The sequence below is a fragment of the Comamonas sp. w2-DMI genome, from assembly GCF_040187735.1.
Classification (GTDB): Bacteria; Pseudomonadota; Gammaproteobacteria; order Burkholderiales; family Burkholderiaceae_C; genus Comamonas; species Comamonas terrae.
Genome location: NZ_JBANEL010000019.1, coordinates 1 through 114,251 on the forward strand (window position 1 = coordinate 1; position 114,251 = coordinate 114,251).

General features: G+C 65.9%; 97 protein-coding genes, 2 tRNA genes and 4 pseudogenes (1 of these 103 running past the window's edge). 43 read left to right on the top strand and 60 right to left on the bottom strand.

Translation table 11 applies throughout. From position 1 onward, the window contains the following. Positions 1-150 (bottom strand): annotated as a pseudogene (locus V8Z74_RS18245) (porin); the annotation flags it as partial. A gap of 136 nt (positions 151-286) precedes the next feature. Further along, complete coding sequence (locus tag V8Z74_RS18250; protein WP_349710527.1) at positions 287-475, bottom strand: hypothetical protein; 189 nt, start codon at positions 473-475, stop codon at positions 287-289. A 143-nt stretch (positions 476-618) separates the two neighbouring features. Here V8Z74_RS18250 and V8Z74_RS18255 point away from each other — a divergent pair. The 5 genes from V8Z74_RS18255 (at position 619) to V8Z74_RS18275 (ending at position 4,080) form a co-directional block, all read left to right on the top strand. Continuing rightward, positions 619-695, top strand: a tRNA-Gln gene (locus V8Z74_RS18255). 406 nt (positions 696-1,101) lie between these two features. Next, the gene (locus tag V8Z74_RS18260) at positions 1,102-1,932 is read left to right on the top strand and encodes a transporter substrate-binding domain-containing protein (protein WP_066480787.1); all 831 of its coding nucleotides are present in this window, start codon (positions 1,102-1,104) and stop codon (positions 1,930-1,932) included. 137 nt (positions 1,933-2,069) lie between these two features. Then, the gene (locus V8Z74_RS18265) at positions 2,070-2,738 is read left to right on the top strand and encodes an amino acid ABC transporter permease (protein ID WP_066480784.1); all 669 of its coding nucleotides are present in this window, start codon (positions 2,070-2,072) and stop codon (positions 2,736-2,738) included. Positions 2,739-2,741: 3 nt separating this feature from the next. After that, entirely contained in the window at positions 2,742-3,518 is a 777-nt protein-coding gene (locus V8Z74_RS18270; RefSeq protein ID WP_349710529.1) for an amino acid ABC transporter ATP-binding protein, read from the top strand. Between the two features lie 91 nt (positions 3,519-3,609). Further along, on the top strand, positions 3,610-4,080 hold the full coding sequence (locus V8Z74_RS18275) for an Lrp/AsnC family transcriptional regulator (protein ID WP_066480781.1): 471 nt from the start codon (positions 3,610-3,612) through the stop codon (positions 4,078-4,080). Between the two features lie 155 nt (positions 4,081-4,235). On the opposite strand, the gene V8Z74_RS18280 is transcribed toward V8Z74_RS18275, so the two are convergent. Together V8Z74_RS18280 and selD are read right to left on the bottom strand one after the other, a co-directional pair. Beyond that, on the bottom strand, positions 4,236-5,498 hold the full coding sequence (locus V8Z74_RS18280; RefSeq protein ID WP_349710531.1) for an NAD(P)/FAD-dependent oxidoreductase: 1,263 nt from the start codon (positions 5,496-5,498) through the stop codon (positions 4,236-4,238). A 159-nt stretch (positions 5,499-5,657) separates the two neighbouring features. After that, positions 5,658-6,716, bottom strand: a complete 1,059-nt coding sequence (selD, locus tag V8Z74_RS18285) for a selenide, water dikinase SelD (protein WP_349710532.1) — start codon at positions 6,714-6,716, stop codon at positions 5,658-5,660. 372 nt (positions 6,717-7,088) lie between these two features. On the opposite strand from selD, the gene yfiR reads away from it, so the two are divergent. Genes yfiR through yfiB form a run of 3 tightly spaced genes read left to right on the top strand, consistent with a single transcriptional unit; the run spans position 7,089 to position 9,306 of the window. After that, on the top strand, positions 7,089-7,565 hold the full coding sequence (gene yfiR, locus V8Z74_RS18290; protein WP_349710533.1) for a regulatory sequestration protein YfiR: 477 nt from the start codon (positions 7,089-7,091) through the stop codon (positions 7,563-7,565). Between the two features lie 8 nt (positions 7,566-7,573). Beyond that, positions 7,574-8,791 (top strand): diguanylate cyclase DgcN/YfiN, encoded by a 1,218-nt coding sequence (gene dgcN / locus V8Z74_RS18295; RefSeq protein ID WP_502879579.1) that lies wholly within the window; start codon positions 7,574-7,576, stop codon positions 8,789-8,791. A gap of 44 nt (positions 8,792-8,835) precedes the next feature. Further along, positions 8,836-9,306 (top strand): outer membrane lipoprotein YfiB, encoded by a 471-nt coding sequence (gene yfiB, locus V8Z74_RS18300; RefSeq protein WP_349710536.1) that lies wholly within the window; start codon positions 8,836-8,838, stop codon positions 9,304-9,306. 12 nt (positions 9,307-9,318) lie between these two features. On the opposite strand, the gene V8Z74_RS18305 is transcribed toward yfiB, so the two are convergent. The 8 genes from V8Z74_RS18305 to V8Z74_RS18340 all read right to left on the bottom strand — a co-directional run bounded on the left by V8Z74_RS18305 (position 9,319) and on the right by V8Z74_RS18340 (position 20,314). Further along, positions 9,319-9,414, bottom strand: a tRNA-Sec gene (locus V8Z74_RS18305). 116 nt (positions 9,415-9,530) lie between these two features. Then, the gene (gene selB / locus V8Z74_RS18310) at positions 9,531-11,492 is read right to left on the bottom strand and encodes a selenocysteine-specific translation elongation factor (RefSeq protein ID WP_349710537.1); all 1,962 of its coding nucleotides are present in this window, start codon (positions 11,490-11,492) and stop codon (positions 9,531-9,533) included. Positions 11,493-11,585: 93 nt separating this feature from the next. After that, complete coding sequence (selA, locus tag V8Z74_RS18315) at positions 11,586-13,046, bottom strand: L-seryl-tRNA(Sec) selenium transferase (RefSeq protein ID WP_349710538.1); 1,461 nt, start codon at positions 13,044-13,046, stop codon at positions 11,586-11,588. Between the two features lie 123 nt (positions 13,047-13,169). Further along, positions 13,170-14,147: a formate dehydrogenase accessory protein FdhE gene (gene fdhE, locus V8Z74_RS18320; RefSeq protein WP_349710539.1), complete on the bottom strand. Its 978-nt coding sequence runs from the start codon at positions 14,145-14,147 to the stop codon at positions 13,170-13,172. 77 nt (positions 14,148-14,224) lie between these two features. Next, positions 14,225-14,851 (bottom strand): formate dehydrogenase subunit gamma, encoded by a 627-nt coding sequence (locus V8Z74_RS18325; protein ID WP_066480761.1) that lies wholly within the window; start codon positions 14,849-14,851, stop codon positions 14,225-14,227. Then, entirely contained in the window at positions 14,851-15,795 is a 945-nt protein-coding gene (gene fdxH / locus V8Z74_RS18330; protein ID WP_349710541.1) for a formate dehydrogenase subunit beta, read from the bottom strand. The genes V8Z74_RS18325 and fdxH overlap by 1 nt, the downstream gene beginning before the upstream one ends. Before the next feature lie 10 nt (positions 15,796-15,805). Then, positions 15,806-18,865 carry a formate dehydrogenase-N subunit alpha gene (gene fdnG, locus V8Z74_RS18335; RefSeq protein ID WP_349710542.1) on the bottom strand — a complete coding sequence of 1,020 codons (3,060 nt, stop codon included), beginning with the start codon at positions 18,863-18,865 and terminating at the stop codon, positions 15,806-15,808. A gap of 261 nt (positions 18,866-19,126) precedes the next feature. After that, positions 19,127-20,314: an AI-2E family transporter gene (locus tag V8Z74_RS18340; protein WP_349710543.1), complete on the bottom strand. Its 1,188-nt coding sequence runs from the start codon at positions 20,312-20,314 to the stop codon at positions 19,127-19,129. Positions 20,315-20,533: 219 nt separating this feature from the next. On the opposite strand from V8Z74_RS18340, the gene V8Z74_RS18345 reads away from it, so the two are divergent. The 5 genes from V8Z74_RS18345 (at position 20,534) to V8Z74_RS18365 (ending at position 28,492) form a co-directional block, all read left to right on the top strand. After that, positions 20,534-23,413 carry a 2-oxoglutarate dehydrogenase E1 component gene (locus V8Z74_RS18345; RefSeq protein WP_066480747.1) on the top strand — a complete coding sequence of 960 codons (2,880 nt, stop codon included), beginning with the start codon at positions 20,534-20,536 and terminating at the stop codon, positions 23,411-23,413. Positions 23,414-23,563: 150 nt separating this feature from the next. Further along, entirely contained in the window at positions 23,564-24,808 is a 1,245-nt protein-coding gene (gene odhB / locus V8Z74_RS18350) for a 2-oxoglutarate dehydrogenase complex dihydrolipoyllysine-residue succinyltransferase (RefSeq protein ID WP_066480744.1), read from the top strand. An 89-nt stretch (positions 24,809-24,897) separates the two neighbouring features. Beyond that, the gene (gene lpdA, locus V8Z74_RS18355) at positions 24,898-26,325 is read left to right on the top strand and encodes a dihydrolipoyl dehydrogenase (protein ID WP_066480742.1); all 1,428 of its coding nucleotides are present in this window, start codon (positions 24,898-24,900) and stop codon (positions 26,323-26,325) included. Between the two features lie 176 nt (positions 26,326-26,501). Next, positions 26,502-27,599 (top strand): cell division protein ZapE, encoded by a 1,098-nt coding sequence (gene zapE / locus V8Z74_RS18360; protein WP_349710545.1) that lies wholly within the window; start codon positions 26,502-26,504, stop codon positions 27,597-27,599. Between the two features lie 137 nt (positions 27,600-27,736). Beyond that, a complete protein-coding gene (locus tag V8Z74_RS18365) occupies positions 27,737-28,492 on the top strand; it encodes a hypothetical protein (protein ID WP_349710546.1) in 756 nt (251 codons plus the stop codon). A gap of 152 nt (positions 28,493-28,644) precedes the next feature. Here the strand turns inward: V8Z74_RS18365 and V8Z74_RS18370 are convergent, their stop codons facing one another. Continuing rightward, positions 28,645-29,418 (bottom strand): PP2C family protein-serine/threonine phosphatase, encoded by a 774-nt coding sequence (locus V8Z74_RS18370; protein WP_349710548.1) that lies wholly within the window; start codon positions 29,416-29,418, stop codon positions 28,645-28,647. A 167-nt stretch (positions 29,419-29,585) separates the two neighbouring features. Here V8Z74_RS18370 and yoaA point away from each other — a divergent pair, with 167 nt between their 5' ends. Then, positions 29,586-31,661, top strand: a complete 2,076-nt coding sequence (yoaA, locus tag V8Z74_RS18375; RefSeq protein ID WP_349710549.1) for a DNA repair helicase YoaA — start codon at positions 29,586-29,588, stop codon at positions 31,659-31,661. 72 nt (positions 31,662-31,733) lie between these two features. On the opposite strand, the gene V8Z74_RS18380 is transcribed toward yoaA, so the two are convergent. Further along, positions 31,734-32,555, bottom strand: coding sequence for an outer membrane protein assembly factor BamD (locus V8Z74_RS18380; protein WP_066480733.1), 822 nt, complete (start codon positions 32,553-32,555; stop codon positions 31,734-31,736). 176 nt (positions 32,556-32,731) lie between these two features. On the opposite strand from V8Z74_RS18380, the gene dnaE reads away from it, so the two are divergent. The 3 genes from dnaE (at position 32,732) to clpA (ending at position 39,259) form a co-directional block, all read left to right on the top strand. Beyond that, positions 32,732-36,265, top strand: coding sequence for a DNA polymerase III subunit alpha (gene dnaE, locus V8Z74_RS18385; protein WP_349710551.1), 3,534 nt, complete (start codon positions 32,732-32,734; stop codon positions 36,263-36,265). Between the two features lie 244 nt (positions 36,266-36,509). Further along, positions 36,510-36,878: an ATP-dependent Clp protease adapter ClpS gene (gene clpS, locus V8Z74_RS18390; protein WP_066480729.1), complete on the top strand. Its 369-nt coding sequence runs from the start codon at positions 36,510-36,512 to the stop codon at positions 36,876-36,878. A gap of 62 nt (positions 36,879-36,940) precedes the next feature. Further along, the gene (clpA, locus tag V8Z74_RS18395) at positions 36,941-39,259 is read left to right on the top strand and encodes an ATP-dependent Clp protease ATP-binding subunit ClpA (RefSeq protein WP_066480727.1); all 2,319 of its coding nucleotides are present in this window, start codon (positions 36,941-36,943) and stop codon (positions 39,257-39,259) included. Positions 39,260-39,341: 82 nt separating this feature from the next. Here clpA and V8Z74_RS18400 read toward each other — a convergent pair whose 3' ends face one another. The 8 genes and pseudogenes from V8Z74_RS18400 to cyoA all read right to left on the bottom strand — a co-directional run bounded on the left by V8Z74_RS18400 (position 39,342) and on the right by cyoA (position 46,854). Next, positions 39,342-39,776 (bottom strand): polymerase, encoded by a 435-nt coding sequence (locus tag V8Z74_RS18400; protein ID WP_349710552.1) that lies wholly within the window; start codon positions 39,774-39,776, stop codon positions 39,342-39,344. 37 nt (positions 39,777-39,813) lie between these two features. Next, positions 39,814-40,365, bottom strand: coding sequence for a response regulator transcription factor (locus V8Z74_RS18405; protein WP_066480725.1), 552 nt, complete (start codon positions 40,363-40,365; stop codon positions 39,814-39,816). Positions 40,366-40,400: 35 nt separating this feature from the next. Then, positions 40,401-41,795: an ATP-binding protein gene (locus V8Z74_RS18410; RefSeq protein ID WP_349710553.1), complete on the bottom strand. Its 1,395-nt coding sequence runs from the start codon at positions 41,793-41,795 to the stop codon at positions 40,401-40,403. A gap of 124 nt (positions 41,796-41,919) precedes the next feature. Further along, positions 41,920-42,645 carry an SURF1 family protein gene (locus V8Z74_RS18415; protein WP_349710555.1) on the bottom strand — a complete coding sequence of 242 codons (726 nt, stop codon included), beginning with the start codon at positions 42,643-42,645 and terminating at the stop codon, positions 41,920-41,922. Positions 42,646-42,701: 56 nt separating this feature from the next. Then, on the bottom strand, positions 42,702-43,109 hold the full coding sequence (cyoD, locus tag V8Z74_RS18420; protein ID WP_349710556.1) for a cytochrome o ubiquinol oxidase subunit IV: 408 nt from the start codon (positions 43,107-43,109) through the stop codon (positions 42,702-42,704). Further along, positions 43,110-43,742 (bottom strand): cytochrome o ubiquinol oxidase subunit III, encoded by a 633-nt coding sequence (gene cyoC, locus V8Z74_RS18425; RefSeq protein ID WP_066480720.1) that lies wholly within the window; start codon positions 43,740-43,742, stop codon positions 43,110-43,112. It abuts the gene before it with no gap. Beyond that, a pseudogene (gene cyoB, locus V8Z74_RS18430) lies at positions 43,735-45,739 on the bottom strand (cytochrome o ubiquinol oxidase subunit I). The gene cyoC and the pseudogene cyoB overlap by 8 nt, the downstream one beginning before the upstream one ends. Before the next feature lie 68 nt (positions 45,740-45,807). Beyond that, positions 45,808-46,854, bottom strand: a complete 1,047-nt coding sequence (gene cyoA / locus V8Z74_RS18435) for a ubiquinol oxidase subunit II (protein WP_066480714.1) — start codon at positions 46,852-46,854, stop codon at positions 45,808-45,810. Positions 46,855-47,249: 395 nt separating this feature from the next. Between cyoA and V8Z74_RS18440 the strand changes: the two genes are divergently transcribed. Beyond that, a complete protein-coding gene (locus V8Z74_RS18440) occupies positions 47,250-48,590 on the top strand; it encodes an MFS transporter (RefSeq protein ID WP_349710557.1) in 1,341 nt (446 codons plus the stop codon). Between the two features lie 61 nt (positions 48,591-48,651). Here the strand turns inward: V8Z74_RS18440 and V8Z74_RS18445 are convergent, their stop codons facing one another. After that, a complete protein-coding gene (locus V8Z74_RS18445; protein WP_349710558.1) occupies positions 48,652-49,083 on the bottom strand; it encodes a hypothetical protein in 432 nt (143 codons plus the stop codon). Between the two features lie 121 nt (positions 49,084-49,204). Here V8Z74_RS18445 and alaS point away from each other — a divergent pair, with 121 nt between their 5' ends. Next, positions 49,205-51,829 (top strand): alanine--tRNA ligase, encoded by a 2,625-nt coding sequence (gene alaS, locus V8Z74_RS18450; RefSeq protein ID WP_349710560.1) that lies wholly within the window; start codon positions 49,205-49,207, stop codon positions 51,827-51,829. Positions 51,830-52,034: 205 nt separating this feature from the next. Here the strand turns inward: alaS and trmB are convergent, their stop codons facing one another. The 4 genes from trmB to V8Z74_RS18470 all read right to left on the bottom strand — a co-directional run bounded on the left by trmB (position 52,035) and on the right by V8Z74_RS18470 (position 56,179). Beyond that, positions 52,035-52,775, bottom strand: a complete 741-nt coding sequence (trmB, locus tag V8Z74_RS18455) for a tRNA (guanosine(46)-N7)-methyltransferase TrmB (RefSeq protein ID WP_349710606.1) — start codon at positions 52,773-52,775, stop codon at positions 52,035-52,037. Positions 52,776-52,886: 111 nt separating this feature from the next. Continuing rightward, a complete protein-coding gene (gluQRS, locus tag V8Z74_RS18460) occupies positions 52,887-53,873 on the bottom strand; it encodes a tRNA glutamyl-Q(34) synthetase GluQRS (RefSeq protein ID WP_349710562.1) in 987 nt (328 codons plus the stop codon). A gap of 51 nt (positions 53,874-53,924) precedes the next feature. Then, a complete protein-coding gene (locus V8Z74_RS18465) occupies positions 53,925-55,058 on the bottom strand; it encodes an NAD(P)/FAD-dependent oxidoreductase (protein WP_349710563.1) in 1,134 nt (377 codons plus the stop codon). 182 nt (positions 55,059-55,240) lie between these two features. Beyond that, positions 55,241-56,179, bottom strand: coding sequence for a LysR family transcriptional regulator (locus V8Z74_RS18470; protein WP_066480704.1), 939 nt, complete (start codon positions 56,177-56,179; stop codon positions 55,241-55,243). Between the two features lie 130 nt (positions 56,180-56,309). On the opposite strand from V8Z74_RS18470, the gene V8Z74_RS18475 reads away from it, so the two are divergent. The 3 genes from V8Z74_RS18475 to V8Z74_RS18485 all read left to right on the top strand — a co-directional run bounded on the left by V8Z74_RS18475 (position 56,310) and on the right by V8Z74_RS18485 (position 58,285). Then, complete coding sequence (locus tag V8Z74_RS18475) at positions 56,310-57,011, top strand: pirin family protein (RefSeq protein WP_349710564.1); 702 nt, start codon at positions 56,310-56,312, stop codon at positions 57,009-57,011. A gap of 145 nt (positions 57,012-57,156) precedes the next feature. Continuing rightward, entirely contained in the window at positions 57,157-57,567 is a 411-nt protein-coding gene (locus V8Z74_RS18480) for a DoxX family protein (RefSeq protein WP_066480693.1), read from the top strand. Between the two features lie 163 nt (positions 57,568-57,730). Continuing rightward, the gene (locus tag V8Z74_RS18485; RefSeq protein ID WP_349710565.1) at positions 57,731-58,285 is read left to right on the top strand and encodes a flavodoxin family protein; all 555 of its coding nucleotides are present in this window, start codon (positions 57,731-57,733) and stop codon (positions 58,283-58,285) included. A gap of 113 nt (positions 58,286-58,398) precedes the next feature. On the opposite strand, the gene V8Z74_RS18490 is transcribed toward V8Z74_RS18485, so the two are convergent. The 4 genes from V8Z74_RS18490 to V8Z74_RS18505 all read right to left on the bottom strand — a co-directional run bounded on the left by V8Z74_RS18490 (position 58,399) and on the right by V8Z74_RS18505 (position 62,748). Further along, the gene (locus V8Z74_RS18490; RefSeq protein ID WP_349710607.1) at positions 58,399-59,169 is read right to left on the bottom strand and encodes a sulfurtransferase; all 771 of its coding nucleotides are present in this window, start codon (positions 59,167-59,169) and stop codon (positions 58,399-58,401) included. A gap of 168 nt (positions 59,170-59,337) precedes the next feature. Next, the gene (locus V8Z74_RS18495) at positions 59,338-60,192 is read right to left on the bottom strand and encodes a MinD/ParA family protein (protein ID WP_066480691.1); all 855 of its coding nucleotides are present in this window, start codon (positions 60,190-60,192) and stop codon (positions 59,338-59,340) included. Then, positions 60,185-60,991 carry a GGDEF domain-containing protein gene (locus V8Z74_RS18500; protein ID WP_349710567.1) on the bottom strand — a complete coding sequence of 269 codons (807 nt, stop codon included), beginning with the start codon at positions 60,989-60,991 and terminating at the stop codon, positions 60,185-60,187. Before V8Z74_RS18500 ends, V8Z74_RS18495 begins: the two co-directional genes overlap by 8 nt. Before the next feature lie 95 nt (positions 60,992-61,086). Further along, positions 61,087-62,748 (bottom strand): SulP family inorganic anion transporter, encoded by a 1,662-nt coding sequence (locus V8Z74_RS18505; RefSeq protein ID WP_349710608.1) that lies wholly within the window; start codon positions 62,746-62,748, stop codon positions 61,087-61,089. 150 nt (positions 62,749-62,898) lie between these two features. Here V8Z74_RS18505 and V8Z74_RS18510 point away from each other — a divergent pair, with 150 nt between their 5' ends. From V8Z74_RS18510 to V8Z74_RS18525, 4 genes are all read left to right on the top strand, one after another. After that, entirely contained in the window at positions 62,899-63,408 is a 510-nt protein-coding gene (locus V8Z74_RS18510; protein WP_066480685.1) for a BON domain-containing protein, read from the top strand. 160 nt (positions 63,409-63,568) lie between these two features. Further along, positions 63,569-64,825 carry a PLP-dependent transferase gene (locus tag V8Z74_RS18515; RefSeq protein ID WP_349710569.1) on the top strand — a complete coding sequence of 419 codons (1,257 nt, stop codon included), beginning with the start codon at positions 63,569-63,571 and terminating at the stop codon, positions 64,823-64,825. 236 nt (positions 64,826-65,061) lie between these two features. Next, the gene (locus V8Z74_RS18520) at positions 65,062-65,871 is read left to right on the top strand and encodes a DUF2189 domain-containing protein (RefSeq protein WP_349710570.1); all 810 of its coding nucleotides are present in this window, start codon (positions 65,062-65,064) and stop codon (positions 65,869-65,871) included. Next, positions 65,868-66,065, top strand: coding sequence for a hypothetical protein (locus V8Z74_RS18525; protein ID WP_349710572.1), 198 nt, complete (start codon positions 65,868-65,870; stop codon positions 66,063-66,065). The genes V8Z74_RS18520 and V8Z74_RS18525 overlap by 4 nt, the downstream gene beginning before the upstream one ends. A gap of 6 nt (positions 66,066-66,071) precedes the next feature. On the opposite strand, the gene V8Z74_RS18530 is transcribed toward V8Z74_RS18525, so the two are convergent. After that, positions 66,072-66,773: an arylesterase gene (locus V8Z74_RS18530; RefSeq protein ID WP_066480665.1), complete on the bottom strand. Its 702-nt coding sequence runs from the start codon at positions 66,771-66,773 to the stop codon at positions 66,072-66,074. Here V8Z74_RS18530 and V8Z74_RS18535 point away from each other — a divergent pair. After that, a complete protein-coding gene (locus V8Z74_RS18535) occupies positions 66,772-67,479 on the top strand; it encodes an ABC transporter ATP-binding protein (RefSeq protein ID WP_349710573.1) in 708 nt (235 codons plus the stop codon). The two genes, V8Z74_RS18530 and V8Z74_RS18535, sit on opposite strands and share 2 nt — an antisense overlap. 96 nt (positions 67,480-67,575) lie before the next feature. On the opposite strand, the gene sstT is transcribed toward V8Z74_RS18535, so the two are convergent. Then, a complete protein-coding gene (gene sstT, locus V8Z74_RS18540) occupies positions 67,576-68,805 on the bottom strand; it encodes a serine/threonine transporter SstT (protein WP_066480659.1) in 1,230 nt (409 codons plus the stop codon). A 386-nt stretch (positions 68,806-69,191) separates the two neighbouring features. On the opposite strand from sstT, the gene rlmB reads away from it, so the two are divergent. Further along, the gene (gene rlmB, locus V8Z74_RS18545) at positions 69,192-69,950 is read left to right on the top strand and encodes a 23S rRNA (guanosine(2251)-2'-O)-methyltransferase RlmB (RefSeq protein ID WP_066480656.1); all 759 of its coding nucleotides are present in this window, start codon (positions 69,192-69,194) and stop codon (positions 69,948-69,950) included. Between the two features lie 48 nt (positions 69,951-69,998). Here the strand turns inward: rlmB and V8Z74_RS18550 are convergent, their stop codons facing one another. The 8 genes from V8Z74_RS18550 to V8Z74_RS18585 all read right to left on the bottom strand — a co-directional run bounded on the left by V8Z74_RS18550 (position 69,999) and on the right by V8Z74_RS18585 (position 76,647). Continuing rightward, positions 69,999-71,969 (bottom strand): ATP-binding protein, encoded by a 1,971-nt coding sequence (locus tag V8Z74_RS18550; RefSeq protein ID WP_349710574.1) that lies wholly within the window; start codon positions 71,967-71,969, stop codon positions 69,999-70,001. Positions 71,970-72,324: 355 nt separating this feature from the next. Then, on the bottom strand, positions 72,325-72,699 hold the full coding sequence (locus V8Z74_RS18555) for a DUF1428 domain-containing protein (protein ID WP_349710575.1): 375 nt from the start codon (positions 72,697-72,699) through the stop codon (positions 72,325-72,327). A gap of 24 nt (positions 72,700-72,723) precedes the next feature. Beyond that, positions 72,724-73,200 carry an SRPBCC family protein gene (locus V8Z74_RS18560; protein WP_349710577.1) on the bottom strand — a complete coding sequence of 159 codons (477 nt, stop codon included), beginning with the start codon at positions 73,198-73,200 and terminating at the stop codon, positions 72,724-72,726. Between the two features lie 15 nt (positions 73,201-73,215). Beyond that, positions 73,216-74,658, bottom strand: a complete 1,443-nt coding sequence (locus V8Z74_RS18565; RefSeq protein WP_349710578.1) for a DHA2 family efflux MFS transporter permease subunit — start codon at positions 74,656-74,658, stop codon at positions 73,216-73,218. A 4-nt stretch (positions 74,659-74,662) separates the two neighbouring features. Then, on the bottom strand, positions 74,663-75,010 hold the full coding sequence (locus V8Z74_RS18570; protein WP_349710579.1) for a GFA family protein: 348 nt from the start codon (positions 75,008-75,010) through the stop codon (positions 74,663-74,665). Positions 75,011-75,035: 25 nt separating this feature from the next. Continuing rightward, a complete protein-coding gene (locus V8Z74_RS18575) occupies positions 75,036-75,422 on the bottom strand; it encodes a VOC family protein (protein ID WP_349710580.1) in 387 nt (128 codons plus the stop codon). Between the two features lie 67 nt (positions 75,423-75,489). After that, entirely contained in the window at positions 75,490-76,143 is a 654-nt protein-coding gene (locus V8Z74_RS18580; protein ID WP_349710609.1) for a dihydrofolate reductase family protein, read from the bottom strand. Positions 76,144-76,212: 69 nt separating this feature from the next. Then, a complete protein-coding gene (locus V8Z74_RS18585; protein ID WP_066480649.1) occupies positions 76,213-76,647 on the bottom strand; it encodes a VOC family protein in 435 nt (144 codons plus the stop codon). A 223-nt stretch (positions 76,648-76,870) separates the two neighbouring features. Here V8Z74_RS18585 and V8Z74_RS18590 point away from each other — a divergent pair, with 223 nt between their 5' ends. Together V8Z74_RS18590 and V8Z74_RS18595 are read left to right on the top strand one after the other, a co-directional pair. Beyond that, a complete protein-coding gene (locus V8Z74_RS18590) occupies positions 76,871-77,506 on the top strand; it encodes a TetR/AcrR family transcriptional regulator (RefSeq protein WP_349710582.1) in 636 nt (211 codons plus the stop codon). A 31-nt stretch (positions 77,507-77,537) separates the two neighbouring features. Then, the gene (locus tag V8Z74_RS18595) at positions 77,538-78,323 is read left to right on the top strand and encodes an SIR2 family NAD-dependent protein deacylase (RefSeq protein ID WP_502879580.1); all 786 of its coding nucleotides are present in this window, start codon (positions 77,538-77,540) and stop codon (positions 78,321-78,323) included. A 69-nt stretch (positions 78,324-78,392) separates the two neighbouring features. Here the strand turns inward: V8Z74_RS18595 and V8Z74_RS18600 are convergent, their stop codons facing one another. The 7 genes and pseudogenes from V8Z74_RS18600 to V8Z74_RS18630 form a co-directional block, all read right to left on the bottom strand. Continuing rightward, positions 78,393-79,028 (bottom strand): chromate transporter, encoded by a 636-nt coding sequence (locus V8Z74_RS18600; RefSeq protein WP_349710583.1) that lies wholly within the window; start codon positions 79,026-79,028, stop codon positions 78,393-78,395. After that, positions 79,025-79,640: pseudogene (locus V8Z74_RS18605) on the bottom strand (chromate transporter). The gene V8Z74_RS18600 and the pseudogene V8Z74_RS18605 overlap by 4 nt, the downstream one beginning before the upstream one ends. A 152-nt stretch (positions 79,641-79,792) precedes the next feature. Then, positions 79,793-80,440 (bottom strand): GntR family transcriptional regulator, encoded by a 648-nt coding sequence (locus tag V8Z74_RS18610; RefSeq protein ID WP_066480625.1) that lies wholly within the window; start codon positions 80,438-80,440, stop codon positions 79,793-79,795. 190 nt (positions 80,441-80,630) lie between these two features. Further along, entirely contained in the window at positions 80,631-81,377 is a 747-nt protein-coding gene (locus V8Z74_RS18615; RefSeq protein ID WP_349710584.1) for an aspartate/glutamate racemase family protein, read from the bottom strand. Between the two features lie 20 nt (positions 81,378-81,397). Beyond that, on the bottom strand, positions 81,398-82,831 hold the full coding sequence (hydA, locus tag V8Z74_RS18620) for a dihydropyrimidinase (RefSeq protein WP_349710585.1): 1,434 nt from the start codon (positions 82,829-82,831) through the stop codon (positions 81,398-81,400). Between the two features lie 8 nt (positions 82,832-82,839). Beyond that, positions 82,840-84,018, bottom strand: a complete 1,179-nt coding sequence (locus tag V8Z74_RS18625) for a serine hydrolase domain-containing protein (protein ID WP_349710586.1) — start codon at positions 84,016-84,018, stop codon at positions 82,840-82,842. A 116-nt stretch (positions 84,019-84,134) separates the two neighbouring features. Then, positions 84,135-85,442, bottom strand: coding sequence for an MFS transporter (locus V8Z74_RS18630; protein WP_349710587.1), 1,308 nt, complete (start codon positions 85,440-85,442; stop codon positions 84,135-84,137). 281 nt (positions 85,443-85,723) lie between these two features. Between V8Z74_RS18630 and V8Z74_RS18635 the strand changes: the two genes are divergently transcribed. After that, entirely contained in the window at positions 85,724-86,455 is a 732-nt protein-coding gene (locus V8Z74_RS18635) for a maleate cis-trans isomerase family protein (protein WP_349710588.1), read from the top strand. 49 nt (positions 86,456-86,504) lie between these two features. Beyond that, the gene (locus tag V8Z74_RS18640; RefSeq protein ID WP_349710589.1) at positions 86,505-87,353 is read left to right on the top strand and encodes a fumarylacetoacetate hydrolase family protein; all 849 of its coding nucleotides are present in this window, start codon (positions 86,505-86,507) and stop codon (positions 87,351-87,353) included. Between the two features lie 132 nt (positions 87,354-87,485). Here the strand turns inward: V8Z74_RS18640 and V8Z74_RS18645 are convergent, their stop codons facing one another. Both V8Z74_RS18645 and V8Z74_RS18650 read right to left on the bottom strand, forming a co-directional pair. Beyond that, positions 87,486-88,808 carry a type II toxin-antitoxin system HipA family toxin gene (locus tag V8Z74_RS18645; RefSeq protein WP_349710590.1) on the bottom strand — a complete coding sequence of 441 codons (1,323 nt, stop codon included), beginning with the start codon at positions 88,806-88,808 and terminating at the stop codon, positions 87,486-87,488. 27 nt (positions 88,809-88,835) lie between these two features. After that, a complete protein-coding gene (locus tag V8Z74_RS18650; protein WP_066480606.1) occupies positions 88,836-89,132 on the bottom strand; it encodes a helix-turn-helix transcriptional regulator in 297 nt (98 codons plus the stop codon). A gap of 275 nt (positions 89,133-89,407) precedes the next feature. On the opposite strand from V8Z74_RS18650, the gene cls reads away from it, so the two are divergent. The 3 genes from cls (at position 89,408) to sbcB (ending at position 93,359) form a co-directional block, all read left to right on the top strand. Further along, a complete protein-coding gene (cls, locus tag V8Z74_RS18655; protein ID WP_349710591.1) occupies positions 89,408-90,868 on the top strand; it encodes a cardiolipin synthase in 1,461 nt (486 codons plus the stop codon). Positions 90,869-90,903: 35 nt separating this feature from the next. Then, positions 90,904-91,740, top strand: coding sequence for an NAD-dependent protein deacetylase (locus tag V8Z74_RS18660; RefSeq protein ID WP_349710612.1), 837 nt, complete (start codon positions 90,904-90,906; stop codon positions 91,738-91,740). A gap of 176 nt (positions 91,741-91,916) precedes the next feature. Next, positions 91,917-93,359 carry an exodeoxyribonuclease I gene (sbcB, locus tag V8Z74_RS18665; protein WP_349710592.1) on the top strand — a complete coding sequence of 481 codons (1,443 nt, stop codon included), beginning with the start codon at positions 91,917-91,919 and terminating at the stop codon, positions 93,357-93,359. A 35-nt stretch (positions 93,360-93,394) separates the two neighbouring features. Here sbcB and V8Z74_RS18670 read toward each other — a convergent pair whose 3' ends face one another. The 8 genes and pseudogenes from V8Z74_RS18670 to V8Z74_RS18705 form a co-directional block, all read right to left on the bottom strand. Then, positions 93,395-93,919, bottom strand: a complete 525-nt coding sequence (locus V8Z74_RS18670) for a cytochrome b (protein WP_349710593.1) — start codon at positions 93,917-93,919, stop codon at positions 93,395-93,397. Positions 93,920-94,048: 129 nt separating this feature from the next. After that, a pseudogene (locus V8Z74_RS18675) lies at positions 94,049-95,285 on the bottom strand (TolC family protein). 59 nt (positions 95,286-95,344) lie between these two features. Then, positions 95,345-98,455: an efflux RND transporter permease subunit gene (locus tag V8Z74_RS18680; protein ID WP_349710594.1), complete on the bottom strand. Its 3,111-nt coding sequence runs from the start codon at positions 98,453-98,455 to the stop codon at positions 95,345-95,347. Further along, complete coding sequence (locus V8Z74_RS18685) at positions 98,455-99,516, bottom strand: efflux RND transporter periplasmic adaptor subunit (protein ID WP_349710595.1); 1,062 nt, start codon at positions 99,514-99,516, stop codon at positions 98,455-98,457. Before V8Z74_RS18685 ends, V8Z74_RS18680 begins: the two co-directional genes overlap by 1 nt. Before the next feature lie 75 nt (positions 99,517-99,591). Continuing rightward, complete coding sequence (locus V8Z74_RS18690; protein WP_349710596.1) at positions 99,592-99,897, bottom strand: hypothetical protein; 306 nt, start codon at positions 99,895-99,897, stop codon at positions 99,592-99,594. 239 nt (positions 99,898-100,136) lie between these two features. Further along, on the bottom strand, positions 100,137-100,772 hold the full coding sequence (locus V8Z74_RS18695; protein WP_349710597.1) for an HD domain-containing protein: 636 nt from the start codon (positions 100,770-100,772) through the stop codon (positions 100,137-100,139). A gap of 8 nt (positions 100,773-100,780) precedes the next feature. Next, positions 100,781-102,010, bottom strand: a complete 1,230-nt coding sequence (locus V8Z74_RS18700; protein WP_066480585.1) for a spore maturation protein — start codon at positions 102,008-102,010, stop codon at positions 100,781-100,783. 134 nt (positions 102,011-102,144) lie between these two features. Then, positions 102,145-103,269: a PQQ-dependent sugar dehydrogenase gene (locus V8Z74_RS18705; protein WP_349710613.1), complete on the bottom strand. Its 1,125-nt coding sequence runs from the start codon at positions 103,267-103,269 to the stop codon at positions 102,145-102,147. 291 nt (positions 103,270-103,560) lie between these two features. On the opposite strand from V8Z74_RS18705, the gene V8Z74_RS18710 reads away from it, so the two are divergent. Then, complete coding sequence (locus tag V8Z74_RS18710; protein ID WP_349710599.1) at positions 103,561-104,265, top strand: YebC/PmpR family DNA-binding transcriptional regulator; 705 nt, start codon at positions 103,561-103,563, stop codon at positions 104,263-104,265. A 139-nt stretch (positions 104,266-104,404) separates the two neighbouring features. Next, a complete protein-coding gene (locus V8Z74_RS18715) occupies positions 104,405-106,261 on the top strand; it encodes an ATP-binding protein (protein WP_349710601.1) in 1,857 nt (618 codons plus the stop codon). 157 nt (positions 106,262-106,418) lie between these two features. Here V8Z74_RS18715 and V8Z74_RS18720 read toward each other — a convergent pair whose 3' ends face one another. Continuing rightward, positions 106,419-106,766 (bottom strand): PRC-barrel domain-containing protein, encoded by a 348-nt coding sequence (locus V8Z74_RS18720; protein ID WP_157082235.1) that lies wholly within the window; start codon positions 106,764-106,766, stop codon positions 106,419-106,421. Between the two features lie 72 nt (positions 106,767-106,838). Further along, complete coding sequence (locus V8Z74_RS18725) at positions 106,839-107,135, bottom strand: ElaB/YgaM/YqjD family protein (protein WP_066483890.1); 297 nt, start codon at positions 107,133-107,135, stop codon at positions 106,839-106,841. Between the two features lie 395 nt (positions 107,136-107,530). Here V8Z74_RS18725 and V8Z74_RS18730 point away from each other — a divergent pair, with 395 nt between their 5' ends. The 6 genes from V8Z74_RS18730 to V8Z74_RS18755 form a co-directional block, all read left to right on the top strand. Next, on the top strand, positions 107,531-108,370 hold the full coding sequence (locus V8Z74_RS18730) for an alpha/beta fold hydrolase (RefSeq protein WP_349710602.1): 840 nt from the start codon (positions 107,531-107,533) through the stop codon (positions 108,368-108,370). 53 nt (positions 108,371-108,423) lie between these two features. Continuing rightward, a complete protein-coding gene (locus V8Z74_RS18735) occupies positions 108,424-108,756 on the top strand; it encodes a four-helix bundle copper-binding protein (protein WP_066483892.1) in 333 nt (110 codons plus the stop codon). 235 nt (positions 108,757-108,991) lie between these two features. After that, positions 108,992-110,905, top strand: coding sequence for a potassium transporter Kup (locus tag V8Z74_RS18740; protein ID WP_349710603.1), 1,914 nt, complete (start codon positions 108,992-108,994; stop codon positions 110,903-110,905). A 179-nt stretch (positions 110,906-111,084) separates the two neighbouring features. Next, on the top strand, positions 111,085-112,542 hold the full coding sequence (locus V8Z74_RS18745; RefSeq protein ID WP_349710604.1) for an NCS1 family nucleobase:cation symporter-1: 1,458 nt from the start codon (positions 111,085-111,087) through the stop codon (positions 112,540-112,542). A 1,024-nt stretch (positions 112,543-113,566) separates the two neighbouring features. Further along, positions 113,567-114,145 (top strand): cytosine permease, encoded by a 579-nt coding sequence (locus tag V8Z74_RS18750; protein ID WP_349710614.1) that lies wholly within the window; start codon positions 113,567-113,569, stop codon positions 114,143-114,145. Positions 114,146-114,163: 18 nt separating this feature from the next. Next, positions 114,164-114,251, top strand: the start of a protein-coding gene (locus tag V8Z74_RS18755; RefSeq protein WP_349710605.1) for an aspartate/glutamate racemase family protein. 668 nt of this gene lie beyond the right edge of the window; 88 of the gene's 756 nt are visible here — the first part of the coding sequence; its start codon is at positions 114,164-114,166; the stop codon falls past the right edge of the window.

The following is a 114,251-nucleotide window of genomic DNA, read 5'->3' on the forward strand; positions in this document are numbered from 1 at the left end:
GGAGCCCACGACCGACTTGCGGTCCTGGCCGGCCATCTTGACGGAGCCGGCGTACATGTCGGCCAGGCCGGTGAGCTGGACGGTGCTTTGCGCTTGTGCGGCACCGCAGCAGGCCAGGGCCGCAGCGAGTGCGATGAACGATTTTTTCATGGAACCTCTCTTGATTGATTGCTATATAAGAAATTGCGGTGTGAAATGTAGCGACGGTTTGTATACACGACTGTGTTCAATTCCACAAAGACGGATGAAATCACTATTTCGAGTGCGTGACAGTGGTTTTTTTGCGTCATTTCTTCATGGATGTTCCTAGTTGACGCTCCGGTTGGATGTTCGGGAAATGCGCTACACGGTCGACGAAACGCGGGCAGGAGTCCGGCCGGACAGTGATTGCGTCATATGTCAGGATGAAAATGACGGCCTCCGGATAGGGGCAGCCGGCGAGGCTGCCGCCATCCGCACGCAGGGCGCCGTGCATGGATCGAAAGCCGCGACTACGGCGGAGTGCGCTCTGGGCTGGCCTGGATGCCGGCGAAACGCTTCGCAAATGCTGCGAATGCACAATTTTTCGCTGACTTCAATTTTCATAGCGAAAAATCGTTATAGAATTACGTCCATCGTAGGGGAGTCGCCAAGTTGGTCAAGGCACCGGATTTTGATTCCGGCATGCGAGGGTTCGAGTCCTTCCTCCCCTGCCAAGATAGAAAACCCCGTCTGTGAAAGCAGGCGGGGTTTTTGCTTTGCGCGCCTGGTTTCCATGCCGTGGCGGGTATTCCGGCCTCGCTTTTCGTGCGCGGGGGATGCCGCGCACTCCTGTTCCACCATGAGCGGCCTGTTGCGTCTGGCGTGTGTTGCCCTGCCGTTGTGCGGCTGAACGAAGGGAACCGAACCTGCCTGCGGCAGTGCGCCGGAGCCGCCTGGAAGGCATGATGGGATGCACGTATTACTACGTACAAGGCGAGGAAATTGCAATCTTTTGTTCAAAATGACGAAATGTATTCGTCAAGTCGTCATTTTTTTCAAAGATAAATTGCGAGCAGCTTATAGACTCTGCGCTCTTTTGTTCGATTTTTATCGTTGCTGATCTCAATCCCTAGGAGCGGTATGCCTTCCAAACGTCTATTTCTTCAGTCCGCGGCCCTGGTGGCTGGTTTGTGCCTGGGCGCCGCAGCCGTGGCACAGGAGAGCACCATGGCGCGTGTGGAGCGCACCAAGGTGCTGCGCGTGGGCGTGATTTCGGGGGCGACGCCGTATTTCCACAAGGACCTGGTTTCGCAGAAGTGGGAGGGCTTCGGCCCCGACTTTGCCGAGAGCCTGGCCAAGAAGCTGGGTGCCAAGGTGGACCTGGTGGAAACCACCTGGGGCAATTCGGTGATGGACCTGCAGGCCAACAAGATCGACGTGATGTTCGGCATGGGCCCGACGCCGGCCCGCCGCGAGATGGTGGACTTCTCGGACATGCTGTTCAATAACACGCTGACCGTGGTCTGCAAGAAGGGCTTCGGCCCCGTCAAGACCTGGGAGCAGCTCAATGATCCCAAGGTCAAGATCGTGGTGGACGTGGGTTCGAACCAGGACCAGTACGCGACCAAGATGCTGCCCAAGGCCACGATTTCCCGCCTGGACAGCTCGGGTGCGGCCTCGATGGCCGTGCAGACCGGCCGCGCCGACTGCCAGGTGCTGATGGTGCTGCTGGCCCAGCCGCTGCTGGCCAAGCGCCCGGACGTGGGCCAGATGTTCGTGCCCGAGCCGGTGACGACCTCGCCCACGCACATCGGCCTGCCCAAGAGCGCGAACAAGGATTTCGAAAACGCGGTCAACGCCTGGCTCAAGGATGCGCGTGGCCGCGGCGAGGTCCAGTCCGTCATCGTCCGGAACATGGAAAAGCTCGCGGGCGTGAAGCCCGAGAGCTTCCCCAAGCAGGTGAAGTTCTGAGGGTTTGCCTGCGGGCGTGGCCGATGCCCGCGGGCCGCTGCGGCGAATGACGGGCAGCCAGTCCCGTGAGCGTGGCAGGCCGTTGCCCGGGCGGCGGCCCGCGGGTCCATAGGCTGGCGAGTCCGAGAGGAGTTTGAATGTACGAGTGGGATTTTTCCCTGCTGTGGACCTACCGCACGCTGTTTCTGCAGGGCATAGGCTACACGCTGCTGTTCACCGCGATCTGCGTGCTCGGCGGCCTGGCCGTGGGGCTGGTGGCCGGCCTGGGCCGGCTGTCGCACAGCAAATGGGTGACGGGGCCGCTGCGCGCCTTCGTCGAGGTCTTTCGCTGCACGCCGGTGCTGGTGCAGCTGGTATGGTTCTATTACGCGCTGCCCGTGCTCACGGGCATCGAGATGTCGGCTCCCATGGCGGCGGCGCTGTGCCTGTCCCTGTATGGCGGCGCGTTCTATTCCGAGATCATCCGCGGCGGCATCATTTCCATCGACCCGGGGCAGACCGAGGCCGGGCAGGCGCTGGGCATGACGCGCTTTCAGGTCATGCGCCGGGTGGTGCTGCCCCAGGCCTTCAAGCGCATGGTGCCGCCCCTGATGAGCCAGTCCATCATGCAGCTCAAGAACACCTCGCTGCTGTCCGTGCTGGCCGTGCCGGACCTGCTGTACCAGGGCCAGGTGATCGCGCACGACACCTATCGTCCGCTGGAGGTCTACACCTTCATCGCCGTGGCGTATTTCGTGATCCTGCTGCCGGCCACGATGTGGGCCAAGCGCATGGAGCAGAACCATTCTTCGGGCAAGGAGGCGTAAGCGATGTCTGCTCCAGTGATCGAGATCAGAGGCCTGAGGAAATCCTTCGGAGATCTGGCCGTGCTCAAGGACATCCACCTGACGGTGGAGCGCGGCTCCGTGGTGGCGCTGATCGGGCCGTCCGGCTCGGGCAAGTCCACGCTGCTGCGCTGCGTGAACCTGCTGACCGTGCCCGACGGCGGCGAGATTCGCGTCGGCGAGCAGTCGCTGTCCTTCTGCGGCAAGGACACCCAGCTGCCGGCCGACAAGGTGCTCGCGGGCTTTCGCGCCCGTACCGGCATGGTGTTCCAGCACTTCAATCTGTTCCCGCACATGACCGTGCTGCAGAACGTGATGGAAGGGCCGGTCACCGTGCTCAGGAAGAGCCGGCCCGAGGCCGAGGCCAGGGCGCGTGCGCTGCTGGCCAAGGTGGGCCTGGCCGAGCGCGCCGACATGTATCCCGACAGGATGTCGGGCGGCCAGAAGCAGCGCGTGGCCATTGCCCGTGCCCTGGCCATGGAGCCCGGCGTCATGCTGTTCGACGAGGCGACGTCGGCGCTGGATCCCGAGCTGGTGGCCGAGGTGCTGGGCGTGATCCAGTCGCTGGCCAGGGAGGGCATGACCATGATCCTGGTCACCCACGAAATCGCGTTCGCGCGTGAAGTGGCCGACAAGGTGGTGTTCATGCGCGACGGGGTGGTGGTGGAATCCGGGCCACCGTCCCAGGTGATCGATAACCCCGAGCAGGAGGCGACGCGCAGTTTTCTGGGCCGCATCCTGGGGAGAGCACAGGTCGCGTGACCGGGGTCGACAAGGCTGGCTTGCGCACGACAGAACCAGCGCGCACTGCCGCGATGCGCTCCTGCGGGAGCATGTTCTACAAGGATGGGGTATGGAATACCGTTTGGATGAAACCGATCGCCAGTTGCTGCGCCTGCTGCAGACCAATGCACGGGCCTCGACCGCACACCTGGCCCGGCAGATGAATCTGGCCCGCACCACGGTGGTGGCGCGCATTGCCAAGCTCGAGCAGGAGGGCGTGATCGCGGGCTACGGGGTGCGCCTGGGTTCGCGCCTGGAGCAATCGGCCGTGCGCGCCTATTGCGGCATCCGCGTGCAGCCCAAGACGGCGACCTCGGTGATGCAGGCGCTCAACCGCTTCACCGAAGTGGAGGAAGTCTCGGCCGTCAGCGGCCAGTATGACTACATGGTGTTCGTACGCTGCGAGAGCAATGAAAAGCTCGACGCCCTGCTGGACCGCATCGGCCTGATCGACGGCATTCAGCAGACCTATACCTCGGTGGTGCTGAGCCGCAAGATCGACCGCCGCACGACGGCCGAAGTGGTGAGCCAGCCCGCCTGAACGAGCCGCGCAATTCGCCCCTGGCCCCTGGCGGCGCACTCGCCGCCAGGTTGGAATGAGGTTGAAAACGCATTCAAACGCTTATGTGGCAAGCGCTTGAAGCTATGAAAAAAGGACTTGTCTGCCGGCTGGCCGCCCCGGCCAGCCAGTCCTGCCTACAGAAAGCGGCTGGCCCTGAACGGATGGGGGTCCAGCGGCAGCCGGGTGTCGCCCTGCATGAGGGCGCCCAGCAGCGCGGCCGTGCCCGGACCGGTGGAAAAGCCGATGTGCTGATGGCCAAAGGCCAGCCACAGGCCGGGGCGGCCCGGCATTTCGCCGATCACGGGGCGGGAGTCGGGCAGGGTGGGGCGGCGGCCCATCCACAGCGGCTGGTCCAGGCGCGGGCCCAGCGGCAGCGCCTGGCGCGCGGCGGCTTCGGCCAGCTCCAGCTGCACGGGCTTCATCGGAGCGTCGCAGTCATTGAGTTCCACGCCCGTGGACAGGCGCATGCCGTGCTCCATGGGCGAGAGCACATAGCCGCCTGCCGTGTCGTAGATGGGCCGCTGCAGCGACCTGGCGCCGGCGCCCTCTGCATAGTGCAGGTGATAGCCGCGCTCGAAGCCCATGGGGATTTCCACGCCCAGGCCGGCCAGAAACTGCCGGCTCCACGGGCCCAGGGCCACCACCACGCGGTCATAGGCCTGGCCCGTACCGCTGCTGTCGATCACGGTCCATAAGCCATCGCCCGTCTGCTGCACCGTGCGCAGCTCCGTGGTCTGCACACGTCCGCCGCGCGCGGCAAAGGCATCGGCGTAGGCCCTGACCACGGCGCCCGGGCTGTTGACGGAATAGCTGTCCTTGATCCACAGGGCCTTGGCAAAGAGGGGGTTGAGCACGGGCTCGAGCGCCTGCAGCTCGCCAGCCTGCAGCTCCTGCGTGGCAATGCCGTATTGCGCCATGGTCTCGCGGCCCAGCCGTGCGCCAGGCGCCTCGAAGCTCGCCGCGTGGCGGTAGAGAAACAGCCAGCCGTTGTCGCGTAGCCTATCGAGCGCGTTGACTTCGGCGAGCAGGCGGCGATGCTCGTCGGTGGACAGGCGGATCAGGCTGTCGAGCGCCGCGGTGGTCTCGCGGAACACGCTGCGGCGCGCATTGCCGACAAAGCCCAGGGCCCAACGCAGATTGGAAGCCACGAAGGCCGGGCTGTAGCGAAAGCCCGTACCCCGGTTCCCGAGCAGGCCGGGCAGCGTACCCCAGAGCCTGGGATGGTTGAACGGCATGAGCGAGCTGCGCGCGATCACGCCGGCATTGCCGTAGGAGGTTTCAAGGCCCGGCGCACGCCGGTCCAGCAAGGTGACGGCCATGCCGCGGCGCTGCAGTTCGAGCGCGGTGGCCACGCCGACCATGCCTGCGCCGAGTACGGCGACGGAAGGGGTTGTCATGAGTGCATGTGCGCTGCGGTACAAGGCTTGCGCAGCGCCGTGGGGGTCCATCGGAACAAAGGGCTGCCGTGCGCCTGCACGTCGGCCTGGCCTCCATTGTCGCGCTGCAGCGGGGCGGGCGCGGCGTTCGCCGCAGGATTTTCCCGTGCGGGCAGGCTTTCAGCCCACGATCACGCGCGGCTCGCCGGCTTCCATGCGGCCCACGACGGCAGCTTCGGCAAAGCCTCCATCGGCAAAGACCTGGAGCACCTGTTGGGCGGCTTCCGAGGTGCAGGACACCAGCAGGCCACCCGAAGTCTGCGGGTCCGTCAGCAAGGCACGCTGCGCGTCGCCCAGGCCGGCCGGCAGCTGCACATGCTGGCCGTAGGAGGCCCAGTTGCGGCCCGAGGCGCCTGTGAAGATGCCTTGCTCGGCCAGGGCCTGCACGCCGGGCAGCACCGGCAGCCTGCGGCTGTCGATGCGGGCCGTGAGCTGCGCGCCGCGGGCCAGTTCCAGGCCGTGGCCCAGCAGGCCGAAGCCCGTCACATCGGTCAGCGCGTGCACGCCTTCCAGCCTGGACAGCGCTGCGCCCGGGCGGTTGAGCTGGGTGGTGGCATGCACCATGGCGCGGTAGCCGGCCTCGTCGAGCAGATTTTTCTTGAGTGCGGCCGACAGAATGCCGACGCCCAGCGGCTTGCCCAGGATCAGAACGTCGCCGGCTTTGGCATCGGCGTTGCGCTTCATCTGCCTGGGGTTGACGATGCCTATGCCCACAAGCCCGTAAATGGGTTCGACCGAATCGATGGAATGGCCGCCGGCCAGCGGAATGCCGGCATCGCGGCAGACCGATTCGCCGCCTTCGAGGATCTTGGCGATCACGTCGTGGGGCAGCACGTTGATGGGCATGCCGACGATGGCCAGGGCCATCAGCGGCGTGCCGCCCATGGCATAGATGTCGGACAGTGCATTGGTGGCGGCGATGCGGCCGAAGTCGTACGGATCGTCGACGATGGGCATGAAGAAGTCCGTGGTCGCGACGATGGCCTGCTCGTCGTTGATGCGGTAGACGGCTGCATCGTCCGCAGTCTCCGTGCCCACGAGCAGGTCGGGAAAGAACTGCCGGGGCAGATTGCTCCTGGCCAGCAGTTCGGACAGCACGCCGGGCGCGATCTTGCAGCCGCAGCCGCCGCCATGGGACAGGGAGGTGAGTCGGGGAGCTTGGATGGTATCGATGGTCATTGGAGATTCTTTGGCTGGCGGTACGGGCGGCTCGCGCAGCCTGCATGCGCGGGCCGGCGCGGGAAACCGAAATCGGTGCAAGTATTATCGGCAGCCCGCGCCTGCTCTGCGCGGACAGTGGGACAAGCATGCGGCTGCGTGCTGTAATTGCGGGGCTTTTTGCTGGAGAAGGCTTACATGGCGTTCTCCAAAATTGTGAAAAAATGTTTGTCCTCGGACGTGCACCGCTTGCCGTGGGCCATCCGCAGGGCCGCCGCAGTCCCCATGGAGCCGTTGTTGACATCTTTCAAGCCAGATCGTGGTCATGGAGTGCCTCCCCGCTGTGCCGGCGGCCGGGCATGGTTGCTTGCCGCCTGCCTAGCCTGGACGGCCGTGTCTGCGCGGGCGGACGCCGCGGCCGAAGACCATGTGCAGGGCGTCGCGCGCACGGTGATCGGCATCCTGGGCTACACGCATTGGCCGGCTGAAAGCGGAGGGCTGCGCCTGTGCGTGGTCGGCTCCACGGAATATGCGGCCGGGCTGATGCACAGCTCGGGGCAGGCGGTGGGCAGCCGCCAGCTTGACGTCAGGCGGGTGGAACTGGATCAGGTGAAGAACGCCGACTGCGACGGCATCTATGCCGGCGAGATGGACGAGCAGCAATGGCGCAGCCTGATGCGGCAGCAGGACGGCCGACCGCTGCTGACCATCAGCGAGCGCGGTGCGCTGTGCCGTATCGGCGCCATGTTCTGCCTGCGGCGCCAGGGCGAAGGGCCGGGCTTCGAGGTCAACCTGGATTCCGTGGCGCGCAGCGGCCTGCGCATCAGCCCCAAGGTGCTGCAGCTGGCCCGTACCAAGGCGGCGCCATGAGCTTGCCCATGAGCAGCAATGATTCATTGCATGCGGTGATCCGCCGTGCCCATCTGCGCATGGCGGGCATGGCCATTTCGCTGGCCGGCGTGCTGCTGCTGCTGGTCGGCGTGGTGGTGCTGCGCCTGTACCTGCTCAACAACCTGCATCTGATAGCCCGCTCGCTGGCCTATACGGCCGAGGCATCGCTGGTCTTCAACGACCGTGACGAGGCGGCGCGGATGCTGGAGCAGATGCTGCGCGGCGAGGATGTGGCGCGGGCCCAGGTGTTCGATGAGCGGGGGCAGGTGTTTGTGCGCTGGTCTTCGGGCCAGTCCGCCACTGGCGGTGCCGGCGAGGTGCTGGCCGCCGTCATCGGGATGCAGCCTGGAGAGGCCGAAGTGCGCCAGAACGGCAAGCCGGTCGGGCGAGTGGTGCTCTACAGCGACGGCGCCGGCTTTGTGCGTTTTCTCTGCGCCGGCCTGGCGGTGCTGGCCTTGTGTGTGGGCATCAGCGGCTATCTGGGCATGCGCCAGTCGCGCCGCATGCTGGCGGATATCGCGGAGCCGCTGCAGCAACTGGCCCGGGTGGCCCGGGCCGTGCGGCACGACCGTTCCATGGACCAGCGCGTGCCTGCCGCCCGCATTGCCGAACTGAACGAACTGGGCGACGACTTCAACGCCCTGCTGTCCGAGCTGCAGATGCGCCACGAGCGCCTGCAGCAGCAGAACTCCGTGCTGGAACTGAAGGCTTCGCGCGACAGCCTGACCGGCCTGGCCAACCGCTCGCATTTCGAGCAGCGCCTGCGGCAGGCGCTGCTCGATGCGGACCAGGCGGGGCGCAAGCTGGCCGTGTTGTTCCTGGACAACGACCGCTTCAAGCAGGTCAACGATGTCTATGGCCACGCGGCGGGCGATGCATTGCTCAGGGCCGTGGGAGAGAGGTTGCATTCGCTGGTGCGCGAGGCGGACCTGGTCGCCCGCCTGGGCGGTGACGAATTCGCCATCCTGCTGTACCCGGTCGGCGGCGTGGACGATGCCCGGCTCGTGGCGGACAAGATCGAAGAGGCAATGCGCGAACCTGTGGTGACCGGTACAGGCGTGCTGCTGAATCCTTCGGTCAGCGTCGGCATTGCCGTCTTTCCGCGCCATGGCCGCGACATGGAGACATTGCTGAACCATGCGGACCAGGCCATGTACGAAGCCAAACTTGCGCGGCATGCCGGGCATGCCGCCATCAGGGGATGATGCATATGGAATGGAACAGAAAGATTCTGGGTGGGTGGCGGTTCATGGACTGGAGCCGCTGGTGCATGGCCATGGCACTGGCCCTGCTGCTGGCTGCCTGCCAGACCCCGCAGCCCCAGGGCCTGACAGCACAGCAGCAGCAGGTCCTGAAGGCCCAGGGCTTCGCGCCCGGCGAGGATGGCTGGGAGCTGCAGATGTCGGGCAAGCTGCTGTTTGAATTCGACTCCGCAGAAGTCGGTCAGCAGGCGCGGGGCAAGGTCTTGGATCTGGCACGGGCGCTGCTGAAGGAGGGCATAGACCGGTTGCGCGTGGAAGGCTATACGGACGACCGCGGCAGCGATGCCTACAACCTGCGGCTGTCCCTGCGCCGGGCGCAGGCCGTGGCGGATGTGCTGGCGGAGGCCGGCATGCCCAGGCAGAACATCGAGGTCAAGGGGCTGGGCCGGGCGGCACCCGTGGCGGCGGGCAATGCTGCGGAAAACCGCCGCGTGGCCATCATCGTGCCCCTGCTGTAGCTGCCGGCACAGTGGCGGAAAGCAGCTGGAGTCGAACCAACCCGGGAGCGGCTGACGCCCCCCACCGGGTTTGAAGCCCGGCCGCGCCACCGGGCGCGATTGCCTTCCTTCTTGTAGAAGATGCGCGGATTGTATCCAGCATTCATGGCTGCCGGGACCAACTGCAGCCGCCCGCCCTCTATGAATGCTGTAGCAACCGGCGCTTGTCCTTGCCGGGCCGCAGGCTATGCGGTGCGGACGGCGCTGCCGGCAGCCGGGGCCGGCTTCCATTGCACATCGGGCCGCAGCAAATGGGCGTCGCGCACGCGGCGCGTATAGCCGATGCGGTCGAAGAACTCCAGGATCTGGATGGCGCGCTTGCGGCCCAGGCCCGTGGCATCGCGAAAGGCCCGGGCTTCGACTTGCGCATTGTCGGCTCCGCTGGCCAGGGCTGCCACCAGCGCCGCCAGCTCGTCCATGCAGGATGCGGCATAGAACAGGTCCTTGACCACCTGGAACAGCTGGCCCTGGCGCGAGAGCTTGCGCAGCAGCTGGCGCACCACTTCCTCGCCCGCGCCATGGTCGCGGGCCAGATCGCGCACCCAGGGCGGATCGAAGCGGCCGGCCGCAATCGCGGGCAGCAGCTTCTGGGCCAGAGCCTGTTCCGCATCCGAAAGCTGCACGCTGTGGCCCGGCAGGTGCAGCCAGGCGCCTGTGCCGGCCAGCTGCCGCTGCGCAAGCAGACTGTCGAGCAGCCCCTGGTACAGCGCATCGTGCGCCGCCTGCTGCAGGCCGGGCAGGGCCATGCGGCGCAGGCGCGCCGCATTCACGCCGGGCTCGTCGGGCGATTTCTCGTGGAAGCGCGTCAGCGTCTGCAGCACCTGCGCCTGCAGTGCCTGCCAGCGGGCGGCATCCATGACCAGGGCATCGTCGCCAGCCATGGGCAGATGGACCGCATGCGCGGGCAGCTGGTCTGCATGAAGGGCCCGGCCGGCCAGGCGCATGAGCTGCGACAGCGCAGTGCCATAGGGTGCCTGGGCTATCAGCGGCGCAAGGTCGCCATGCGCAACCAGCTGTTCGATGGCATCGAGGTAGGCCATGCGCTCGGCGCCGCGGCGCTTGCGCGCGGGAGCGTAGGGGTCCAGCACCATGCCGCCGGCGATCGTGCGGGTGGCCTGCGCGTTGCGCAGGATCAGGCGGTCGCCGGGCATGGCAAACACGGGTGAGTCAAGTACCAGCTGCGCGCGCGCCGCGGTGCCGGGGGCGATCGGGTCGTCCTGCAGCAAGGCCACATGGCCGGTGCAGCGCCGTGTGCCCAGGTGAACATGCACGGGCGTCCACTGCTGCATGGGCGCGGCATCGGCCAGCAGCTGCAGCGCGATGTCGATGCGATCCGTGGCCTGCAGCGCGCGTGCATCGGCCACCCAGTCGCCGCGCTCGATGTCCTCCCTGGCAATGCCTGCGAGATTGAGCGCGCAGCGCTGGCCGGCCACGCCGGTGTCGCTGGACTGGTTCTGCGCATGGATGCTGCGCACGCGCACCGCCCTGCCGCTTGCCGAATGCAGCAGCGTGTCGCCCACGGCCACCTGCCCGCCGAAGACGGTGCCGGTCACCACCGTGCCCTGGCCGGCCAGCGTGAAGACGCGGTCCACTGCAAGGCGGAACAGCCCGTCGCGTTTGCGCGCGGGCATGGCCTGGGCCTGCTGGTCGAGGTGCTGGCGCAGCGCAAAGATGCCTGAAATGTCGGGGTTGTCGGCCACTGCCGCCGCGGTCTCGAAGATTGGCGAGCCGGCCAGGGCCGTGTCCGCGAGCAGCGCGGCGATCTGCCCGCGCACTTCGTCGATGCGCGTGCGCGGCACACGGTCCACCTTGGTCAGGGCCACCGTGCCCTGCCGGATGCCCAGCAGCTGCAGGATCTCCAGGTGCTCGCGGGTCTGGGGCATGATGCCGTCGTCCGCTGCCACCACCAGCAGCGCGTGGTCTATGCCCACGGCGCCGGCGGCCATGGTGTGCACGAATTTCTCATGGCCCGGCACGTCGATGATGCCCAGCACATCGCCATTGGGCAAAGGCGCGTAGGCATAGCCCAGCTCGATGGAAATGCCGCGTGCCTTTTCCTCCTTGAGGCGATCGGTTTCCACGCCGGTCAGGGCGCGCACCAGGGTGGTCTTGCCGTGGTCGATATGGCCGGCGGTGCCGATGATCATGTGTGGGTCGCTCCGTGTCGCACCGCGTTGCCGATGCGGTCAATCTTTTTGATGGAAATCATCTCAGGATGCTTGATTGGCAGGCGTTTCTTGCTATCTTCCCAGTAGCGAAAGCTGTTCGCTGAAGGCGTGCTGCATGGCCGCCTCCAGGCAGCGCAGGTCCAGCCACAGCGCGTCATCGCGCAGGCGCGCGATCACGGGGCGGGGCAGGGCGCGCAGGCGCGCTTCCAGCTGTGCGAGCTGGCGGCCTGCCTGCCTGCCGCTGGCCGGATGGATCCTGAGGCCGAAGCTGGGCAGGCTTTCAACGGGCAGGGCGCCGCTGCCGATCTGGCTGGTCATGGGCGCGGGCTCGACCACGAAGGCCGGGCCCAACGCCTGTTGCAGCACGGGCTGCAGCTGCAATGCCTGTGCCTGCATGTCGGCCTGCGGCCGGGTGAACAGGCGCAGCGTGGTCAGCTGCTCGGCCAGCTTTTCGGGATGCAGGTACAGGCGCAGCGTGGGCTCCAGCGCCGCCAGCGTGATCTTGCCCACGCGCAGCGCTCGCTTGAGAGGGTTCTTCTTGATCCGGGCGATCAATGCCTTTTTGCCCACGATGATGCCGGCCTGCGGGCCGCCGAGCAGCTTGTCGCCGCTGAAGGTGACGAGGTCGGCGCCGGACTCGATGGTCTCGCGCACCGTGACCTCGTAGGGCAGTCCCCATTCGCGCAGGTCGATGAGGGTGCCGCTGCCCAGGTCGACGATCATGGGCAGGCCCTTGTCGTGCGCAATGCGGGCCACCTGCGCATCGCTCACGGCCTTGGTGAAGCCGGTGATGGCGTAGTTGCTGCAATGCACCTTCATGAGTGCGGCCGTGCAGTCGGTGACCGCTTCGCTGTAGTCGCGCTCATGGGTGCGGTTGGTGGTGCCCACTTCCACCAGGCGCGCGCCGGCGCGCGTCATCACATCGGGGATGCGGAATGCGCCGCCGATTTCCACCAGCTCGCCGCGGGAGACAACCACTTCCCTGCGCTCGCCGGCCGCAGCCAGCGTGGAAAGCACCAGCAGCACGGCCGCGGCATTGTTGTTGACGATGGTGGCGGCCTCCGCGCCCGTGAGCTCGCAGATCAGCGCCTCCACCAGATCGTCGCGGTCGCCGCGCCCGCCGTCTTCGAGGTCGTATTCCAGATTGGCCGGGGACGTCATGGCCTGTACCACGGCATCCACGGCCGCCTGCGGCAGCAGCGCGCGGCCCAGATTGGTGTGCAGCACCGTCCCCGTGAGATTGAAGACGGTGCGCAGCCTGGGGGCAAAGCGCCGCTGCAGGCGCAGCCCCGCCGCCTGCACAATGCTTGCCGGATCCGCCTGCAAGCCGGCCGCGGGCGCTTCCTCGCCGCCCAGCAATTGCTGGCGCAGGCTGCCCAGCACGTCGCGCACGGCCCGGGTGCAGGCATCCAGGCCATAGGCTTCGCGCAAGGGCTGCAGGCTCGGGTGCAGCAGGATCTTGTCCACGGCCGGCAACTGGGAAGGGTGCGTGATGTCAGCGGTTGGGGGCTCGGGCGCTTGTGTGGCGTGCATGGGTGCTTCGGGAAGTGAAGTGGGCGCGAGATTCCTGCCGATGCGGGCGGTCATCGTCCTGAAATGAAAAAGGCGGCTGGCGCAAGGCCTGCCGCCCTTTATTGTGGCGCAGCGGACAGGTTGTCAGGCGCAGGGATCGATCAGCGCGCTGTCCGCCTCGGCCTCGGCCTGCTCCTCGGCAAACGCCACGTAGAGCAGCGGGTTGGGACTGGCCCGCTGGAATCGGGTTTCGCTCATCAGCAGATCCAGCATCAGCGTGGCCAGGTCGTCGGCCAGCGGGTCGACCATGGGATTCTTTTCCTGGTTGACGATCTTGCGGTAGCTGCCGCACTCGTCGCAGGTTTCGGCCAGAACTTCCTCGCCCGCGCCTTCGACACCCTGGTAATGAATGCCCTTGGTCGATGCGCAGTGCGAGCATTTGACGCGCACCATCTGCCATTCGCAGGCACAGGTGCCGCAGTGCAGATAGCGGTGGCCGGCGGCCCTGCCGCCGATGCGGACCACGCTGGCCACGGGCTCGCTGGCGCAGACCGGGCAGATGGTGGCCGGATCGGTGTAGGGCACGTCCTGGGCCGTGAGGTCGGCGGTGCGCCGGGTGAACGTGACCTGCAGCGCCGCCATGATGAAGGGCGCCATGCCCACGTGGCGCGCGGCGACTTCCTTTTGCAGCAGCTTCCTGGCGATGTCGTCACGCGTCTCGGCCGGCAGGCTGCGCAGCTCCTGCAGCAGCGGCTGCAGCGGCGCGGGCAGGGCGGCGGACCGATCGCCGTCCTGCAGCGTGTCCAGCATGGCGTCCAGCACGCCTTGCCAGGCCGGATCGATGTTCTCCACGGCGGGCAGCAGCGGCATCGAGTGCTCCTGCGCCCGCGCGATCTGTGCGGCATCGGGCGCTGCCAGCGTGAGGCCGGCGGCCGCCTTGTGCTGGGCGTCCATGATCTTCGCGACGAACTGCAGGTAGTCGGCAATGGGATTGCCGTCGGCCAGCTGGCGCAGCCGGGCCGCGCGCTCGGCAAAAAGGCTGGCCGTCGCCGGCAGGAGCACGCGGGGAAAACTGGTGTGGTCCAGGGCTTCGATCTCGCCAGGTTGAAGAATGCGTTGCATTGGCAGGGATCTCCAAAAAGTTCAGCCGCCAAGCGCCTGGTGAGCGCTTGGCGGCCGGATGTCAGAACAAGGGGGCGTCAGTCGTTGTCACCGGTGACCTTACGGTACCAGCCGCGGTGGTGCTGCTTGGCCCAGGCGCGGGTCACCGTGCCATAGAGCATGGCGCGGATCGTACCGCGGGTCCAGATGGCCGCGTAGACGTGCAGGATGATCAGGCCGATCATCCACACGGCCGCGACGGCGTGGACCAGCGATGCCGCGCGTACCACGTTCACGGGCAGCGTCCACCAGGCGCGCCACATCAGAAAGCCGGTGACGACGATGAACAGCATGCCGATGACCAGGCCCCAGAACAGGAGCTTCTGGCCGCCGTTGTACTTGCCCTGCTCGGGCATGTCATGGTCATCGCCATCGATCATCTTGTTGACGTTCTTGAGCCATTCGATGTCGCGGGGCTCCACGACATTGAGCTTGGCAAAACGGCCGGCCATGACGATGAAGAACAGGGCCATCACCACCCCGATGTAGGGGTGCAGGATGCGGGTCCACGGGCCGCCGCCGAACAGGTTGGTCAGCCAGAAGAACGCCGGATGGAAGAACGCCAGGCCGGACAGGGCCAGCAGGATGAAGCAGATGCCCACGATCCAGTGGTTGGCACGTTCCGACGCGGTGTAGCGTACGAGGTCACGAGGATTGCGTTGCATCAGCGGGCCTCCTTTCCGGCGCTGTGGGCGGCACTGTCGGCAGCCCGGTCCTTGCGTTCCATTTCATCCTCGAGATCCTTGGACACGTCGTTCGGACCCTTGGTGATGTAGTGGAACAGGCTGCCGACGGCGGCGGCGCCCAGTGCCGCCATGGCCAGCGGCTTGGCGACGCCCTTCCACAGGGACACCATGGGGCTGATCGACGGATCGTCGGGCAGGCCCTTGTACAGCGAAGGCTTGTCCGCGTGATGCAGCACGTACATCACATGCGTGCCGCCCACGCCCTGCGGGTCGTACAGGCCAGCCTCGGCATAGCCGCGCTCCTTGAGGTCGACCACGCGGTGCGCGGCCTGCTCCTTCATGGCATCCTTGGTGCCGAACATGATGGCGCCCGTGGGGCAGGTCTTGACGCAGGCGGGTTCCTGGCCGACGGCCACGCGGTCCGAGCACAGCGTGCACTTGTAGGCCTTCTTGTCCTTCTTGGAGATGCGCGGGATGTTGAACGGGCAGCCGGTCACGCAGTAGCCGCAGCCCACGCACTGATCCTGCTGGAAGTCCACGATACCGTTTGCATACTGCACGATGGCGCCGGGAGACGGGCAGGCCTTGAGGCAGCCGGGATCCTCGCAGTGCATGCAGCCGTCCTTGCGGATCAGCCACTCCAGGTTGCCCGTGGCTTCGTTCTCGTACTCGGTAAAGCGCATCACGGTCCACGATTCCGACGTGAGATCCGTCGGGTTGTCGTAGACGCCGGCTGCAGCCGTACCGATCTCGTCGCGCAGGTCGTTCCACTCCATGCAGGCGGTCTGGCAGGCTTTGCAGCCTATGCACTTGGAAACGTCGATCAGCTTGGCCACCTCGCCCGAATGGGCGCCACGCGCGCCGGGGGCGGGCGTGGTGGTGGCCGAGCGGCGCTTGATATCTAAAGACATGGTGGATGACATCAGCTGCTCCTTAGATCTTTTCCACCTTCACGAGGAAGGTCTTGGATTCAGGGGTCAAGCTGTTACCGTCACCCACCGAGGCCGTCAGGTTGTTGGCCAGATAGCCCTTGCGTCCCGTGGACGAGAAGCCCCAGTGGATCGGCACGCCCACGTGGTGGATGGTCTTGCCGTCGATCTTCATGGGCTTGATGCGCTTGGTCACGATGGCTGCCGCCTTCACGAAGCCGCGCTTGGAACTGACCTTGACCTTCTGCCCGGTTTCGATGCCGAGCTCCTTGGCCAGCGCCTCGCCGATTTCCACGAACTGCTCGGGCTGGACGATGTTGTTCAGCTGCACGTGCTTGGTCCAGTAGTGGAAGTGCTCGGTCAGGCGGTAGGTCGTGCCCACGTGCGGGAACTCGCTGGGCGAGCCTGCCGTGTCCTTGACCGAGTCGAAGATGCGCATCGCGGGGTTGATGACAGCCTGCTTGTTGTTGGGATACATGGGGTTGTAGCCCAGCGGGTTGTCGAAAGCCTCGTAGTGCGTGGGGAACGGTCCCTCGTTCATGCCCTTGCGCGCAAAGAAACGCGCAACGCCCTCTGGGTTCATGATGAAGGGGTTGGTGGTCTCGGGCGGCATGGTCAGGCCCATGTCGGGCACATCGAAGCCGGTCCAGCTGGTGCCGTTCCACTTGACGAGCGCACGCTTGGGGTTGAATGGCTTGCCTTCGCGGTCGCAGGATGCGCGGTTGTACAGCACGCGGCGGTTGGCCGGCCAGGCCCACGCCCAGTTCAGCGTGTTGCCCAGACCGCTGGGGTCCGAGTTGTCGCGGCGCGCCATCTGGTTGCCGGACGAGGTCCAGCAGCCGGCCCAGATCCAGCAGCCGCCCAGCGTGGAGCCGTCGTCGCGCATTTCGCCGAAGCCCGCCAGCTGCTCGCCGGCCTTGCGAATGACCTTGCCTTCGGCGTCCTTCAGGTCCACGAGCGCGCGGCCGTTGTATTCCTTGGCGATCTCGTCGGCACCGGGATGGGCCGCCTGGGCGTAGGGCCAGTACAGATTGACGATGGGGTCGGGGAACTTGCCGCCGTCCTTCTGGTACAGAGCCTTCATGCGCAGGTGCAGTTCGGACATGATGTTGATGTCCGTCTTGGCCTCGCCCGGCGGCTCGGCCGCCTTCCAGTGCCACTGCAGCACGCGCGAGGAGCTGACCACGGCGCCGTCTTCCTCGGCAAAGCAGGTCGTGGGCAGGCGGAACACCTCGGTCTGGATGGATGCGGAGTCCACGTCGTTGAACTCGCCATGGTTCTTCCAGAACTCGGAGGTCTCGGTGACCAGCGGGTCCATGATGACCAGGAACTTGAGCTTCTTGAGGCCTTCGCGCACGCTGTTGCTGTTGGCCAGCGCCGCCAGGGGGTTGAAGCCCTGGGCGATGTAGCCGTTGACCTTGCCCTGGTTCATCAGTTCGAAGATCTGCAGCATGTCGTACTGGCGGTCGAGCTTGGGCAGGTAGTCATACGCCCAGTTGTTCTCGGCCGTCGCCGCGGGGCCCCACCAGGCCTTCATCAGGCTCACATGGAACTTGGGCGTGTTCTGCCAGTAGTTCATCTGGCCCGGACGCAGCGTCTTGGGTGTGCGCGCGGCGATGTACTGCTGATAGTCCTGCTCTGCGTCATTGGGCAGCGTCAGGTAGCCGGGCAGAGAGCCCGAAAGCAGGCCCAGGTCCGTCAGGCCCTGGATGTTGGAGTGGCCGCGCAGCGCGTTCATGCCGCCGCCAGCCACGCCGATGTTGCCCAGCAGCAGCTGGATCATGGCGCCGCAGCGCAGCATCTGCGCGCCGATGGTGTGCTGGGTCCAGCCCAGGGCGTACATGATGGTGGCCGAGCGTCCGGCCTGCGCCGTCGAGGCCAGCTTCTCGCACACATGCAGGAACTTTTCCCTGGGCGTGCCGCAGATCGCCTCGACCTTCTCGGCGGTGTAGCCGGCGTAGTGCTTCTTGAGCAGCTGATAGACGCAGCGCGGATGCTCGAGCGTGGGGTCGATCTTGACGAAGCCGTCGTCGCCCAGCTCATAGTCCCAACTGCTCTTGTCGTAACTGCGCTTTTCGGGGTTGTAGCCCGAGAAGATGCCGTCGTCGAATGCGAAGTCCTCGCGCACGATGAACGAGAAGTCCGTGTAGTTCTTCACGTACTCGTGATGGATCTTGTCGTTCGAGAGCAGATAGTTGATCACGCCGCCCAGGAAGGCGATGTCGGAACCGGAACGGATGGGCGCATAGAAGTCGGCCACCGATGCCGAGCGGTTGAAGCGCGGATCGACCACCATGAAGTGAGCCTTGTTGTGCTCCTTCGCTTCGGTCACCCACTTGAAGCCGCAGGGGTGTGCTTCGGCGGCATTGCCGCCCATGATCAGGATAACGTCCGCGTTCTTGATGTCGACCCAATGGTTCGTCATCGCTCCACGGCCAAACGTCGGGGCAAGACCTGCCACCGTCGGGCCGTGTCAGACACGTGCTTGGTTGTCGAATGCAAGAAGGCCCCAGGAACGGGCCACTTTGTGCGTGACGTAGCCGGCCTCGTTGCTGGCTGCGGAGGCGGCCAGCATGCCGGTGGTGAGCCAGCGGTTGACCTTCTGGCCCTTGTCGTTGGTCTCGATGAAGTTGGCGTCGCGGTCGTCCTTGAGCAGCTTGGCGATGCGGTCCAGGGCTTCATCCCACGACATGCGCTTCCACTCGCTGGAGCCGGGGGCGCGGTATTCGGGGTACTTGAGGCGGTGCGGGCTGTGCACGAAATCCAGCAGCGAGGCGCCCTTGGGGCACAGCGTGCCGCGGTTGACGGGATGGTCCGGGTCGCCTTCCACGTGGATGACGGACAGCTTGGCATTCTTGACGCCGTCGCCCAGCGAGTGCATCAGGATGCCGCAGCCTACGGAGCAGTAGGTGCAGGTCTGGCGGGTGACCGTGGTGGCGGACAGCTTGTACTGCCGCACCTCGGCGAGCGCAGCCGTGGGCGAGAAGCCCATCAGCGCCAGGCTCGAACCCGCCAGCGTCGAGCCAGTCACTTTCATGAACTGGCGTCTGGAGAATTGGACCATGTGGGTACCTTTTCGGATTAACGCTTTTATGTGAAAGCAAATTCTACGTAGGTACCTCTTGACGCCGGTGGTTACAAACCCTGAATTCTTGAGCTGTGCCCTGCGGTATTGATGGCGGCGAGGCTTGTTGCTATGAAATTTAAGCGCTTGGAGGCGGAAACGGGTGGTTTCTCAAGAAAGTGCAACGGCCCAAGGCCATGAAGTCCGCAGGGGCAGTTGTTTGTTTGTCCGGTCAGGGAGGGAGCGCAGGGATGACCACCCTCAGGCTTTGACCTCTCCTTGATCCGATTCCGGCACGGGGGGTATCTCCTGTGCCTTGGATGGAGTCGGCGGGACTTCTACCGGTTTGCCAGCTGGCGCCAGGGCCTCGCCCTGCGGCGACAGCAGGGGCTGCTGCTCCGCCTGGCGCTGCATTTCTGCGAACATGTCCCAGGCAGCGATGAAGAGCGCAGCGATGGCCGGTCCCAGTACAAAGCCCGTCAGTCCGAACACGGCCATGCCGCCCAGCGTGGAGATGAGGACGATGTAGTCGGGCATCTTGGTGTCCTTGCCCGCCAGCAGGGGACGCAGCACGTTGTCGACCAGGCCGATCACCAGAAAGCCATAGGCGGCCAGGACAACGCCCTTGGCCGTATCGCCGGTGGCAAGGAAATAGATGGCGACCGGCCCCCAGACCAGACCGGCCCCCACTGCGGGCAGCAGGGAAAGAAATGCCATGACCACGGCCCACAGCACGGTGGCCTGAATGCCCAGTATCCAGAAGATCAGGCCGCCCAGCGCACCCTGCGCGGCAGCAACGGCGAGATTGCCCTTGACCGTGGCGCGGATGACGGTGGTGAACTTGCTGGCCAGCTCGCGCTTGTGCTCGGGCTCCAGCGGCATCGCTTCGCGGATGCGCTGCATCAGCAGCTTGCCGTCGCGCAGCAGAAAGTACATCAGGTACAGCATCACGCCAAAGCTAACGACGAAGCCCAGTGTGTTCTGTCCCAGGCCCACGGCGCGGGTGGCTGCGAGCTTGCTGGTCTGTACCGCCACCTCGGTGAGCTTTTCCTGGAGCTCGCTCAGCGATCCCAGGTGCAGCCTGTCCAGCCATGGGGTGATCCAGGGTGGCAGTGCGTCGAATATCTGCTGCAGATAATTGGCGGAGGACAGGTTGCCGCTGCTGACCCGCTCGTAGATGGCGGCGGTCTCCCGCACCAGCGAGATGCCGATCAGCACCAGCGGAAGGATGACCACCACAAGGCAGAGCAGCAGGGTCAGCAAGGTGGCCAGGTTGGGGCTTCTGGGCATGCGCACCAGGATGCGCCTGTGCATGGGGGCGAACACGATGACCAGGACCACGCCCCAGAAGATGGCGCCCACGTACTCCCATAGCACCACTCCAAAACCCAGCGTGACGGCCGCCAGCAGCAGGATGAACGTGCGTTTGTGAAGCTGCGAAAGGGGCATTTGATTCCTTGGTTGTCAATAAGCGCCAATGTAAGCGAGTTCGATGAAGGGAAACGCTAGGTCTTTCATAAGAGTACGGCTTTGAAAAGTGGCACAATGCCAGACGCAACCTAAGGCCCTTCCCAGCCACAGTCGCATCCGCCAACCGGTACAGCCGTGTCGCGGAAGGTTCTACAAACCAGCTAATGCTTCCTCAAGGGAGGCGGAGGTCAGCGCAATATGAGCGATCAGTCATCGATCTATCAAGCCTATCAAGGCAATACCTATCTCTTTGGCGGCAATGCGCCGTACGTCGAAGAGATGTATGAGAACTACTTGGCCAACCCCGGCAGCGTGCCGGACTCCTGGCGCGAGTATTTCGATGCCCTGCAACACGTGCCCGCCGTGGACGGCACGGACAGCAAGGACGTTCCCCACCTGCCCGTGATCAATGCCTTTGCCGAGCGTGCAAAGCAGGGCGGCACCAAGGTGGTGGTCGCCTCCGGCGCCGACTCCGAGCTGGGTCGCAAGCGCACCGCCGTGCAGCAACTGATCGCTGCCTACCGCAACGTGGGCCAGCGTTGGGCCGACCTGGATCCTCTCAAGCGCACCGAGCGCCCCGAAATTCCCGAGCTGGAGCCGTCTTTCTACGGCTTCACCGACGCCGACCAGGAAGTGGTGTTCAACACCAGCAATACCTTCTTCGGCAAGGAGTCCATGACGCTGCGCGAGCTGATGAATGCCCTGCGCGAAACGTATTGCGGCACCATCGGCGCCGAATACATGTATGCCACCGACCAGAACCAGAAGCGCTGGTGGCAGCAGAAGCTGGAAACCATCCGCAGCAAGCCTTCGTTCAATGCCGACGAGAAGAAGCGCATCCTGGACCGCCTGACGGCGGCCGAAGGCCTGGAGCGCTATCTGCACACCAAGTACGTGGGCCAGAAGCGCTTCTCGCTGGAAGGCGGCGAATCCTTCATCGCCGCGATGGACGAGCTGATCAATGCCGCCAGCCTCAAGGGCGTGCAGGAAGTCGTGATCGGCATGGCCCACCGCGGCCGCCTGAACGTGCTGGTCAACACCCTGGGCAAGATGCCCAAGGACCTGTTTGCCGAGTTCGACCACACCGCCCCCGAGAATCTGCCCGCAGGTGACGTGAAGTACCACCAGGGCTTCAGCTCCGACGTATCCGCCAAGGGCGGCCCGGTGCACCTGTCGCTGGCGTTCAACCCTTCCCACCTGGAAATCGTGAACCCCGTGGTCGAAGGCTCGGTGCGCTCGCGCATGGACCGCCGCGACGACCCCCATGGCAAGCAGGTGCTGCCCGTGCTGGTGCACGGCGACGCCGCCTTTGCCGGCCAGGGCGTGAACCAGGAAACCCTGGCGCTGGCCCAGACCCGCGGCTACTCCACCGGCGGCACGGTGCACATCATCATCAACAACCAGATCGGCTTCACCACTTCCGATCCGCGCGACGCACGCTCCACGCTGTACTGCACCGACATCGTCAAGATGATCGAATCGCCCGTGCTGCACGTCAACGGCGACGATCCGGAGGCCGTGTGCCTGGCCATGCAGTTGGCGCTGGAATTCCGCATGGAATTCTCCAAGGACGTGGTGGTGGACATCATCTGCTTCCGCAAGCTGGGCCACAACGAGCAGGACACGCCGGCACTGACCCAGCCGCTGATGTACAAGAAGATCGGCGCCCACCCCGGCACCCGCAAGCTGTACGCCGACAAGCTGGCCACGCAGGGCCTGGGCGATACGCTGGGCGACGACATGGTCAAGGCCTACCGCGCCGCCATGGACGAAGGCCGCCACACGGTGGACCCCGTGCTGACCAACTTCAAGAGCAAGTACGCCGTGGACTGGAGCCCGTTCGTGGGCAAGTCCTGGACCGATGCCGGCGACACGGCCATCCCGCTGACCGAGTGGAAGCGCCTGGCCGAGAAGATCACCACCATCCCCGGTACCGTGACGCCGCATGCGCTGGTCAAGAAGGTCTATGACGACCGCGCCGCCATGGGTCGCGGCGAAATCAACGTGGACTGGGGCATGGGCGAGCACATGGCCTTCGCCTCGCTGGTCGCGTCGGGCTACCCCGTGCGCCTGTCGGGCGAGGACTGCGGCCGCGGCACCTTCACGCACCGCCATGCCGTGATCCACGACCAGAAGCGCGAGAAGTGGGACGAAGGCACCTACATCCCGCTGCAGAACGTAGCCGAGAACCAGGCTCCGTTCGTCGTGATCGACTCCATCCTGTCCGAAGAGGCAGTGCTGGGCTTCGAATACGGCTATGCATCCAACGATCCCAACACCCTGGTGATCTGGGAAGCCCAGTTCGGCGACTTCGCCAACGGCGCACAGGTCGTGATCGACCAGTTCATCGCCTCCGGCGAAGTGAAGTGGGGCCGCATCAACGGCATCACGCTGATGCTGCCGCACGGCTACGAAGGCCAGGGGCCCGAGCACAGCTCGGCCCGCCTGGAGCGCTTCATGCAGCTGGCCGCCGACACCAACATGCAGATCGTGCAGCCCACCACGGCCAGCCAGATCTTCCATGTGCTGCGCCGCCAGATGGTGCGCCCGCTGCGCAAGCCGCTGGTCATCATGACGCCCAAGTCGCTGCTGCGCAACAAGGATGCGACCTCGCCGCTGTCCGAGTTCACTGCGGGCGGTTTCCAGACCGTGATCCCCGAGCAGGACGAAGCCGTCGTCAAGAACGCCGCCAAGGTCAAGCGCATCATCGCCTGCTCGGGCAAGGTGTACTACGACCTGGTCAAGAAGCGTGCCGAAGGCGAGGCCAAGGATGTGGCCATCATCCGCGTCGAGCAGCTGTATCCCTTCCCGCACAAGGCCTTCGCTGCCGAAGTCAAGAAGTACAGCAACGCGACCGAGATCGTCTGGTGCCAGGACGAGCCCCAGAACCAGGGCGCCTGGTTCTTCATCCAGCACAACATTCACGAGAACATGCGTGAAGGCCAGAAGCTGGGCTACTCGGGCCGCGCCGCATCGGCTTCTCCGGCTGTGGGTTATTCGCACCTGCACCAGGAGCAGCAAAAGGCGCTGGTCGATGGCGCATTCGCCAAGCTCAAGGGTTTTGTCCTGACCAAGTAAGGCTGTAAACCCACTCACATACGCGGTTACCTCACAGACAAAACACTAGGACTTACGCAAACCAGCATGCATATCGCCGTCTTGCCCATGGGCAGATGCCTTGCTAGAACCTGATTGCGTAAGTCGTCACACTTTTGGAAAGAATTCAAAATGGCTATCGTAGAAGTCAAAGTTCCCCAGCTGTCCGAGTCCATCACGGAAGCCACCATGCTTACCTGGAAGAAGAAGGTGGGCGAGGCCGTGGCCGTCGATGAAATCCTCATCGAGATCGAAACCGACAAGGTCGTGCTCGAAGTGCCCGCTCCCTCGGCTGGCGTGATCACCGAAATCCTGCAGGGCGACGGCGCCACCGTGACGGCCGAGCAGGTGATCGCCAAGATCGACACCGAAGCCGTGGCCGGCGCCGCCGCACCCGCCGCTGCTCCCGCGGCTGCAGCATCGGCTCCTGCCGCAGCGCCCGCCGCTGCCGCTCCCGCCAGCGCCGACAAGAGCGGCGTGGCCATGCCTGCCGCCGCCAAGATCCTGGCCGACAACAACCTGTCCGCCGCCAATGTGGCCGGCACCGGCAAGGATGGTCGCGTGACCAAGGGCGATGCCCTGGCTGCCATCAAGGGTGGCGCTGCCATCCCCACCGGCGTGCCCACCAAGGCCCTGCCCCAGGTCGCCGCACCGGCCGCCAAGGAAGACCTGGGCGAGCGTCCCGAGCAGCGCGTGCCCATGACCCGCCTGCGCGCCCGCATCGCCGAGCGCCTGCTGCAGTCGCAAGCCACCAACGCCATCCTGACCACGTTCAACGAAGTGAACATGGCTCCCGTGATGGAAATGCGCAAGAAGTTCCAGGACCAGTTCGTCAAGGAGCACGGCGTGAAGCTGGGCTTCATGTCCTTCTTCGTCAAGGCCGCGGTGCATGCGCTGAAGAAGTTCCCCGCGGTGAATGCCTCCATCGACGGCAACGACATCGTCTACCACGGCTACTTCGACATCGGCATCGCCGTGAGCTCGCCGCGCGGCCTGGTGGTGCCCATCCTGCGCAACGCCGACCAGATGAGCTTTGCCGACATCGAGAAGAAGATTGCCGAGTTCGGCCAGAAGGCCAAGGAAGGCAAGCTGGGCATCGAAGAGATGACCGGCGGTACCTTCTCCATCTCCAACGGCGGCACCTTCGGTTCGATGATGTCCACCCCCATCATCAACCCGCCCCAGTCGGCCATCCTGGGCGTGCACGCCACCAAGGACCGCGCCGTGGTCGAGAACGGCCAGATCGTGATCCGTCCGATGAACTACCTGGCCATGTCCTATGACCACCGCATCATCGACGGCCGCGAAGCCGTGCTGAGCCTGGTGGCCATGAAGGACGCGCTGGAAGATCCTTCGCGCCTGCTGTTCGACCTGTAATCCGCCACGGGTCCCTCGCACGAAAACCCACCCAGGCCAGGCGCCCAGCGGTGGGTTTTTTCAAGCACCAAACACAAGAGATTTGAGCCATGAGCAAGCAATTTGACGTCATCGTGATCGGCGCCGGCCCCGGCGGCTACATCGCGGCCATCCGCGCGGCCCAGCTGGGCTTCAACGTCGCCTGTATCGACGAGTGGAAGAACGCTGCCGGCGGCGCCGCGCCCGGCGGTACATGCACCAACGTGGGCTGCATCCCCTCCAAGGCGCTGCTGCAGTCGTCCGAGCACTTCGAGCATGCCAACCTGCATTTTGCCGACCACGGCATCTCCACCGGCAAGGTCGAGATGGACGTAGCCAAGATGATCGCCCGCAAGGATGCCATCGTGAAGCAGAACAACGACGGCATCCTGTACCTGTTCAAGAAGAACAAGGTCACCTTCTTCCACGGCCGCGGCTCGTTCGTGAAGGCGGTTGAAGGCGGCTACGAGATCAAGGTGGCCGGCAAGGAAGAGGAAACCATCACCGGCAAGCAGATCGTGGTGGCCACAGGCTCCAATGCCCGCGCGCTGCCCGGCGTGCCCTTCGACGAGGAAAACGTGCTGTCCAACGACGGTGCGCTGCGCCTGGGCAAGACGCCCAAGAAGCTGGGCCTGATCGGCTCGGGCGTGATCGGCCTGGAAATGGGTTCGGTCTGGCGCCGTCTGGGCACGGAAGTGACCGTGCTCGAAGGCATGGACAAGTTCCTGCCCGCCGTGGACGAGCAGATCGCCAAGGAAGCCAAGAAGGCCTTCGACAAGCAGGGCCTGAAGATCGAGCTGGGCGTGAAGGTCGGCGAAGTCAAGGTCGGCAAGAAGGGCGTGTCCGTGGCCTACACCAACGCCAAGGGCGAAGCCCAGACGCTGGACGTGGACAAGCTGATCGTCTCCATCGGCCGCGTCCCCAACACCAATGGCCTGAACGCCGAAGCCGTGGGCCTGCAGCTCGACGAGCGCGGCTGCATCGTGGTCGACGACCTGTGCAAGACCAATCTGCCCGGCGTGTGGGCCGTGGGTGACGTGGTGCGCGGCCCCATGCTCGCGCACAAGGCCGAGGAGGAGGCCGTTGCCGTGGCCGAGCGTATCGCCGGCCAGCACGGCCATGTGAACTTCGGCACCATTCCCTGGGTGATCTACACCAGCCCTGAAATCGCCTGGGTGGGCCGTACCGAGCAGCAACTCAAGGAGCAGGGCGTCAAGTACAAGGCCGGCAGCTTCCCGTTCCTGGCCAACGGCCGCGCGCGCGCGCTGGGCGACACGACCGGCATGGTCAAGTTCCTGGCCGATGCCGAGACCGACGAGATCCTGGGCGTGCACATGGTGGGCCCGATGGTGTCCGAGCTGATTTCCGAAGCCGTGGTGGCCATGGAGTTCAAGGCATCGAGCGAAGACATCGCCCGCATCTGCCACGCACACCCCTCGCTGTCCGAATCCACCAAGGAAGCGGCCCTGGCCGTGGACAAGCGCACGCTCAATTTCTAAGAGCGTGGGCTCTGCCCGGACGACCCGGCTTGCGCACAGGCAATGACATGGCAATGAAGCGCCGGTGCGCAGGCTGAAGTGGTTCGGGTTTGGAGTGGAAATGGCTGCTAGTGCTTGATAGGCAAGCGTTAGCAGCTATTGTTTTTTGAGCGTCTGGATGGGAATGGAGACGGAGAGTGAACGTAAAACAGGCCTATGAGGCAGAACTGGCAGCCAAAGGCTTTCACAGCGACCCCGCGCAGCTGCGCGCCGTGGAGGCTCTGCAGCGTTGCGCCGACGACTGGGCGGCCTACAAGCAGCGCCGCTCCAATGCGCTCAAGAAGCTGATCAACCATCCCGACCTGCCCAAGGGCGTCTACATGTACGGCGGCGTGGGGCGCGGCAAGAGCTTTCTGATGGAGTGCTTCTTCAACGCCGTGCCGATCAAGCGCAAGGTGCGGCTGCACTTTCACGAATTCATGCGCGAGGTGCACCGCGAGATGCACCTGATGCAGGGCACGCAGAATCCGCTCGATGCACTGGGCGCCAAGATCGCCAAGAAGTACAAGCTCATCTGCTTCGACGAATTCCATGTGGCGGACATCACCGACGCGATGATCCTGTACAGGCTGCTCGAATCGCTGTTCGCCAACGGCGTGGGCTTTGTGACCACGTCCAACTTCCGGCCCGACGACCTGTATCCGGGCGGCCTGCACCGCGACCGCATCCTGCCCGCGATCGCGCTGCTCAACGAGCGCATGGAAGTCGTGAACGTGGACAACGGCACGGACTACCGCCGCCGCACGCTCGAGGATGCCAAGCTCTACCACTGCCCGCTGGGGCCCGAGGCCGATGCCGCCATGCAGGACACCTTCAACCGTCTGGCCGAGGCCCATGACGAAGAGCCCGTGGTGCAGATCGAGACGCGCAGGATCGCCGCCAGGCGCCGCGCCGGCGGCGTGGTCTGGTTCGATTTCCGCGAGCTGTGCGCGGGTCCGCGCTCCCAGAACGACTATCTGGAAATCGCCACGCAGTTCCACACCATCTTGCTGTCGGACGTACCGCAGCTGCATGTGAACATGGCCTCGGCCGCGCGGCGCTTCACGCTGCTGGTGGACGTGCTGTACGACCGCCATGTCAAGCTCATCATGTCCGCCGCCGTGCCGCCCGAGCAGATCTATACCGAGGGCCCGCTGGCCCACGAGTTTCCGCGCACGGTCTCGCGCCTCAACGAGATGCGCTCCAAGGAATACCTGCAGCTGGAGCGCCGCACCGTCGATACCAGCTTGACCTGAACTTTGCGGGGTGGATTGCGGCAGGCCGTAAGATGGCAGCCTGTCCATCGATCCGCCGGATCCAACCACGACTTGCGCAGGCCCGTTCCGGGAAGGCCGCTGCGGCCGGACCATGGCTTGCGCAAGCCCTGCCCCACATGCTGAAACTCAAGTTCCTACACGCCAGGCCGTTGCAGCTGGCGCTTTCCCTTTCGGTGCTGCTGGCCATGGCGGCCCACCAGCCTGCGGCACGGGCCGCCGAGCCGGCCACCGCCGCGCAGCGGGCGCAGCGCGACCAGCAGCGCGCGCAGGTCAAGGCGCAGCGCGAGGCCGAGCGTGCGGAAATCGCCCGGAAACGCGCCGTCATCGAAAGCCAGCAGATGGCGGCCGAAGCGCTTTGCTACAAGAAGTTCGCCGTGGAAGACTGCCTGCTGGAGGCCCGGCGCGAGGCGCGTGACAAGGATGCACCGCTGCGCGCGCGCGAACTCGAGATGAACGAGGCCGAGCGCCGTGAACGCGCGGCCGAGCGCCTGCAGCAGATCGAGGAGAAAAAGGCCAACAAGGCAGCTTCGCCGATGAAGGGCCAGCAGCGCGACAAGGCGCCGGGCGTCGCTACACCGGGCGCCGCCCCCGCGCCTTCGGGCAAGGGTCCCAAGCCGCCCGTGGACGAGCAGGCCATGCAGCAGCAGCGTGCGCAGGAGGCCCAGCAGCGCGCGGCCAAACAGGCCGACTATGTGCAGCGCCACCAGGCCGAACAGCAGCGGCGCCAGGCCGAAGCGGCGCAGCGCGAGCCTAAGGCGCGCGCAGACTACGAAGCCAAGCTCAAGGCCGCAGCCGAGCACAAGGCCAAGGCCCAGCAGGCGCTCAAGGAAAAAGGCCAGACGGCTGCGCCGCTGCCGCCGCCTGCGCCCTGAAAGCATCCCTGGGGCCGTACCAGCGCTGCTCCTTGAAAAGCAGCTGTTTGCGCAATACAGGCAATGATTTCAAATGAATAAAAGCCTGGAATCATGAACCGGCAAGCGCAGCAAGCTATTGTTTCAGGAGTGACGCAGGGCGTTCGGCCCGGTCAGGCCGAAGAGGCCTCGGGCAAGGCCGCAAACTTGAGCACGGCCAGCGACAGATTGTCGCCGCCGCCCGCGGCGCGGGCGCGCGCCTTGTCAATCAGAAAGGCTGTGGCTTCGCGGGGCGCCAGGCCGGCCAGCACCGTGCCCAGCTCCTGCGTGCTGAAGTAGTGCCAGATGCCATCGGTGCAGGCCATCAGCGCGTCCCCGGGCTGCAGCCGCTCGATCAGGTGATGGGTCAGCGTGGGCGGCTCCTGCGTGCCCAGGCAGCCCAGCAGGATGTTGGACTGCGGATGGTGGTGGGCCTGTTCCTCGGTCAGGGTTCCGCGGTCCACCAGCGCCTGCACATAGGAGTGGTCCTTGCTGCGGAAAATCAGTTGCTGGCCGTGGTAGTGGTACAGGCGCGAATCGCCGGAATGCAGGCAGTGGCAGCGCCCGCTGGGCAGCACCACAAAGGCTGCCAACGTGCTGTGAGGTTCCTGCTCGGTCGAAATGGCCGTGAGCCGGATCATCGTGTGGGCATCGTGCACAATGCTGCGCAGCAATTGCTCGCCGCTCTCCGTGGCGGGATCGAAGTGCTCGAACAGCTGCCGCGCCGTGAGCATGACCTGGTCGGAGGCCTTTCGCCCGCCGCTGCGCCCGCCCATGCCGTCGGCCACCACGCCCAGCACGCAACCCTGCACATGCGGATGCGGCATGAGCAGGACCTGGTCCTGCTGGTATTCCCTGTCGCCGCGGTGGATGCCGGTGGCGGCCTGGATGCGGTAGCTGGAAGACATGTGGGCAATGAAGGCGCGAAGGCGCCTGCCGGTGGCGAAGCTGCGTATTATCGGCCGCGCTGCCCGGCCTTGCGGCCAAGCCGCGCAAAACCCTGGTGGGACGTGAAGGCGGCAGGGGATGCGGCGGCGGGCTGGCGCTGCCGGGCCATGCAGAAAGTGACAAGGATTTGGATTCCCAGACAAACTCCCTGGCCCGCGCCGTGAGCGAGGCCTTTGCGCCGGGCGGAGTGCTTTCCCGGGCCGAGCCGGCCTACCGGCCGCGCGCCGGCCAGATCGCCATGGCCGAGGCCGTGGCCCAGGCCATAGAGGCGCGCCGCGTGCTTGTGGTCGAGGCCGGTACCGGTGTCGGCAAGACCTACGCCTATCTCGTGCCGGCCCTGCTCAGCGGCCAGCGCGTGCTGGTCTCCACGGCCACGCGGGCCCTGCAGGATCAGCTCTTTGCGCGCGACCTGCCGCGCTTGGTCCATGGGTTGGGCCTGCCGCTGTGCATGGCGCGGCTCAAGGGGCGCAGCGCCTACCTGTGCCTGGAGCGGCTCGATCAGGCCCGCCAGGGGCGCACGGCGCCGCAGGACCCCCAGGTGCTGCGCGGCGTGGCGGCGGTGGAACGCTGGGCGCGCACCACGCACACGGGCGATCTGGCCGAACTGCCCGCGCTGGACGAGCGCTCCCCCGTGGTGCCGCTGGTCACCTCCACCAAGGACAACTGCCTGGGCTCGGACTGCCCGCACTGGCAGGACTGCCATGTGAACCGGGCCCGCCGGCAGGCGCTGGAGGCCGATGTGGTGGTGATCAACCACCACCTGCTGTTCGCGGACCTGGATGTGCGCGAATCGGGCGTGGCGCAACTGCTGCCCAGCACCGGCGTGGTGGTCATCGACGAGGCGCACCAGCTCAACGACACCGGGGTGCAATTCGCGGGCGAGGCACTGACCAGCCAGCAGCTCATAGGCTATGCCCGCGATGTGCTGCGTACCACGCAGGCCCATGCACGCGGAATGGCCGACTGGCTGGTGCTGTGCGCCTCCGTGGAGCAGGCCGTGCGGGAGTTGCGCCTGCAGGTTGCCGGCACGGCGGCCGGCTCGCGCCTGGCCTGGCAGGGCGTGACGCCCCAGGGGCTGGATGCGCAGCGCTGGCGTGCGGCACTGGTGCGCCTGGGGCAGAGCCTGCGCGCGCTGCTGGCGCCCCTGGCCGCCATGGAGGCCATGGCCGCCGAACTGCAGCGCGTGCACGAGCGTGGCGCCGTGCTGCTGTCCCGGCTGGCGGCCTTTGCGGCCAGCGCCGAAGAGGACAGCGTGCGCTGGCTGGAAGTGGGATCACAGCACCTGCGCATGCTGGCCTCGCCCCTGAACATCTCCCGCATCATGCGCGAGCGTCTGCTGGGCCGCAGCCTGGAAGCCGGGGCTGCCCCGGAGGAGGGCGACGCCGGCGAGGCCGGACGGGCGGCTTGGATCTTCACCTCGGCCACGCTGGGCAGCGACGCGCAGCTGAGCTGGTTCACCGAGCCCTGCGGCCTGCGCGGCGCGCATGTGCTGCGCGTGGACAGCCCTTTCGACTATGCGAACCATGCGGCGCTGTATGTGCCGCAGCCGTTTGCGGCGCCCGGCTCGCCGGCCCATGGCCTGCAGGTGGCCCAGCTGGTGCGCGAGGCGGCCGAGCGCATCGGCGGGCGCACGCTGGTGCTCACCACCACGCTCAAGGCCCTGAACCTGATCGGCGAGCAGTTGCGCCAGTCCCTGGGCCTGTTCAGCAACCTGGAAGTGCTGATGCAGGGCCAGGCACCTAAGCTGGCGCTGATGGAGCGCTTCATGGCTGCCGGAGCGATGGCGCCGCATGGCAAGGACGCCGGTGCCGGCCGCGGCTGCATTCTCGTGGCTTCGGCCACGTTCTGGGAGGGAGTGGATCTGCCCGGCGATGTGCTGCAGCTGGTGGTGATCGACAAGCTGCCGTTTCCGCCGCCCGACGACCCGCTGGTGGAGGCGCGCGCGCGCAGGCTGGAAAGCGTGGGGCGGCACGCCTTCCACGATTACATGCTGCCCGAGGCGGCCATGGCGCTCAAGCAGGGGGCGGGCCGCCTGATCCGCAGCGAAACCGACCGCGGCGTGCTGGTGGTCTGCGATCCGCGCCTGCAGACCATGGGCTATGGCGCCGAGCTGATGGCGGCGCTGCCGCCCATGCGGTTGCTCGCCAGCAAGGCAGAATTCCACAATGCGCTGGAGGCCCTGGCGGCAACTCGCGGCCTGTAAGGCCGAAAAGGGCTTCCATCGAAGATGCCCCCTCTCCCGAAGAGAAGGGGTGCGAAGTGCCTCAGAGGCGGATTACCAAAGCTTCCACCAGGAGTCTTTCTTGTCCGAGCTCAGCGTGAGCTCGCTGTCCTTGCCGTAGGTGCTCTCCATGACGCGCTGGGCATCGTCACGCAGCTGGGTCATGTTCAGGGCGTCATAGGACTTGATCAGAATCACCATGGCATCGCGGATCGCGGGCACGCCCTGGTATTCCTTGATGGCGGTCTGCGAGCGCGCAATGGCGGCCACATAGGCGCCGCGGTCGTAGTAGTAGCGCGCCACGTGCACTTCGTACTTGGCCAGGGAGTTCACGATGTACTGCATGCGCAGGCGCGAATCCTCGGCGTACTTGGAGTCGGGAAAGCGCGTGACCACCTGGCGGAAGGACTCGAACGAATCCTTGGCGGCCTTCTGGTCGCGCTCGGACAGGTCCTGGCGCGACAGCCAGGCGAACATGCCCAGGTTGTCGTTGAAATTGACCAGACCCTTGAGGTACAGCGCGTAGTCCATGGCCGGGCTGGCCGGATGCAGCTTGATGAAACGGTCCAGCGTGGCCAGGGCCTGCACTTTTTCGCCGCCCTTGTACTGGGCATAGGCCTTCTCGAGCTGGGCCTGCTGGGCCAGCGGCGTGCCGGCCGCGCGGCCCTCGAGCTTCTCGAACAGCGGCACCGCCTTGTCGTAGGCGCCGGAGGAGGACTCGTCGCGCGCCTCGGTGTAGATGCGATCGGGTGTCCACTTGGCCGTGGGATCGTCCTTGGTGCTAGAGCAGCCGGCCAGCACGCTGGCAACCAACACGGCGGGGACAAGGGTCAGTGAAATACGACGCGGCATGATGGACAGTTTTCTAGCAATCATTGGCTGTAGGGGCGTGCAGGGCGGCCATGCCGCACGGCGCCCAAGGTGCGCACCGCGGCGCCGCGCCCGCGGCACCCCTGAAAAGGAATCAGGGCATTGTAATGGGCTGCCGCCGCAGCCTGCCGACTTCGTCCCGCAGGCTCCAGGGGTGAGGCAGGCTTTCTACAATAGCGCCCATGTTTGTCCATTTGCGCCTGCACACAGAATTTTCCGTCGTTGACGGAACCAACCGCATCAATGCCGTGGTCAAGGCGGCTGCAGAAGACGGGCAGGTGGCAATGGCCATCACCGACTTCAACAGCCTGTTCGGCGGCATCAAGTTCTACAAGGAAGGGCGGGCCAAGGGCGTCAAGCCCGTGCTGGGCGCCGAGATCGTCATGGAAGGCGAAAACGGTGCGCCGGCTTCGCGCATCATCGTGCTGGTCCAGAACACGCTCGGCTACCGCAACCTCTCCGAACTGCTGGCGCGCGGCTGGACGCGCGGCGTGGTGCGCGACCAAGCTCAGCACAAATGGGAATGGCTGCAGGAACTGGGCGAGGGCCTGATCGTGCTTTCGGGCGCCCAGGCCGGCCCCGTGGGCCAGGCGCTAATGCGCGGCGACGAGGCCGGCGCCGCAGCCATCGCGCAGCGCATGGCCAGCATGTTTCCCCACCGCTTCTTCCTGGAGCTGCAGCGCGCGGGCCGTGCGGACGACGAGGCGCATGTCGCCGCCTGCGTGAGGCTGGCCCACCGGCTCAACCTGCCGGTGGTGGCCACGCATCCCATCCAGTTCTTCGGGCCCGACGACTACGAGGCCCATGAGGCGCGCGTCTGCATTGCCGAAGGCGAGATCCTGGGCAATGCCAAGCGCGTGCGCCGCTTCACGCGCGAGCAGTACTTCAAGACGGCGCAGCAGATGCAGGAGCTGTTCGCCGACATTCCCAGCGCGATTGCGAACACCGTGGAGATCGCGCGCCGCTGCAGTCTGACCCTGGTGCTGGGCAAGCCGCAACTGCCCAGGTTTCCCGTGCCCGAGGGCATGACGGAGGAGGAGTTCTTCCGCCAGGAGTCCTATGAGGGCCTGGACGAGCGCCTGCGCCATCTGTACCCGGACCCGGCCAGGCGGGAAGCCGAGCGGCCGCGCTACGTGGAGCGCCTGGAGTTCGAGCTGAACACCATTTTGAAGATGGGTTTCCCGGGCTACTTCCTCATCGTGGGCGACTTCATCAAGTGGGCCAAGCAAAACGGCTGCCCCGTCGGGCCGGGCCGCGGCTCGGGCGCCGGCTCGCTGGTGGCCTATGTGCTCAAGATCACGGACCTGGACCCGCTCGAATACAACCTGCTGTTCGAACGTTTCCTGAACCCCGAGCGCGTGTCAATGCCCGACTTCGACGTGGACTTCTGCCAGGCCAACCGCGACCGCGTGATCGATTACGTGAAGGAGCGCTATGGCCGCGATGCCGTGAGCCAGATCGCCACCTTCGGCACCATGGCCGCACGCGCCGCCATCCGCGACGTGGGCCGCGTCATGGACATGAGCTATACCTTCTGCGACAGCATCTCCAAGCTCATTCCCAACAAGCCGGGCCTGCACGTCACGCTCAAGTACCCGCCGAACCCGAAGAAGGAAGGCGACAAGTACACCTATGCCATCGAGGCCGAGCCGCTGCTGGCCGAGCGCATCGAGAAGGAAGAGGACGTCAAGACCGTCATCGAGATGGCGCAGAAGCTCGAAGGCATGACGCGCAACATCGGCATGCACGCGGGCGGCGTGGTGATCGCCCCTGGCAGGCTGGCCGACTTCTGCCCGCTGTACCAGCAGCCGGGCAGCGACTCGGCGGTGGCCATGTACGACAAGGACGACGTGGAGGCCGTGGGCCTGGTGAAGTTCGACTTTCTGGGCCTGGCCACGCTGACCATCCTGGAGATCGCGCGCGAATTCATCATGAAGCGCCACAAGGGCCAGGAGAATTTCGCGTTCGAGAACATTCCGCTGGACGACTACGCGACCTACAAGCTGTTCTCCGACGGCAAGACCGAGGCCGTGTTCCAGTTCGAATCGCGCGGCATGCAGCAGATGCTCAAGGAGGCCAAGCCTTCGCGCCTGGAGGACCTGATCGCCCTGAACGCCCTGTACCGCCCGGGCCCCATGGACCTGATTCCCAGCTTCATCGAGCGCAAGCACGGGCGCGAGGTGGTCGAGTACCCGCATCCCCTGGTGGAGAAGGTGCTGGCAGAGACCTACGGCATCATGGTCTACCAGGAGCAGGTGATGCAGACGGCCCAGGTGCTGGGCGGCTACTCGCTCGGCGGCGCCGACCTGCTGCGCCGCGCCATGGGCAAGAAGAAGGTCGAGGAAATGGTCATGCACCGCGGAATCTTCCGCGAGGGGGCGGCCAAGAACGGCATCGACGAGGCCAAGGCCGACGAAGTGTTCGACCTGATGGAGAAGTTCGCGGGCTACGGCTTCAACAAGTCGCACGCGGCCGCCTATTCGCTGCTGGCCTACCACACGGCCTGGCTCAAGGTGCACTACACGGCCGAGTTCTACTGCGGCAACATGACCGTGGAAATGGACAACACCGACAAGCTGCGCGTGCTCTACGAGGACGCGCTGCGGATGGGCATGAGCTTCGAGCTGCCGGACGTGAACCGCGGGGTCTACCGTTTCGAGCCCGTGACCGACAAGGTCATCCGCTACGGCCTGGGTGCGATCAAGGGCACGGGCCAGGCGGCCATCGAGGCCATCGTGGCGGCCCGCAACGGCGAGGGCACGGGCCCCCATGGCGGCGAGAAGGGGCCGTTCAAGAGCCTGTTCGACTTCTGCCTGCGCGTGGACCGCAGCCGCCTGAACAAGCGCACGCTGGAGGCGCTGATCAAGGCCGGCGCCTTTGATTCCCTGGACATGAACCGCGCCTCGCTGGTGGCGTCCATCGACACGGCCTTCGAATTCGCCAACACCTCGATCGCCAATGCCAACCAGGGCGGCCTGTTCGACATGATGGGCGACGATGCGCTGGGCTCCAGCACGGCCGAGCCGCCTCTGACCGAAGCGCTGCCCTGGGGCGTGAAGGAGCGGCTGACCCAGGAAAAGACGGCCGTGGGCTTTTACCTCACGGGCCACCTGTTCGACGAGGTGGAGGCGGAAGTGCGCCGCTTCGTGCGCACGCCGATCGCCGAAATGCGCGACAGCCGCGAGCCCCAGACCATGGCCGGCATCATCAGCGAGTTCCGCACCATCAACGGCCAGCGCGGCCGCCTGGCCATCTTCAAGATCGACGACAAGTCGGGCGTGATCGAGGCTTCGGCAGACGAGAAGGTGCTCAATGCCTGCAAGGACCTGCTCAAGGACGACGAGTTCGTGGTGGTCACCGGCAAGTTGCAGCCCGACCACTTCAGCGGCGGGCTGCGCATGAAGGTGCAGCAGATGTGGAGCCTGGCCGATGCGCGCTGCCGCTTCGCGCGCTATCTGCAGGTCGACGTGGGCGAGCAGATGCCGGACGTGCCCGGCCTGCTGCGCCAGTTTCCGGCGCGGGTGGAGGAGACCGAGCACGGTGCGCTCACGCACGGGCTCAAGGTGCGCCTGGGCCTGGTCTGCAGCGACGAGCGCGGCTCGGCCGCCTGCGAGCTGGCGCTGGGCGAAGGCAGCCGCTTCTATCCCAGCGATGCGGCCCTGGCTGCCTGGTATGCCCAGGCCGGCTCTGCCCAGGTCAAGGTGGTTTACGAATGAGGCGCGGGGCGGTAGCCCTGTTTCGCCTCAAGACGCGCATCGCGGCGCATGCCTTTTTGTATCCAGAGGTACTGGGTCCGGCCTGCGTTGTCCATCATGGTAAAAAATGTAGCAGCTGACGCAAGTGGGGCCTGGGTTTGTGTACAAAAAACCATTGAATGCCCCGTGCCTGCAAGCGAGGCCTTGAAATCCCTAACAATGCTATGCATATGCCAGCGCAAAAACAGCGTCTTGGCTCGCTAGAATGGATTTCATGGCAACCCAACCTCCATCCGTCCCGCCCGTATCGCCTTCGGTCAAGAACACGCCCGATGAAGGCGGAGCCTTGGTGCTGGAACGCCGCAGGCAGCGTACCGAGCCGCCGCGCATGTACCAGGTCGTGATCCTCAACGACGACTTCACGCCCATGGAGTTTGTGATCGTGGTATTGCAGGAATTCTTCGGCAAGGACCGCGAGACGGCCACCCAGATCATGCTCAAGATCCATCTGAACGGCCGCGGCGTCTGCGGCGTGTATTCCCGCGACGTGGCGGCCACCAAGGTCGAGCAGGTGCTCCAGGCAGCCCAGAAGGCAGGCCATCCGCTGCAGGCCACATCCGAGCCTGTTGAATAACTGCCGGACGACCTCAATTAAGGTTCAGTCAATCATTCCAAGCAAGCGTAAAGGAGTCGCAAATGATCGCTCAAGAACTGGAAGTCAGCTTGCACATGGCGTTCGTCGAGGCGCGTCAACAGCGCCACGAATTCATCACCGTGGAGCATTTGCTGTTGGCGCTGCTGGACAATCCCAGCGCGGCAGAGGTGCTGCGTGCCTGCTCTGCCAATATTGATGACCTGCGCTCGTCGCTGTCCAACTTCATCAAGGACAACACGCCCCAGGTCGACGGAACCGACGAGGTCGATACCCAACCCACGCTGGGCTTCCAGCGGGTGATCCAGCGCGCCATCATGCACGTGCAGTCCACGGGCAATGGCAAGAAGGAGGTGACGGGCGCCAACGTGCTCGTGGCCATCTTCGGCGAAAAGGACTCCCATGCCGTGTACTACCTGCACCAGCAGGGCGTGACGCGCCTGGACGTGGTCAACTACATCGCCCACGGCATCAAGAAGGGCGAGCCGCCCGAGCCTGCCAAGTCCGAAGCGCCTTCGGATGCGGAAGAGGGTGCCGGCGGCGAGCGCAACGAGAAGGCCTCGCCGCTGGAGCAGTTCACGCTCAATCTCAACCAGGCGGCCAAGGACGGCAAGATCGATCCGCTGATCGGGCGCGACTACGAGGTCGAGCGCACCATCCAGATCCTGTGCCGCCGCCGCAAGAACAACCCGCTGCTGGTGGGCGAGGCCGGCGTGGGCAAGACGGCGATTGCCGAAGGCCTGGCCTGGCGCATCACCGAAGGCACGGTGCCCGAGGTGCTCAAGGAGGCCGTGGTCTATTCGCTGGACATGGGCGCGTTGCTGGCGGGCACCAAGTACCGCGGCGATTTCGAGCAGCGCTTGAAGGGCGTGCTCAAGTCGCTCAAGGACAAGCCCCAGGCCATCCTGTTCATCGACGAGATCCACACCCTGATCGGCGCCGGCGCGGCCTCGGGCGGCACGCTGGATGCCTCCAACCTGCTCAAGCCCGCGCTGTCCAGCGGCCAGCTGCGCTGCATCGGTGCGACCACGTTCACGGAATACCGCGGCATCTTCGAGAAGGACGCAGCGCTGTCCCGCCGCTTCCAGAAGGTGGATGTGGTGGAGCCCACGGTGCCGGAGACCATCGACATCCTCAAGGGCCTGAAGTCGCGCTTCGAGGAGCACCACAGCGTCAAGTACGCTGCGGAAGCCCTGCAGGCGGCCGCCGAACTGTCGGCCAAGTACATCAACGACCGCCATCTGCCCGACAAGGCCATCGACGTGATCGACGAGGCCGGTGCCGCGCAGCGCATCGTGCCGACCGAGCAGCGCAAGGAGACCATCGGCAAGGCCGAAATCGAGGCCATCGTGGCAAAGATTGCGCGCATTCCGCCTGCCAATGTGTCCAACGACGACCGCAGCAAGCTGCAGACGCTGGAGCGTGACCTCAAGAGCGTGGTCTTCGGCCAGGACAAGGCGCTGGAAGTGCTGGCAGGGGCCGTCAAGATGTCGCGCTCGGGCCTGGGCAAGGTGGACAAGCCGATCGGCTCCTTCCTGTTCAGCGGCCCCACGGGCGTGGGCAAGACCGAGGCTGCCAAGCAGCTGGCCTACATCCTGGGCATCGACCTGATCCGCTTCGACATGTCCGAGTACATGGAGCGCCATGCGGTCAGCCGCCTGATCGGCGCGCCCCCGGGCTATGTCGGATTCGATCAGGGCGGCCTGCTGACCGAGGCCATCACGAAGAAGCCGCATTCGGTGCTGCTGCTCGACGAAATCGAGAAGGCGCATCCGGACATCTTCAACGTGCTGCTGCAGGTCATGGACCATGGCACCCTGACCGACAACAACGGGCGCAAGGCCGACTTCCGCAACGTGATCATCATCATGACCACGAATGCGGGCGCTGAGACCATGAACAAGGCCACCATCGGCTTCATGAATCCGCGTGAAGCCGGCGACGAGATGGCCGACATCAAGCGCCTGTTCACGCCGGAGTTCCGCAACCGCCTGGACGCGATCGTGAGCTTCAAGCCGCTGGACGAGCAGATCATTCTGCGCGTGGTGGACAAGTTCCTGCTGCAGCTGGAGCAGCAACTGGCCGAGAAGAAGGTGGAAGTCACCTTCACCGACGGCCTGCGCAAGCACCTGGCCAAGAAGGGCTTCGATCCGCTCATGGGCGCCCGCCCCATGCAGCGCCTGATCCAGGACACCATCCGCCGCTCGCTGGCCGACGAGCTGCTGTTCGGCCGGCTGGTCAATGGCGGCCGCCTGGAGGTCGATTGGGACGAAGCTGCGGCCGAGGGCAAGGGCGAGGTCAAGCTCGTCATTACCGAGCTGCCCAAGGACACGCCCAAGGCCGAACCCGCAGTTGCCGAATAAGCAGCGGCGTTGAAAACAAAAAAGCCGACAGTTTCGATACTGTCGGCTTTTTTGTTGGTGGCCGGTTGCTTGTCTGCGAACGCTATGGTGCTTTGGGACGGACTGCGCGTGCGACGAGATTCATCAGGCCCACTACAATGCCCTTGCTCAAGGGCAAGGCCGCGAAGGCCAGAAAGAAGATGTGGTTGGCCAGCCAGATGGGCTGAGTGCGCAGATGGCGCAAAGCAGCACCGGCGTGGCCGCCTGTTATGGCAAAGGCCACGCCAGCGATGAGCAGTGCCAGCAGCAAGGCGATGGCAATCCTGGCGGCAGGGGACGAGCGCCCGAAGGCGCGCGATGACGGGCCGATGAGGCAGCAGCCAAACAGCAGGGCGCACAGGAATGGGGCGAGGTCCACGGCCTCGCCCCAGAGCAGCCATGGTAAGGCGATGACATAGGACAGGATCAAAATGACCAGACCGGTCTTGCTCAGGAGCGGCGCTGCGGGGCGAGGGTGCTTGTCCTGGACGGAGGGCATGGAATATTTTGCAAGACGAGCGGGCCGAGTGGGCTGGCTACTTGATCTGCCGCTTTTCCAGCTTGCGCGCCAATGTCCTGCGGTGCATGCCCAGACGCCGCGCGGCCTCGGAGATATTGAAATCGGTCTCGGCCAGGGTTTCGTGGATATGTTCCCACTCCAGGGTCTTGATCGAGGTGGTCTGGCGGCTCACCTCCACGTCCGTGCGGCCTTCCACGCGGCTGAACGCGGCCTCGATGTCGTCGGTGTTCGATGGCTTGGCCAGGTAGTGGCAGGCGCCCAGCTTGACGGCTTCCACGGCCGTGGCAATGCTGGCATAGCCGGTGAGCACGACGATGAGCGCTTCGGGATTGTGCTGATGCAGCATCTGCACGCAGTTCAGGCCCGAGGCATTGCCGGCCAGCTTCAGGTCCATGACCGCGTATTGCGGGCCCTGGGCGGGGCCGTAGTCGGCCAGCAGCTCCTGCACTTCCTCGGCGCTGACGGCGTGCAGCACGCGGTAGCCGCGCCGCTCGAAGGAGCGCCGCAGCGTGCGGGCAAAGGCCGCATCGTCTTCCACAAGCAGCAGTAATCGTTGGCGTTCTTCCATGCGATGCGAAAAGAAAATGCGTTGACAGGCTGTCCTCAGATGGCGATGGCCGAGCGAGGAATGCATACCTGCACCTGGGCACCGCCGCCCGCATGGGAGGGCAGGTTCAGCGCTTGGACGCTGCCGCCCAGTGCACGCACCACGTTCATGACCAGGAACATCCCGAGGCCGCGGCCCGGGCGCTCCTGCTTGGTCGATACGTGGCGCTGGCCCAGCTGCTGCAGCACGGCAACATCGAAGCCGGGGCCGCGATCCTGCACCTGCAGCAGCACCTGGCGGTCGTCGGAGGCGATGGACAGCTCCACCCAGCCGGGAGATGCTTCCAGCGCATTGTCCAGCAAATTGCAAAGCATTTGCTGCAGCGCGGTATCCGAGAGCATGGCGAAGTCCGTCACGCCCCGGTCGCGCAGTGCGAAATGGTCCACATGGTGGTGCATCTGCCAGTGGCTGACCACGTCGCGGATGAAAGTCTGGAACGTGGTGCTTTCCGTGCTTTCGGCTCGGGCTTCGCCTGCCGACAGCAGCACACCGGAGACGATGGACTTGCAGCGCAGCAGCTGCTGCTGCATCTCCTGCAGGTCTTCCTGCAGGTCCCGGTCCTGCATCAGCGCCGGCATATGCTGCCAGTCGCCCAGGATCACCGACATGGTGGCCAGCGGCGTGCCCAGCTCGTGCGCGGCGCCGGTGGCCAGCAGACCCATGCGCACGATGTGCTCCTCCTCGCTGGCGCGCTGGCGCATGTCGGCAATGCGTGCATCGCGCCGGCGCAGGTTGCCTACGATGCGGGTGAGAAACACGATGGTCAGGGTGCTGGTCAGAAGCAGGCTGATGAGCACGCCGATCACGTAAAGCCGCGACAGCCCCTCGGCGCTCTCGAACGACACCTGCAGGGGCTGGTGCAGAAAGCCCAGGCCCAGTGCACCAATGGCCGTTGCAGCAGCCACGCACCAGGCGTAAAAGGGCTGCAGCAGCACGGCACCCAGGATGGCCTGCAGCAGATACAGGTAGATGAAAGGGTTGCTGGCGCCGCCGCTCAGGTACAGCTGGATGGTCAGCGCCAGCACGTCGGCCAGCAGCGCATAGGCCAGGCTGCTGGCATTGACGGTGCGCGGCCCCTGGCTCCAGTAGATATAGGCGAGATTGGTGGCCACCAGGGCCACGAGGACCAGCGCCATGGGCAGAAGGGGAAGGGCAATGCCCAGGCCGTAGTGCACCAGGGAGATGGTGACCACCTGCCCCACGACGGCGATCCAGCGCAGCTGGATCAGCAGCTGCATGTTCTGGCGCTCGGTCAGGCGCTCGACCCGGAACAGGGAATCGGAAGTTTTGTTCACGGCGGCCATTTTCCACGAGGAGAAGGCAGCCTGCGGGCCGGAAGCCTTGGCGTTCTGGTGTAGATGCCAGCACAGTCCCCGTTTCGGGATCGGCATGAGTTCCTCACTGCCCCATGCATCGCCTCTTTCGCGTGGGACACCAGGCAAGGGCCTGGGCAGCTCGCCGTTCCGCAGCGAAGGCGTCGGCGCCCTCCCGAAGAAGGAGGGCAAGCCCCGTAGCTCAGGGAGTGCGCCGTACGAACCAGGCTGCCACCAGCACCATGGCGGCAAGGCCGTACCAGGTCAGCGCATAGACCAGGTGGCTGTTGTGGAACTGGATCACCGTCATGCCCGAACGCAGTATGCCCGCCTGTTCGGCGGCGGGCCTGGCCTCGCCGTAGGCAGGATTGCCGGCAGGCAGGCCCTGGTCGATGAAATAGGGCGCCGCATGGGCCAGGCCCTGGCTTCGGGCAATGGCTGCCACATCGCGCGAGAACCACTGCTGCGTGGCGGCATCGTTGTGGCGCAGAAAACCGCCGCCGGGCTCGCTCATGCGCATCAGGCCGATCACCGTGACAGGCACTGCCGAAGGGCTGGCTTCGGCAATCTGCTTGAGCCATTCGGCGCGCATTTTCTCGGGCGTGAAGCCGCGATTGACGAGGATCTGCGTGCCGTCGGCCTGCTGCAGCGGGGTGAGGAGCCAGAAACCGGCGCCGTCCTCGGTCAGTGCCTTGGTCAGCACACTCTGTTTTTCCAGCCATACGCCCTGCGCCTTGACCGGCAGGTATTCGTAGCCGGCCGCGTCGATCCGTGGCCACTGGTCCGGAGTTGGCACGGCCACGGGAGCCGCGTGCACGCGCTGCTCTACGCGCGCGATCAGGTCCAGTTTCCAGGCGCGGCGCTGCACCTGCCAGGTACCCAGGGCCGTGAAGCCCAAAAACAAGGCGATGCCCACGCAAATGAGCATCGCCTTGGCGAGGGGGGAGCGCCGGCGGGCGGCGCTCCGGTCTTTGGCTGTCCCGGTCAAGGTGTGACGGTGGCAGGCGACGATGCGGCGGGGGCCGCGGGCATCACATGCTCGGGCATCATGTTGGTGTTCATGTGGTACATGACCCACAGCGTGCCCGCGATGCCGATGGCCACGAAGACCACGGTGAAGATGGTGGACAGCATGGTCCAGCCGCCCTGGATCTTGCCGTTCATGTGCAGAAAGTAGACCATGTGGACCACGATCTGCACCACGGCGAACAGGCCCAGCACGGCCACGGCGGTGGGCCGGTCCTGGATCACGTTGCCCATCACCAGCCAGAAGGGGATGGCGGTCAGGATCACGGCCAGGATGAAGCCCTTGACATAGTCGCCCTTGGAAACATGCAGATCGTCATGATCGTGGTGGACGTCATGGTCGGCGTGAATATCGTGTGCGCTCATTTACAGCACCCCCATCAGGTACACAAAGGTGAACACGCCGATCCAGACCACGTCCAGGAAGTGCCAGAACATGGACAGGCAGTTGATGCGGCGCACATTGGCTTCGATCAGGCCGTGCTTGCTGATCTGGATCATCAGCGTGACCAGCCAGATCAGGCCGAAGGTCACGTGCAGGCCGTGCGTGCCCACCAGCGTGAAGAAGGAAGACAGGAAGGCGCTGCGCGTGGGGCCGGCGCCTTCGTGGATCAGGTGGTGGAACTCATAGAGTTCCACGGCCAGGAAGGCCAGGCCGAACAGGCCGGTGATGGCCAGCCAGGTCAGCGTGCCCTTCACGTTCTTCTGCTGCTTTTGCAGCATGGCAAAGCCGAAGGTGATCGACGACAGCAGCAGGAAGGCCGTGTTGACGGCCACCAGGCTCAGGTCGAACAGCTCCTTGCCGTTGGGGCCTGCCGCATAGTTGCGGCCCAGCACGCCGTAGGTGGCGAACAGGGCGGCAAAGATCAGGCAGTCGCTCATCAGGTAGAGCCAGAAGCCCAGCGAGGTGCCGTTTTCCGGATGCGGCTCATGGGCGAGGTGGTACTCGCGCGGAGCCAGGGCGGCCGCGCCGCCTGCGTTGATATGCGTATTAGACATGGGCTGCTGCAAGCTGCTTGGTGCGGGCTTCTTCCGTGGCGGCCACTTCGGCTGCGGGGATGTAGAAGTCACGCTTGTAGTTGAACGTATGGATGATCGAGGCCAGCACGGTGGCGGCGAACGAGGCCGCGGCCAGAGGCCACATGTGCCAGATCATCGCAAAGCCGAACACGGTGGACAGGCCGGCGATCACGATGCCGGCGCCGGTGTTGGCAGGCATGTGGATGGGCTCGAAGCCTGCCAGCCTGCGCTGGTAGCCATGCTTTTTCATGTCGGCCCAGGCGTCGATCTCGTGCACCACGGGGGTGAAGGCGAAGTTGTACTGGGGGGGGAGGCGAGGAAGTGGCCCACTCCAGCGTACGGCCGCCCCAGGGGTCGCCGGTCTCGTCGCGCAGCTCGTCGCGCTTCATGATGGAAACGGCCAGCTGGATGAAGAAGCAGGCAATGCCCAGTGCGATCAGCGCGGCACCGAAGGCGGCCACGATGAAGTAGATCTGCAGCGAGGGGTCCTCGAAGTGGTTGGCACGGCGCGTCACGCCCATCAGGCCCAGGATGTACAGGGGCGTGAAGGCGACCCAGAAGCCGACCAGCCAGAACCAGAACGATGCCTTGCCCCAGAACTCGACCAGGCGGAAGCCGAAGGCCTTGGGGAACCAGTAGTTGATGGCCGCGAACACGGCAAACACCACGCCGCCGATGATCACGTTGTGGAAGTGGGCGATCAGGAACAGCGAGTTGTGCAGCACGAAGTCTGCGGGAGGCACGGCCAGCAGCACGCCGGTCATGCCGCCGATGGCGAACGTGCACATGAAGCCCACGGTCCACAGCATGGGCACCGAGAAGCGGATGCGGCCACGGTACATGGTGAAAAGCCAGTTGAAGATCTTGGCGCCCGTCGGGATCGAGATGATCATCGTCGTGATGCCGAAGAAGGTGTTCACGCTGGCGCCGGAGCCCATGGTGAAGAAGTGGTGCAGCCACACCAGGTAGGACAGGATGGTGATACACACCGTCGCATACACCATGGAGGTGTAGCCGAACAGGCGCTTGCGGCTGAAGGTGGCCACGACTTCGGAGAACACGCCGAAGGCGGGCAGCACCAGGATGTAGACCTCGGGGTGGCCCCAGATCCAGATCAGGTTCACGTACAGCATGGGGTTGCCGCCCAGGTCGTTCGTGAAGAAGTTCGTGCCGATATAGCGGTCCAGCGACATCAGCACCAGGGCTGCGGTCAGCATGGGGAAGGAGGCGACGATCAGCGCGTTGGTGCACAGCGAAGTCCAGACGAAGACGGGCATCTTCATCAGGTTCATGCCGGGCGCGCGCATCTTGATGATGGTCACGATCAGGTTGATGCCCGATAGCGTCGTGCCGACGCCTGCGACCTGCAGGCCCCATATGTAGTAGTCAAGACCCACGCCCGGATTCTGGTGGCCCAGGTTGGACAGGGCCAGCCAGCCGGAAGTGGAGAATTCGCCCAGGAACAGGGACAGCATCACCAGCACGGCGCCGCCGGCCGTCATCCAGAAGCTGAAATTGTTCAGGAACGGGAAGGACACGTCGCGTGCGCCGATCTGCAGCGGCACCAGATAGTTCATCAGGCCGGTCACGAAAGGCATGGCCACGAAGAAGATCATGATCACGCCGTGGGCGGTGAAGATCTGGTCGTAGTGGTGCGGGGGCAGGTAGCCCATGTTCTCGCCGAAGGCCATGGATTGCTGCAGGCGCATCATCACCGCGTCGGCAAAGCCGCGCAGCAGCATCACCAGGCCGAGGATCATGTACATGATGCCGATCTTCTTGTGGTCGATCGAGCAGATCCAGTCCTTCCAGAGCGGGCCCCAGAGGCGGAATTTGGTGATCGCGGCCAGCACGACGAGGCCGCCGAGCACCACGGCGATAAAGGTCCACAGCACGATGGGCTCATGCGCCATGGGAATCTGGTCCCAGGTGATGCGGCCCAGCAGCCAGTGGGCCGGGGAGTTTGTTTCAGACATGTTCGGTCTCTTGTGTCTTCATGGCGCGGAGGGCGCAGCCTAAGCAGCAGTCCGCAGCCGTTGATTGCTTATTGCTGTGCGACAGCTCCTGGGGTTGCGCGCTGGTCCAGCAGGGCCACCACACGGTCGGCATTGCGCACCGTGCACACGTCCTGCGGCAGGTTCAGTCCGGCACTCTTCAGATAGGCTTCGCCGCCAGCGGCATCGATGGCCATCATGTGGTGCATGCACATCTTGCCGTCCTCGACGCAGCGGTTGAGGATCTTGTTGTACAGGCCTTCATCCACGGCAGAGAAACGCTCCACGGGGTTGCGTTCGCTGGGCTTGGCCAGTGCCAGATAAGCATCGCGCGTCAGGGGCTTGCCATCGGTCTTGGCCTTGGCAACCCACTGCGCAAACTCTTCGTTGCTCACGCCGTGGAACTTGAAGGTCATGCCCGCAAAGCCCGCGCCGCTGTAGTGCGAAGCCAGGCCGTTGTAGACGCCGGGCTTGTTGATGACGGCGTTCAGCTCGGTCTGCATGCCGGGCATCGCATAGATCATGCCGGCCAGGTCAGGCACGTAGAACGCATTCATGGTGTTGGTCGAGGTCAGCTTGAAGCGGATGGGGCGATCCACCGGGGCTGCGAGTTCGTTCACCGTGGCGATGCCCTGCTCGGGGTAGAAGAACAGCCATTTCCAGTCCATGGCCACGACTTCCACTTCCAGGGGCTTGACATCGGCCGTCAGCGCCTTGCTGGCGGAGATGCGGTCCAGGGGGCGATAGGGGTCGAGCTTGTGGGTGCTGATCCAGGTCAGCGCGCCCAGGGCGATGATGATCAGCAGGGGAACCGTCCAGATCACCAGTTCCAGTGCCGTCGAGTGGTGCCACTCGGGGTCGTAGTGCGCTTCGGTGTTCGACTGGCGGTATTTCCAGGCGAACAGCAGCGTCAGGAAGATCACTGGAATGATGATGATGAGCATCAGCAGCGTGGCTGTGATCACCAACTGGCCTTGCTGGGCGGCAATGTCGCCAGCAGGATTGAGCACGACGGCTTTGCTGCAACCAGCGAGACTGGCTGCCAAAGCTGCCGCGATGAGCCACGCAGGCCCACGGGTTTCCTTGAGTTTTAACATGCTATAGGCGTGACGAAGGCGCGTTTAGGTGTAAACGCGGATTACTGGATCTGGTCAAATGTAATACGAAGTTTGCATTTGTCGATTGGACATTTTGTCCAAGGTCAAAGGGTATGGGTTGACATTTCCCGGGGCAATCCCCATGCCCCGCCGCCATGCTCTCCTCCGTGCCGCGACCTGTTTCCATCTGTTGTCGACCCTTGCCATCCCTGGGCGGGCCGTCGTTCTTCAAAAGTCGTGCGCCGGGGGGCAGCCGCTGACAGTGTTCAGGGTGAAACCGCTATTGCAGGCTTCATGTCTTGCGCGTAGAACGGATGGCGTCAGCTGAGAAAGTGGCAGACACAGAAACCTGTAGGTGTCGAGAGACAGCAAGTAAGACAAGGAGTTGCGTTCATATGAGTAGCCTCAATCCGTCCGTTGGTCTTACTCCCCAAGACTATGTGAATTCCGAAACCCTGGCCCTGGCAGATACGCATGAAGAAGCGACCCCCGGCGAAATCGCCGTGGGGGTGATCATCGGCCGTTCGTCCGAATACTTCGACTTTTTCGTGTTCGGCATTGCCTGCGTGCTGGTGTTCCCGTCCGTGCTGTTCCCCTTCCTGTCCAAGCTCGACGGCACGCTGGCCGCATTCGCCATCTTTGCGCTGGCCTTCATCGCGCGCCCCATCGGCACGGCGATTTCCATGGCCGTGCAGCGCCACTGGGGGCGGGCGACCAAGCTGACTTTGGCCCTGTTCCTGCTGGGCAGCTGCACCGTGGGCATGGCCTTCTTGCCCACCTATCAGAGTGTGGGCGTCAATGCCATCGTGGCCATGGCCATTTTGCGCATAGGCCAGGGCCTTGCGCTCGGCGGCTCCTGGGACGGGCTGCCGTCGCTGCTGGCCATGTCGGCACCGAAGAACCGCCGCGGCTGGTATTCCATGATCGGCCAGTTGGGTGCGCCGCTGGGCTTCGTGATCGCGGCCAGCCTGTTTGCCTATCTGTACGGCAATCTGACGGCCGACGAATTCCTGACCTGGGGCTGGCGCTATCCGTTCTGCGTGGCGTTTGCGATCAACGTCGTGGCGCTGTTCGCGCGCCTGCGTCTGGTGGTCGGCCAGTCCTATACGGAGATGCTGCAGGAGCGCGAACTCGAGCCCATCAGCGTGACCAGCCTGATGCGCGACGAGGGCCGCAACGTGATGCTGGGCGCATTTGCCGCACTGGCCAGCTTTGCGCTGTTCCATCTGGTGACGGTGTTCCCGCTGTCTTGGATTTCGATGTTCTCCGATCAGGCCGTGACGGAAGTGCTGATCGTCCAGATCATCGGCGCGTTCTGCGCGGCCATTGCCATTGTGGTGTCCGGCTGGCTGGCCGACCGCGTGGGGCGTCGCAACACGCTGGGCACCATGGCCTGCCTGATCGGCATCTTCAGCTTCCTCGCGCCCTGGCTGCTGGGTAGCGGCACGGCCGGGAACAATGTGTTCATCATCGTGGGCTTCATTCTGCTCGGCCTGTCCTATGGTCAGTCCTCGGGCACGGTGACGTCCAACTTTTCCTCGCATTACCGCTACACGGGCGCCGCGCTGTCCGCCGACATGGCCTGGCTCATCGGTGCGGCATTCGCCCCGCTGGTCGCCCTGGGGGTTTCCGCACGCTTCGGCCTCGTGGCCCTGGGTGCCTACCTGCTGTCCGGCGCGCTGTGCACGCTGGCGGCCCTGGGCATCAACCGCGCGGTGGAGGCGCGCGACCAGTGAGAGGGCACCTTGCCTGAAGAAAAAAGCCGGGCTCGCCCCGGCTTTTTTCATGGCCCGGTCCCTAAGGATTGGCCTGGTACTTGGATTTGTAGGCAAACTCCAGTTGCTCGCAATCGGCCCGGGAATTGAATTCATGGGTCTTGCGTTCGGCCTCGGGTTTCTGGATCTGCTTCCAGCAGAGCTTGACGGTCTCGCCTTCGACCCAGCGCTGCTTGCTTTCGGGGTCGTCCATCAGCGAGCCGACCAGCATCAGCACGCCGAAAATGCCGACCGGCAAGCCGATGAGCCAGGGCACCAGCCGGCTTCCGGGGGAGCTCCGCTGCCCCTCGGTGGATTTTTCGGACGCGTTGGATGTCTTTGGATCGGTCATGCTCTTCCTTGTGCCACCGATTATCTGCGCATGCCGCAGGCCTGGATTGAGCGGCGTCAAGTCGCCTGCCGTGTAAGCCCGCGGATGCCGGATCCGGCGGGCCTGCGTGGCAAGTGCCGGCATGGGCCAGGGCTGCAAGCGCAAACCTATAATGTCTGGCTGATTTGCCCTGACTTGCGCATTGCAGGTTGCTGCAACCCTGCAGGCCGCTGGTGCTGCGCCTTGCACCTCCATTCCAAAGACCATGAGTACACCCACTTTTTCCGTTGCCGACATCCGCAAGACGTTTCTGGAGTTTTATGCCTCCAAGGGCCACACGGTGGTGCCTTCCAGCTCGCTGGTGCCGGGCAACGATCCGACGCTGATGTTCACCAACTCGGGCATGGTGCAGTTCAAGGACGTGTTCCTGGGCACGGACAAGCGCCCCTACGTGCGCGCGGCTTCGGTGCAGGCCTGCCTGCGCGCGGGCGGCAAGCACAACGACCTGGAAAACGTGGGCTACACCGCCCGCCACCATACCTTCTTCGAGATGCTGGGCAACTGGTCGTTCGGCGACTACTTCAAGAAGGAGTCGATCGAGTGGGGCTGGGAGCTGCTGACGCAGGTCTTCAAGCTGCCGGCCGACAGGCTGCTGGCCACCGTCTACCACGAGGACGATGAGGCCTACGACATCTGGAAGAACGTGATCGGCCTGCCGCCCGAGCGCATCATCCGCATCGGCGACAACAAGGGCGGCAAGTACAAGAGCGACAACTTCTGGATGATGGCCGAGACCGGCCCCTGCGGTCCGTGCTCGGAAATCTTCTATGACCACGGCGAACACATCGCCGGCGGCCCTCCGGGCAGCCCGGACGAGGACGGCGATCGCTTCATCGAGATCTGGAACCACGTGTTCATGCAGTTCGACATGAAGGAAGACGGCTCCGTCGTCAGGCTGCCCGCGCCCTGCGTGGACACCGGCATGGGCCTGGAGCGCCTGGCCGCCATCCTGCAGCACGTGCACAGCAACTACGAGATCGACCTGTTCCAGGCACTGATCCGGGCCGCAGCCCGCGAGACCCACGTCGAGGACCTGGCCAATCCTTCGCTGAAGGTGATCGCCGACCATATCCGCGCCACCTCCTTCCTGGTGGCCGACGGCGTGATTCCTTCCAACGAAGGCCGCGGCTACGTCCAGCGCCGCATCATCCGCCGCGCCATCCGCCACGGCTACAAACTGGGCCAGAAGACGCCCTTCTTCCACAAGCTGGTGCATGACCTGGTGCTGCAGATGGGCGAGGCCTATCCCAAGCTCAAGGAGCAGGAAGCGCACATCACCAGCGTGCTCAAGGCCGAGGAAGAGCGCTTCTTCGAGACCCTGGCCCACGGCATGGAAATCCTGGACAACGCCCTGGCTGGCGGCACCCAGGTGCTGCCCGGCGACGTGGCCTTCAAGCTGCACGACACCTACGGCTTCCCGCTGGATCTGTCCAACGACGTGGCGCGCGAGCGCGGCGTGACGGTGGACGAGGCCGGCTTCAAGGCCGCGATGGAGCACCAGAAGAATACCGCCCGCGCGGCCGGCAAGTTCAAGATGGACCGCGCGCTGGAGTACAGCGGCGCGGCCAACACTTTCACCGGCTACGAGCACCTGGCCGAGTCCGCAAAAATCGTAGCGCTCTACGCTGATGGCGAGAGCGTTTCCGAGCTCAAGAGCGGCCAAAGTGGCGTGGTGGTGCTGGATACCACTCCTTTTTATGCAGAATCCGGCGGCCAGGTCGGTGACCAGGGTGCCATCACCGCAGGCACTTCGCGCTTTGCCGTGCAGGATACGCTCAAGATCAAGGCCGATGTCTACGGCCACCACGGCGTGCTCGAATCCGGCAGCCTGAAGGTCGGCGACGCCGTGCAGGCCGAGGTGGACACGCAGCTGCGCGCCGCCACCATGCGCAACCACTCCGTGACCCACATCATGCACAAGGCGCTGCGCGAAGTGCTGGGCGGCCATGTGCAGCAGAAGGGCTCGCTGGTCAATGCCGAGCGCACCCGTTTCGACTTTGCGCACAATGCGCCGGTCACGGCCGAGCAGATCCGCGAGATCGAAGCCCGCGTGAATGCCGAGATCCTGGCCAACACCGCCACCGATGCGCGCGTGATGGACATCGAGAGCGCCCAGAAGACCGGCGCCATGATGCTGTTCGGCGAAAAGTACGGCGAGACCGTGCGCGTGCTCGACATCGGCTCCAGCCGCGAGCTGTGCGGCGGCACCCATGTGCGGCGCACGGGCGACATCGGCCTGTTCAAGGTTGTGGGCGAGTCCGGCGTGGCTGCCGGTGTGCGCCGTATCGAAGCCGTGACCGGCGCCAATGCCCTGGCCTATCTGCAGTCGCTGGAATTCACCGTGGACCAGGCTGCGGCCGCCTTCAAGGCACCAGCTGCCGAGCTGACCCACCGCATCGGCGGTGCGCTGGACCAGATCAAGGCCCTGGAAAAGGAAATCGCCGCGCTCAAGGGCAAGCTGGCTTCCAGCCAGGGCGACGAGCTGGTCACGCAGGCGGCCGATGTCAAGGGCGTGAAGGTGCTGGCCGCCCAGCTCGAAGGCGCCGACGCCAAGACGCTGCGCGAGACCATGGACAAGCTCAAGGACAAGCTGGGCGCGGCCGTTGTCGTGCTGGCCGCCGTGGACGGCGACAAGGTCCAGCTGGCCGCCGGCGTGACCAAGGCCGAGACCGCCAAGGTCAAGGCTGGCGAGCTGGTCAACTTCGTGGCCCAGCAGGTGGGCGGCAAGGGTGGCGGCAAGCCCGACATGGCCATGGCCGGCGGCACCGATGCCGGGGCTGTGCCTGCAGCGTTGGCCAGCGTGCAAGCCTGGGTGGCGGAGCGCCTGTAAGGCAAGGCAGCGAATGCTGCCTTGCCTCCAAAGGAAAACGCTCCTCATCGAGGAGCGTTTTTCATGCTTAAAACTGGCGCTGACCAATGTCAGAGATGTCGAGCAAGAGCCTAGGCGGCCCCGCCGTCTCGCGGCGACGGCATCGTCCCCCTTCCATAGCGCGCAGCGCGTAGAGAAAGGGGGAAGGCGCGAGCGCCTCAGGAGGTTACTTTTTCCTGAACACCAGGTCCCACACGCCATGGCCCAGGCGCAGGCCGCGGTTCTCGAACTTGGTCAGCGGGCGGTAGTCGGGCTTGGCCGCATAGCCGTCGGCAGTGTTCTGCAGCAGGGGCTCGGCACTCAGGACTTCGAGCATCTGCACCGCATAGGGCTCCCAGTCGGTCGCGCAATGGATGTATCCGCCGGGCTTGATGCGCGCGGCCAGCTTGGCGATCAGCGGTGGCTGGATCAGGCGGCGCTTGTTGTGCTTCTTCTTGTGCCAGGGATCGGGGAAGAAGATATGCACGCCGTCGATCGAGGCTTCGGGCAGCATGTTGTCTATGACTTCCACGGCATCGTGCTGCAGGATGCGGATGTTCTCGATCTGCTGCTCGCCGATACGCTTGAGCAGCGCGCCCACGCCGGGCTCGTGCACTTCGCAGCACAGGAAATTGTCATCGGGGCGCACGCGCGCGATATGGGCCGTGGCCTCGCCCATGCCGAAGCCGATTTCCAGGATCAGCGGGGCCGTACGGCCGAAGGCGGCCCCAGCGTCCAGCGCTGCCTTCCGGTATTGCAGCAGAAAACGCGGACCCAGCTCTTCAAAAGCCTTGGCCTGGCCGGTGGTCGTGCGGCCGGCGCGGCGCACATAGCTCTTGATGGTCTTGGGATAGGCCACGCCCTCGGGGGCCTGGCCTTGGGGAGCTTGAGTGGAAACTTCAGCGCCGCTGGTATCGGTGGCGGCCACGGATGAGGTTTCGGGTAGGGAGGAGGTAGAGGAAGTCACGGGGTGGATTGTAAATAAGGACGGGTGCCGGCTGCAGCGCCAGCCGCAATGCCGGAGCGCGCCGGCGTTGCGTCAGTCGCGCTGGATTTCACGCCAGTGCCGTACCCAGAGGGCCAGTGCATCAGGCACGGTGGAAGCGGAATGATGCGGGGCCGGCAGGTCCAGGCAGGCTGCGGCTTGCGTCAGCGCTGCCAGAGGGTTGGAAAGATCCACGGCCGGTGCGCCATGCTGCTTGGAGAGTTTTTCGCCGTTGGCCATGCGCACCAGCGGCGTATGCAGATAGCGGGGAAGCGGAAGATGCAGGGCCTGCTGCAGCAGGATCTGGCGCGGCGTGTTGTCGGCCAGGTCTTCGCCGCGCACGATGTCGGTAATGCCTTGCTCGCCATCGTCCACCACCACGGCCAGCTGGTAGGCCCAGAGGCCGTCGGCCCGGCGCAGCACGAAGTCGCCCACGGTGGCAAGCACATCCTGCTGCTGCGGGCCCAGGCGCCGGTCCTGCCAGCGCACCCGGCCTGCGCACATTGCTTCATCATTATTCATAGCTGCTTGCGCAGGTGTGCCAAGCGTTTGAGCCGGATCTGGTGGGTACCGGTCGATCCAGCGCTGCAGCGCAAAGCGCCAGGCCCGTGCCGGCTTGCCATGCAGGCCGTTGCGGCAGGTGCCGGGATAGGGGCGTTCCACATGGCGCTCATGGGCCAGCCCCATGGCCTGCCAGACCGCTTCGAGGTCCTTGCGCGTGCAGCCGCAGGGATAGGCCAGCCGGTCCTGCACGAGTTGCTCGAGCGCCTGGGCATAGAGCGCATGGCGCCGGGATTGCCAGACCACGGGCGCATCGGAATGCAGACCGCAGGCCGCCAGCTGACGCAGGATTTCCTGGTCGGCGCCGGGCTGGCAGCGTGGCGGGTCGATGTCTTCGATGCGCACCAGCCAGGTGCCGCCATGGGCGCGGGCATCGAGCCAGCTGGCCAGTGCGGCCACCAGCGACCCCGCATGCAGAGGGCCTGTGGGCGAAGGGGCAAAGCGGCCGGTATAGCCGGGCCGGAGAGGGATGGCGGACATAGAGGGCGCCCATCATAGCGGCGCGTGCGCCCGCTTGCCTGGAGTGCGTACTCAGGCCAGCGCCAGGCCCATCTCCAGTCCCGAGAGGAAGGCATCCTCGACACGGTGGCCCAGGCACCAGTCGCCGCACAGGCCGAGTCCGCTGGACGGATCATGCAGATGCGGCCGGCCCAGCGGCGCCAGTGTCTGCGCCTGCGGCCAGAGATAGACGCTGGCATGGCGCGGTGCCACGCGTATTCCCGTGATCTCGCCAAAGGCCTTCTGCAGCTTGGACAGCACGCGCGAAGGATCGTCGCCGCGGTGCTCCTGCGACCACAGCGGATTGGCGTGCACGGTCCAGCGTTCGGTCTGGGCCCGGCCGGGCTTGGAGGACTCGCGGGCCACCCAGGCGATGCGGTCGTGTGTGGTGCGGGCCGCATTCCATTGCGGCCCCAGGGTGGTCAGGCCGGCCTGGGCCGCCATGGGGTAGGACAGCGTCATGGCCCAGCAGGGGGCCATCTCCACTAGGGCCAGCGATTGCGCCAGCTGGGCACCCTGCGGGGTGGACTGCAGCAGCTGGCGGGCCAGCGGCGCGGGCACGGCCAGCACTACGGCATCGAAACCGCCGGCACTTTGCTGGCCGTGGTCCTCGGTATCCAGCGTCAGCTCCCACTGGTGCCTGCCAGCGCGGCGCGGGCTGCCGGCCACATGGTGCACCAGCCGTGTCACGGACTGGCCCAGGTGCAGCCGGCCGGCCTCCCACAGCGGGCCGGCCCAGGCCAGGGGCAGGGCCTGCATGTCAGGCGTGCCGACCCAGTGGGTCTCGCGTGCCGGCGGCGCTTCCTGCGTCTTGCGGCCCTGGGCGTTGCGGATCTGGACGCTGCTCACGCTCCAGGCGCGCACCGTGCCGGGCGCCGTGTCCAGCGCCATCTGGAAGCGCGTATCGCGCACGGTGAAGAACTGGGCGCCGATGTCGAAGCTGCCATAGGGGCCGCTGACCGAGCGCAGCCGGCCGCCGGCCTGGGACAGGCGCTCGTAGACATGGACATCGTGGCCGGCCTGCATCAGCGTGCGGGCGCAGGCCAGGCCGGCAATGCCGGCGCCGACCACGGCGATGCGCCGGGGCTGGCCCGATGCGGCAGGCTGGGGGGAAGCTGAAGCGGAGCGCGAAGCTTTGGTGGCCGAGGAAGCACGGGAAGCGTTCATGAACAAGCCTTTTCAACACAGGTCCGTCATAGCGTAGCAGCTATTCAAAGCATAGCAAGCGGTATTGCGCATGGTCTGGCCGGGCCGGAGCCGGCACAGGGGGGACAGCGGTGCCGATGCTGCAACGCATCACTGCCAGCCACTCTACACCCGGCGCATGACGCCAGGCCGCCCGGCGGCGTTCAATGACGGTGATGGTTTTCCATGAGGGCCTTGCGTGTGGCCGGGCTTTCCAGCTGCGCTATCCACCATTGCAGCGCCCGCCCCGGCGTATGCTGGGGAGCGCCGGACCACGCATAGTGCACGCGCAGCGTGCGCTTGGAGCGCTGGACCTGGCGGGTGACCAGCAGCCCGGCCTCCAGATAGGCCTGGACCATGCCGCGCGGCAGGAAGCCGCAGCCTATGCCGCGGATCTGGGCCTCCACCTTGGCCTGCATGCTGTCCACGGTCAGCACGTCCTGGCCGTCGATCAGACCGTAGCTGATGTTGCTGCGCACGCCCGAATCGGCCACGGCAATCAGCCGGTGCTGCAGCAGTTCCTCATCGGAAATCGGCTCTTGCGCCTGGGCCAGCGGGTGGTGCGGCGCCACGGCGAAGATGAAGTCGGCCTCGCCCATCTCGCGCGTCTGCAGGTCTGCGGCGTTGCTGGTGTTGACGACCACGCCTATGGCCAGGTCGGCCTGGCCGCTGGTCAGTGTCTCTAGGGTGCCGCTCAGGATGGCCTCCTTGAGCTTGAGGCGGGTGGGCGGCTTGAGGGCGTAGAAAGCCTCGATCAGCTCGAAGATCGGCGTGCGCGCGACGGCACCGTCCACGACGATGGTCAGCTGCGGCTCCCAGCCCGTGGCCACGCGCTTGACGCGGTGTGCCACGGCATCGATCTCCTGCAGCAACCGCGCGCCTTCGGCCAGCAAGGCCTGGCCGGCCTCGGTGGGCTGGGCATGGCGCGAGCGGCGGTCGAACAGCAGCACGTCCAGCGCGTCCTCTATCTGGCGCACGCGGTAGGTCAGCGCGCTGGGCACCAGTCCCAGGGAGCGCGCAGCGGCGGCAAAGCTGCCGGTTTCCGAGATGGCCTGCAGCATGGCCAGGCTGTCGGGGGTCAGGACGTCGCGGGAGCTGGGCATGGTGGTATCGGAGGACTATTCAAAGTTTTCGAATGATGCCATCAATGCTCCTCAGCCACGGCATGGGGGTGCGCTTCTACAGTGGAGCCATCGAGATTTGATTGACGCTTCGCAAAGAAAGGACTCCACCATGATGACTCTGCGCCGATCCCAGGAACGCGGCTTTGCCGACCATGGCTGGCTGAAGTCGTTCCACAGTTTTTCGTTTGCCGGCTACTACGATCCGCGCCACATGGGCTTTGGCAACCTGCGCGTGATCAACGAGGACCGCATCGCTCCGGGCACGGGCTTTGGCGCCCACGGCCATCGCGACATGGAAATCATTAGCTATGTGCTGGAAGGCGGGCTCTCGCACAAGGACAGCATGGGCAACGAGCAGACCATCGTGCCCGGCGAGGTGCAGCGCATGAGCGCCGGCACGGGCGTGGTGCACAGCGAGCACAACCATGCCGCGGGCCAGGCCACGCATTTCCTGCAGATCTGGCTCTTGCCGGCGCGCACCGGCGTCGAGCCCGGCTATGAGCAAAAGGCCTTTCCCGCAGCCGAAAAGCGCGGCCGCCTGCGCCTGGTGGCATCGCCCGACGGCGCCGAGGGCTCGGTGTCCATGAATGCCGATGCCCGCCTGTTCGCCGGCCTGTTCGATGGTGGCGAATCCTTCGACATGGCACTGCCGGCCGGCCGCAAGACCTATGTGCACATGGTGCGCGGCAAGCTGACGGTCAATGGGCAACGGCTGACAGCCGGCGATGCGGCACTTCTGGAAAATGAAGCCGCCTTGCGTCTGGACGTGGGCGAACAGGCAGAAGTGCTGGTGTTCGATCTCGAGGCCTGAACGGTTTCCGTGCGTGTCTGGTTCCCCGGGCTTGCACCGGCGCGCATGCGGCAGGGCGGTGGCCGCCAAGGCCATGCCCTGGCGCTCGTGGTGTGTGCGAGCCGTTTCACCTGTCATTGAGCGGCCACAGCCGCAAGGAGTTTGTATGCTGAATCAACTGAAGAATCCCCTGGCCCTGATCGGCCGCATCCTGATCGCCGCACTGTTCGTGCCGGCAGGCCTGCAGAAGCTCACCGGCTTTGCCGGTACCGTGGGCTATGCCGCTTCCGTGGGCATGCCTTTGCCGCAAGTCGGCGTGGCCGTGGCCCTGGTGGTGGAGATCGTGGGCGGCCTGGCCTTCCTGCTGGGCTGGGGTACGCGCTGGGTGGCTCTGGTCCTGGGCTTCTTCACGCTGGTGGCCTCTTTCTTCTTCCACAACTTCTGGGGCGTGCCGCCCGAGGCAGCCATGATGCAGCAACTGCTGTTCTGGAAGAACATCGCCGTTGTCGGCGGCCTGCTGGGCTTCGCGGCCCATGGCGCCGGCGACTGGAGCGTGGATGCCCGCAAAGCCGCCTGAGCTGCCTTGAATTTCGTTTAGGCTCTCATATGCCCCGCAGCCTCTGGCTGGCGGGGCTTTTTCACAGCCGGGCCGCCCCCAAGGTGAAATGTCCCTCCCGAAGGAGCTGCGCGCACGCGCATGAGGGAGCGTCGGGCGCGTTTTTCAAGTCAAGGAAGAGTACATGGCGAATATCGTGGTGGTCTACCACTCGGGCTACGGGCATACGCAGCGGCTGGCCCAGGTCGTGGCCCAGGGCGCGGCGGCGCAACTGCTGGCCATCGATGCGGATGGCAATCTGCCGGCCGGCGGCTGGGAGCAACTGGCGGCGGCCGATGCCATCGTGCTGGGCGCGCCCACCTACATGGGCGGGCCCAGCTGGCAGTTCAAGCGCTTTGCCGACGCATCGTCCAAGGCCTGGTTCGCCCAGGCGTGGAGGGACAAGCTGTTTGCCGGCTTCACCAACAGCGCCGGCGTGCAGGGCGACAAGCAGGTCACGCTCGACTATCTGTATCACCTGGCCATGCAGCATGGCGGCCTCTGGGTGGGCCTGGGCATGCTGCCGTCCAACACCAAGGCCGCGCAGCGCAACGATGCGAACTGGATGGGTGCCTATTCGGGCGCCATGGCGCAGTCGCCCTCGGATGCCTCGGTGGCCGAGATGCTGCCCGGCGACCTGGAGACGGCGCGCCAGTTCGGCGCGCGCGTGGCCCAGGCAGCGGCGCGCTGGACCCGATAGGCGCTATTCAATCGGGATCGGCCAGCGCTGGACTGCATTGGATTTCATGATGTTTTCTATCTGGAATCCATGCGTGGAAGGCGCTGTCTGCTTCTCTTTTATGAGCGAATCGTTTACCGCAAGTGCTTTTTGACGGGACGGGGGTGGACCAGCGCCGTGCGCTCCAGGTCCGTGCCCAGCGCGTCGCGCTCGTCGAAGACGAAGCAGCCGCCGTTGTAGAACTTGCCGTCGGTTTCCTCGAAGTACTTGAGGATGCCGCCCTCGAGCTGGTAGACATGCTCCACGCCTTCGTCCTGCATGAGCAGGGCGGCCTTTTCGCAGCGGATGCCGCCCGTGCAGTAGCTGACCACGGTCTTGCCGGCCAGTTGCGCCTTGTGTGCGCGCAGCGCGGGCGGAAATTCGGTGAACTTGTTCAGGCGCCAGTCGATGGTGCCCTCGAAGGCGCCTTCGTCGACTTCGTAGTCGTTGCGCGTGTCCAGGGTCACCACTTCTCGGCCCTCGTCGTCATGGCCCTGTTCCAGCCAGCGGCGCAGCGTGGCTGGCGCCACCGAAGGCGCGCGGCCGCCAGCCGGGCGGATGGAGGGGTGGTCCATGCGGATGATCTCGCGCTTGACCTTGACCAGCATTTTGCGAAACGGTACTGCGTCGGACCAGCTTTCCTTGGGCGCCAGGTCGGCAAAGCGCTCGTCCTCGCGCAGCGCATCGACAAAGGCACGCACCTGGGCCGCCGGGCCGGCCAGGAAGAAGTTGATGCCTTCCTCGGCCAGCAGCACCGTGCCCTTGAGATCCAGGGCCTGCGCGCGTTGGGCCAGGGTGTCGCGCAGTGCCGCGGCATCGGGCAGCGGCGTGAACTTGTAGCAGGAGATATTGAGGATTTCAGGCACGGACAGGCATACGGTTGGGTTGCGGCGCTGCAGCCAGCGCACGCGGGCCGAAGGAAAAAGGGCAGGGCCGGGCATCCGGGGGGACGTCTGGAAAACACGAAGGCGACCGCCGGCCTTGCGCCGTAAAAAGACGGGCTGCGCAAGGCGGCCCGGCAGGCATTCGGCGGTTCAGGCGCCGGTGGTCAGGACCGCCTTGATTTTATTGGCCAGCTGAGCCACTGCGAGCGACGCGGGTGCTCCCGGCATGGCCTGCAGCAGCAGCTGGCGGCGCATCACGGCCTCGCGCACGGCGGGGTCGATGGGAATGTCGCCCAGATGCGACAGGCGCAGCGGCTGGCCCGAGGCCGTGCTCACGAAGCGGTTGAGCACCTGCTGCAGCTGGCTGGTGATGGCGCGGCCGTCGCCAGGGCGCTGGGCCTGGTTGATGACCAGGCGGATCTGCTGGCGCTTTTGCTGCGTGGCCAGCACCTTGATGGCCGCATAGGCGTCGGTCAGCGAGGTGGGCTCGGGCGTGGCAACCACCAGCACCTCCGTGGCCAGGGAAACCGAGAACAGCACCACGTCGGAAATGCCGGCGCCGGTGTCGAGCAGGATGATGTCGTAGCGCGGAGCCAGCAGCTCGATGGTGCGCATGAACTGGGTGCGGATCTCGGGCGTGAGGCGCGAATATTCGATCATGCCCGAGCCGGCGAGCAGCACGGAGTAGCCGCCGGCCGTGGGCAGGATGGCCTCGTCCAGCGAGGAGCGGCCGGTGAAGACATCGTGCAGCGTGATCTTGGGATTGAGGTTGAGCACCACGTCCAGATTCGCCAGGCCCAGGTCCGCATCCAGCACCAGCACCTTGTAGCCATGGCGCGTGAGCGCCGCCGCCAGATTGACGGACACGAAGGTCTTGCCCACACCGCCTTTGCCGCTGGTCACCGCGATGATGTGCGCGCGTCGGGAACGGGCTTGCGCCTGCACGGCATCCCCCATCGAGATGCCGGCTGGAAAGGAAGGGCTGGGCGCCACAACGTCAGTCATCAGAAGGCTTTCTGACTTGGCTTGCAATGTCGGTGTTCACGTCGAGTTCAATCTCGTTATCGTTGTCATTGTCATCGAGCGATGGCTCGAACAAAGGCCCGAAAAGAAGGCTTTTTTCCTCGGCACTCACCGTGCTGTCGGGCGGCTCCTCGATCTGTATGCAGTTGCGGCCGCTGGATTTGGCCAGATACAGCTGCCGGTCGGCGCGCTCGGTCCACAGCGCCGAGGTGCTGCGTATCCATTGCAGCGCAAAGGCGCCGCCGATGCTGACCGTGACCTGCAGCGACAGCCCGGGCGAGATCACGATCGGCGTGCTCTCTATGCTTTCGCGCAGGCGCTCGGCCACGGACTGGCCGAAGGCTGCGGCGCACATGGGCAGCACGATGGCGAATTCCTCGCCGCCGTAGCGTGCCAGCGTGTCCATGGGGCGTATGCCCTGGGACAGGGTCCGGGCCACGGACTGTAGCACGCGGTCGCCGGCGAGATGGCCATGTTCGTCATTGATCCGTTTGAAGTGATCGATGTCCAGCATCAGCAGCAGCGCGCTTTCGCCGGAGCGCGCCACGCGGTCCATTTCGCGCTCGACCACCGAGCGGAAGTGCCGCCGGTTGGCCAGGCCTGTGAGCGGGTCGCGCAGAGACAGCGCGCACAGGCCGTCGATCAGTGCCTGCAGATACTGGGTCGGCGAGTCACTGGGCAATTGCATGCCCCCTGCGCTCGCACGAGCCACCAGGGAATGGGCTGTGGCCAAGCGCAGATCGCGTAGATATACGGATTGGAGAGGGGTGGGAGAAGTCACAATTTGCTACGAAAACTCCAGCCAGTGTATCAGCGCTGCGGATGGCTGTGCAGGCGCATTGCCATCGTGTTGCGGCCCTGCGCGAGCGCTTTGTGTCAACCCTGTGGCAGCGCGGCCAGGAATTCCGCATCGGTGCGGTACAGGCGCAGATGCTGGCCCTGGTGGGACAGCATGCCCGCGCGCTCCAGCCGCTGCTGCACGGGCAGCTTGAGCCCCACCACATGCAGGGTGCCGCCGCGCTGGGCCACCAGCCGCTCCAGGCGGGCAAAGGTCTCCACGCCGGTCACGTCGATGTTGTTGATGGGCTGGGTCAGCAGTGCCAGATGCTTGGCATCGGCTTGCTGTTGCCACAGATCGCTGGTAAAGCGCTCCATGGCCGAGGCCGAGGCGAAGTCCAGGTCGGCGTCCATGCGCAGGGTGATCAGCCCGGGTGCCAGCGGCGGCAGCTGCCACAGCTGGCGGCTGCGCAGGCTGCCGTCGCCGTGCAAGCCCACTTCCAGGATGCGCGGATGCAGGCGCTGGTAGAGGAAATAGCCCAGGCTCAGCACGATGCCGGCGAACACGCCCCAGTACATGCGCGGCGCGGTCAGCAGCGTGAGCGCCAGCGTGGCCACGCTGATGCAGCCTTCCACCAGCGAAATGCGAAACAGCTGGATGATGACCGAAGGCTTGATCAGATTGACCACCGCCGTGATGACGATGGCCGCCAGCGCCGCCTTGGGCACATGGTAGAGCCATGGAATGAACCACAGCACCACGATCACCACCAGCAGGATGGAGAAGACGTTGGAATAACCGGTCTTGGCGCCCGCCAGCAGATTGACGGCCGAGCGCGAGAACGAGGCGCTGGTGGCAAAGCTGCCGAACAGGCCGGCGCTGATCTTGGACAGGCCCTGGGCGACAAGGTCCTGATTCTCGTTCCAGCGCGTGCCGGCCTGCTGGTGCTCCACCTGGGCACTGGATGCAGTCTCGAGAAAGCTCACCAGCGAAATCACCAGCACGGGCATGACCAGATCGCCGAACTCCTCCCAGGACAGCAGTCCGGGCCACTGGAAATGCGGCAGGCCTGCAGGCAGGTGGCCCACCACCGCACCGCCGCCGTCGGCAAAGCCCGTGGCCCAGCTGACCAGCCCCGTGAGCGCGATGATGAAGATCGCCGAGGGAAATGCGGCGCGCCACTTCTTGGCTGCGACGAGCAGCGCGATGCTGCCTAGGCCATAGGCAATGGAATGCCAGTCGAACAGATAGATGGAAGGGGAATGCCACAGTGCGGACCAGTCGCTGCGCAGGCCCAGCAGCGTGGGCAGCTGGGAGGCCAGGATGAGCAGGGCCGCGGCCTGGGTGAAGCCCGTGAGCACGGGCGACGTCACCAGGTTGAGCAGCCAGCCTGCACGCACCATGCCCAGCATCCACTGCACCAGGCCCGACATGATGGCCATCCAGGCCGCCAGAGCCACCCAGTGCGCCGACCCCGGCTCGGCCAGGCCCATGAGCGAGGCACCGATCAGCAGCGCGCTTAGCGCCGTCGGCCCCACGCCCAGGCGGGGCGAAGGACTGAACACGATGGCCACCGCCGCGGGCACGATAGACGCGTAAATGCCCGTGATCAGCGGCATGCCGGCCAGGGCGGCGTAGGCCACTCCCTGGGGCAGCAGCATGAGCCCAACGGTCAGGCCGGCCCAGAACTCGCCGCGCAGCAGTGCTGCCGTGGGCTTGGGCCAGGAAAGAAAAGGAAACCAGCGCGCCAGAGAATGCATGGACGCTATTGTCATGTGAACCAGCCGGGCTTGCAGGTCACATCGGTGATCCGAGCTTGTCCTACAGGCAGGCGCGGGCTCGTCGGATCGGCGAAGCATGAGCGCATGGATACAGTCACTCATGTTTTAGAACAGATTAGGGGGTAAATCATGACTGTTATGACAAAGCGTTATGTGCAAATCATGGCCGTGACGGCCCTGGCCTTTGGTCTGGCGGCCTGCGGCAAGAACGACGATAGCCAGACGGCGGGGCAGAAGCTCGACTCCGCCATCTCGCAAACCAAGGAAGCGGCCGACAGCGCAGGCAAGAAGCTGGAAGAAGGTGCCAGCCAGGCGGGCAATGCCACCACCAATGCGCTGGACAAGGCCGGCGACAAGATCAGCAGCGCCGCCGATTCGGCCGGAGCCAAGATCGAAGAAGGTGCCGCCAAGGCTGGCCAGGCGCTGGACGATGCCGGCATCACCGCCGCCATCAAGGCCGAGCTGATCAAGGCGCCCGAAGTCAGCGCGCTCAAGGTGGATGTGGATACCAAGGGCGGTGTGGTGACCCTCAGCGGCACCGTGCCCAGCGAGGCCGTGAAGAACCGCGCTGGCGACATCGCCAAGGGCGTCAAGGGCGTGGCCTCGGTGAACAACAACCTCGCCGTGCAGGCGAACTGACAGGCCGCGGCCTGAATCGAAAAAGCCGGGTGGCTGCAGCCCCCGGCTTTTTCTTTTGTGCCGGCACCACGTGCAAGCTGCGGGACACGGCTTCGAACTCATCCCGATTGCACTCCTATGCAGCTGCGTAGAGATCATTAACACGTTCTAAGATGCGGGCATGACCCAAGCAGACCACCGACCCGATCCATCGTGCGCTTCCCGGCTGCCCACGCAGCTGATCCACCATCCCTACCAGCCGCCGCAGGACTTTGCCGGCCCCCAGCCCGCCGTGCACAAGGCCTCTACCGTGTTCTTCGAGAACGTGCAGGCCATGCGCGAGCGCCGCTGGCTGGACAAGAGCAGCTATACCTACGGCCTGCACGGCACCCCGACCACCTACACGCTGGAAGAGCGGCTGTGTGCCCTGGAAGGGGGGCTGCAGTGCCTGCTGGTGCCCAGCGGCCTGGCGGCGATCGCCACCGTGTCCCTGGCCCTGCTGCGGACTGGCGACGAGGTGCTGATCCCCGACAACGTCTACGGCCCCAACAAGACGCTGGCCGAAGGCGAGCTCGCGCATTTCGGCATCACCCACCAGTATTACGACCCCACGGATGTGGCCGATCTCGCGGCCCGCATCACGCCGGCGACCAGGCTGGTGTGGCTGGAGGCGCCAGGCTCCGTGACCATGGAATTTCCCGATCTGATCGCCCAGGTGCGCCTGTGCCGTGAAAAAGGCGTGACCACGGTGCTGGACAACACATGGGGCGCGGGCCTGGCCTTCCGCCCCTTCGACCTTCTCGGCGACGGCAGCCTGGGCGTGGATGTGTCCGCGCATGCGCTGACCAAATATCCCAGCGGGGGCGGCGACGTGCTCATGGGCAGCATCGTCACGCGCAACCAGCCGTTGCACATGCGCATCAAGCTCGCCCATATGCGCCTGGGCCTGGGCGTGGGCGCCAACGATGCCGAGGCCGTGCTGCGCAGCCTGCCCAGCATCGCGCTGCGCTACCACGCCCAGGACCGCGCCGCGCGCCAGCTCGCCCGCTGGCTGTCCACCCAAAGCGCGGTGGCGCAGGTGCTGCACCCGGCCTTGCCCGGGGCTCCCGGCCATGCGCACTGGCAGCAGCTGTGCGGCGCCAGCCGCGGCGGCGAGGGGCTTGAGGGCGTGGCCGCGGGCCTGTTCAGCGTGGTGATCGATGCACGCTTCGGGCAGGACGCCGTCGACCGTTTCTGCGACCACCTGCGGCTGTTCAGGCTCGGGTACAGCTGGGGCGGACCGGTCAGCCTCGTCGTGCCCTACGAGCTGTCCGAAATGCGCAGCCGCGCCACGCCGCATCTGCGCGCAGGCACCGTGGTGCGCTTTGCCATCGGCCTGGAAGATCCTGCAGACCTCCAGGCCGATCTGGCCCAGGCGCTGCACGCTGCCTTTGGCTGATCCCCGGTTTGCTATTGAATAAGTAGCTGCTGGCGCATTGTGGCGAATGATTACGGCATTGATGGATGCTGTGTCTATCTTGCATCAAGCGCCAGCCGCTTTGTTTTCGATAGCGGCCTGCGGGCTTTCCGCGATGGCAGCGCCAGGCGGGCAAGGTAATTTGTGACCATTGCGCCCCTTCGGCCCGGCGGTGTACCGCTGCCGGCAGGGCGTCCTGGTTGCAAGGAGGTTCCCGCATGCAAGCTTCCCCTGTTACCGACACCCGTGCCCCGGCTGCGGCGCTGCATCCATGCCGGCTGCGCTGGAACCAGCCCTGGCAATGGCTGGCGCTGGGGGTCAGGGATGTCCTGCGCGCGCCGGCAATTGCCCTGTTCTACGGGCTGTGCTTCTGGGCCATGGCTTTGATGATGGCCTGGGTGTTCCGCGCCAGCCCCGAATACGCCATGGCCACGGCCAGCGGCTGCCTGCTGGTGGGGCCCTTCATGGCCATGGGGCTGTACGAGGTCAGCCGCCAGCTGGAGTCGGGCGGGGCACCGCGGTTTTCGGAGTCGCTGACCTGCTGGGAACGCAATCTGTCCGGCATGGGCATGCTGGTCATGGTGCTGCTGGTGCTGGAAATGCTCTGGGCGCGCGCCGCCATGGTGGTGTTCGCAGTGTTCTTCGACACCGGCATGCCCACGACGGCCACCCTGATGCAGACCCTGTTGCGCTGGGAAAACTGGGAGTTCCTGGCCGTCTATGCGGCCGTGGGCGGCGTGTTTGCGGCCCTGGTCTTCGCCAGTACGGTCGTGGCCCTGCCCGCCATGCTGGACCGCGGCACGGATGCGCTCACGGCCTGCATCACCAGCATGCGCGTGGTGTGCCTCAATCTGCCGGTCATGGCGCTGTGGGGCTTGCTGATCGCTGCGCTGGTGATTCTGTCGATGGGCTGGGGTGGCGTGTTCCTGCTGATCGTGGGGCCGGTGCTGGGCTGCGCGAGCTGGCATGCCTACCGGGACAGCGTGGCTGGCGATGCGGCTGCACCGGCCGGGGAGGAGGGCACATGACGGGCCGCAAGCAGGAAATCCGCAATGGCGGCGCAGCAGAGCGGCCGCTGGAAGGCACGCTGGCGCCGGCTGCCGGCCTGGATGCCGCCGCTGCGGCGCAGGAAGCCTTCAACGATCCGTATTTCGATGCCCATCCACCGGAGCCGGACACGGGCTGGGACGGCCTGGGGCGCGAGGACCTGCTGCCGGGCTGAGCTAGCTTATTTGAGCAGGGGCCTGAGCTGCGGCCAGACGTTTTCCAGCATATGCGGCTGGGCCTTGGCGTTGGGGTGGATGCGGTCGGGCTGGAACCACTGGTCGCTGTCCCTGGCATCGCCGATGCCCGACAGCAGAAATGGCACCAGCGGCAGCTTTTCCTTGGCGGCGATCTGGGTGAACATGTCCGCGAACTGCTGGGTATAGGCGGCCCCGTAGTTCGGCGGCACCTGCATGCCGACCAGCAGTATCCGGGCCCCCGACTCCCGCGCCATCTTGACCATGGCCTGCAGATTGCCTTGCGTGCTTTGCAGCGCCAGGCCGCGCAGCGCGTCGTTGCCCCCCAGTTCCAGCACCAGGACCGAGGGCTTGTGCTGTGCCAGCAGCGCCGGCAGCCGTGAGCGTCCGCCGGCCGTGGTCTCGCCGCTGACGCTGGCGTTGACGACCGGCAGCGGGTTTTTTTCGGCCTGCAGCCGTTGCTGCAACAGTGAAACCCATCCCTTGCCGCGTGCCAGCCCGTATTCGGCGCTCAAGGAGTCGCCCAGCACCAGCACCGGTCCCGGGGGCACTGCCGGCTTGGCGTGGGTGGGCGCTGCCAGGGCGCTGCCACCTGCAATCCCGAGGGCCAGGCCGAGCAAGATACAGTGGCGGCGTTGCGTTAGGCTGCGGCTGGCGCTTTTGCAAAATTCCATCGTCCAATCTTTCATGTCAGAAACCACTGCCCTTCCTCTGATCGCTGTCGAGCATGTGTTCAAGTCGGTGACCGATTCCACGGGGTCGCTGGATATTTTGCGGGATATCCATCTGGACTTCGCCGAGCGTGAAACCGTGGCCATCGTGGGCGCATCGGGGTCGGGCAAGAGCACGCTGCTGTCCATTCTGGCCGGTCTCGATACCCCCAGCCGCGGCACGGTGCGCCTGCAGGGGAAGGACCTGTTTGCGCTGAGCGAGGACGAACGGGCCGCCGTGCGCGCGCAGAAGATCGGCTTCGTGTTCCAGAGCTTTCAGCTGCTGGGCAATCTGACGGCGCTGGAGAACGTGATGCTGCCGCTGGAGCTGGCCGGCGCACGCGATGCACGCAGCCGCGCGGCGGAGATGCTGGAGCGCGTGGGGCTGGGCGAGCGCCTGAACCGCTATCCCAAGGTGCTGTCCGGCGGCGAGCAGCAGCGCGTGGCGCTGGCGCGTGCCTTTGTGGTCGAGCCCGCCGTGCTGCTGGCCGACGAGCCCACGGGCAGCCTGGACTTCGCCACCGGGCAGAGCGTGATGGAGCTGATGTTCGCGCTCAACCGCGAGCGCGGCACCACGTTGGTCCTGGTCACGCACGACCGCGCCATTGCCGAGCAGTGCGAGCGCAGCATCACCATCGAGGCCGGTCGCGCGATGGCATCGCCGCGGGCAAAGCGCGCCGCCTGAAGTGTGGGAGATGAAAATGGCCCGAAGACCAATCTGGTAAAGCGCGGAATGCTCCCGAATCGGGAGCGATCGCGAAGTGCCGGATGTGGGGGGTATTCAGACGGCCGGGATTTCCAGCCCCTGGCGGCGCTCGGCGCCGCGGCATGCGGCGGCCGTGAACAGCACATCGGTGGAGGAGTTCAGCGCGGTTTCGGTGGAGTCCTGGATCACGCCGATCACATAGCCCACGCCCACGACCTGCATGGCCAGGTCGTTGCTGATGCCGAACAGGCTGCAGGCCAGGGGAATCAGCAGCAGCGAGCCGCCGGCCACGCCCGATGCGCCGCAGGCGCAGACCGCGGATACCACGCACAGCAGCAGGGCGGTGGGAATGTCCACTGCAATGCCCAGCGTGTTCGCGGCAGCCAGGGTCAGCACGCTGATGGTGATGGCTGCGCCGGCCATGTTGATGGTGGCGCCCAGAGGGATGGAGATGCTGTAGGTTTCTTCGGCCAGCTGCAGCTTTCGGGCCAGTGCCAGGTTCACTGGAATGTTGGCGGCCGAGCTGCGCGTGAAGAAGGCCGTGACGGCGCTTTCGCGCAGGCAGGTCAGCGTCAGCGGATAGGGGTTGCGGCGCGTCTGGGTCCAGACGATGGCGGGGTTGACGACCAGCGCCACGAACAGCATGCAGCCCACCAGGACCAGCAGCAGCTGCGTGTAGTCCTTCAGCGCTTCCAGGCCGCCTGCCGAGAACGTGGCGGCTACCAGGCCGAAGATGCCCAGCGGCGCCAGCCGGATCACGCCCTGGATGATCTGGGTGATGGCCTGGCCCAGGTCTTCCAGCACCGTGCGGGTGGTGGGGTTGGCATGGCGCAGCGCAATGCCCAGCGCCACGGCCCAGGCCAGCACGCCGATGTAGTTGGCCTCCAGCAGCGCATGCACGGGATTGTCGAAGGCGCTCTTGAGCACGTTCATCAACACCTGGGTGATATCGCCCGGCACGCCCTGCACGGCCGGCGCTGCGCGAAAGTGGATGACCGAGGGAAACAGCGTGCTGGCGGCCACGGCCACGCAGGCGGCGGCCAGCGTGCCCACGGCGTACAGCCACAGCACGGGCTTGATCTGGGTTTCCTGGCCCGGGCGGTGGTTGCTGATCGCCGCGATCACGAGCAGGAACACCAGCACCGGCGCAATGGCCTTGAGCGCGGAAATGAAGAGCGTGCCCAGGATGGACACGGAATCCGCGGCCGAGGGCCAGAGCCAGGCCAGCAGGCCGCCTGCCACCAGGGCCAGAAGGATTTGCAGCACCAGGCTGCGACGGATGCGATCAAGCAAGGCGTTGAGCATGCAGGTCAAACAGAAAAAAGTGAAACATGCCGATGGCGCAATACGGATTCCCTAGGGAGGTATTGCAAGGCGCTGCCGGATGGACGCCGGATCGGCATCCGCCTGCGCAGACCGCTGCTTCGGCGTGGGTGGGGAGCCGCCATTCTTGCCGCAAGGCATCCGGCTTCAGGTCAGCGAAGCCGGCATCCGGCTGTCCGGCCTTGCCGGCGACGGGGTCGCAGGGCATGGCGGGGCAGGGTGGCTGCAGTGCAGCCCGTGGAATATGCATATGCGGGTTTGGCCGCCCGGGTGGCGCAGTGTAGCGGCAGAGCAAAAACACAGTCGCCCGGACTGGCATGGCCATGTGCCGGGGGAAGGCGCGCGCAAACCCGGGATAATGGCGCCCCATGTCGTCTCCCAAAGTCCTGTTCGGTTTCCACGCTGTTGGCGTGCGCCTGAAGACCGCTCCCCAGTCCATCATCGAAGTCTATTTCGAGGCAACGCGCCGCGACGCGCGCATGCGCCAGTTCCTGGAGCGCGCCAAGGAGGCCGGCGTGCGCCTGATCGAGGCCGATGCCATGCGCATCGCCAAGCTGGCCGGCAGCCATGGACACCAGGGCGTGGCCGCGCGCGTGGAGGAGCTCAAGGACACCCGCACGCTGGACGAGCTGCTGGACGACCTGGAGGCAGAGGGCGTGAAGGCGCCGCTGCTGCTGGTGCTCGACGGCGTGACCGATCCCCACAACCTGGGCGCCTGCCTGCGCGTGGCCGACGGGGCCGGCGTGCATGCGGTGATCGCTCCCAAGGACCATGCGGCCGGCATCAATGCCACCGTGGCCAAGGTGGCCAGCGGCGCGGCCGAAACCGTGCCTTATTTCATGGTGACCAACCTGGCGCGCACGCTCAAGGAACTGCAGGAGCGCAATATCTGGGTCATCGGCACCAGTGGCGATGCCGACAAACATCTCTACCAGATGGATCTGACGGGCCCCACGGCCCTGGTGCTGGGCGCCGAAGGCGACGGCATGCGCCAGCTCACCCGCAAGACCTGCGACGAACTGGTCAGCATTCCGATGCAGGGCGCGGTCGAGAGCCTGAACGTGTCGGTGGCCAGCGGCGTGTGCCTGTACGAAGCGCTGCGCCAGCGTTTGGCAGCCAAGGCCTGACCGCTCGACCGGCGCGCTCCTGAAGGCTCTGTCCCGGCGGCGCCTGGCTCAGTGCGAAGGTGCGAGGCGCCCCAGGGTGTCTTCTGACTTCTGGCGCATGATGCTGCGCACTGCGCCTGCCAGGTCCAGCATGGAAAAGGGCTTGAACAGCACCGTGCTGCCTTCCAGCGCTGGGATCTGCTCCTTCAGGTGTTCGCTGGAGTAGCCGGTGGTGAACAGCATGGGCATGCGCCGGCCTTCGGCATGCAGCTGATCGCGCATTTCCAGGGCCGTGAGCCGGCCCGGCATGCGGATGTCCGAGATGATGAGGTCCACCTCCATGCCGCCCTGGATGTAGCGCATGGCCACTTCCGGGTTGTAGGCCGTGGCGACCTGGTAGCCCAGCTCGTACAGCACCTGTGCCATGGCATTGCGCACCGACAGGTCGTCCTCGATGATCAGAATGGTTTCCATCGCGCCTTCGGCCAGGGCTTCTTCGTCCTGCTCCACCGGCAGGGCCTGGCTGGCCCGTGGCAGGTACAGGTGAAAGCTCGTACCCTGGCCCTCGGCCGACTCCACCTCGATCAGCCCGTCGGACTGGTCGACGAAGTTCTTGACCATGGGCAGGCCCAGGCCGGCACCCTTGCCTTCGGCCTTGGTGGTGAAGAAGGGCTCGAAGATGCGCTCTTTGACCTCGTCGCTCATGCCGCAGCCATCGTCGCTCAGGCAGATGTGCACATACTCGCCCCGGGCGCCGGGCCGGTCCAGGACCGCGTTCTCGAGCTGCAGCGTGATGTGCCCGCTGCCGCCGACCGCGTCGCGCGCATTGATGGCGAGATTGATCAGCGAATTCTCGAAGTACATCCTGTCCGTGCGTATGGGCCACAGGCTCTCGGGCATGCGGATCTGGAAGGCGGTTTCCGCGCCCACGGCCTTGGCCAGCAGGTCTTCGATGTCGCGCACCAGCGCTTTGGGGTCGGCGGCCGCCAGGCTCAGCGGCCTGCGGCTGCTGAATCCGGTGAGGTGCGAGGCCATCCGGCCGGCCTTCTTGATCGTTTCGTGGATCACGTCCACATGCTCGCGCTGGCGCGGATCGGACAGGCTTTTTTCCAGCAGGCCGGCATGCAGGCCGGTGACGAACAGCAGATTGTTCAGGTCATGCGCGACGCCGGCCGACAGGTTGGACACCAGGTCCATTTTCTGCGCCCTGGCCAGATCGTCCTGGGCCTGGCGCAGCTCGCCCTGGATGCGATGCAGCTTGTGCTTGAGCAGGGCGAGCTGCTCGTGCAGGCGGTCTTCGCCCTGCTTGATGGCTTCCAGGTTGATGTTGAAGCCCATCCAGTACAGGACCTCTCCCCGGTCGTTCTTGACCGGCTCCAGCGTGGAAAAATGCCACAGGTAGCGCCCGTCGTGGCGCCTGATGCGCAGCCGGTAGCCCGAGGGCGCTTCGGTGATCAGGGCGCGCGACAGGCTGGCATTGACGCTGGCCAGATCGTCGGGATGCACCAGGTCGATCCAGGTGGCATCGCCGAGGTCCACATGCTGCGCATGGTGGAACGCATAGCGCTTGAGCGCCCGGTTGATCCAGGCAATCTCGCCGCGCGGTGTGGCAATCCATATCTGCTGGGGCAGCCGGTCCAGGCAGGCTTCGAAACGGTCGATGCGCGAAAGGTCGGCCGCCGGATGGGCTGCTTCGGCTTCTGCGGTGGCCGGGGCTGACGGCATGGGCAGCAGGTAGCACTGCAGCGCGCAGGGCTGGCCGTTGTCGAGCACCGGCAGAAAGTGCCAGATGCCCAGGGCCTGGGGGCAGGGGATGCCGGTATCGATCCGGGCGGCCAGGCATTCGTCGATGGCCTGCTGAAACGGGGCACAGGCAAAGCCGCCGTCGGCCAACGGGGAGGCGTTGCGGGCGAGCAGGTCCTGCAGTGCCTGGTTGGCAAACTCCAGGCGCAACCCGGGCCAGGCAATGAGGCCCATGGGGAGGGCGGCCGTGCTCATTACCTGCTGGAGTGCATCCAGTCTTGCCAGTGGGGACATCATGATGGGACTTCAGTTTCGCAAAGCAGCATGCGTGCGCTGGCAGTGTAGGCGTGCTTTCTGCTGGTTATATGGTTCCGCTTCCAAATTAACAAAGGTTAATACAGCGCCTGGAAGCCGGCCGCATGCTCTAAAAAAGCCGGGCCGGTTCAGCACTGGAATGCGTGCTTCCTACGCTACCACAGCCAGGGTGGCGCGGGCATGCATTCCTTCTATGTCATCAGCAGGCAAGGGGAAGGCGCGGGCGCAATCCGCAGCCGCCGCTTCCCGCCGGGCGGCTGCAAGATGGCCGCTCTGCCTGGGGGCAGTGCGAAGCCCGAAAGCGTGGCAACAGAGACGGAAGAGGGGCAGGCAGCTGTCAGAGTGCGCTGCCGCCGTCCATTTCCACCAGTGTCTGGAAGCCGCCCCAGAACATGCGCTTGGCATCGAAGGGCATGCTGGCCGGGTCCATGCCGGCGATGCGCGGGTCTTTCATGACGGCGGCGTTGATGCGGTCGCGCTCCTCGCGCGAGGCATAGACGATCCACGAGAACACCACGGTCTCGTCGTCTTGGAGCTGAACGGCCTGCGGGAACGAGGTGCGCTTGCCCATGGGCACGTCGTCGCCCACGCATTCCCGGTATTGCAGCGCGCCGTATTCCATCCAGACCTTGCCGGCGTCCTGGGCCAGCCGGCGGTAGGCCTCGATATGTGCGCGGGGCACCGGCAGCACGAATCCGTCAACGTAATGCATGGCAGTCTCCTTGGTGGCGGGGGTCTACAGCGTGGCAGCCAGCGCTTCCAGCTGGTCTGCGCAAATGCCCCAGCCGGTGTGAAAGCCCATGGCCTCGTGCTGCTGGCGCGCCTCCTCGGTCCAGTGGCGCGCGATGGCGGTGTAACGCGTCTGCGTGCCTTCGGGTTCGAAAGTCACGATGGCCGTGAAGAACGGCTTGGCGGAAGGCACCCAGCCGGCGGTATAGGCATCGGTGAACACGATGCGGCGGTTGGGTACCACTTCCAGGTACACGCCGGCGTTCGGATATTCCTTGCCATCGGGATCGCGCATCACGATCAGGCTGCCGCCGCCCGGGCGCAGGTCCACCTCGGCGCGCGCGATCGTCCAGGGGCTGGGCACGAACCATTGCTTGAGCAGCGCGGTATCGGTCCAGCAGCGAAACAGCTTGTCGGCCGGCGCCGCCAGCAATCGGGTCAGGACCAGATCGTTGGGGTGCTGGGGGGAAGGGGATTGGGTCATGGCAGAGCCTCCTTTTCAATGAATGGCCGGCGAGGTTTCGCCGGCCTGCAGATTCGCATGCAGCAGGGTGGAACCCAGTGCGGCGGCAAGCAGCGCAAACAGCGCGCCTGCGCCAAAGGCCCACTGGTAGCCGCCCAGCAATGCCCCAAGGGCATCGCTGCCGCGAGCGGCCAGTGCCGCCGTGCGGCCTGCGGCCAGACTGGCCAGCACGGCCAGGCCCAGCGCGCCGCCCAGCATGAACGCGGTGTTGACCAGACCGGAGGCCAGGCCGGCGTTGGCGGGCGAGACATCGTGCATGGCGGCCATCAGCATGGGGTTGAAGGCCACGCCCGCGCCCAGGCCCAGCAGCAGCATGCCGGGCAGCACGTCAAGCCAGAAACCGCCGGAGTCAGCCGCCAGGGGGGCGCGCGCGAACAGCAGCAGCCCCGCAGCGGCCAGCAGCAGCCCTGCGGCCAGCGGTGCGCGGATGCCGAAGCGCATCACCAGCCTGGCCGACCAGCCCAGCGACAGCGCCGCCATCACCAGATTGGCCGGCAGGAAGGCCAGGCCCACCTGCATGGGCGTATAGCCCAGCACCTGCTGCAGGTACAGCGCCGACATGAAGAACCAGGCGAACATGCCGGCCGACCACAGCACGGCACAGATATTGGAGATGCAGATATTGCGCCGCCGAAACAGCTCCAGCGGCACCAGCGGATGCGCCGAGCGCGATTCGATGAAGAGGAATAGCGCCATCAGCAGCGCAGCGGCACTCAGCAGGGCAAGCGTCCGGGCCGAGCCCCAGCCGGCCGTGTTGCCGCCGACCACCCCGTAGACGGCCAGCATCAGCGACAGCGTGACGGTGGCGGCGCCGGCCACATCGAGCTTCGCGCCGCTGCCCGGGGCAGCGGTGGCCGGCAGCAGCAGCCGGCTGGCCAGGTACACGGCCACGCCTATGGGCAGGTTGACGAGAAAGATCCAGTGCCAGCCCACGCTGGTCAGCAGGCCACCCAGCAGCACGCCCAGGCTGCCGCCACCGGCGCAGACAAAGCCGTAGACACCCATGGCGCGCGTGCGCTCCCGGGTTTCGGTGAACAGGTTCATGATCAGCGACAGGGCCACGGCCGACACCACGGCGCCGCCCAGGCCCTGGATGGCACGCGCCGCCACCAGGACCTCCTGCGAGGGCGCCAGTCCGCAGGCCAGCGAGGCCAGGGTGAAGAAGGCCAGGCCTGCGAGGAACATGCGGCGGGGGCCGTACAGATCGCCCAGCCGCCCGCCCAGCAGCAGGCAGCCGCCGAAGGTGAGCATGTAGGCGTTGACCACCCATACCAGCGAGGTCTCGGTGAAGCCCAGGTCGGCACGTATCGACGGCAGGGCGACATTCACGATGGTGCTGTCCAGCACGATCATGAGCTCGCCCAGGCACAGCACGATCAGTGCCAGCCAGCGGCGTCGGGAATGGGCGGCGGTCTCCATGCCGTTACGCCGAGCGCCCGTCGTAATGGCGCACCGGAATCGCGCCGAGGTCCACATCGTCCACGCAGCGCATGTTGATGGCCGCCATGGCCTGGCCCTGCGGGCTGGTGCCCTCTCCATAGAGGTGGATGCCGCAGTCCGGGCAGAAACGGTGGCGGATGACGTGCTTGTTGAAGGTATAGGTGCTGCTGTTGCCTTCCGGCGTGAGCAGCTTCAGATTTCCGCGTGGAGTGAACCACAGCAGCGAGCCGCGGCGCCGGCACATGGAGCAGTTGCAGGCCAGCACCTCGCCGACCTCGCCCTCGAACGTGAATGCATTCCTGCCGCAATGGCAGCTGGCTTGGTATTGCATGGCAAGTGGACAGTGGTTGGAAAGCTCACTGCATCGAGTGCAGGCCGATCATGTTGCCCTCTGGGTCCTGCACGATGGCGCAGTGGCCGTAGGGACCGATGGAGAACTTGGCGCGGTGGACCTGGCCGCCTGCGGGCTCGACGCGGGACTGCTCCACGGCGCAGTCCTCGCAGGCGAAATACACCATGGTGCCGCCTGCGCCCGAAGGCACGCCCTCCATTTTCACCAGCATGCCGCCGGCACCCGGGCGCTCCATCTCCATCGGAAAGGCCAGCATGCGCACGCCCCCGGAAGTGCCGTCAGGCGGGGCCAGCGGCTCCAGCGTGCACTGGAAGATGGTTTCGTAGAACCGGCGCGCACGCTCCATGTCCTGCACGTAGATCTCGAACCAGACAACGGGATTGGGTTTCATGATGAGTCTTCCTTCTGATGGAGGGAAACAAGCGGCCCCGTGCAGCGGCACGGCTTGCCGCGGCCTCTCAGGCGCTGCGGCGCGTGAGCACCACATGGGCAGCCTTGCCCGAAGGGGCGAACTGCGTGCATTCGTACCCCAGGGCCGGCAGGTCGATGTCCCCGAGCAAATGCTCCCCGCCGCCGAGCAGCACGGGGGCGATGGCGATGTGCAGCTCGTCGATCAGGCCGGCAAGCAGGTACTGCCGCAGGGTGGCGACGCCGCCGCCGATGCGCACATCCTGCGCGCCTGCCGCGGCGCGTGCCTGCTGCAGCGCTTCGTGGATGCCGCCGGTGACGAAGTGGAAAACCGTGCCGCCTTCCATCGTGACCGACGGGCGCGCGTGGTGGGTGAGGACAAAGACCGGCACGTGGTAGGGCGGGTTGTCTCCCCACCACCCTTTCCACTCCATGTCGGGCCATGGTCCGCGCACGGGGCCGAACATGTTGCGCCCGAGAATCCAGGCACCCACATTCCTGAAGCCGCGCGCGGCGAAATCCTCGTCCACGCCCGTGGTCCCGCCGTCGGCGCCGAACACCATGCGCTGGAACGTGCGCGTGGGCAAGGCCCACTGGTGCAGCTCCCTGCCTCCGGCACCCATGGGGTGGTCGAGATCCTGGCCGCGGCCCGCACCGTAGCCGTCCAGGGAGATGGTGAAGCTCTCAACGCGTACCTGTGGCATCTGCATACCCCTTTCCTCACGTAGGGCGGCCCGAATGGCGCACGGGGCGCACAAGCGGACTTGCCGGACTCAGCCCTGGCGGACGTTGACCATCCAGGGCGTGCCGAAACGGTCCTTGACCATGCCGAAGCCCTGCGACCAGAAGGTCTTGGCAAAAGGCATGACGGTCTGCCCGCCCTGCGCCAGGGCGTCGAAGAAACGCTGGCCTTCGGCCGTGCTGTCGGCCTGGATGGATACCCACAGGCCCTGGGCCGGCTGGTAGCCGCCGCAAGTGGCATCGGCGCCCGGCATGGCGTCCGAGCCCATCAGCGACTGGTCCTTGATCTGCAGATGCACATGCATGATGCGCTGCCTGGCCGACTCGGGTATCGGCGGCATGCCTTCCTGGGCCGGCATTTCGCCGAAGGTGCCCTGGTAGACGATGCTGCCGCCGAACAGCTTGGCATAGAAGGCGAAGGCTTCGGCGCAGTTGCCGTCGAAGTTCAGGTAGGGGGTGAATTGCATGCTGCTGTCTCCTGTGGGTTGAGGAAAAGGAATTCCGGAAGCCGGCAGGGCCTCCAGGCTATTGCCGCAATATGTCGTTCATGTGTACGGTGTTCACTTATTATGGAGATTAAAATGGACGCTGTCCACATTTTGAAGTGGAGGCTGCATGCAGGCTGTGAGGATTCGTTTGCGTCCGTATCCAGACCTTCATGGAGCGCTGTTTGCCGCTGCCGGATACGCCATGAGTTCATCGAGAGCAAGAAAAACCTATCACCACGGAGATTTGCGCCAGGCCCTGGTGCAGGCCGGGCTGGAGCTGGCGCGGGCCGGCGGCCCCGAAGCCGTGGTGCTGCGCGAGGCCACGCGCCGCGCCGGCGTGGCGCCCAATGCCGCCTACCGGCATTTCGCGAACCGCGAAGCGCTGTTTGGCGCGGTACGCGCCGCGGCGCTGGGCGCGCTGGCCCGGGCCATAGAGCAGGAAATGGATGCGGCGCGCGGCATCGAGGATGCGGCCCAGCGCTCGCGCGCACTGCTGGCGGCCGTGGGGCGCGGCTATCTGGGCTTTGCGCAGGCCGAGACCGGCTGGTTCCGCTCCGCGTTCGCCTGGGGCGCCTACGATGTGGAAGTCGCGCCCGACGCGGCGCATACGGCATCCATGGGGCTCAATCCCTTCGAACTGCTGGGCTATGCGCTGGATGCCATGCGCGATGCGGGCGTACTGGCGGCCGAGCGCCGGCCCGGCGCCGAATTCCTGGCCTGGTCCGCCGTGCACGGCATGGCCCTGCTCATGATCGACGGCCCGCTGCGCCACGCGCCGCCGCCCATGCGCCAGGCGCTGGCGCTGCGCCTGCTCGATATGGTGGAAAAAGGCCTCTGAGGTTTTCAGTCCGGTCCGCACAACCTGCAACATGACAAACAATATTCCCACCGGGCCGCAAGCCGGCTGTGCCACCACGATGGCCCGGGTGCGGCAATGGCTGGCCCAGGCCCAGGGCAGGCACAAGGGGCTTGCCGTGCTCACGGGCGCCGGCGTCAGCGCCGAATCCGGCGTGCCCACGTTCCGCGATGACAGCACCGGCTACTGGGCTCGCTTCAGGCCGGAGGACATGGCCAGCGAAGCCGGCTACCGGCGCGACCCGCAGCATGTCTGGCGCTGGTATGAATACCGGCGCGAGCTGGTGCGCAACGTGCAGCCCAATGCCGGCCACCTGGCGCTGGCGCACTGGGCGCAACGCCATCCCGCAGGCATGACCCTGATCACGCAGAACGTGGACGGCCTGCACCAGAAGGCCGGCAGCCCTGACGTGCTGTGCCTGCATGGCGAGCTGCTCAAGAACCGCTGGCTCAACCACCGCTGCGCGCAGTGCGACCTTGCGCATCCGGCCGCAGGCGAGCCGCCGTACTGCCCCGCCTGCGGCAACCTGGTGCGCCCGGCCGTGGTCTGGTTTGGCGAGTCCCTGCCCCAGGGCATCTGGGCCGAGGCCGAGCAGGCGGCCCAGAACTGCACGCTGATGCTGGTGGTGGGCACCTCGGGCGCCGTCTACCCGGCAGCCGGCCTGGCACAGATTGCGCGGCAGGCCGGGGCCCGCGTGGTGGTGATCAATCCCCGTCCGACCGAACTGGACGCCATGGCCCATGCCCTGCTGCACGGCCCTTCGGCCGAACTGCTGCCGCAACTGCTTTGCGAAGATTGATGCCTGCTACCGAATGAGAAGCTGTCGGCGCTTGATGGGTAAGCGTTACAGCCTGTTTTTGCTGTATTCCTAAACCCAGCCCATGGCGCCCAGCAGCGCCCCCGCACCCAGCAGCCACAGCAGATGCACGCGTGTGCGCCAGACGATGAGGGTGCAGGCCAGGCTCAGCAGCCATAGCCGCCACTCCCGGGCCGGCTGGCCGCCGGCGCTGCCGGCACTGCTCAGGAGCCAGCCCGTGGCCAGCAGCAGGCCCACGACCAGCGGAGCCATGCCCTGCTTGAAGGCGCGCACGCTGCGCCGGCCCTGGTTGCGCTGGCCCCAGCGCGAGGCCTGCCAGGCCAGCAGCGAACTGGGCAGCAGAATGCCGCCCATGCAGACCAGCACGCCCAGCAGACCGAACAGCCAGGCCAGCAGGCCGCTGCCGCCGCCGGCGTTGAGGCCGATGTTCCAGCCCAGCAGCGCGATGAACAGCACATTGGGCCCGGGCGCAGCCTGGGCGATGGCGATGGAGCTGGTGAACTGCGTGTCGCTGAGCCAGCCGCGGCCGTCCACCAGAAAGCGGTGCATGTCGGGCGCCGTGGCAATGGCGCCGCCCACGGCCATCAGCGACAGCGAAAGAAAGTACAGCAGCAGCTGCATCCAGTCGGACGGCTGCATATGGATGGCCAGTTGCTGGGCGGCCTGGACTGTCGTGGCGGCGCTCATGGGGCCAGCTTTCTCCAGGTCAGCACGCAGCCTGCACCGCCCACTGCAAGCAGCACCCAGAACAGCGGCAGGCGCAGCAGCGCCATGGCGGCAAACGCGGCCAGGGCCAGTGCATAGCCGGGCCAGCGGCCCAGCGGATGGCGGGCCAGCGTGGCTGCCAGCTTCAGGCCCATGCCGGCCACCAGGCCCGCGGCCACGGCGCCCATGCCCCGCAGGGCGCCGGCCATGGCGGGATGGGCGGCAAATTGCGAATACACAATGGTGAGCGTGATGACCAGCAGCATCGGAAAGCTCAGCATGCCGCAGACGCCGGCCACGGCGCCGCGCCAGCCGAAATAGCGCTCGCCGAGCATGATGGACAGGTTGACCACATTGGGGCCGGGCATGATCTGGGCCACGGCCCAGTCCTCGATGAATTCCTCGTTGGTCAGCCAGCGCTTTTTTTTCGACCAGCTCGCGCTGCACCACGGCCAGCACGCCGCCGAAGCCCTGCAGCGCCAGGAAGGTGAAGGACCAGTACAGGTCGCGCAGGCTGGCCGGGCGCGGCCTGGCTGGCGGCAGGTCGGCCGGGGCCGCTGATGCTGTGGGGGAAGAGGCGGCTGGAGTGGTCATCGGGGGCCTTGTGCCCGTGGCGCTGGTGCGATTGGCGATCTAGCCGTCGATGCTAATGCCTGCCGGTGCAGGCGCAGGCCTCGCTGGCATCTGCCTATGTGAAGCCGGCATCTGCAATGGCGATGGCAGCACCGCGCGATGCGGCGGGAGCCTCACAGTTCGCCGAGGATCTGCTCCAGGTCCGCCTCGTCCGCATCGGCTTCCAGGCGCAGGCTGCCCTGGATGTGGTCCAGGTGGCTGAGCATCAGCTGCTCGGCCTGCTCGCTGTGGCCCGCAGCAATGGCATGGACCACGGCCTCGTGCTCGTCCACCAGGCAGCAGGTGTTGACGGCGGATTCGTAAAGCGAAATCGTCAGACAGGTCAGCGTGGACAGTTCGCGCATGCTGCGCAGCAGGGCGGAATTGCCGGCCAGCTCGGCCAGCAGCACGTGAAATTCGCCCGACAGGCGCACGGTGGCGCGTTTGTCGGCGTTCTCGCGCGCTTCGCGCTCCTGCTTGAGATGGGCCTGCAGCCGGCGCATCTTGGCGCTGTCCATGCATTGCACCAGGCGGCGCACGATACCGGGCTCGATCAGCCGGCGCGCCTCGAAAACGTCCAGCGCCTGCTCGATGGTCGGCTTGGCCACAAAGGCGCCACGCTGGGGAAACAGCTCCACCATCTGGTCGCGCGCCATGCGGGCCAGCACCTCGCGCACGCGCGCGCGGCTGGTGTTGAAGATGCTGGCCAGCCTGTCCTCGCCCAGCTTGGTACCGGGCAGCAGGCGATGCTCGTGGATGGCCGTGGCGATGCGCGAAGCCATTTCATCCACGGTGATTTCGGATCGGGAGGAACTGCTTCGATTGTTCACTTTTGAGGCGGTTTTTGTTGACATGCTTAGGAATTCTAGGGCCTGTTCACGCAATCCGATCCGTGTGCGCCATATGAACAGGCCCCGGGCCGTGCGGCATGCCGCCGGCAGCTGCGCTCCCTGTGGCTATCCCGCAAACCGTTCAGGGCAATTGGCCGAAAAGCCGGGTCAGCCCTGGAGGAAGGTTCTTGAAGTCCTTGCGCGGCGGCTTGGCGAAGCTGCCGGCGCGCGCCGGTGCGGGCGCCAGCGACACCAGGCTTTGCGCGTGGTTGACGGCGCTGGAGACGCCATCGACCGCGGGTACGGGCAACTGGTGCTTGATGGAGCGGGCCAGGCCCGCCAGCGGCGCACCGGCGATGATCAGCACGTCGGCACCATCCTCGCTCACGGCGGCTTCGCACAGGGCCTGCAGGCGGGCCGCATGGTCGTCCTGCACGCTGCCGATGTCGCGCAGCGGCTCGTCCAGGCAGCGGATGCTGGCCAGGCGGCCGTCCAGGCCGTTGCGTTCCACCATGTCGCGGTACCAGGCGGTGATGCGCCGGGAGATGGCGATGATGGAAAAGCGCTTGCCCAGCATGCAGGCGCTCATGAGCGCGGACTCGGTCATGCCCAGCACGGGAATGTCCAGCGCCTCGCGCAGGCCTTCAAGGCCCGGATCGCCAAAGGCCGCAAGGATGACGGCGTCATGCTGGTGCGCATGTTCGGCGGCCAGCTCGGCCACGGCATAGGCTGCGATCATGGCCTCGAAACGCGTCTCGATATAGGCCACGCCCATGGGCGCGGTCAGCATGGTGATCTCCGTGCCCGGCGCGGCGGCCAGCCTGGCTTCTTTCTCGATGAGGGCGGTGACGCTCTCGGAGATATTGGGGTTGATGATGAGCAGTTTCATGGTGTGTGCGTGCGGGAGTTTCAGAACCGGGCCTGATGGCGCTTGGGCAGCAAGGTGGGCGCGCCGCGCTGCAGGAAACGGCCGCTGCCGGGGCGGGCATGGAACTGCTCGCCGTCCCAGACCACCTGTCCCGCAGACAGCGTGAGGCAGGGCCAGGCCTTGAGCTGCTGGCCTTCATAGGGCGTGTAGTCCACGTTGTCATGCAGATCGCGGTTGCTGATGGCGCGTTCGCCTTCCTGCCAGACCACGAGGTCGGCATCGGCGCCGATGGCAATGCTGCCCTTGCGTGGATGCAGGCCGTAGACCTTGGCAGGGTTGGTGGAGGTGAGTTCCACGAAGCGGTTGAGCGTCATGCGGCCGGCCAGCACGCCGTGCGTGTAGAGCAGCGACAGGCGGGTCTCAATGCCAGGAATGCCGTTGGGAATGTGACCAAAGGACACTTCCTCGCCATTGGGCTTCTTGCCTTCGGGGGAATCGTAGTTGAACGGCGCATGGTCCGAGGAGAACACTGTGAACAGACCGTCGTTCAGACCGTTCCAGATCACTTCCTGGTTGGCCTGATCGCGCGGCGGTGGGCTGCACACGCACTTGGCGCCCTGGTAACTGTCGTCTATGCCCAGATCCTCAGCGCTGAGGAACAGGTATTGCGGGCAGGTTTCGGCCATGATGTTCATGCCGTGGGAGCGGGCCCAGCGGATCTGCTCCACGGCCTCGCGGCCCGAGACGTGGACGATGAGGATGGGCACGTCGGCCAGCTCGGACAGCGCGATGGCGCGGTGCGTGGCTTCGCGCTCCACCAGCATGGGGCGCGAGACCGCGTGGTAGCGCGGCGCGGTGCGGCCGCTGGCTTCCAGGCGCTTGGTCAGCCACTGGATGCAGTCGGCGTTTTCGGCATGGATCATGGCGGTGGCGTCGTACCTGCGCGCCACGTCCAGCACATCGAGGATCTGGCCGTCGTTGAGCTTCAGATCGTCATAGGTCATGTAGATCTTGAAGGAGGTGTAGCCTTCGCGGATCAGTTCGGGCAGTTCCTTTTCCAGGACCTCGGGCGTCGGGTCGCTGACGATCATGTGGAAACCGTAGTCCACATGCGCCTTGCCCTCGGCACGGCGGTGGTAGTCCTGCACTGCGGCGCGCAGCGACTGGCCCCTGGCCTGGGCCGCAAACGGAATCACCGTGGTGGTGCCGCCGCAGGCCGCGGCGCGCGTGCCGCTGTCGAAGTCGTCGGCCATGCGCACGGGCGGCTCCATGGGCTGGTCCAGGTGGCAGTGGGCGTCGATGCCGCCGGGCGTGACCACGCGGCCCGCGGCGTCGTATTCGCGGGCGCCGGCGGGCAGGTGGGCGCCGAGCTGGACGATCTTGCCGTCACGTATGGCGATGTCGGCATCAAAGATGTCGCTGGCGGTGGCAACGCGCGCATTGCGCACTACGAGATCAAATTCGCGGGATGTCATGCTGAATGTCAGAGTTTCGGGGTGTCGGTGGGGTCGACCGGTGCTCCGGCCCGTCCCTGGTGTTGCGATGCGAGTTCGAGTTCGCGCGCCAGGGCCTTGCGGCTGGCGGGCGTGGGCTTGGCATGCGCCTGGTTGTCCAGGGCCGGCAGCACGTAGTCGTTGACCATGCGCCGGATGGCCAGCACGTTCTGGGATTCGCGCAGGCCGCCTTCGATGGGCAGCATGCTGGTCATGACCACGACGGCATTGCGCTCGGGCAGGACCACGATGAACTGGCCCTTGAAGCCCATGGCGTGTGTCTCGGGCTCGGTGGCGACGATGTCGTTGATCCACCAGTAATAGCCATACCAGGGCGCCGAGGTAGGTGCGGTCATGGTGCGGACCCAGGCCTGGGAGACGATCTGCTTGCCCTCCCAGCGGCCGCCGGATAGAACGAGCTGGCCTAGCTTGGCCATGTCCACGGCGCGCAGGCGCAGGCCCCAGCCGGAGGAGACCAGGCCCTTGTCGTCGGCGCGCTCCCAGGCGTAGTGGGTCATGCCCATGGGCTTGAAGATCTTCTCGTCGGCAAAGTTCTGCAGTGGCATGCCGGCGTCGGCGCCCAGCGTGGCGCTGGCCAGGATGGGGTTCACGTCGGTGTAATCAAACGCCGTGCCGGGCGTGACCTTGGGCGTGGTTTCGGCGGCGAGCTTGAGACGGTCGGGCGCGCCGTAGTAGATCGGGTCGTCGGTCGGCTTGAAGTTGTAGACCAGGCCGGTGGACATGGACAGCACATGCCGCAGTTCGATGGATTGCTTGTCGGAGAAGGCCTCCTTGAGATCGGGCCGCGCCTTGGCCAGGATCGGCGCCACTTTCTCGTCGAGCTTGCTGCGGCCTTCGTCCACCAGCACGCCGGCAGCCAGGGCTGTGACGTTCTTGGTGATGGAGTACAGCTCGTAGTTGTGGTTGCGCGTCAGGCCCTTGCTGTAGCGTTCGTAGATCAGCTTGCCGTCCTTGACGATTAGGAAGCTGCGCACGTCGAGGTTCTCCTTGCGGATCATCTGCGACAGCTGCACCAGCGGGCGCGAATCGACGCCCACGCTCTCGGGCGAGGCGGTGGGCAGGTCCGAGGCCTGGGCGAGCAGGGGCGCGGCGGTGGCCAGCGCCAGGCTGATGGCGCCGCAGATGCGGCGGATGCGAAGCGTGCTCATGGGTGTTCTCCGTAAGAGGTTCCGTGCCCGGGTGCCAGGTCGATGCCTCTGCAATCCCCGGCGTGCCGGGGACTGCAGGGCCTTCTCCATCGAGGATGGCCGGGCGGCTGCGGTACTTAGACCGGGATCTTTTTGCTGTAGTCGATCAGGATCGAAGAGCAGATGAACAGGCCCGCGCCGGCGGCGGCGAAGAGCATCATGGCCATGTCGTAGGAGCCGGTGGCCTGGACGATGACGCCCACCAGGATCGGCACGCCGATGCCGGCGCAGTTGCCGCCCAGGTTCATGACGCCGCCCAGGAAACCGACGCGGTTGCGGGTGCCCAGGATGGAGGGCACGCACCAGAACAGGCCGCACCAGCGCAGGAAGAACAAGGTCACCGACAGCAGGACCACGATGGTCACGGGATCCTTGAAGCGGGCCACGTTGTAGATGGCGACGGTGGCGATCACCGAGGCGATGCCGAACAGCGTGCGCAGCACCTTGGCCTGGGAAGCGCCGGCGGCCTTCCACTTGTCGGCGATCCAGCCGCCGACCATCTCGCCGACGAAGCCCGAGAAGAACATGATGAACACGGCGCCGCCCATCTGCTTGATGTCCATGTTGTGCACCTTGGACAGGTAGGTCGGCATCCAAGTCAACAGGCCGTAGAACAGCGCGTTGAAGCACATCCAGCCGAAGAACATGCCCCAGACCGAGCGGTACTTGAAGAAGTCCATCACCTTGCCGCTGCTGTGGGTGGGCTCGGCGGCCAGGTCGGCGGCGTGGGATTGCTCGATGAAGGACGCTTCGGCCTCGTTGACGCCGGGGTGCTGGCGCGGATGGTTGCGGATGTACCACCAGGCGAAGACGCCGGCGATCATGGTGCCCACGCCGGCCACCACGAAGGAGATGCGCCAGGAGTCGAAGTGGGTCAGCAGGCCCGCGATGATCAGCGCGCCCAGGGCTGCGCCCAGCGGAGCGCCGCCATCCAGCAGCGTGGCGCCGCGGCCGCGCTCGTTCTGGGTCATCCAGATGCCGTTGAGCTTGCCGCCGGCCGGATAGATGGGGGCCTCGGAGGCGCCCAGGCCCAGGCGGGTGATCAGCAGCGACACCCAGCCCGTGCAGGCCGCGGCGATGGCCTGGAAGAAGCCCCAGCCCAGCGTGGAGAAGACGATCACGACACGCGGGCCGAAGCGGTCGGCCAGCATGCCGCCGGGAATCTGCATGAAGGCATAGGTCCAGAAGAAGGAACTCATCAGCAGGCCCTGGATGGCGGGGCTGAGGTCGAACTCCTTGGCGATCATGGGCATGGCCACGGACAACGATGCGCGATCGATGTAGTTGATCGCGATCAGGAACAGCATCATCAGGAAGATCTTCCAGCGCACCTTGGTCGGTGCCGCCGCCGCATGCGGCGTGGAAATTGCGGTGGGGATTTGCATCTCGGGTCTCGCTCCATCGGTTGGTTAGTTGTTCGATGTGAGGCTGAAATCTAATTGTCGACAATATTGTCGACAATATCGTAAACACCTAGTTGGCGATCTATCCCTGAACTGCTCTTCTGAAACCCTGCAGGCTTGCGACTCCGGTATCGCCTGGCTGGAGGTTTGGTGACGAATCTTCTTCAAGTGACTGTCGACAATATTGTTGACGTTTCTTGCGGCGGGGAGAACAATACCGGCCAGCCGCTTCGCCGGTTCCTCATGCAACGGAGACAAGCAAGATGACTGCAACTACAACCTGCCTGGGCGTGCTCACGCCTTCTTCCAACACTGCGCTGGAGCCCCTGACCAGTGCGCTGGCCGCCAGCGCGGGCAACTGCTCGGCCCATTTTTCCCGCTTCACGGTGACCGAGATTTCGCTGGCCGAAGGTGCGCTGAACCAGTTCGACGACAGCAAGATCCTGGCTGCCGCCGAGCTGCTGGCCGATGCCAAGGTGGACGTGATCGGCTGGAGCGGCACGGCCGCAGGCTGGCGCGGTTTCGACACGGACCTGCGGCTGTGCGGGCGCATCGCCGAGCGCACCGGCATCAAGGCCACGACGGCCATCCTGGCGCTCAACGAGCTGATGCAAAAGCTCTCCGTGAAGAAGCTGGCCATCGTCAGCCCCTACACGGCGGACGTGCAGCAATGCATCGTGAACAATTACCGCGCCGCGGGCGTGGAAACCACAGCCGAGCGCCATATGGACATATCGGTCAACCACAGCTTTGCGCTGGTGGAGCCCGAGCGGCTGCTGCAGCTCATCGGCGATGTGATCGAGGAGGGCAGGCCCGACGCCGTCGTCACCTACTGCACCAATTTGCGCGCTGCGCACCTGGCTGAAGAGGTGGAGCGCCGTTGGGGCGTGCCGCTGCTCGATACCGTGAGCACCACGGTCTGGGGCATGCTGCGTGCGGCCGGGCGCGACCCCTCGGCCATCCAGGGCTGGGGCCGTCTGTTCGATGTTGCATGATGCGGGGATTCGATATCGAACCTGAACGATTCCAGAGGAGACAACCATCGTGAAACTGCTTCGCTATGGCAGCGCGGGTGCGGAGCGCCCGGGGCTGCTGGACGCCGAGGGCGTGCTGCGTGACGCATCATCCCTGGTGCCCGACTGGGGCCCGGGACAGTTGGGCCCGGACGCGCTGGAGCGCATCCGGCATGCGGACTGGAGCCGCCTGCCCAGGGTCGAGGGCGCGCCGCGCCTGGGCTGCCCCGTGGCGCAGGTGGGCAAGCTCGTCTGCGCCGGTCTCAACTACGCGGACCATGCGGCCGAGGCCGGGCTGCCCGCGCCGGCCGAGCCCGTGCTGTTCATGAAGGCCGTGACGGCCATCAGCGGGCCTGGCGATCCGGTGCAGTTGGTGCCGGGCGCGGACAAGGTCGACTGGGAGGTGGAGCTGGGCGTGGTCATCGGCAGCCGCGCGCGGCGCGTGACCGAGGCACAGGCCCTGTCGCATGTGGCAGGCTACGTGCTGGCCAACGACGTGTCCGAGCGCAGCTGGCAGCTGGAGCGCGGCGGCACGTGGACCAAGGGCAAGAGCCATGACACGTTCGCGCCGCTGGGCCCCTGGCTGGTGACGGCCGACGAGGTCCCCGATCCCCACCGCATCGGCCTGTGGCTGGAAGTCAACGGCAAGCGCATGCAGGACGGCAACACGGCCAACTTCATCTTCAGACTGCCCGCGCTGATCTCGTACATCAGCCAGTTCATGACGCTGGAGCCCGGCGACGTGGTGCTGACCGGCACGCCGGCGGGCGTCGGCCTGGGGCAAAAGCCCCCGGTGTTCCTCAAGCCTGGCGACGTGATGCGCCTGGGTGCCGACGGGCTGGGCGAGCAGCGCCTGGTCTGTGAAGCTTCGGGCCACTGACGGCAATCTTCGGCGTCGCTGCAAAGCCTTGCCGTATGGCCGTACTGGCTGCGGGTTCGCGCTTCGCCACAACCGCAAGCCTTCGACTGGCCCGGCGGTGTCTGCCGCACCCGGTATGGCCCTGCGGCGGCGCTAGCGCGTCAGCGCCATGCCGCCCTGCAGGCGCTCGCTGACGGCGGCAGCCATGTTGGCCGGTGCGTCCTTGAGCAGCGACGGCCACAGCGCCCGGGCCTGCTGCAGCGAATCCTTGAGCAGGCTGATGTGGCGCGGAATGCGCAGCAGCCCGCCGGCCTGCATGAGGGCGCGCAGCCCGTCCCAGTCCAGGCGGCGCAGCCTCTCGTCGATGGCGCGGTTGACCGCGTACTGGCCGGGTGGCGCATCGGCGAAGAAGGCTGCCACGCAGACCGGGTCGTACAGCGGTGCCAGCCGCGGATGGCGCCCGTCCGGGTAGACCAGAGCCCAGTTCTTCAGGTGGGCATCGGTATTGCCCATGAGCATGAAGGCCAGCATGCGCGCCAGGAATTCGCGCGTGTCCTGCACGGGCTCGGGGCTGAGCCGGTTGAGCACGCGCAGCATGACGGCCCAGTCGCGCAGCGGCTCGGCGCCATGGTGCTGGCCGTACTTCTGGCGAGGCGCATAGCCCAGCACTTGGTTGAACTCTTCCATGTGGATGCGCTCGCCGCCCGGCAGGTGGTCGAAGCGCGCCACGGCCAGGATGGTGTCGAACGGCACCTGTTCGGGCAGCTCGGCCTCGGCGCGGCCCACGATGCTGGCCTGGGCGCAGCGCAGCCCCAGGGCCTGGCACAGCTGGTAGCCCATGTATTCGTTTTCCACCAGATCGGGATGGCGGCTGGTGGGCAGCTTGAGGATGGTGCTGCCCGCCTGCCCATGGCGGTGGATGGTGTAGCGCCGGCCGTTGTGCACTGCGCTGAACTTGGTGACCACGCCGGGCAGCGAGGCCGCATCGGCCACGGGGAACTCCACAAAACCCGGCTCCAGCACGTCCAGCCCCTGCGTGGTGTGCCAGTGGCGCACGGTGTCCGGCACGCCGGCCTGCGGCGGCACGGGCTCCACTTCCAGTGCGCCCATCAGGTCGTGGCCGGCGGCGGCCAGCAGCTCGAACTCGTCGTCGGGCGCGCAGCCGCGTTCGGCCGCAAGCCGTTCGCGGTTATGGCCTTCGGGCAGTAGGTTCTGGAAATACACGGGCCAGCGGCCGTCGGTGCGCACCAGGCGCGCATCGCGCGCCGAAGCCAGGATCTGCCGCGTCGCCGCCTCGGTCTCGCCCGTATAGCTCAGCGAGAGCGTGGGGCGCGCGCTGTCCGCTATGTAGTCCTCGTCGAACGAGATGCGCAATATGTCGCCGTACTGGGACAGGTAGCCGATGCCGCGCCGACCGCCACCCTGGGCCGCGGGGCGGTGCATGTACAGGCGCAGATAGCGGATGGCGGTGCTCATGGCGGCGGTTGTGACCGGGTGCAGGGCTTAGAGCCTGTCGACGATCGAAGGCGGCGCATCCGCCCCCTGCGGCTGCGCCAGGAACTTGCCGCCCGACTGTATGAAGGCCTGCAGCTGCGCGCGCAGGGCCGAGGGCACGGCGATCAGGTCCATGTCGAGCACGCGCGCCATCTCCTGCAGCGTGGAAAAGCGCGGATCCACATCGCCGGTTTCGGTGCGCTGCACGGCCATGCGCGACAGGCCGGCGCGCTCGGCCAGCTCGGCCTGGGTGATCTGGGCAGCCTTGCGCGCCAAGGCCAGGGTTTGGATAAGATCGGAAGTCATGATGCTTAATATACGCTTTATTTGAAAAATGAGTATATTCAGTATCTTTTTGGTGCTGTGCGTTGCTGATACGCTGCACCTGCTTCATGCGGCCGTCAAGCCCGCAATGCAGGCTGTGGCCCGGTATCCATGCCGAGGCTGCACAGGCGGTGCGACGGCAGGACAATAATCCGGTGCCCTGGTGCAGCCGGCTTGTGCAGGTGCAGGCCGGGGCCGGTCAGGGCACAGGCGCTTGCGCCGCACCGTGGCGGCACAGGATTTCAAGGAGTTTCGAATTGGACTGGATAGCTTCCCAGATCAGCCACGAAGGTGTGAAGTGGTGGCTGTCCATTGGCTGGTCGCTGTATGTGGTGGTGGTCAGCGTCTGGATTCTGCTGCAGCGCAGCGCCCCGGTGGCCACGCTGAGCTGGCTGCTGTCCATGGCGGCGCTGCCCGGCCTGGGCCTGGCGATCTATTACTTCTTCGGGCCACAGCGCCTGAAACGCCAGCGCATCAAGCGGCTGCGCTCGCGCAAGCGCTCCAAGGTGCGTGCCAGCATGCAGAGGCTGCGCGATCGCATGCCCGAGGGAGACCTGCGCCTGCACCAGGTGGCGCGGCTGGTGGCCGCCACCAGCGATTTCCCGGTCAGCAGCGCCACCCGCATGCGGCTGCTGACGGGCGGCGCGGCCACCTTCGATGCCATTGCCGAGGCCGTGCGGGCCGCGCGCCACCATGTGCATCTGGAGTACTACATCTACGAACCGGACCGGACCGGCACGGCGCTGCGCGACCTGCTGGTGGAAAAGGCGCGCGCCGGCGTGGCGGTGCGGCTGCTGATCGACGCGCTGGGCTCCAAGAAGCTGGGGCGCAAGTTCCTGCAGCCGCTGCTCGACGCCGGGGCCCAGGTGGCGCGCTTTCACGACACCCGGATAGGCCGGCGTCTGCGGCCGGTGATCAATTTCCGCACCCACCGCAAGATCCTGGTCTGCGACGGGCTGGTGGGCTTCACGGGCGGCGTCAACGTCACCGACGAGGAAAACGAGCGCATCCGCAGCGATGCCTACCACGACGTGCACCTGCATGTGGAAGGCCCGATCGTGAACTGGCTGCAGACCGTGTTCATGGAGGACTGGGCCTATGCGCTGGAAAAGGCGCCGGCCCAGCTGGCGACCGACGTGGAGGTGGATGCGCTGCTGCCCGACATGCCCGACGGCGACATCCCCATGCAGGTCATCACCTCGGGCCCGGACAGCGGGCTGCATGCCATCTACCGCGCCCATCTGGCGGCCATCAATGCGGCCGAGCAGCGGATCTGGCTGACCACGCCGTACTTCGTGCCCACCGAGGCCGGCCTGGCCGCGCTCACCAATGCCTCGCTGCGCGGCGTGGATGTGCAGATCCTCGTGCCCAGGAAGTCCGATTCGGCCCTGGTGACGGGCGCTGCGCGCTCCTATTTCGACGAGCTGATCCGCAGCGGCGTGCGCGTCTACGAATACGAGGCGCGCATGCTGCACTCCAAGACCCTGCTGGTGGACGAGAACATCGCCATCATCGGTACGGCCAATTTCGACTACCGCAGCTTCTTCCTCAATTTCGAGGTCTGCGTGATCGGCTACGGCCCCGAGCTCAACCGGCATCTGGCCCAGCAGTTCATCGCCGACCTGCGCCAGTCCCATCCGGTCTCGTACAAGAGCGAAAGAGGGCTGGGCCGGCGGCTGTTCAGCTCGGCCGCACGGCTGTGCTCGCCGCTGCTCTGAAGGAACCCCAGGCCATGACTTCCGTGGAGACCACAATGACCGATGCCTCGACCGACACCCGCCAGCGCTGGCTGGACTGGGGCCTGACGCGCAAGCGGCTGCTGGTGGTCACCGGCGCGGGCTGCAGCACCGAAGTGGGCATCCCCGACTACCGCGACGAGCAGGGCGCCTGGAAGCGGCCCCAGCCCGTGACCTTCCAGGCCTTCATGGGCGACGAACAGGTGAGAAGGCGCTACTGGGCGCGCAGCATGCTGGGCTGGCGCGTCATGGGCCAGGCCCGGCCGGGCACGGCCCACAAGGCGCTGGCCGTGCTGGAGCAAAAGGGCCGACTGGAGCTGCTGCTCACCCAGAACGTGGACGGCCTGCACAGCGCGGCCGGCAACCGGCAGACGCTGGACCTGCACGGCCGCATCGATACCGTACGCTGCATGGACTGCGGCCGGCGCCATGCGCGTGCGGACCTGCAGCAGCGCCTGCTGGAGCGCAATCCGCAATGGGCACGCCTGTATGCGGCGCCCGCGCCCGACGGCGATGCAGACCTCGAGCACCGGGATTTCAGCGGCTTCGACGTGCCGGCCTGCCCGCATTGCGGCACCGGCCTGCTCAAGCCCGATGTGGTGTTCTTCGGCGAAAGCGTGCCGCGCGAGCGCGTGCAGGCAGGCCTGGAGGCGGTGGCGCGCTGCGACGGCGTGCTGATCGCGGGTTCCTCACTCATGGTGTATTCGGGCTATCGCTTCGCCCTGGCCGCGGCCGAGCAGGGCAAGAGCCTGGTGGCCGTCAACCAGGGCCGCACGCGCGCCGATGCGCTGCTGGACTTCAAGCATGCCGGCGAAGTCGGCCAGGCCCTGATGGAGCTGGCGCAGGCGGCCTGAGGCTGCTGCTCCGGGTTGCTATTGATTGATGAGCTGCTGGCGCGCATCAGTTAAAGAATTTCGAATCGATAAAGGCTGAAGTTGCCTGTTGACAGGCGCCGGCAGCTCCTGGTTTTGACAGTCCGGGTGCCTCGCAATCTCTGCGGGCATCCGGTTCGCGGGCATACTTCGGGCCCATGGCTCATACCTTTTTCTGGCACGACTACGAAACCTTTGGCGCCCAGCCGCGCTACGACCGGCCCGCGCAGTTCGCTGGCATCCGCACGGATGCCGAGCTCAACGAAATCGGCGAGCCCGTCATGTGGTACTGCCAGCCGGCCAACGACTATCTGCCCGATCCACAGTCCTGCCTGATCACGGGCATCACGCCCCAGCGCGCGCTGGAGGAAGGCGTGACCGAGGCCGAGTTCTCGGCCCGCATCGAGGCCGAACTCGCCCAGGCCGGCACCGTGGGCGTGGGCTACAACACCATACGCTTCGACGACGAGATCACGCGCTTCATGTTCTGGCGCAATCTCACCGACCCCTATGCGCGCGAATGGCAGAACGGCTGCGGCCGCTGGGACCTGCTGGACGTGGTGCGCATGGTCTATGCGCTGCGCCCCGAAGGCATTGCATGGCCGACCAAGGAAGATGGCAGCGTGAGCTTCAGGCTCGAGGACCTGGCGCGTGCCAACGGCCTGCTGCACGAGCAGGCCCACGATGCACTGTCCGACGTGCGCGCCACGATTGCGCTGGCACGCCTGATCCGGCAAAGGCAGCCGCGGCTGTTCGACTTTGCCTTTGCGCTGCACAAGAAGGACCGCGTGCTGCAGGAAATGGGCCTGCCCGCCGCGCAAGAGCATGCACGCCCCTTCCTGCATGTGACCGGCATGATCAGCCCCGCGCGCGGCTGCCTGGCCGTGATGTGGCCGCTGGCCACGCACCCGGTCAACAAGAACGAGATCATCTGCTGGGACCTGTCGCAGCACCCCGGCGAACTGGCCGGCATCGGTATCGAGGATCTGCGCCTGCGCCTGTTCACGCGCCAGGCCGAGCTGCCCGAAGGCATGAGCCGCCTGCCAATCAAGAGCATTCACATCAACAAGTCGCCCATGGTGGTCGGCAGCCTCAAGACGCTGAGCCCGGCCATGGCCGAAAAATGGGGCGTGGACATGGAACTGGCAATGCAGCATGCGGCGGTGGCCCGCGACCTGCCCGATATGAGTGCGCAATGGAAGGCCGTCTTCACGCGCGAGGCGGGTGAGCCGCTGGACGCCGACCAGGATCTGTATGGCGGCTTTGTAGGCAACGAGGACCGCCGCCGTCTGGAGCGCATCAAGCGTCTCTCGCCACAGGAGCTGGCGCTGGACAAGACCGGTTTTGATGATGCGCGCCTGACGGAGCTGGTCTGGCGCTACCGTGCGCGCAACTTCCCGGCCACGCTGACCGCGGCGGAGCAGCGGCGCTGGGAGCAGCACCGCGCGGCCTGCCTGATCGAAGGGCGGGGCGGCGCGCGCACGGCCGAGCAGATGTTCGCCATGATCGATGCGCTGTCGGAAACCGCGGACGAGCGCGGCGAGGAGATCCTGGGCGATCTCTACGACTATGCCGACGCCATGCTGCCGGAAGCGGATTGAGGCCGGAGAGCGGCCCCCGCGGAGGACCGCTATCGTCAGCTCATGCGGCGCAGCAGCCCGTCCTTGAGCACGAACTGGTGCCACAGCGCGGCCGCCGCATGCAGGCCCACGGCTGCGAACACCAGGTTGGCGCCGGCCTCGTGGATGTTCTTGAGGCTGCGGCCCAGCGGCGCATCCACCGTCAGCGGCAGCATCCAGGAGGCGCCGAAAAAGGGGACGGGCTTGCCCGACCAAGCCACGGCCAGCACGCCCAGCACCGGCATGGCCAGCATCAGCAGGTAAAGCAGCCAGTGCATGGCCTGGGCCGAGAGTTCCATCCAGCGCGGGCCGGGCGGCAGCGGCGGCACCCCGGTACTGGCGCGCACCGCCAGGCGCAGCGTCATGAGCAGCAGCACGGCGAGGCCGAAGCTCTCATGCCAGACGGCCATCTGCGCGCGCTCGGGCGAGCCTTTGGGGAAAAAGCCCTTGATCTCTATGGCCGCCACGGCCAGAGCGGCCGCGACGAAGACCAGCCAGTGCAGCAGCACCAGCGGGCGGGAGTAAGTGTCTGAACGGGTCATGATGCATTCTTTTCGCTTTCGGCAAAAAACATATTGATGTCCATCATTTACCGCGCCGGATAGCCGGGCCGGCGCGATAGGAGGCTGCAGCCCGCCGTCGAAGGGCGGCCTCGGCGGCTTGCGAGGCGATCAATCGTCGAAGTCCCAGAGCTCATGCAGGTCCAGCCGCAGGCGGCTGTCGCTCTCCAGGGCCTCGCTGCGTGCCAGGCGCTCGGCCAGCAGCGCGTCGGCCAGCATGCGGCGTACGGCCAGCAGCTCGCCCAGGCCCGATTCGCCGGCACGGTAGCTGCGCAGGGCGCGGTCGGCGGCGCTGCGCTGCAGCGTGACCGCCTGCTCCTGGGCCAGCGCCGCCGCGCGCCTTCCGGTCAATTGCTGCCAGAGCACGTCGAACTGGGCCCCCAGCTGCCGCTGTGCAGCCAGGCGGCGCGACAGGGCCGCGTCGGCATCGGCCAGGGCGGCCGCGGCCTGGGCCTCGCGGTGGGCCGAGCCCAGCGGCAGGCTGAGGCTCACGCCGGCAAGACGTTCGGCGCCGCCGCGCTCGCTGGTGGCAAACACGCCGACCGTGGGGTCGGGGTGGCGCTCCAGGTCGGTGCGGCGCGCCTGCTGCAGCGCCAGTGCTTCCTCGGCCTGCGCCAGCAGGAATTCGTGGCTGTGCTCCACATAGCGCGCGCGCAAACCGGCCGGCTGCGCAGGCAGCTGCGGCAGGGGGGGGCGCGGCATCGGCGGGCGCGCCCAGCCCGGGAAAGCGCGCCTGCAGCTCGGCCAGGGCCGCGGCCCATGCGGCTTCGGCCGACGCCAATGCAGCCTGCATGCGTGCTTTTTCTGCCGCGGCCAGCTCGGCTTCCAGCCTGGCAGCATCGCCGGCGCGCAGGCGGCGCTCGGTGATGCGGGCCAGTTCCGTTGCGGCGTCCGCATTGTCTTGCGCAGCTTGGCGAACCTGGCCGGCGCGAAGCGCGGCAAACCACAGCGCCAGCAGCTGGCGGGCCGTCTCGTGCCGGGCGTCCTGGGCAGCCACGCGGCCCGTGGCTAGCGTGGCGTCGGCCAGTTCGGCATCGGCTTCGGACTTGCCCCACAGGCGCAGCGGGCGTTCGATGGCGATCTGGCCTTCACCGAAGCGCTGGCCCGTTCCATCGCGCACCCAGCGGCGCTGCCCCATGGCGCGCACCACGGTTTCATGCGGGCCGGCGCGCAGTCCGTCGGCGCGGGCCTGGGCACCGCGCCGGGCCGCATCGGCGGCCTGCACCGTGGGCGACTGCTCCACGGCTGCGCGCACCGCAGCCTCGGGCGGCAGGTAGCTCTGGGCCTGGGCCGCGCCCGCCAGCAACAGGGCCGCACCCCAGGCAGGCCGCAGAGGTTTCATGCTCATTTTCTTGAAAACTCGGTAAAAAAGGCATTCAGCCCTTGTCTGTAAAGTGCTGATAGCTCTCATTTTTGAGACTCCTTGGCGGCGCGGGGAACGCCGAAGCGTTCGAACAGCAGCGGCAGCAGCAGCAAGGTCAATGCCGTGGAACTGGCCAGCCCGCCGGCCACCACCACGGCCAGCGGCCGCTGGATCTCCGAGCCCGGCCCGCTGGCCAGCAGCAGGGGCACCATGCCCAGCGCGGTGATGCAGGCCGTCATCAGCACGGGTCGCAAGCGGTCGCGCACGCCCTGGCGCACGGCCCGGGTCAGCTCCATGCCGCCCGCCAGCAGCGCGTTGAAGTGCGAGACCAGCACCACGCCGTTGAGCACGGCAATGCCCAGCAGCGCGATGAAGCCCACCGAGGCCGGCACCGACAGGTATTCCCCCGCCGCGCGCAGCGCCGCCATGCCGCCCACCAGCGCGAACGGAATGTTGGCGATGACCAGCATCGCCTGCCTTGGCGAGCGGAAGGTCAGCACCAGCAGCACGAAGATGGCGGCCAGCGCCAGCGGCACTACCAGGGCCAGGCGCGCGGCCGCACGCTGCTGGTTCTCGAACTGGCCGCCCCAGACAATGCGCAGCTCCTTGAGGCTGGGGTCTGTCTCTGCCATGGTCGCCACGGCCGCCTGGGCCTCGCGCACAAAGCCGGCCAGGTCGCGCCCTTCGACGTTGACCTGCACCACGGCAAAGCGCGCGCCATCCTCATGGTCGATGCGCACCGGGCCATCCTGCGCAGCCAGCGTGGCCAGCGAAGTCAACGGCCAGTTCGTGCCGTCAGGCGCGGTCACCAGCAGGCCGGCCAGGCCTTCGGGGGACTGGCGCAGCGCCGTGCCGCCGCGCAGCAGCAGCGGCGTGCGCACCATGCCCTCGGGCACGATGCCTATGCGCTCGCCCTCCACCAGCGCGCGCAGCTGGGCCTGCAGGGCATCGCCGGAAAAGCCCGACTGGCCCAGCGCGGCGCGATTGAGCACCACCTGCAGGTACTGCACGCCGCTGTTGCTGGGCGCGATCACCTCTGCGGCGCCGGGCACGGTGCGCATGCTGGCTGCGATTGCCTGGGCCGCCGCATCGATCCTGGCCAGTTCGGTACCGAAGATCTTGATGGCCACGTCGCCGCGCGCGCCGGTCAGCATCTCGGACACGCGCATCTCGATCGGTTGGGTAAAGCCGTAGATCAGCCCCGGAAAGCCTTCGAGCACACGGCGTATGGCGTCGGCGATGTCTTCCTTGCTGCCGCGCCATTCGGCACGCGGCTTGAGCACCAGAAAGGTGTCGGTCTCGTTGAGGCCCATGGGGTCCAGCCCCAGGTCGTCCGAGCCCGTGCGCGCGACGATGGAGCGTATCTCGGGCACCTCCCTGAGCAATGCCTGCTGCACGCGCCGGTCCATGTCCAGCGATGCCGCCAGCGAGATGGACGGCGCCTTCTGCAACTGCACGATCAGATCGCCTTCGTCCATGGTCGGCATGAAGGTCTTGCCCACCGACAGGTACAGGGCCGCTGCGCCCGCCAGCGCCGCCACCGCGATGCCGAACACCATGGGGCGGTGCGCCAGGCTCCAGAGCTGCAGGCGTGCAAAGCCATGGCCCAGCTTGCGCATCAGCCAGGGCGCGTCGCCGGCATGGGCGCGCAGCAGCAGCGAGGCCAGCGCCGGAACCACGGTGAAGGCTATCAGTACCGAAGCCCCCAGGGCCAGGACTATGGTCAGCGCCACGGGGGAGAACAGCTTGCCCTCGAGCCCCTGCAGCGTGAGCAGCGGCAGGAACACGATGGCGATGATGGACACCCCGGCCAGCATGGGCGCGGATACGGCGGAGACGGCATCGCGGATCAAGGCCAGGCGCTCTGCGGGCTGTGCCGGCGTTGCGCCGTCGGGCCTGTGCGCCAGCGCGGTCTCTATGTTTTCCACCACCACCACCGAGGCATCGACCAGCATGCCCAGCGCGATGGCCAGGCCGCCCAGGCTCATCAGATTGGCGGTCAGGCCCACATGGCGCATGAGCAGGAAGGTGGCCAGCATGGACAGCGGCAGCGTGGCCGCCACCACCAGAGCGGCGCGCACGCCGCCCAGGAACAGATACAGCGTGACCACCACCAGCACGCTGGCCTCGACCAGCGCGCGCACCACGGTGCCGGCCGCGCGCGAGACCAGCTCGCCGCGGTTGTAGAACACCTGGGTGCTCATGCCCCGGGGCAGACGCGGCGCGAGCTCGTCGAGCCTAGCCTGCACGGCCTCGACCAGACTGCGCGCATCCACGCCGCGCAGGCCAAGCACCAGTCCCTCGACGGCCTCGCCCTGGCCGTCGCGGCTCACGGCACCGTTGCGCGTGGCTTCGCCGAGGCGCACCGTGGCCACATCGCCCACGGTGGCCGCGGTGCGTCCCTCCCGGGCCGGCTCGACCACGATGGCGCGCAGGTCTTCAAGCCCGCGCACCCCGCCTTCCACGCGCACTACCCAGTGTTCCTCGCCGCGGTCCAGGCGGCCCGCACCGTCATTGCGGTTGTTGGCTTCGAGCGCCTGGCGCAGCCGGTCCAGCGTCACGCCGCGCGCGCGCAGCCTCGCCGGATCGGGAATCACCTCATAGCCGCGCACCGCACCGCCGAGCGCGTTCACATCGGCCACGCCGGCCACGGTGCGCAGGGCGGGGCGTATCACCCAGTCCAGCACGCGCCGACGCTCGGCCAGCGAATAGCCCTCGCCATCAATGGTGAACATGAACATCTCGCCCAGCGGCGTGGTGATGGGGGCCAGCCCGCCTTCGGCCGTGGCCGGCAGCTCGCGCTGCATTCCGGCCAGCCGTTCGGACACCTGCTGGCGCGCCCAGTACACGTCCGTGCCCTCGGCGAAGTCCACCGTCACGTCGCTGATGCCGTACTTGGAGACCGAGCGCACGATGGTCTTGTGCGGCAGGCCCAGCAGTTCCTGCTCCACGGGCGTGGAGACGCGCTGCTCCACTTCCTCGGGCGTCATGCCCGGCACCTTGAGGATCACCTTGACCTGGGTGGGCGAGATGTCGGGGAAAGCGTCAATGGGCAGATGGACATAGGCCCAGGCGCCGGCCAGCGCCAGGGCCAGGGCCGCGAGCAGCACCAGAGCCCGCTGGCGCAGCGAAAAATTGATCAGCCGTGCCAGCATCACTCACCTCCGGCGAGCAAGCCCTTGAGCGCGGCGATGCCGGTGACCGCGATGCGCGCATCGGGCGGCAGCGTCCCGCGCACCACGGCCGTGGCCTCGTCGCTGGCGTCCACCTGTACAGGAGCAAAGCGCACGCCCTTGCCGGTGGCCAGGAACACGCCGGTCTGGCCCTGCCAGTGCGCGAGCGCCGCGGCCGGAATGCGCAGCCGTTCGCCGGCCCGGGCCGCATTCTTCAAGGCCAATGTGGCCGTGACGCTTTCGCCCAGGCGCAGATCGCCGTTCCTGCTCAGCGCCACGCGCACGCGCATGCCGGCCGAGCCGTCGCCTACGGGCGCCATGCCCGCCACCTGGCCAGTGGCGCCGCGGGAGCCCACCTGCACGCTGTCGCCCAAGGAGGGCAGAGGCACTTCATGGCCCAGCAGCAGGTCCAGCTCCAGTGCCTTGGTGTCGGCCACGCGCACCAGCGGTGCCGAAGCCTCGACGCGCGCTCCGGGCTGTACCAGGACCTCGGTCACGATGCCGCCCCGCGGCGCGAGCAGCCGGGCCTCGTTGCCGGCCAGCATCACGCCGCTGGCCGACAGCTCGGCCCGCCGGGCCTGCGCCATCGCGGCGGCCTCCGTGGCGCGGGCCTGGGTAGCCTGCCAGCGGCTGGCGGCAATGATGCCGTCGTCGTAGAGCGATCGGTCGCGCGCCAGCGATTGCCGGGCCAGGCGCGACTGCGACTCGGCCTCGGCCAGGGCGCGCCGTGCCTCATACAGCTGGGGGCTGGTGAAGGCGGCCACGGCCTGGCCGGCGCGTACCGCTTGGCCCAGCGCCACCAGCACCTGCGGTACGGCGCCCGCATAGGGCGCGGCAACCACGGCATGGGCATCGGGGCGCAGCACCACGCGTGCATGGATTGTTATTTCGAGCTCGGCAGAGCTCTGCATGGACTGGAAGCGCACGCCCAGCGTGCGTGCCTGCTCGGGGGAGAGGGCCGCGGCATCAGCGGCCATGCAAAAAATGGGGGCACAAGCTGGCAGCGCGAGTGCGCCCGCCAGCAGCCAACGGTGGAAGAACATTCCTGACTCCGGAAAACGAATGGAAGCCATCCGCGCATGCGCGGATGCCGACAGGCCTTGCACAGGCCCGGGAGTTCAGGAAAGAAGAGGCGGCGCCTGCGCCGGAGAGGGCCGTATCACACGCCCGCGCCAGCGTGGGATCCGGCATGCAGGTTCCGGCCCTGGCATGGGCCTGGGTGCCACGCAGCGCATGCGCGCGGCGCGCAGGCCCAGGGTCAGCAAAGCCAGGCCCATGACGGCCAGCAGCGGCATGGGCAGCAGGTCCAGCGGCTGCAGCGCATCCTGCACGTCGACTTCGAAAGGCTCGGCTTGGGCCAAGTGGGAGTGCAGGTCGTCGGCAGTGCCGTGTCCGGCGAAAAGATGGAAATGAGAATCAGCCATTCTCGAAGGCATCGCGTGTACATGCAGGCCAGCTTGATTCGGGGTTCCGAAATGGCCGTGCAGCAGCGGAATCAGCAGTTGCGCCACCATGATCAGCAGCAGCACCGCGCTCCGCAGAGAAAGTCTCTGGATCGCACGCGACATGGGGGCCGATTGTAGCGCCGTGCCCGGCGGCGGCAACCGGCAACCGCCTGTGGCGCTCGCCCATCGAGGCCGGCTCGAGCAGATCGCGCAGATGCTTAGGGCGCCGTGGACAGGCGCAGATTGGCGCGCGCCTGCGGCTCGAGCCGGGCGTGGAAATACGGTGTCGCATAGATGGCCTTGCGCTGCAGAAAGCCCCGCAGCACCTGCCTGCGCTTGATGCCGTAAACCAGGCGCGGCACCCAGGCATATTCGGCGCGCACCTGGGTGTCGTACTCCGCAAAGCGCGCAGGGCTGGCGCCCAGGATCGCGAGATCTATGTCCACGAGCAGCTGCGCATCGCCGTCCTGGGGCGTGGCTTCATGGCAGGTGGCCATGACGAGCGCATGCACGCGGCGGCAGGCCGCCTCGTCCAAGCCGCCGTCTTCCAGCACCCGGGCGGCCCACTGTGCGCTGCGCAGCTCGTTGTCCTTGCCCTTGACGTCGTAGACGGCATCGTGGAACCAGAGCGCGATCTCCACCTCGGCCGGGCGCAGTGCCTGGTCCTGCACGGCTTCGAAATGCGCAAGGCATTCGGCCAGATGCTGCTGGGTGTGGTAGTGGCGCTGGGGCTCGGCATAGGCTGAAAGCAGCGTCTGCAGCAGGCCTTCGGCAGGCGTGGCGCCCAGCCCGTGCCAGGCACGCTGCCAGGAGCGCAGGAACAGGGATTGCATATCCGTCGTGGTGGCGTTCATTTCCGTCATCAACCAAAGAACCGGTAGCACACGGCAATCGCTGCCACCACGCCGGCCAGCTCGGCCAGCAGCGCGCAGGCCACCGCATGGCGTGCGCGCTGTATGCCCACGGCGCCGAAGTACACGGCCAGCACGTAGAACGTGGTCTCGGTGCTGCCCTGCACGGTGGCGGCCGTGAGCGCGGCAAAGCTGTCCACGCCCTGGCTCTGCATGGTCTCGATCAGCATGGCGCGCGCGGCGCTGCCCGAGAACGGCTTGACCAGCGCCGTGGGCAGGGCGTCGACAAAGCGGGCATCCATGCCCGCGGCATCGACCACCCAGCGTATGCCCGAGAGCACATATTCCAGCGCGCCCGAGGCGCGGAACACGCCCACGGCGCAGAGCATGGCCACGAGGTAGGGCAGCAGGCCCTTGGCCACGTCGAAGCCTTCCCTGGCGCCTTCGATGAAGCTGTCATAGACGGCCACCTTCTTCCAGGCACCCAGGGCCACGAACAGCACGACCAGCGCAAACAGCGTGAGATTGCCCATGAGCGAGGACAGGTGGGCCAGCGCAGAGGCGCTCAGCGTGGTGAGGAAGGCCATGAAGCCCGCCAGGGCCAGGCCCACGGGCAGCAGATAGGCCAGCACCACGGGGCTGAAAATCGGCAGCCGCTGCACCGCGGCCACGCTCAGCAGACCGACCAGGGTGGAAGCCGATGTGGCCAGCAGAATCGGCAGAAAGACCAGCGTGGGGTCCGGCGCGCCCTGCTGCAGCCGGTACATGAAGATGGTGACGGGCAGCAGCGTGAGCGAGGAAGCGTTGAGCACCAGGAACAGGATTTGCGCATTGGTGGCGGTGTCCGGGCGCGGATTGAGCTCCTGCAGCGCGCGCATGGCCTTCAGGCCCATGGGCGTGGCCGCGTTGTCCAGGCCCAGGCCGTTGGCGGCGAAATTGAGCGTGATCAGTCCCAGGGCCGGGTGGCCGCGCGGCACCTCGGGCATGAGCCTGGCAAACAGCGGGCCCAGCATCCTGGCCAGCCATTCCACGATGCCGGCTTTCTCTGCAATGCGCAGAAAGCCCAGCCACAGGGTGAGCGTGCCGAACAGCAGCACCATGACCTCGACCGACAGCCTGGCCATGGCAAACAGGGCCTGGACCATGGCGGCAAACACCTCGGCCTGACCGCCGACCAGCCACTGTGCGAAAGCGGCAATGGCTGCCACGAGAAAAAAGCCTAGCCACAAGGCATTGAGCATAGAAATATTTTTCTGGGTTGATGCGAACGGATAGCCACGGAGTTTCGCACCACCGGCAGGTCATTCAGGCCGCCTGCACATAAAAACGCCGTGCTGCGTGCCCCGGAACTCGAACGGGAGTGCCGCGCTGCGGCTCAGGGCGTGCGAACAATGCGCAGCAGCTGCCCGCTGGCCTCGTCGGTCAGCGCATAGAGCCAGCCGTCCGGCCCCTGGCGCACGTCGCGCACGCGCCGGCCCAGCCGGGCCAGCACGGGCTCGGTACCCGTGATGCGGCCGCCCTCGACGGTCAGCCGCTCCAGGCGCTGGGCCTTGAGCGCGCCCACGATGAGGCTGCCCTTCCATTGCGCACCATAGCGCTCGCTGGTGACGAAAGCCATGCCCGAGGGCGCAATGGACGGCACCCAGTAGTGCAGCGGCTGCTCCATGCCGGCCTTTTGCGTGATGCCATCGCCTATCTTTCCGCCGCCGTAGTTCTCGCCATAGGTGATCACGGGCCAGCCATAGTTCCTGCCGGGCTCGGGCCGGTTGACCTCGTCGCCGCCTTGCGGTCCGTGCTCATGCATCCATAGCGTACCTTCGGCGTCCAGGGCGGCCCCCTGGGAGTTGCGATGGCCATAGCTCCAGATTTCCGGCAAGGCGTCGCTGCGGCCGGCAAACGGATTGTCCCCGGGCACGCTGCCGTCCTTGTTGATGCGCACGATCTTGCCCAGGTGGCTTTGCAGGTCCTGCGCCTGCTCCTTGTGGCTGAAGCGTTCGCCCAGGGTCAGGAACAGGCTGCCGTCGCTCTGGCCTTTGACCTTGCGCTCGACGATGCGGCAGCCGAAATGCAGATTGCTCGCGTACTTGGGGCGCTGGCTGAAGACGATCTTCACCTGTTCGAGCCGGCTGGCATCGGCCGAAAGCCTGGCGCTGGCCAGCGCCGTGCTGTTCTTGCCCCCATCGGCTCCCCGGCCGGGCTCGGAAAAGCAGAAATACAGCATGCGACTGTGCGCGAAGTCGCTGTCCAGTACCAGGTCCAGCAGGCCGCCCTGGCCCGCGGCCGCCACGGCGGGCAGGCCCTCAATCGGCCGGCCGAGCCGGCCGTCGCGTTCCACCACACGCATGCGGCCCGGGCGCTCGGTGACGAGATAGCGGCCATCGGGCAGAAAGGCCAGGGCCCAGGGGTGTTCGAGGCCCTGGGCGATGGGCTGCGCGGAAAGCTCCGCCTGCGGTGCGGGTATGGCCGGGGACGGGAGAGTGGCCAGGGCTGTGGCAAGCATGGCCAGCGTCCGTGCAGGCACGCGGCGGCAGGCAAATGCGGCAAACAGGGGCATGTCGTACTCCAGGCAGGTGGGGCGCGGCTGCGCATACCGGCCATTGTGGCAAAGCGCCACGGCCTGGCTGCGCCTTGCAACTTCGGCGGGCAGGGGCATGAAGGCATCCGGGACTGTCAGGCTCTGGCCCTTGGCCGAGCATGGCCGGTGCGGCAGGTGTATAACCGCGCTTCGAAATTTTTCAGCCGGCCGCGCGGCAAGCGCAGGCCATTCACCACTCATCAAGGAATCGCACCCATGGGCGCGCAATGGAAAGCAAAGGGCAAGGCACTGGTGGCCGACGCCAAAGGCAAGCTGTTCGGCAAACTGGTCAAGGAAATCACGGTTGCCGCCCGTCTGGGTGGCGGCGACCCGTCCTCCAACTCCCGCCTGCGCATGGCTATTGAAGCTGCCCGCAAGGCCTCCATGCCCAAGGACACGCTGGAGCGCGCGATCAAGAAGGGCTCGGGTGCCGGCGCCGACGCCGTCAACTATTCCAGCGTGCTGTTCGAGGGCTATGCTCCGCACCGTGTGCCGGTGATGGTCGAATGCCTGACCGACAACCCCAACCGCACGGCGCCCAATATGCGCGTGTGCTTCCGCAAGGGCCAGCTCACGGCCGTGGCCTGGGACTTCGACCATGTGGGCATGATCGAAGGCGAGCCCGAGGGCGGCGCCGATGTGGAACTGGCTGCGATCGAGGCCGGCGCCCAGGACTTCGAGCCTGGCGACGAAGAGGGGGTGACCTTGTTCATCACCGAGCCCACCGACCTGGACACCGTCTCCAAGGCGCTGCCCGAGCAAGGCATCAAGGTGCTGTCGGCCAAGCTCGGCTACAAGGCCAAGAATCCCGTCAGCATGTCCAGCCTCTCTGCCGAGCAGCAGGAGGAAGTGCAAGCCTTCCTGGCCGGCCTGGAAAACGACGACGACGTGCAGCACGTGTACGCGGGCTTGGTGGACTGAGTTCCGTTGGCCGCCACAAAAAAGGAGCCGCGCCACTGCGGCTCCTTTTTTGTGGCGTGCTTTCCTACCGGGCGTTCGCCTAGGCATCCCTATACTCGCCCGGCATTCGATCCCCCAGGCCCGGCCGATACCACTTTTCATGTTTCTTCTGCGCACGACATTCCCGCTTGCCACTCTTGCCCTTTCCGCGCTGCTGTCCCAGGCGCCGGCCCAAGCCGCCCAGACGGTTTCCGCCTCCCGCGCAGGGCAGGAGGAAAAATCGCCTTTCTTCAGGCAGCGCGAAGCGGTCAGCGAGGCCATCGGAGCGCAGCGCTGGGACGATGCCATTGCCCAGGCGCGCAAGCTGCTGCAGCTGACAACGCCCGTCGGCAATCCCTATGAGCAGATGGATGCGGCCGAGCTGCTGTTTGCCCTGCTGCATCACCAGGGACGCTACGCCGAGGTCATCGAGGTGGTGGACCGGATGCTGGCGCTGGCCAGGACTTATGAGGACGGACCCATCGCCGGGCAGATGGATGCGCTGGTCCGGCGCGGCCTGATCGAAGCCGTCATGGTGGGTGATGAGGCGGCCCTGAGCCGCTACCTGCAGGCGCTGCGGGACGAGGCCCGCCTGTATCCCGGCCTGTGGCAATGGGATGCGGAGCACCGCCGCATCAACTATCTGGCCGCACAGATGACCTTGCCCCTGAAGGCCGGCCGCTGGGTACTGGTGCGGGTGGAGCCGCCGAAGGCGCGCGAAGACGGCGCGAGCTTCGAGTATCTGTACGTCAAGCCCGATGGCTGGCGTGTGCTTGCACGCCTGAGGGTCGGCCATGACGAGCGGCTGGCGGGCATGGGTTTGCAGGACAGGCAAAAGACTCTGCAAGAAGAACGCCCGTCTCCGGACGGAACGCAAGACAGGCAGTTCGGGCAGGTCGAGCAGATGGCTGCCCCCGTTTTTCCGGACATGCTGCAGATCCAGTACACCACCCGGGAAAAGTACGGCAGCCAGGACCTGCGCATCCAGCACTGGGCGGCCATGCGCGGCAACTGGCGTTTGCGGGTGCGGCTGGAGATGCTGGAGGAGGATCGCCAGGCCGCGGCCGAGCAACTGCCGGTGCTGTGGCAGGCCATGCGCTGGCCGCAGGCGCCCGAGCTGCCTGTCGGGATGCCCCAGCGCCTGCGGGAAGTTGCTGCCGCGTGGCGACATGACGCCGACTGGCCGCGCGCAGCCAGGCTGGCCGCTGCGGCACTGCCCGATGCCATTTATCCGGCCGAAGTCGCCAGCCTCAACGCCGTGATCGGTATCGCCGCCTTCAAGGCCGGCGATATGGCCTCGGCCCGCCAAGCGCTGGACAGGGCCGCGCAGGCCCGGCCCTATGCCAGCCTGGATTCGTTGCAGGAGGACAGCCTGCAATACGCGGCCGAAATCGCCGCGCGCGAGGGACGGGAGGAGGATGCGGCGCGCCTCATGCGCCAGTACCTGCGCAACGCAGGCGGCCTGGAATATCGCTGGGTGGTGCAGCCCATGCCGCAGGCTGCCCTGCGCAACCAGCAGACCGGCCGGCTGCTGCCCATGCGCGCGGCCGGTTTCCATCTGCAGGAGCCCCGGGATTCCACGCGCTTCACTTATAGGGACCTGGCTACGGAGCAGACATTGGGGCTGACCATGGACATGAAACTGCCCGCCTCGCCGCAGCAACGGGAAAAGCTGCTGCGCACCGTGCTGGAGCGGCAGTTTCGCCTGCAGGCCGGCGCCCTGAGAACGATGTCCTATTCGCCCCGGACGCGCGACGACGGGCAGCGGCCCGTGGGTGAAAAATGGGTTTTCGAGGTCGCATCCGGCCCTGCCGCAGGCACCGTCGATCTGGCGCCCTCTGACGGCCAGCCGGCCATCAAGCGGGCCATATTCTGGATCGTGGAACAGGGCGATGCGCATACCTTGCTGCGCGCTTTCGTGGCCACGCAGCAGCAGGAAGCGCGGGCGCAGCAGCTGGCCGATGCGCTGACCTGGTAGCGATAGACCATGGCATCACGCAACGCAGACAGGCAATACAGACAGGTGAGCGTGCTGCATTGAAAAAGCCCGGGCCGGCATATGCCAAGCCCGGGCTTTTTCAAACTGCCTGGCTCAGGAATGCCACCCGGGCATTGCCTTGCACGTAGCGATCACCTTACAGCCACGGAACTCCGTAGTAGTCATAGACCCGTCGGCCATAGTCCTCGGTGTACTCGGGCACGGTGTCCTGTGCATATTTGGGCGCCTTTTCAAGCTGCTCCTTGGTCAGCGAAACCACATAGCCCCCGAGGCCGGTGTCGTATTTCAACGTGTCCCAGGGCAGCGGATAGCGGTCGGTGCCGATCCCGAGGAAGCCGCCGAATTCCATGACGGCATAGCGTACCTTGCCGGACAGCTTGTCGATCATCAGCGTGTCGATGGAGCCCAGCTTGTCGCCCGCCGGATTGTAGACGTCGGTGCCGTTGACCTTCGACGAGGAAATAACGCTGGATGCTGTATTCATAGGGTCCTCCATGAAATGTGTGTGTTGGAAAATGCCGCAGCGGCCTGAAGCTGCGCTCCGGGGCGCAGCCGCTCAGCGCCTGCTGAGCATGAAACCGAGCAGGGCTCCGACAGCCAGTGCACCGCCTATGGCTCTCCAGGGCGAGTCGTGCACATAGTCATCTGCGTTCTGTGCCAGCGCCCGGGATTGATCGACGGCCTGCGACGAAGTGCTGCGCACCTTGTCCAGCGTGCTGCCGAGCTTGTCCCCCAGCTGGGTGAGCGCGGAGTCCGCGTCTTTCTGCCTGGATGACAGCAACTCGTGCAGATCGTCCAGAAGCTGGCCCAGGTCGTTCGAAATGACAGAAGCGGGACTTTTTCTCAATCTCATGCTGCAACCTTTCTTTTGGCTTGGGATGAGATTCAGCGTAAGTGCCTGAATTGGATGCGCTTGTAGGCCAAGCCCCGTCAGTGCTGCGGAAAATGTGACCGTCGGCTACAGCGACCGGCCATGGATTCCCCGCACGAAACAGGCGCGGCTGCACGCAGCGGAAAACGACATAGGCCTTGCACGCATTGCGGTTGCGAGACACATAGCTTGGTTACGGGAAAGTGATAGGGCGCTCCTGCACGCATCAGAGCCAGGACACAAAAAGATGCCTTATCTGACAGAAGCAAACAGGGCGCCTCATATGGACTACAGCCCCATGCAGGCAGTGCGCTCCAGACTGGCTGCGTGACAAGCCGATATCACTTGCGGCGATCACGCACCAGAAAGGAGATTCCGTGCCCTACATTGAGATTTCCCGTCCCCATGCGCCAGCAGTGCAGCTGCATTACCAGGATTTCGGAGAAGGACTGCCGGTGGTGCTCATCCATGGATGGCCGCTGAGCGCCCGCACCTGGGAGCCCCAGATTCCGGCCTTGGTCGAGGCTGGCTACCGGGTCATCACCTATGACCGCCGGGGCTTCGGCGCTTCGTCGCAGCCCTGGACCGGCTATGACTACAACACCTTTGCCCAGGACCTCCATGAGCTGATCACCGGGCTCAAGCTCGAAAACGCTGCGCTGGTGGGCTTTTCCATGGGCGGCGGTGAAGTGGCCCGCTACATCGGCCTGTATGGCTCCAGGTTCATCCGCTGCGCCATCTTTGCCGCAGCGGTGACGCCATGTCTTTACAAATCCAAGAACAACCCCGAGGGCGCCGTGACCGACGAGGACATACAGATCAAGGAAGATGCGGTCCGGCTCGATCGCCTGGTCTTTCTGGAAGAGTTCACCCAGAAATTCTTCTCCGATGCCACGGGCAAGCTGCTGGTGAGCGAGGCCCAGCGCGAGTACGCCAGAACGATTGCGGCCTTTGCTTCCCCCAAGGGAACGCTCGACTGCATCGGCGCATTCTCCAGAACGGATTTCCGGTCGGACCTGCAGAAATTCGATATCCCGACGCTTGTCATCCACGGCGACAGCGACCAGATCGTGCCGCTGAAAGCCAGCGGGGCACGAACGCACAGAGAGATCAAGGGCAGCGAGCTGCATGTCATCAAGAACGGCCCGCATGGCTGCAATCTCTCCCACGCCGGGGAGTTCAACAAGGCCCTGGTCGACTTCCTCAAGGCACGCTAAATGCCGGGCAACTGCCGCGATCCCGCCTTTTTGCCGACTGAAAGGAGCCCCCGATGAATTCCCCCCACCAATACCAGGCTTGCATCGATGCCTGCAACACCTGTGCCGCCGCCTGCAATACCTGCTTTGCCGAATGCCTGAAGGAAAGCGATATCCAGATGATGGTCCGCTGCATGTCGCTGGATGTGGATTGCGCGGCCATTTGCACGCTGGCGGCCGGTGCCATGGCGCGCAACAGCGAGATGGCTCGGCATTTCTGCCGGCTCTGCGGCGAGGTATGCCTGGCCTGCGCCAATGAATGCGACCGCCATGCCCACAGCCACTGCAAGAGCTGCGCCCAGGCCTGCCGGGATTGCGCGCAGGCATGCGCGGCAATGACCAGCTAGCGGCCGGATCCGGACTGCCTGTGGATGCAGGGCGCAGCCGGAAACCATTTACATTGTTTTGGCGCTGCAGCCCTTGGTGGATAAGCGACTGCTGCTATCAGTATATCTGTCATTCCAGCGTACCGAAATCATGTGCATGCGCCCATGAGCGGCCATGGACGGCAGCCGGCGCTGTGCCATACTGGCTGAAAACGGCGTATCTTGATCGCCGGTCACAACAGCAAGAAGCACAGCTATGTCGAAGACCAATCACGCCTTGCAGGGCGAGGGCAACGCGGGCCACGGCAGCAGTCAGTCGGCATTGACGCTGGCGGCACTGGGAGTCGTCTTCGGCGATATCGGGACGAGCCCGCTATACGCCTTCAAGGAGGCATTCGCCGGCAGCAGCGGCTTGGCGGTCTCGCCGGAGAATGTGCTGGCAGCGCTGTCGGCATTGTTCTGGGCCGTGATCGTCGTGGTGGCCATCAAGTATGTCTGGGTGGTGCTCAGCTACGACAACGATGGCGAAGGCGGCGTGCTGGCGCTGACGGCACTGGCCCACCGCGCCCTGGGCGACAGCACGCGCCGCTCCCGCTTCGTGGTGGGCGCCGGCGTGTTTGCTGCAGCGCTGTTCTATGGCGATGCCATCATCACTCCCGCCATTTCCGTGCTCTCGGCGGTGGAAGGCCTGAGCATTGCCACGCCCAACTTCGAGCACTTCGTGGTGCCGATCACCATCGGCATTCTGATCGGGCTGTTCTCCATACAGATGAAGGGCACGGGCAAGGTGGGCCGGCTGTTCGGGCCGGTGACCATCGTGTGGTTTGTCTGCCTGGCCTGGGTGGGCGTGCTGAGCATCCTGCAGACGCCCATGGTGCTGGAGGCGGTCAACCCGCTGCATGCACTGCGCTTTGCGGTACAGCATACGGACAAGGCCTTTTTTCTGCTTTCTGCCGTTTTCCTGGCCATGACGGGGGCGGAAGCCCTGTATGCCGACATGGGCCATTTCGGCAGCCGGGCGGTGCGGCTGGGCTGGTTCGGGCTGGTGTTTCCGAGTCTCATGATCAATTACTTCGGCCAGGGAGCGCTGGTGCTGCGCGATGCGGCGGCTGCTGGCAATCCCTTTTTCCTGCTGGCCTCGCCGTCGCTGCTGCTGCCCTTTGTGGTGCTGGCGACGGCTGCCACGGTGATTGCATCGCAGGCCACGATTTCCGGCGCCTATTCGATGACCTTGCAGGCCAGCCGCCTGGGTTATCTGCCGCGCGTGCGCGTGCTGCACACATCGGACGAGGAGCAGGGCCAGATCTATGTGCCCAGCGTGAACTGGCTGATGCTGCTGGCCGTGATTGCACTGGTGCTGGCCTTCGAGTCGTCGGGCGCGCTTGCTGCGGCCTACGGCATTGCGGTGTCGGGCACCATGCTCATCACCACCATGCTGGTGGGCTTTGTGGTCTATGTGGGCCGGCATCGCTACCGCAGGCTGGTCCTAGGGGCGCTGGTCTGCTTTGCGGTGCTGGAAGTCGGCTTTTTCAGCTCCAACCTCACCAAGCTGGAGCAGGGCGGCTGGTTCCCGCTGACCATAGGCGCGTTGATCTTCATTGCGCTTACCACGTGGCGCGACGGCACACAGCTGGTGGCCGAGCACCGCAGCCGCCTCGACATTCCGATGAGCGAACTGCTGGCCTCGCCGATGACGGGCGTGCCCGTGGTGTCCGGCACGGCCGTGTACCTGACTTCGGACCCCACGCTGGTGCCCAGCGCGCTGTTCCACAACCTCAAGCACTTCAAGGTCATGCACGAGCAGACCGTGTTCCTGCATGTGGTCAACGAGAACACGCCGTATGTGCCGGATGAGCGGCGCCTTCAGCTGCGGCGGCTGTGCAACGGCGTATGGACCCTGGACGTGCATTTCGGCTTTCGCGAACGGCCGAACATACCGGCGGCGCTCCGGCTCATCAGACCCGACGAAGAGGGGGGCATGCCCAATCTGGACCCCATGATCACCAGTTTCTTTGTCGCCCGTGCCCAGATCGTGGATGGCCCGGGGGGGCTGTCCGCCTGGCGCTGCGCCATCTTTAGCTGGATGACGCGGCAGGCTGCCAGCATTTCCAGCTACTACATGCTGCCCGCAAACCAGGTGGTGGAGCTGGGCACGCAAGTGGTGCTGTAGATCATCCCTGGATGAAAGGCTTGTCAAGATTGGGGGACCGCTAGGGGAAACTCCTTGGCATCTTGAATACCTGCTTGACTACGATCTTGTATACCACATGAAGCGGCAGCATTCCGGGGGCGGCAGCGGTGGGCTCTGTCTGCGCCACTGATCTCGCCCACGGGGAACAGGAGTCAGACATGGAAGTGCGCAATCCTTCACCCGCCCTCTACAACGAGGATCTGGCGCCGGCTCGCCAGCGCAACTGGGGGCCGTTCAGCATCTTCAACGTCTGGACCTCGGACGTGCACAGCCTGTGGGGCTACTATCTGGCGGCCAGCCTGTTCCTGCTGTGCGGAAGCTTCGCCAACTTCCTGCTGGCCATCGGCCTGAGCTCGCTGGTCATCTTCCTGCTGATGAACCTGATCGGCTGGGCCGGCGAGAAGACCGGCGTTCCCTATCCGGTGCTGGCCCGGGCCTCGTTCGGCATCTGGGGCGCCAACCTGCCGGCCATCGTCCGGGCCATCGTGGCCATTTTCTGGTACGGCGCGCAGACCGCTGCGGCGTCCAGCGCGCTCGTGGCCCTGCTGGTCAGAAACGATGCGCTGCTGCATTTCCACCAGAGCTCGCACATGCTGGGTCACTCCTCGCTGGAGGTGATCTGCTACCTGATCATGTGGGGGCTGCAGCTGCTGATCATCCAGCGCGGCATGGAAACCGTGCGCAAGTTCCAGGACTGGGCGGGCCCGGCGGTATGGCTGGCCATGCTGGTGCTCGCCATCGGGCTGGTGGTCAAGGCCGGCAATTTCTCGCTGGAGCACGGCATCCCCATGGATCTGCTGCTGGAAAAGACCAGGGACGCCGGCGTCAACGGCGAGCCCGGCTCGTTCTGGGCGCTGATGGCGGTGGGCGCGACATGGATCACCTATTTCGCAGCGCTGTACCTGAATTTCTGCGATTTCTCGCGCTATGCCAGAGACAGGGCCGCGGTCACCAAGGGCAATCTGTGGGGCCTGCCGGTGAACCTCATCGCCTTTTCCTTTGTCGCCGGCATCACGACCATTGCAGCCTTCCAGGTCTACGGCGAGGTGCTGCTGCATCCGGAGCAGATCTCGGCCAAGTTCGACAGCTGGTTCCTGGCGCTGCTGGCCGCGATGACCTTTGCCGTGGCCACGCTGGGCATCAATGTGGTGGCGAACTTTGTCTCGTCGGCCTTTGATATCTCCAACGTCTTTCCCCGGCAGATCAGCTTCAAGCGTGGCGGCTATATCGCGGCGGTCATTGCGCTGGTGCTCTATCCCTTCGCTCCGTGGGACGGCAGCGCTGCGCATTTCGTCAATGCCATCGGCGCGACGATGGGCCCCTTGCTGGGCATCATCGTGATCGATTACTACCTGATCGCCCGCGGCCGCGTGAACGTGGAGGCGCTGTACCAGGAAGAGGGCGAATACCGCTACCAGGGCGGCTGGAACATCAATGCCCTGGCGGCAACGATTGTGGGTTCCATCTTCTCCACCGTCCTGCCCAATTTCACCAACCTGCTGCCGGCATGGTGGGGAACCTATGGCTGGTTCTTCGGCGTGTTCATCGGCGGCGTCGTGTACTACGTGCTTTCCCTGGTGCAGCCCAGGGTGGCGCTGCCCGCAGGCGCCCGCTGACGGCTTGCGGCAGGCCTTGAGCGAGGCGTGATTCCGAGCAGGCCCGCGGGCCTGCTCGCCACGGCTTCATGCGGCCGCTCATCTGCCAGCGCCTTCAATGTAGGCCTTCCGGCCTGCTGGCATTGACTGCACGGACCTGCGGCCTGGGCCACGCGCACACGGGCAGCCGCTTTTTGCCGGATCGTTTTCTCGCCACCCGCGGCTTTCCCGGGCCAATCTGCCTGTTCCTCAGCGGGGAACTGCTTTGCGCAAAACAGTGGTGACGCAGACAAAAGGAATCCGCATGGCTGCCGTGGCCAGCGGCTCGCAAGGCCTTGCCATTCCTTGGAAAAAAGACGGTTGCGTTCCTGCTTGCTCCCGCCTTGAGAAAGGGGCCGGACAGGCTGCGCTCTTGCCTGGCACCAGGGTTCCTCCTAGGTTTTTGCATTCCAGTCTTGTATACATTACTTGCATGTCAGTGATGTGTGCAAATTGGGCAATGCAGCTCTCCCCGACCGCGCAGCAGAGCTCTGCGGATCCGGGTTCACAGTACCGGCTTCAAAGCTTCTGCCCGGAAGCAAAAACATGGGCTGCAGGCCGCGAATACCGCTTGCAGCATGACCAACGGTAGACAAACATGGCCTTGCTCAGCCGAAACGAGGCCATGGCGAGGGTGCTTGCACAAGGCATCCTGATGGAAGGCGGCATATGAAAGATCTAGCACTGGACTCCCACGACGCATCGTTCGCCTCGGGAGCAACCGCAGAAAGCCCCAGGCGAGCACAGAGCTTGCCGGCCGGGGTTTCGCCTGCGCTGTACAACCATGACCTGGCCCCCACTTCGCAGAAAGGCCGTACCTGGGGCAGCTACAGCTTGTTCACCCTCTGGGCCAACGATGTGCACAGCCTTGGCAATTACTCCTTCGCCATCGGCCTTTTCACGCTCGGCCTTGGGGGGCACCAGATCCTGATGGCGCTGCTTCTGGGTCATCCTGACCGGAGGCCAGCTGGCCATCGACGGCACGCTGATCCACAGCCCGACGGACATCGTCCAGAAGATTCCCAGCAAGCCATTGCTGCTGCTGGCCAGCCTGTCGCTGCTGATCCTGACCATCGCGGTCAACCTGATGGCCAATTTCGTGGCCCCGGCCCTGGCGTTGGCGAACCTGCTGCCAAGGCACCTGAATTTCCGCCGGGCAGCCCTGGTCAGCGCCACCCTCGGCTTCGTGATCCTGCCGTGGAATCTCTACAACTCGCCGGTGGTGATCGTCTACTTCCTGGGAGGACTGAGCTCCTTCCTGGGCCCGCTGTTCGGCATCGTGATGGCCGACTACTGGCTGATCCGCAAGCAGCGCGTGAACGTGCCCGCGCTTTACACCCACGACCCTGCCGGCCCCTATCACTACCGCAACGGCGTCAACCCCAAGGCCATCCAGGCCCTGATCCCTTCGGCCCTGATCTCGCTGCTCTTCGCCTTCCTGCCGATGCTGCAGTCGCTGTCCCAGTTCTCATGGTTCATCGCTGCCGGACTGGGCGCGCTGTTTTACTGGGTGGTCGCCCCCAAGGGCCTGACCTATGAGGACAAGGATGGCGAGGCCATTGCCGTCGCCCCCGCCAAACACTGACAAGGAGAACCGGACACCATGCGTATTCTGATCGTGAACGTGAACACCACCGAGACCATGACCCATGCCATCGGCATGCAGGCACAGAAAGCCGCTGCGCCAGGCA

Bases quoted from the DNA above. Each gene is read 5' to 3' on its own strand.
- V8Z74_RS18250 (WP_349710527.1), bottom strand. From the start codon at position 475: ATGCACGGCGCCCTGCGTGCGGATGGCGGCAGCCTCGCCGGCTGCCCC.
- V8Z74_RS18260 (WP_066480787.1), top strand. From the start codon at position 1,102: ATGCCTTCCAAACGTCTATTTCTTCAGTCCGCGGCCCTGGTGGCTGGT.
- V8Z74_RS18265 (WP_066480784.1), top strand. From the start codon at position 2,070: ATGTACGAGTGGGATTTTTCCCTGCTGTGGACCTACCGCACGCTGTTT.
- V8Z74_RS18270 (WP_349710529.1), top strand. From the start codon at position 2,742: ATGTCTGCTCCAGTGATCGAGATCAGAGGCCTGAGGAAATCCTTCGGA.
- V8Z74_RS18275 (WP_066480781.1), top strand. From the start codon at position 3,610: ATGGAATACCGTTTGGATGAAACCGATCGCCAGTTGCTGCGCCTGCTG.
- V8Z74_RS18280 (WP_349710531.1), bottom strand. From the start codon at position 5,498: ATGACAACCCCTTCCGTCGCCGTACTCGGCGCAGGCATGGTCGGCGTG.
- selD (WP_349710532.1), bottom strand. From the start codon at position 6,716: ATGACCATCGATACCATCCAAGCTCCCCGACTCACCTCCCTGTCCCAT.
- dgcN (WP_502879579.1), top strand. From the start codon at position 7,574: ATGAGCAGCAATGATTCATTGCATGCGGTGATCCGCCGTGCCCATCTG.
- yfiB (WP_349710536.1), top strand. From the start codon at position 8,836: ATGGACTGGAGCCGCTGGTGCATGGCCATGGCACTGGCCCTGCTGCTG.
- selB (WP_349710537.1), bottom strand. From the start codon at position 11,492: ATGATCATCGGCACCGCCGGCCATATCGACCACGGCAAGACCACCCTG.
- selA (WP_349710538.1), bottom strand. From the start codon at position 13,046: ATGCACGCCACACAAGCGCCCGAGCCCCCAACCGCTGACATCACGCAC.
- fdhE (WP_349710539.1), bottom strand. From the start codon at position 14,147: ATGCAACGCATTCTTCAACCTGGCGAGATCGAAGCCCTGGACCACACC.
- V8Z74_RS18325 (WP_066480761.1), bottom strand. From the start codon at position 14,851: ATGCAACGCAATCCTCGTGACCTCGTACGCTACACCGCGTCGGAACGT.
- fdxH (WP_349710541.1), bottom strand. From the start codon at position 15,795: ATGTCATCCACCATGTCTTTAGATATCAAGCGCCGCTCGGCCACCACC.
- V8Z74_RS18340 (WP_349710543.1), bottom strand. From the start codon at position 20,314: ATGCCCCTTTCGCAGCTTCACAAACGCACGTTCATCCTGCTGCTGGCG.
- V8Z74_RS18345 (WP_066480747.1), top strand. From the start codon at position 20,534: ATGAGCGATCAGTCATCGATCTATCAAGCCTATCAAGGCAATACCTAT.
- odhB (WP_066480744.1), top strand. From the start codon at position 23,564: ATGGCTATCGTAGAAGTCAAAGTTCCCCAGCTGTCCGAGTCCATCACG.
- lpdA (WP_066480742.1), top strand. From the start codon at position 24,898: ATGAGCAAGCAATTTGACGTCATCGTGATCGGCGCCGGCCCCGGCGGC.
- V8Z74_RS18365 (WP_349710546.1), top strand. From the start codon at position 27,737: ATGCTGAAACTCAAGTTCCTACACGCCAGGCCGTTGCAGCTGGCGCTT.
- V8Z74_RS18370 (WP_349710548.1), bottom strand. From the start codon at position 29,418: ATGTCTTCCAGCTACCGCATCCAGGCCGCCACCGGCATCCACCGCGGC.
- V8Z74_RS18380 (WP_066480733.1), bottom strand. From the start codon at position 32,555: ATGATTGCTAGAAAACTGTCCATCATGCCGCGTCGTATTTCACTGACC.
- dnaE (WP_349710551.1), top strand. From the start codon at position 32,732: ATGTTTGTCCATTTGCGCCTGCACACAGAATTTTCCGTCGTTGACGGA.
- clpS (WP_066480729.1), top strand. From the start codon at position 36,510: ATGGATTTCATGGCAACCCAACCTCCATCCGTCCCGCCCGTATCGCCT.
- clpA (WP_066480727.1), top strand. From the start codon at position 36,941: ATGATCGCTCAAGAACTGGAAGTCAGCTTGCACATGGCGTTCGTCGAG.
- V8Z74_RS18400 (WP_349710552.1), bottom strand. From the start codon at position 39,776: ATGCCCTCCGTCCAGGACAAGCACCCTCGCCCCGCAGCGCCGCTCCTG.
- V8Z74_RS18405 (WP_066480725.1), bottom strand. From the start codon at position 40,365: ATGGAAGAACGCCAACGATTACTGCTGCTTGTGGAAGACGATGCGGCC.
- V8Z74_RS18410 (WP_349710553.1), bottom strand. From the start codon at position 41,795: ATGCCGATCCCGAAACGGGGACTGTGCTGGCATCTACACCAGAACGCC.
- V8Z74_RS18415 (WP_349710555.1), bottom strand. From the start codon at position 42,645: ATGCTCATTTGCGTGGGCATCGCCTTGTTTTTGGGCTTCACGGCCCTG.
- cyoD (WP_349710556.1), bottom strand. From the start codon at position 43,109: ATGAGCGCACACGATATTCACGCCGACCATGACGTCCACCACGATCAT.
- cyoC (WP_066480720.1), bottom strand. From the start codon at position 43,742: ATGTCTAATACGCATATCAACGCAGGCGGCGCGGCCGCCCTGGCTCCG.
- cyoA (WP_066480714.1), bottom strand. From the start codon at position 46,854: ATGTTAAAACTCAAGGAAACCCGTGGGCCTGCGTGGCTCATCGCGGCA.
- V8Z74_RS18440 (WP_349710557.1), top strand. From the start codon at position 47,250: ATGAGTAGCCTCAATCCGTCCGTTGGTCTTACTCCCCAAGACTATGTG.
- V8Z74_RS18445 (WP_349710558.1), bottom strand. From the start codon at position 49,083: ATGCCGGCACTTGCCACGCAGGCCCGCCGGATCCGGCATCCGCGGGCT.
- alaS (WP_349710560.1), top strand. From the start codon at position 49,205: ATGAGTACACCCACTTTTTCCGTTGCCGACATCCGCAAGACGTTTCTG.
- gluQRS (WP_349710562.1), bottom strand. From the start codon at position 53,873: ATGTCCGCCATCCCTCTCCGGCCCGGCTATACCGGCCGCTTTGCCCCT.
- V8Z74_RS18465 (WP_349710563.1), bottom strand. From the start codon at position 55,058: ATGAACGCTTCCCGTGCTTCCTCGGCCACCAAAGCTTCGCGCTCCGCT.
- V8Z74_RS18470 (WP_066480704.1), bottom strand. From the start codon at position 56,179: ATGCCCAGCTCCCGCGACGTCCTGACCCCCGACAGCCTGGCCATGCTG.
- V8Z74_RS18475 (WP_349710564.1), top strand. From the start codon at position 56,310: ATGATGACTCTGCGCCGATCCCAGGAACGCGGCTTTGCCGACCATGGC.
- V8Z74_RS18480 (WP_066480693.1), top strand. From the start codon at position 57,157: ATGCTGAATCAACTGAAGAATCCCCTGGCCCTGATCGGCCGCATCCTG.
- V8Z74_RS18485 (WP_349710565.1), top strand. From the start codon at position 57,731: ATGGCGAATATCGTGGTGGTCTACCACTCGGGCTACGGGCATACGCAG.
- V8Z74_RS18495 (WP_066480691.1), bottom strand. From the start codon at position 60,192: ATGACTGACGTTGTGGCGCCCAGCCCTTCCTTTCCAGCCGGCATCTCG.
- V8Z74_RS18505 (WP_349710608.1), bottom strand. From the start codon at position 62,748: ATGCATTCTCTGGCGCGCTGGTTTCCTTTTCTTTCCTGGCCCAAGCCC.
- V8Z74_RS18510 (WP_066480685.1), top strand. From the start codon at position 62,899: ATGACTGTTATGACAAAGCGTTATGTGCAAATCATGGCCGTGACGGCC.
- V8Z74_RS18515 (WP_349710569.1), top strand. From the start codon at position 63,569: ATGACCCAAGCAGACCACCGACCCGATCCATCGTGCGCTTCCCGGCTG.
- V8Z74_RS18520 (WP_349710570.1), top strand. From the start codon at position 65,062: ATGCAAGCTTCCCCTGTTACCGACACCCGTGCCCCGGCTGCGGCGCTG.
- V8Z74_RS18525 (WP_349710572.1), top strand. From the start codon at position 65,868: ATGACGGGCCGCAAGCAGGAAATCCGCAATGGCGGCGCAGCAGAGCGG.
- V8Z74_RS18535 (WP_349710573.1), top strand. From the start codon at position 66,772: ATGTCAGAAACCACTGCCCTTCCTCTGATCGCTGTCGAGCATGTGTTC.
- V8Z74_RS18530 (WP_066480665.1), bottom strand. From the start codon at position 66,773: ATGAAAGATTGGACGATGGAATTTTGCAAAAGCGCCAGCCGCAGCCTA.
- sstT (WP_066480659.1), bottom strand. From the start codon at position 68,805: ATGCTCAACGCCTTGCTTGATCGCATCCGTCGCAGCCTGGTGCTGCAA.
- rlmB (WP_066480656.1), top strand. From the start codon at position 69,192: ATGTCGTCTCCCAAAGTCCTGTTCGGTTTCCACGCTGTTGGCGTGCGC.
- V8Z74_RS18550 (WP_349710574.1), bottom strand. From the start codon at position 71,969: ATGATGTCCCCACTGGCAAGACTGGATGCACTCCAGCAGGTAATGAGC.
- V8Z74_RS18555 (WP_349710575.1), bottom strand. From the start codon at position 72,699: ATGCATTACGTTGACGGATTCGTGCTGCCGGTGCCCCGCGCACATATC.
- V8Z74_RS18560 (WP_349710577.1), bottom strand. From the start codon at position 73,200: ATGACCCAATCCCCTTCCCCCCAGCACCCCAACGATCTGGTCCTGACC.
- V8Z74_RS18565 (WP_349710578.1), bottom strand. From the start codon at position 74,658: ATGGAGACCGCCGCCCATTCCCGACGCCGCTGGCTGGCACTGATCGTG.
- V8Z74_RS18570 (WP_349710579.1), bottom strand. From the start codon at position 75,010: ATGCAATACCAAGCCAGCTGCCATTGCGGCAGGAATGCATTCACGTTC.
- V8Z74_RS18575 (WP_349710580.1), bottom strand. From the start codon at position 75,422: ATGAAACCCAATCCCGTTGTCTGGTTCGAGATCTACGTGCAGGACATG.
- V8Z74_RS18580 (WP_349710609.1), bottom strand. From the start codon at position 76,143: ATGCCACAGGTACGCGTTGAGAGCTTCACCATCTCCCTGGACGGCTAC.
- V8Z74_RS18585 (WP_066480649.1), bottom strand. From the start codon at position 76,647: ATGCAATTCACCCCCTACCTGAACTTCGACGGCAACTGCGCCGAAGCC.
- V8Z74_RS18590 (WP_349710582.1), top strand. From the start codon at position 76,871: ATGAGTTCATCGAGAGCAAGAAAAACCTATCACCACGGAGATTTGCGC.
- V8Z74_RS18595 (WP_502879580.1), top strand. From the start codon at position 77,538: ATGACAAACAATATTCCCACCGGGCCGCAAGCCGGCTGTGCCACCACG.
- V8Z74_RS18600 (WP_349710583.1), bottom strand. From the start codon at position 79,028: ATGAGCGCCGCCACGACAGTCCAGGCCGCCCAGCAACTGGCCATCCAT.
- V8Z74_RS18610 (WP_066480625.1), bottom strand. From the start codon at position 80,440: ATGGCTTCGCGCATCGCCACGGCCATCCACGAGCATCGCCTGCTGCCC.
- V8Z74_RS18615 (WP_349710584.1), bottom strand. From the start codon at position 81,377: ATGAAACTGCTCATCATCAACCCCAATATCTCCGAGAGCGTCACCGCC.
- hydA (WP_349710585.1), bottom strand. From the start codon at position 82,831: ATGACATCCCGCGAATTTGATCTCGTAGTGCGCAATGCGCGCGTTGCC.
- V8Z74_RS18625 (WP_349710586.1), bottom strand. From the start codon at position 84,018: ATGAGCACGCTTCGCATCCGCCGCATCTGCGGCGCCATCAGCCTGGCG.
- V8Z74_RS18630 (WP_349710587.1), bottom strand. From the start codon at position 85,442: ATGCAAATCCCCACCGCAATTTCCACGCCGCATGCGGCGGCGGCACCG.
- V8Z74_RS18635 (WP_349710588.1), top strand. From the start codon at position 85,724: ATGACTGCAACTACAACCTGCCTGGGCGTGCTCACGCCTTCTTCCAAC.
- V8Z74_RS18645 (WP_349710590.1), bottom strand. From the start codon at position 88,808: ATGAGCACCGCCATCCGCTATCTGCGCCTGTACATGCACCGCCCCGCG.
- V8Z74_RS18650 (WP_066480606.1), bottom strand. From the start codon at position 89,132: ATGACTTCCGATCTTATCCAAACCCTGGCCTTGGCGCGCAAGGCTGCC.
- V8Z74_RS18660 (WP_349710612.1), top strand. From the start codon at position 90,904: ATGACCGATGCCTCGACCGACACCCGCCAGCGCTGGCTGGACTGGGGC.
- sbcB (WP_349710592.1), top strand. From the start codon at position 91,917: ATGGCTCATACCTTTTTCTGGCACGACTACGAAACCTTTGGCGCCCAG.
- V8Z74_RS18670 (WP_349710593.1), bottom strand. From the start codon at position 93,919: ATGACCCGTTCAGACACTTACTCCCGCCCGCTGGTGCTGCTGCACTGG.
- V8Z74_RS18680 (WP_349710594.1), bottom strand. From the start codon at position 98,455: ATGCTGGCACGGCTGATCAATTTTTCGCTGCGCCAGCGGGCTCTGGTG.
- V8Z74_RS18685 (WP_349710595.1), bottom strand. From the start codon at position 99,516: ATGTTCTTCCACCGTTGGCTGCTGGCGGGCGCACTCGCGCTGCCAGCT.
- V8Z74_RS18690 (WP_349710596.1), bottom strand. From the start codon at position 99,897: ATGGCTGATTCTCATTTCCATCTTTTCGCCGGACACGGCACTGCCGAC.
- V8Z74_RS18695 (WP_349710597.1), bottom strand. From the start codon at position 100,772: ATGAACGCCACCACGACGGATATGCAATCCCTGTTCCTGCGCTCCTGG.
- V8Z74_RS18700 (WP_066480585.1), bottom strand. From the start codon at position 102,010: ATGCTCAATGCCTTGTGGCTAGGCTTTTTTCTCGTGGCAGCCATTGCC.
- V8Z74_RS18705 (WP_349710613.1), bottom strand. From the start codon at position 103,269: ATGCTTGCCACAGCCCTGGCCACTCTCCCGTCCCCGGCCATACCCGCA.
- V8Z74_RS18710 (WP_349710599.1), top strand. From the start codon at position 103,561: ATGGGCGCGCAATGGAAAGCAAAGGGCAAGGCACTGGTGGCCGACGCC.
- V8Z74_RS18715 (WP_349710601.1), top strand. From the start codon at position 104,405: ATGTTTCTTCTGCGCACGACATTCCCGCTTGCCACTCTTGCCCTTTCC.
- V8Z74_RS18720 (WP_157082235.1), bottom strand. From the start codon at position 106,766: ATGAATACAGCATCCAGCGTTATTTCCTCGTCGAAGGTCAACGGCACC.
- V8Z74_RS18725 (WP_066483890.1), bottom strand. From the start codon at position 107,135: ATGAGATTGAGAAAAAGTCCCGCTTCTGTCATTTCGAACGACCTGGGC.
- V8Z74_RS18735 (WP_066483892.1), top strand. From the start codon at position 108,424: ATGAATTCCCCCCACCAATACCAGGCTTGCATCGATGCCTGCAACACC.
- V8Z74_RS18740 (WP_349710603.1), top strand. From the start codon at position 108,992: ATGTCGAAGACCAATCACGCCTTGCAGGGCGAGGGCAACGCGGGCCAC.
- V8Z74_RS18745 (WP_349710604.1), top strand. From the start codon at position 111,085: ATGGAAGTGCGCAATCCTTCACCCGCCCTCTACAACGAGGATCTGGCG.